Annotated in this window: 89 protein-coding genes, 9 tRNA genes and 1 rRNA gene (2 of these 99 cut by a window edge); 89 read left to right on the forward strand and 10 right to left on the reverse strand. The window is 36.6% G+C overall.

Going from position 1 to position 115,343, the window contains the following annotated elements; translation table 11 throughout:
• The 23 genes from BHF70_RS10725 to BHF70_RS10835 all read left to right on the forward strand — a co-directional run.
• A 23S ribosomal RNA gene (locus tag BHF70_RS10725) occupies positions 1 to 1,996 on the forward strand (it extends 889 nt beyond the left edge of the window).
• Between the two features lie 67 nt (positions 1,997 to 2,063).
• Positions 2,064 to 2,136: transfer RNA gene (locus tag BHF70_RS10730), tRNA-Asn, on the forward strand.
• Positions 2,137 to 2,190: 54 nt separating this feature from the next.
• A tRNA-Glu gene (locus BHF70_RS10735) sits at positions 2,191 to 2,262 on the forward strand.
• 37 nt (positions 2,263 to 2,299) lie between these two features.
• A tRNA-Thr gene (locus tag BHF70_RS10740) sits at positions 2,300 to 2,372 on the forward strand.
• 5 nt (positions 2,373 to 2,377) lie between these two features.
• Positions 2,378 to 2,451 (forward strand) — tRNA-Ile (locus BHF70_RS10745).
• Between the two features lie 28 nt (positions 2,452 to 2,479).
• Positions 2,480 to 2,553 (forward strand) — tRNA-Asp (locus tag BHF70_RS10750).
• Positions 2,554 to 2,584: 31 nt separating this feature from the next.
• Positions 2,585 to 2,657 (forward strand) — tRNA-Val (locus tag BHF70_RS10755).
• 27 nt (positions 2,658 to 2,684) lie between these two features.
• A tRNA-Leu gene (locus tag BHF70_RS10760) sits at positions 2,685 to 2,770 on the forward strand.
• Positions 2,771 to 2,853: 83 nt separating this feature from the next.
• Positions 2,854 to 2,927: transfer RNA gene (locus BHF70_RS10765), tRNA-Arg, on the forward strand.
• A 299-nt stretch (positions 2,928 to 3,226) separates the two neighbouring features.
• A complete protein-coding gene (locus BHF70_RS10770; protein ID WP_230973752.1) occupies positions 3,227 to 3,886 on the forward strand; it encodes a C40 family peptidase in 660 nt (219 codons plus the stop codon).
• Between the two features lie 484 nt (positions 3,887 to 4,370).
• A complete protein-coding gene (locus BHF70_RS10775; RefSeq protein ID WP_075760214.1) occupies positions 4,371 to 6,326 on the forward strand; it encodes a BglG family transcription antiterminator in 1,956 nt (651 codons plus the stop codon).
• 56 nt (positions 6,327 to 6,382) lie between these two features.
• The gene (locus tag BHF70_RS10780) at positions 6,383 to 7,261 is read left to right on the forward strand and encodes a class II fructose-bisphosphate aldolase (RefSeq protein ID WP_075760215.1); all 879 of its coding nucleotides are present in this window, start codon (positions 6,383 to 6,385) and stop codon (positions 7,259 to 7,261) included.
• A 23-nt stretch (positions 7,262 to 7,284) separates the two neighbouring features.
• On the forward strand, positions 7,285 to 7,752 hold the full coding sequence (locus tag BHF70_RS10785) for a PTS sugar transporter subunit IIA (protein ID WP_075760216.1): 468 nt from the start codon (positions 7,285 to 7,287) through the stop codon (positions 7,750 to 7,752).
• A 48-nt stretch (positions 7,753 to 7,800) separates the two neighbouring features.
• Positions 7,801 to 8,103 carry a PTS fructose transporter subunit IIB gene (locus BHF70_RS10790; RefSeq protein ID WP_075760217.1) on the forward strand — a complete coding sequence of 101 codons (303 nt, stop codon included), beginning with the start codon at positions 7,801 to 7,803 and terminating at the stop codon, positions 8,101 to 8,103.
• Between the two features lie 56 nt (positions 8,104 to 8,159).
• The gene (locus BHF70_RS10795; protein ID WP_075760218.1) at positions 8,160 to 9,194 is read left to right on the forward strand and encodes a PTS fructose transporter subunit IIC; all 1,035 of its coding nucleotides are present in this window, start codon (positions 8,160 to 8,162) and stop codon (positions 9,192 to 9,194) included.
• 30 nt (positions 9,195 to 9,224) lie between these two features.
• Positions 9,225 to 10,139 (forward strand): cupin domain-containing protein, encoded by a 915-nt coding sequence (locus tag BHF70_RS10800; protein ID WP_075760219.1) that lies wholly within the window; start codon positions 9,225 to 9,227, stop codon positions 10,137 to 10,139.
• A gap of 85 nt (positions 10,140 to 10,224) precedes the next feature.
• On the forward strand, positions 10,225 to 10,677 hold the full coding sequence (gene rpiB, locus BHF70_RS10805) for a ribose 5-phosphate isomerase B (protein ID WP_075760220.1): 453 nt from the start codon (positions 10,225 to 10,227) through the stop codon (positions 10,675 to 10,677).
• Between the two features lie 12 nt (positions 10,678 to 10,689).
• Entirely contained in the window at positions 10,690 to 11,547 is an 858-nt protein-coding gene (locus BHF70_RS10810; RefSeq protein ID WP_075760221.1) for a sugar phosphate isomerase/epimerase family protein, read from the forward strand.
• Positions 11,548 to 11,560: 13 nt separating this feature from the next.
• Entirely contained in the window at positions 11,561 to 12,559 is a 999-nt protein-coding gene (locus BHF70_RS10815; RefSeq protein WP_075760222.1) for a dihydroxyacetone kinase subunit DhaK, read from the forward strand.
• 156 nt (positions 12,560 to 12,715) lie between these two features.
• A complete protein-coding gene (gene dhaL, locus BHF70_RS10820) occupies positions 12,716 to 13,354 on the forward strand; it encodes a dihydroxyacetone kinase subunit DhaL (RefSeq protein ID WP_075760223.1) in 639 nt (212 codons plus the stop codon).
• 416 nt (positions 13,355 to 13,770) lie between these two features.
• Positions 13,771 to 15,375 carry a CTP synthase gene (locus BHF70_RS10825; protein ID WP_075760224.1) on the forward strand — a complete coding sequence of 535 codons (1,605 nt, stop codon included), beginning with the start codon at positions 13,771 to 13,773 and terminating at the stop codon, positions 15,373 to 15,375.
• Positions 15,376 to 15,405: 30 nt separating this feature from the next.
• A complete protein-coding gene (locus BHF70_RS10830) occupies positions 15,406 to 16,089 on the forward strand; it encodes a TIGR00266 family protein (protein ID WP_075760225.1) in 684 nt (227 codons plus the stop codon).
• Between the two features lie 165 nt (positions 16,090 to 16,254).
• Complete coding sequence (locus tag BHF70_RS10835; protein WP_075760226.1) at positions 16,255 to 17,502, forward strand: alcohol dehydrogenase catalytic domain-containing protein; 1,248 nt, start codon at positions 16,255 to 16,257, stop codon at positions 17,500 to 17,502.
• A gap of 251 nt (positions 17,503 to 17,753) precedes the next feature.
• On the opposite strand, the gene BHF70_RS10840 is transcribed toward BHF70_RS10835, so the two are convergent.
• Both BHF70_RS10840 and BHF70_RS10845 read right to left on the reverse strand, forming a co-directional pair.
• Positions 17,754 to 20,048 carry a heavy metal translocating P-type ATPase gene (locus BHF70_RS10840; protein ID WP_075760227.1) on the reverse strand — a complete coding sequence of 765 codons (2,295 nt, stop codon included), beginning with the start codon at positions 20,046 to 20,048 and terminating at the stop codon, positions 17,754 to 17,756.
• Complete coding sequence (locus BHF70_RS10845; RefSeq protein ID WP_075760228.1) at positions 20,035 to 20,415, reverse strand: ArsR/SmtB family transcription factor; 381 nt, start codon at positions 20,413 to 20,415, stop codon at positions 20,035 to 20,037. The genes BHF70_RS10840 and BHF70_RS10845 overlap by 14 nt, the downstream gene beginning before the upstream one ends.
• Before the next feature lie 230 nt (positions 20,416 to 20,645).
• Here BHF70_RS10845 and BHF70_RS10850 point away from each other — a divergent pair, with 230 nt between their 5' ends.
• From BHF70_RS10850 to BHF70_RS10880, 7 genes are all read left to right on the forward strand, one after another.
• Positions 20,646 to 21,902 carry an alcohol dehydrogenase catalytic domain-containing protein gene (locus BHF70_RS10850; RefSeq protein WP_075760229.1) on the forward strand — a complete coding sequence of 419 codons (1,257 nt, stop codon included), beginning with the start codon at positions 20,646 to 20,648 and terminating at the stop codon, positions 21,900 to 21,902.
• A gap of 22 nt (positions 21,903 to 21,924) precedes the next feature.
• Positions 21,925 to 22,686, forward strand: a complete 762-nt coding sequence (locus BHF70_RS10855; protein ID WP_075760230.1) for a DeoR/GlpR family DNA-binding transcription regulator — start codon at positions 21,925 to 21,927, stop codon at positions 22,684 to 22,686.
• Between the two features lie 156 nt (positions 22,687 to 22,842).
• On the forward strand, positions 22,843 to 24,096 hold the full coding sequence (locus BHF70_RS10860; protein WP_075760231.1) for a zinc-binding dehydrogenase: 1,254 nt from the start codon (positions 22,843 to 22,845) through the stop codon (positions 24,094 to 24,096).
• Between the two features lie 19 nt (positions 24,097 to 24,115).
• Complete coding sequence (locus tag BHF70_RS10865) at positions 24,116 to 24,889, forward strand: DeoR/GlpR family DNA-binding transcription regulator (RefSeq protein WP_075760232.1); 774 nt, start codon at positions 24,116 to 24,118, stop codon at positions 24,887 to 24,889.
• Between the two features lie 284 nt (positions 24,890 to 25,173).
• Positions 25,174 to 26,583 (forward strand): PTS mannitol transporter subunit IICB, encoded by a 1,410-nt coding sequence (locus BHF70_RS10870; protein WP_075760233.1) that lies wholly within the window; start codon positions 25,174 to 25,176, stop codon positions 26,581 to 26,583.
• 41 nt (positions 26,584 to 26,624) lie between these two features.
• Entirely contained in the window at positions 26,625 to 28,709 is a 2,085-nt protein-coding gene (locus BHF70_RS10875; RefSeq protein ID WP_075760234.1) for a BglG family transcription antiterminator, read from the forward strand.
• Between the two features lie 151 nt (positions 28,710 to 28,860).
• Positions 28,861 to 30,147, forward strand: coding sequence for a homoserine dehydrogenase (locus BHF70_RS10880; RefSeq protein WP_075760235.1), 1,287 nt, complete (start codon positions 28,861 to 28,863; stop codon positions 30,145 to 30,147).
• 176 nt (positions 30,148 to 30,323) lie between these two features.
• Here BHF70_RS10880 and BHF70_RS10885 read toward each other — a convergent pair whose 3' ends face one another.
• On the reverse strand, positions 30,324 to 31,211 hold the full coding sequence (locus BHF70_RS10885; protein ID WP_075760236.1) for a DMT family transporter: 888 nt from the start codon (positions 31,209 to 31,211) through the stop codon (positions 30,324 to 30,326).
• A gap of 577 nt (positions 31,212 to 31,788) precedes the next feature.
• On the opposite strand from BHF70_RS10885, the gene BHF70_RS12260 reads away from it, so the two are divergent.
• Genes BHF70_RS12260 through BHF70_RS10905 form a run of 5 tightly spaced genes read left to right on the forward strand, consistent with a single transcriptional unit; the run spans position 31,789 to position 35,186 of the window.
• The gene (locus tag BHF70_RS12260) at positions 31,789 to 32,757 is read left to right on the forward strand and encodes an FAD-dependent oxidoreductase (RefSeq protein WP_158024888.1); all 969 of its coding nucleotides are present in this window, start codon (positions 31,789 to 31,791) and stop codon (positions 32,755 to 32,757) included.
• Positions 32,750 to 33,400, forward strand: coding sequence for an FAD-dependent oxidoreductase (locus tag BHF70_RS12265; RefSeq protein WP_083638430.1), 651 nt, complete (start codon positions 32,750 to 32,752; stop codon positions 33,398 to 33,400). Before BHF70_RS12260 ends, BHF70_RS12265 begins: the two co-directional genes overlap by 8 nt.
• Positions 33,401 to 33,405: 5 nt before the next feature.
• Positions 33,406 to 34,020, forward strand: coding sequence for an ABC transporter permease (locus BHF70_RS10895; protein WP_075760237.1), 615 nt, complete (start codon positions 33,406 to 33,408; stop codon positions 34,018 to 34,020).
• Positions 34,021 to 34,045: 25 nt separating this feature from the next.
• Complete coding sequence (locus BHF70_RS10900; protein WP_075760238.1) at positions 34,046 to 34,258, forward strand: hypothetical protein; 213 nt, start codon at positions 34,046 to 34,048, stop codon at positions 34,256 to 34,258.
• Between the two features lie 37 nt (positions 34,259 to 34,295).
• Entirely contained in the window at positions 34,296 to 35,186 is an 891-nt protein-coding gene (locus tag BHF70_RS10905) for an ABC transporter substrate-binding protein (protein WP_075760239.1), read from the forward strand.
• A 177-nt stretch (positions 35,187 to 35,363) separates the two neighbouring features.
• On the opposite strand, the gene htpG is transcribed toward BHF70_RS10905, so the two are convergent.
• Positions 35,364 to 37,358: a molecular chaperone HtpG gene (gene htpG, locus BHF70_RS10910; RefSeq protein ID WP_075760240.1), complete on the reverse strand. Its 1,995-nt coding sequence runs from the start codon at positions 37,356 to 37,358 to the stop codon at positions 35,364 to 35,366.
• A gap of 251 nt (positions 37,359 to 37,609) precedes the next feature.
• Between htpG and BHF70_RS10915 the strand changes: the two genes are divergently transcribed.
• From BHF70_RS10915 to BHF70_RS10940, 6 genes are read left to right on the forward strand one after another with little or no spacing between them, the layout of a single operon-like run.
• On the forward strand, positions 37,610 to 38,929 hold the full coding sequence (locus tag BHF70_RS10915; RefSeq protein ID WP_075760241.1) for a hypothetical protein: 1,320 nt from the start codon (positions 37,610 to 37,612) through the stop codon (positions 38,927 to 38,929).
• A complete protein-coding gene (locus tag BHF70_RS10920) occupies positions 38,930 to 40,627 on the forward strand; it encodes a glycosyltransferase family 52 (RefSeq protein WP_075760242.1) in 1,698 nt (565 codons plus the stop codon).
• Positions 40,590 to 41,261 (forward strand): acylneuraminate cytidylyltransferase family protein, encoded by a 672-nt coding sequence (locus tag BHF70_RS10925; RefSeq protein ID WP_075760243.1) that lies wholly within the window; start codon positions 40,590 to 40,592, stop codon positions 41,259 to 41,261. The genes BHF70_RS10920 and BHF70_RS10925 overlap by 38 nt, the downstream gene beginning before the upstream one ends.
• Entirely contained in the window at positions 41,254 to 42,861 is a 1,608-nt protein-coding gene (locus tag BHF70_RS10930; protein WP_075760244.1) for an aldolase catalytic domain-containing protein, read from the forward strand. The genes BHF70_RS10925 and BHF70_RS10930 overlap by 8 nt, the downstream gene beginning before the upstream one ends.
• A complete protein-coding gene (locus BHF70_RS10935) occupies positions 42,851 to 44,803 on the forward strand; it encodes an HAD family hydrolase (RefSeq protein ID WP_075760245.1) in 1,953 nt (650 codons plus the stop codon). Before BHF70_RS10930 ends, BHF70_RS10935 begins: the two co-directional genes overlap by 11 nt.
• On the forward strand, positions 44,804 to 46,324 hold the full coding sequence (locus BHF70_RS10940; protein ID WP_075760246.1) for a glycosyltransferase family 52: 1,521 nt from the start codon (positions 44,804 to 44,806) through the stop codon (positions 46,322 to 46,324).
• A 23-nt stretch (positions 46,325 to 46,347) separates the two neighbouring features.
• Here BHF70_RS10940 and BHF70_RS10945 read toward each other — a convergent pair whose 3' ends face one another.
• Together BHF70_RS10945 and BHF70_RS10950 are read right to left on the reverse strand one after the other, a co-directional pair.
• A complete protein-coding gene (locus tag BHF70_RS10945; protein ID WP_075760247.1) occupies positions 46,348 to 47,850 on the reverse strand; it encodes a hypothetical protein in 1,503 nt (500 codons plus the stop codon).
• 13 nt (positions 47,851 to 47,863) lie between these two features.
• Entirely contained in the window at positions 47,864 to 50,332 is a 2,469-nt protein-coding gene (locus BHF70_RS10950) for a glycosyltransferase (RefSeq protein WP_075760248.1), read from the reverse strand.
• Between the two features lie 207 nt (positions 50,333 to 50,539).
• Between BHF70_RS10950 and BHF70_RS10955 the strand changes: the two genes are divergently transcribed.
• From BHF70_RS10955 to BHF70_RS11010, 12 genes are all read left to right on the forward strand, one after another.
• Positions 50,540 to 50,613, forward strand: a tRNA-Pro gene (locus BHF70_RS10955).
• 98 nt (positions 50,614 to 50,711) lie between these two features.
• Positions 50,712 to 51,332 (forward strand): epoxyqueuosine reductase QueH, encoded by a 621-nt coding sequence (locus BHF70_RS10960; protein WP_075760249.1) that lies wholly within the window; start codon positions 50,712 to 50,714, stop codon positions 51,330 to 51,332.
• 330 nt (positions 51,333 to 51,662) lie between these two features.
• Positions 51,663 to 52,742, forward strand: a complete 1,080-nt coding sequence (locus BHF70_RS10965) for a carbamoyl phosphate synthase small subunit (protein ID WP_075760250.1) — start codon at positions 51,663 to 51,665, stop codon at positions 52,740 to 52,742.
• A complete protein-coding gene (carB, locus tag BHF70_RS10970) occupies positions 52,735 to 55,935 on the forward strand; it encodes a carbamoyl-phosphate synthase large subunit (protein ID WP_075760251.1) in 3,201 nt (1,066 codons plus the stop codon). The genes BHF70_RS10965 and carB overlap by 8 nt, the downstream gene beginning before the upstream one ends.
• A gap of 23 nt (positions 55,936 to 55,958) precedes the next feature.
• Positions 55,959 to 57,290 carry a type I glutamate--ammonia ligase gene (gene glnA, locus BHF70_RS10975; RefSeq protein WP_075760252.1) on the forward strand — a complete coding sequence of 444 codons (1,332 nt, stop codon included), beginning with the start codon at positions 55,959 to 55,961 and terminating at the stop codon, positions 57,288 to 57,290.
• Between the two features lie 26 nt (positions 57,291 to 57,316).
• Positions 57,317 to 57,880 carry an ANTAR domain-containing response regulator gene (locus tag BHF70_RS10980; protein ID WP_334292853.1) on the forward strand — a complete coding sequence of 188 codons (564 nt, stop codon included), beginning with the start codon at positions 57,317 to 57,319 and terminating at the stop codon, positions 57,878 to 57,880.
• A 9-nt stretch (positions 57,881 to 57,889) separates the two neighbouring features.
• Positions 57,890 to 59,104 (forward strand): LL-diaminopimelate aminotransferase, encoded by a 1,215-nt coding sequence (locus BHF70_RS10985; RefSeq protein WP_075760254.1) that lies wholly within the window; start codon positions 57,890 to 57,892, stop codon positions 59,102 to 59,104.
• A 121-nt stretch (positions 59,105 to 59,225) separates the two neighbouring features.
• Positions 59,226 to 59,939, forward strand: coding sequence for an IMP cyclohydrolase (locus BHF70_RS10990; RefSeq protein WP_075760255.1), 714 nt, complete (start codon positions 59,226 to 59,228; stop codon positions 59,937 to 59,939).
• Between the two features lie 32 nt (positions 59,940 to 59,971).
• Positions 59,972 to 61,150 (forward strand): phosphoribosylaminoimidazolecarboxamide formyltransferase, encoded by a 1,179-nt coding sequence (locus BHF70_RS10995; protein ID WP_075760256.1) that lies wholly within the window; start codon positions 59,972 to 59,974, stop codon positions 61,148 to 61,150.
• Between the two features lie 335 nt (positions 61,151 to 61,485).
• Positions 61,486 to 62,217 carry a GntR family transcriptional regulator gene (locus BHF70_RS11000; protein WP_075760257.1) on the forward strand — a complete coding sequence of 244 codons (732 nt, stop codon included), beginning with the start codon at positions 61,486 to 61,488 and terminating at the stop codon, positions 62,215 to 62,217.
• A gap of 165 nt (positions 62,218 to 62,382) precedes the next feature.
• Positions 62,383 to 63,159 carry a glucose-6-phosphate isomerase family protein gene (locus BHF70_RS11005; protein WP_075760593.1) on the forward strand — a complete coding sequence of 259 codons (777 nt, stop codon included), beginning with the start codon at positions 62,383 to 62,385 and terminating at the stop codon, positions 63,157 to 63,159.
• A gap of 11 nt (positions 63,160 to 63,170) precedes the next feature.
• Positions 63,171 to 64,898, forward strand: a complete 1,728-nt coding sequence (locus tag BHF70_RS11010) for a class I mannose-6-phosphate isomerase (RefSeq protein WP_075760258.1) — start codon at positions 63,171 to 63,173, stop codon at positions 64,896 to 64,898.
• A gap of 199 nt (positions 64,899 to 65,097) precedes the next feature.
• Here BHF70_RS11010 and ychF read toward each other — a convergent pair whose 3' ends face one another.
• Positions 65,098 to 66,189 (reverse strand): redox-regulated ATPase YchF, encoded by a 1,092-nt coding sequence (ychF, locus tag BHF70_RS11015; RefSeq protein WP_075760259.1) that lies wholly within the window; start codon positions 66,187 to 66,189, stop codon positions 65,098 to 65,100.
• Between the two features lie 132 nt (positions 66,190 to 66,321).
• On the opposite strand from ychF, the gene lgt reads away from it, so the two are divergent.
• From lgt to ftsZ, 11 genes are all read left to right on the forward strand, one after another.
• Positions 66,322 to 67,218: a prolipoprotein diacylglyceryl transferase gene (gene lgt / locus BHF70_RS11020; RefSeq protein WP_075760260.1), complete on the forward strand. Its 897-nt coding sequence runs from the start codon at positions 66,322 to 66,324 to the stop codon at positions 67,216 to 67,218.
• A 302-nt stretch (positions 67,219 to 67,520) separates the two neighbouring features.
• Positions 67,521 to 67,952 carry a division/cell wall cluster transcriptional repressor MraZ gene (mraZ, locus tag BHF70_RS11025; RefSeq protein WP_075760261.1) on the forward strand — a complete coding sequence of 144 codons (432 nt, stop codon included), beginning with the start codon at positions 67,521 to 67,523 and terminating at the stop codon, positions 67,950 to 67,952.
• 8 nt (positions 67,953 to 67,960) lie between these two features.
• The gene (gene rsmH / locus BHF70_RS11030) at positions 67,961 to 68,899 is read left to right on the forward strand and encodes a 16S rRNA (cytosine(1402)-N(4))-methyltransferase RsmH (protein WP_075760262.1); all 939 of its coding nucleotides are present in this window, start codon (positions 67,961 to 67,963) and stop codon (positions 68,897 to 68,899) included.
• 12 nt (positions 68,900 to 68,911) lie between these two features.
• Complete coding sequence (locus BHF70_RS11035) at positions 68,912 to 69,391, forward strand: septum formation initiator family protein (protein ID WP_075760263.1); 480 nt, start codon at positions 68,912 to 68,914, stop codon at positions 69,389 to 69,391.
• A gap of 12 nt (positions 69,392 to 69,403) precedes the next feature.
• Positions 69,404 to 71,221 carry a peptidoglycan D,D-transpeptidase FtsI family protein gene (locus BHF70_RS11040; RefSeq protein WP_075760264.1) on the forward strand — a complete coding sequence of 606 codons (1,818 nt, stop codon included), beginning with the start codon at positions 69,404 to 69,406 and terminating at the stop codon, positions 71,219 to 71,221.
• A gap of 54 nt (positions 71,222 to 71,275) precedes the next feature.
• On the forward strand, positions 71,276 to 73,012 hold the full coding sequence (locus tag BHF70_RS11045; RefSeq protein WP_075760265.1) for a peptidoglycan D,D-transpeptidase FtsI family protein: 1,737 nt from the start codon (positions 71,276 to 71,278) through the stop codon (positions 73,010 to 73,012).
• 31 nt (positions 73,013 to 73,043) lie between these two features.
• Positions 73,044 to 74,015, forward strand: coding sequence for a phospho-N-acetylmuramoyl-pentapeptide-transferase (gene mraY / locus BHF70_RS11050; RefSeq protein WP_075760266.1), 972 nt, complete (start codon positions 73,044 to 73,046; stop codon positions 74,013 to 74,015).
• Between the two features lie 13 nt (positions 74,016 to 74,028).
• Positions 74,029 to 75,393, forward strand: a complete 1,365-nt coding sequence (murD, locus tag BHF70_RS11055; protein WP_075760267.1) for a UDP-N-acetylmuramoyl-L-alanine--D-glutamate ligase — start codon at positions 74,029 to 74,031, stop codon at positions 75,391 to 75,393.
• Between the two features lie 3 nt (positions 75,394 to 75,396).
• On the forward strand, positions 75,397 to 76,512 hold the full coding sequence (locus tag BHF70_RS11060) for an FtsW/RodA/SpoVE family cell cycle protein (protein ID WP_083638440.1): 1,116 nt from the start codon (positions 75,397 to 75,399) through the stop codon (positions 76,510 to 76,512).
• Between the two features lie 14 nt (positions 76,513 to 76,526).
• Entirely contained in the window at positions 76,527 to 77,327 is an 801-nt protein-coding gene (locus tag BHF70_RS11065; protein ID WP_075760268.1) for a cell division protein FtsQ/DivIB, read from the forward strand.
• A gap of 68 nt (positions 77,328 to 77,395) precedes the next feature.
• Positions 77,396 to 78,532: a cell division protein FtsZ gene (ftsZ, locus tag BHF70_RS11070; protein WP_330390941.1), complete on the forward strand. Its 1,137-nt coding sequence runs from the start codon at positions 77,396 to 77,398 to the stop codon at positions 78,530 to 78,532.
• A gap of 231 nt (positions 78,533 to 78,763) precedes the next feature.
• Here the strand turns inward: ftsZ and hydE are convergent, their stop codons facing one another.
• Entirely contained in the window at positions 78,764 to 79,804 is a 1,041-nt protein-coding gene (gene hydE, locus BHF70_RS11075) for a [FeFe] hydrogenase H-cluster radical SAM maturase HydE (RefSeq protein ID WP_075760269.1), read from the reverse strand.
• A 214-nt stretch (positions 79,805 to 80,018) separates the two neighbouring features.
• On the opposite strand from hydE, the gene typA reads away from it, so the two are divergent.
• From typA to BHF70_RS11105, 6 genes are all read left to right on the forward strand, one after another.
• On the forward strand, positions 80,019 to 81,839 hold the full coding sequence (gene typA / locus BHF70_RS11080; protein ID WP_075760270.1) for a translational GTPase TypA: 1,821 nt from the start codon (positions 80,019 to 80,021) through the stop codon (positions 81,837 to 81,839).
• Positions 81,840 to 81,958: 119 nt separating this feature from the next.
• The gene (locus BHF70_RS11085) at positions 81,959 to 82,594 is read left to right on the forward strand and encodes a single-stranded DNA-binding protein (protein WP_075760271.1); all 636 of its coding nucleotides are present in this window, start codon (positions 81,959 to 81,961) and stop codon (positions 82,592 to 82,594) included.
• A 71-nt stretch (positions 82,595 to 82,665) separates the two neighbouring features.
• A complete protein-coding gene (locus BHF70_RS11090; protein ID WP_075760272.1) occupies positions 82,666 to 83,154 on the forward strand; it encodes a cob(I)yrinic acid a,c-diamide adenosyltransferase in 489 nt (162 codons plus the stop codon).
• 60 nt (positions 83,155 to 83,214) lie between these two features.
• Positions 83,215 to 84,099 carry a 4-hydroxy-tetrahydrodipicolinate synthase gene (gene dapA / locus BHF70_RS11095; protein WP_075760273.1) on the forward strand — a complete coding sequence of 295 codons (885 nt, stop codon included), beginning with the start codon at positions 83,215 to 83,217 and terminating at the stop codon, positions 84,097 to 84,099.
• A 13-nt stretch (positions 84,100 to 84,112) separates the two neighbouring features.
• On the forward strand, positions 84,113 to 84,868 hold the full coding sequence (dapB, locus tag BHF70_RS11100) for a 4-hydroxy-tetrahydrodipicolinate reductase (RefSeq protein ID WP_075760274.1): 756 nt from the start codon (positions 84,113 to 84,115) through the stop codon (positions 84,866 to 84,868).
• Positions 84,869 to 84,987: 119 nt separating this feature from the next.
• Positions 84,988 to 86,076 (forward strand): glycerol dehydrogenase, encoded by a 1,089-nt coding sequence (locus BHF70_RS11105; protein WP_075760275.1) that lies wholly within the window; start codon positions 84,988 to 84,990, stop codon positions 86,074 to 86,076.
• A 348-nt stretch (positions 86,077 to 86,424) separates the two neighbouring features.
• On the opposite strand, the gene glmS is transcribed toward BHF70_RS11105, so the two are convergent.
• On the reverse strand, positions 86,425 to 88,245 hold the full coding sequence (glmS, locus tag BHF70_RS11110; RefSeq protein ID WP_075760276.1) for a glutamine--fructose-6-phosphate transaminase (isomerizing): 1,821 nt from the start codon (positions 88,243 to 88,245) through the stop codon (positions 86,425 to 86,427).
• A 527-nt stretch (positions 88,246 to 88,772) separates the two neighbouring features.
• On the opposite strand from glmS, the gene BHF70_RS11115 reads away from it, so the two are divergent.
• From BHF70_RS11115 to BHF70_RS11180, 14 genes are all read left to right on the forward strand, one after another.
• A complete protein-coding gene (locus BHF70_RS11115) occupies positions 88,773 to 90,815 on the forward strand; it encodes an LTA synthase family protein (RefSeq protein WP_075760277.1) in 2,043 nt (680 codons plus the stop codon).
• A gap of 98 nt (positions 90,816 to 90,913) precedes the next feature.
• Entirely contained in the window at positions 90,914 to 92,194 is a 1,281-nt protein-coding gene (tig, locus tag BHF70_RS11120) for a trigger factor (protein ID WP_075760278.1), read from the forward strand.
• 22 nt (positions 92,195 to 92,216) lie between these two features.
• Positions 92,217 to 92,801: an ATP-dependent Clp endopeptidase proteolytic subunit ClpP gene (clpP, locus tag BHF70_RS11125; protein WP_075760279.1), complete on the forward strand. Its 585-nt coding sequence runs from the start codon at positions 92,217 to 92,219 to the stop codon at positions 92,799 to 92,801.
• Positions 92,802 to 92,826: 25 nt separating this feature from the next.
• The gene (gene clpX, locus BHF70_RS11130; RefSeq protein WP_075760280.1) at positions 92,827 to 94,128 is read left to right on the forward strand and encodes an ATP-dependent Clp protease ATP-binding subunit ClpX; all 1,302 of its coding nucleotides are present in this window, start codon (positions 92,827 to 92,829) and stop codon (positions 94,126 to 94,128) included.
• A gap of 84 nt (positions 94,129 to 94,212) precedes the next feature.
• Positions 94,213 to 96,534, forward strand: coding sequence for an endopeptidase La (lon, locus tag BHF70_RS11135; RefSeq protein ID WP_075760281.1), 2,322 nt, complete (start codon positions 94,213 to 94,215; stop codon positions 96,532 to 96,534).
• Between the two features lie 14 nt (positions 96,535 to 96,548).
• Positions 96,549 to 97,820 (forward strand): bifunctional folylpolyglutamate synthase/dihydrofolate synthase, encoded by a 1,272-nt coding sequence (locus BHF70_RS11140; RefSeq protein WP_075760282.1) that lies wholly within the window; start codon positions 96,549 to 96,551, stop codon positions 97,818 to 97,820.
• 11 nt (positions 97,821 to 97,831) lie between these two features.
• Positions 97,832 to 98,311, forward strand: a complete 480-nt coding sequence (locus BHF70_RS11145) for an HD domain-containing protein (RefSeq protein WP_075760283.1) — start codon at positions 97,832 to 97,834, stop codon at positions 98,309 to 98,311.
• 8 nt (positions 98,312 to 98,319) lie between these two features.
• Entirely contained in the window at positions 98,320 to 99,126 is an 807-nt protein-coding gene (gene folP, locus BHF70_RS11150; RefSeq protein WP_075760284.1) for a dihydropteroate synthase, read from the forward strand.
• 14 nt (positions 99,127 to 99,140) lie between these two features.
• Positions 99,141 to 99,962, forward strand: a complete 822-nt coding sequence (folK, locus tag BHF70_RS11155) for a 2-amino-4-hydroxy-6-hydroxymethyldihydropteridine diphosphokinase (protein WP_075760285.1) — start codon at positions 99,141 to 99,143, stop codon at positions 99,960 to 99,962.
• Positions 99,963 to 99,969: 7 nt separating this feature from the next.
• The gene (locus tag BHF70_RS11160) at positions 99,970 to 101,100 is read left to right on the forward strand and encodes a bifunctional chorismate mutase/prephenate dehydratase (RefSeq protein ID WP_075760286.1); all 1,131 of its coding nucleotides are present in this window, start codon (positions 99,970 to 99,972) and stop codon (positions 101,098 to 101,100) included.
• Between the two features lie 65 nt (positions 101,101 to 101,165).
• Positions 101,166 to 103,667, forward strand: a complete 2,502-nt coding sequence (locus BHF70_RS11165; RefSeq protein ID WP_075760287.1) for an LTA synthase family protein — start codon at positions 101,166 to 101,168, stop codon at positions 103,665 to 103,667.
• Positions 103,668 to 103,796: 129 nt separating this feature from the next.
• Positions 103,797 to 105,083 carry an adenylosuccinate synthase gene (locus BHF70_RS11170; protein WP_075760288.1) on the forward strand — a complete coding sequence of 429 codons (1,287 nt, stop codon included), beginning with the start codon at positions 103,797 to 103,799 and terminating at the stop codon, positions 105,081 to 105,083.
• Positions 105,084 to 105,088: 5 nt separating this feature from the next.
• A complete protein-coding gene (lepB, locus tag BHF70_RS11175; RefSeq protein ID WP_075760289.1) occupies positions 105,089 to 105,637 on the forward strand; it encodes a signal peptidase I in 549 nt (182 codons plus the stop codon).
• Between the two features lie 12 nt (positions 105,638 to 105,649).
• Positions 105,650 to 106,801 carry a hypothetical protein gene (locus tag BHF70_RS11180; RefSeq protein WP_075760290.1) on the forward strand — a complete coding sequence of 384 codons (1,152 nt, stop codon included), beginning with the start codon at positions 105,650 to 105,652 and terminating at the stop codon, positions 106,799 to 106,801.
• A gap of 131 nt (positions 106,802 to 106,932) precedes the next feature.
• On the opposite strand, the gene BHF70_RS11185 is transcribed toward BHF70_RS11180, so the two are convergent.
• Positions 106,933 to 108,027, reverse strand: coding sequence for a pyridoxal phosphate-dependent aminotransferase (locus BHF70_RS11185; RefSeq protein ID WP_075760291.1), 1,095 nt, complete (start codon positions 108,025 to 108,027; stop codon positions 106,933 to 106,935).
• Positions 108,028 to 108,144: 117 nt separating this feature from the next.
• Here BHF70_RS11185 and BHF70_RS11190 point away from each other — a divergent pair, with 117 nt between their 5' ends.
• The 5 genes in view from BHF70_RS11190 to BHF70_RS11210 are tightly spaced (at most 26 nt apart) and all read left to right on the forward strand, a layout consistent with a single transcriptional unit that may run on beyond the window.
• Complete coding sequence (locus BHF70_RS11190; protein ID WP_075760292.1) at positions 108,145 to 111,267, forward strand: DUF5717 family protein; 3,123 nt, start codon at positions 108,145 to 108,147, stop codon at positions 111,265 to 111,267.
• Between the two features lie 3 nt (positions 111,268 to 111,270).
• A complete protein-coding gene (locus tag BHF70_RS11195) occupies positions 111,271 to 112,317 on the forward strand; it encodes a DUF5716 family protein (RefSeq protein ID WP_075760293.1) in 1,047 nt (348 codons plus the stop codon).
• Positions 112,310 to 113,110: a hypothetical protein gene (locus tag BHF70_RS11200; protein WP_075760294.1), complete on the forward strand. Its 801-nt coding sequence runs from the start codon at positions 112,310 to 112,312 to the stop codon at positions 113,108 to 113,110. The genes BHF70_RS11195 and BHF70_RS11200 overlap by 8 nt, the downstream gene beginning before the upstream one ends.
• Positions 113,085 to 114,083 (forward strand): hypothetical protein, encoded by a 999-nt coding sequence (locus tag BHF70_RS11205; RefSeq protein ID WP_075760295.1) that lies wholly within the window; start codon positions 113,085 to 113,087, stop codon positions 114,081 to 114,083. The genes BHF70_RS11200 and BHF70_RS11205 overlap by 26 nt, the downstream gene beginning before the upstream one ends.
• Positions 114,084 to 114,109: 26 nt before the next feature.
• Positions 114,110 to 115,343 carry the 5' end (the start) of a valine--tRNA ligase gene (locus BHF70_RS11210; protein ID WP_075760296.1) on the forward strand. The gene runs 1,409 nt beyond the window's last position, so only the first 1,234 of its 2,643 coding nucleotides appear in the window; the start codon lies at positions 114,110 to 114,112; its stop codon lies off the right edge, out of view.

A 115,343-nucleotide genomic window follows, 5' to 3' on the forward strand; every position in this document is an offset into this window, starting at 1 on the left:
GGTAGAGCACTGAATTGCCTAGGGGGCGTCAAAGCTTACCAAAGCATATCAAACTCCGAATGCCAGACAGATGGTTCATGGGAGTCAGACCATACGAGATAAGTTGGATGGTCAAAAGGGAAAGAGCCCAGACCCACAGCTAAGGTCCCAAAGTGCGTGTTAAGTGGAAAAGGATGTGGGGATTCGAAGACAACTAGGACGTTGGCTCAGAAGCAGCCATTCATTGAAAGAGTGCGTAATAGCTCACTAGTCGAGAGTCCCTGCGCCGAAAATGTCCGGGGCTGAAACACGACACCGAAGCTTGGGAATGCGAATGCATTGGTAGAGGAGCATTGCATGAGGGATGAAGCCATACCGAAAGGAGTGGTGGACTTCATGGAAGAGAGAATGCCGGAATGAGTAGCGAGATGAAGGTGAGAATCCTTCAGGCCGAATATCTAAGGTTTCCAGAGTAAAGCTGATCTGCTCTGGGTAAGTCGGGACCTAAGGCGAGGTCGAAAGACGTAGTCGATGGATAACAGGTTGAGATTCCTGTACCACATATGGACAGAACTGTGGGGACACAGACAGGGAATGGAATCCGGGAATGGAGAGCCCGGAGCAAGCGAGGTAGGAGTCAGGCTGGCAAATCCGCCTGATGATCTGAAGACGTGATGCGTACCGAACATAAGTAGGGAAGTCCAGGCCCCTGGCTGTCGAGAAAAGCCGCTATTGTTTCATATGTGCCCGTACCGTAAACCGACACAGGTGGATGAGGAGAGAATCCTAAGGCCGACGGGAGAAGTGTTGTTAAGGAACTCGGCAAAATGACTCCGTAACTTCGGGAGAAGGAGTGCCATGAGAGTGGCCGCAGAGAAATGGCCCAAGCAACTGTTTAGCAAAAACACAGGTCTATGCAAAACCGAAAGGTGAAGTATATGGGCTGACGCCTGCCCGGTGCTGGAAGGTTAAGGGGAGAGGTTAGCGCAAGCGAAGCTTTGAACTTAAGCCCCAGTAAACGGCGGCCGTAACTATAACGGTCCTAAGGTAGCGAAATTCCTTGTCGGGTAAGTTCCGACCCGCACGAAAGGCGTAATGATTTGGGCACTGTCTCAACAACACACCCGGTGAAATTGAAATACCAGTGAAGATGCTGGTTACCTGCGCCAGGACGGAAAGACCCCATGGAGCTTTACTCCAGCTTGATACTGGGATTCGGCATGATATGTACAGGATAGGTGGGAGACTGAGAAGTAAGGACGTCAGTCCTTATGGAGTCGCTGTTGGGATACCACTCTTATCATGTTGGATTTCTAACCATCGGCCGTGATCCGGCCGGGGGACAATGTCAGGTGGGGAGTTTGACTGGGGCGGTCGCCTCCGAAAGGGTATCGGAGGCGCTCAAAGGTTCCCTCAGAATGGTCGGAAACCATTCGAAGAGTGCAAAGGCAGAAGGGAGCTTGACTGTGACACCGACGGGTGGAGCAGGTACGAAAGTAGGACTTAGTGATCCGGTGGTATAACGTGGGATTGCCATCGCTCAACGGATAAAAGCTACCCTGGGGATAACAGGCTTATCACTCCCAAGAGTTCACATCGACGGAGTGGTTTGGCACCTCGATGTCGGCTCATCGCATCCTGGAGCTGTAGCAGGTTCCAAGGGTTGGGCTGTTCGCCCATTAAAGCGGTACGCGAGCTGGGTTCAGAACGTCGTGAGACAGTTCGGTCCCTATCCGGCGCAGGCGGAGGAAATTTGATAGGAGCTGTCCTTAGTACGAGAGGACCGGGATGGACGGACCGCTGGTGTATCTGTTGTACTGCCAAGTGCATGGCAGAGTAGCCAAGTCTGGAAGGGATAAACGCTGAAGGCATCTAAGCGTGAAGCCCCCCTAAAGATAAGATTTCCCATACCATAAGGTAGTAAGACCCCTTGAAGACTACGAGGTTGATAGGGCAGAGGTGGAAGTGTAGCAATACATGGAGCTGACTGTTACTAATCGGTCGAGGCTTTAACCAGAGAAGGCAGAGTGAGGGATGACTTGCAAGAGATCTTGTATGATGTTTTGAAGGCACAAGCCTGATGATCCTCGATAGCTCAGTTGGTAGAGCACACGGCTGTTAACCGTGCTGTCGCTGGTTCGAGCCCGGCTCGGGGAGGTCAAGATACCGGGAGGTATCAGGAAAAGAAGGCCGTGAAGCGGTCAGAAAAAAGGCTCCATGGTCAAGTGGTTAAGACACCGCCCTTTCACGGCGGTAACACGGGTTCAAATCCCGTTGGAGTCATTGCTTTTCAGCATGTAATGAGTATAGTCTCATGTGTGCCGTTGTGGCTCAATTGGCAGAGCAGCTGATTTGTAATCAGCAGGTTACCGGTTCAAGTCCGGTCAACGGCTTCAAAGGACCTTTAGCTCAGTTGGTTAGAGCAATCGGCTCATAACCGATCGGTCCGGGGTTCGAGTCCCCGAGGGTCCATTGAAATTTTTAATAATATAACTATTTTGGCCCGGTGGCTCAGCCGGTTAGAGCGCCGCCCTGTCACGGCGGAGGTCGTGGGTTCGATTCCCATCCGGGTCGTTTACTATTTAAAAAATAGTATGTTATTTGTGGGATCATAGCTCAGCTGGGAGAGCACTTGCCTTACAAGCAAGGGGTCACAGGTTCGAGCCCTGTTGGTCCCATTTATATGCAGAAAATGCTGCATATATGCCGCAGTGGCGGAACTGGCAGACGCGCAGGACTTAAAATCCTGTTCGAGTTAAATCGAGTACCGGTTCGATTCCGGTCTGCGGCATGAATGTTAAAAGTATTTAATAAATACATTGACATTTATAATTAGATATAGTATAATATCTAATGTTGTCTAAGACAACAAATGTGGGCGTAGCTCAGCTGGATAGAGCGTCTGGCTACGGACCAGAAGGCCGGGAGTTCGAATCTTCTCGCCCACGGTAAGGACTTACATAAGTAAGTCCTTTTTTTATTACATAGGAAATTCCTTTGAATTTCCTATGTAATAAAAAACGCTCCGCGCAGATGTGCAAAGGGAGTTGAAGCGGGATTTTCCGCTTTCTTCTATGATTGTATTATATAGCTATTTTATCTTGCATCATAAGATAAATCTTCCTACATTATAAAAATCAGAACAATACGACAAAAACTTTACATTTATTTCACTTTGTGGTAAAATTCTATAGAAATGTAATACAAGCGTAACATTTAATTGAAAGGGAAGATAATGAAATCGACAATGAAAAAGATTACAGTATTAGTAGTCGTATTTTTATTTATATTAACAGCAGGTGTAGGAACAGCACCACAGAAGGAAGTGAAAGCAGCTTCTGGATATAGCGGAAAGATTTTTCGTCATTGGTGTAAATTAAGAACCGGAAAGTCTAAGAAATCCAGAGTTATTAGAAGACTGGAGATTGGAACACCTGTTACAGTATACGGTACAAGCGGAAGCTGGCGTAAGGTAAAAGTTGGAAATAGAACAGGTTATGTTTTAAAGAAATATGTTTACATTAATACAAATGCTCCTGCATTAACAGGTACTTCATATCAGAAAGGACAGAAAGTTGCAAGCTTCGCTCAGCGATTTGTTGGAAATCCATATGTATATGGAGGAACAAATCTTAATTATGGAGCTGACTGTTCAGGATTTGTTGGATCTATTTATCGTTGTTTTGGATATAATCTTCCAAGAACATCTTATGAGCTTAGAAAAGCAGGAAGAAAAGTTTCTTATAGTAGTAAACAGCCAGGGGATATTATCTGTTATGATGGACATGTAGCAATTTATATTGGAAACGGTCGTATTGTCCATGCAAGTTCAAGAAAAACAGGAATTAAAATTTCTCCAAGAGCAAATTATCGTAGAATTGTTTGTGTTAGAAGAATTGTAAATTAATTTAAATATTATATAGAAATCAAAGGGATCACAAAATAATTATTTTGTAATCCCTTTTTTATTACATAGGAAATTCAGGGGAATTTCCTATGTAATAAAAAACGCTCCGCGTGGATGTGCACGATGTGCAAAGGAAAGCAGTTAAAACTGCTGCACATCGGCACGCAAAGAGGAGCAAGTCCCTCATGATTGAGGGATACAGGGAGTTGATAGCGGACTTGTCCGCTTTGTTCTTAGATAATTTCACTGGAAAAGACTTTTTATGTAATGTTTGTTATTTAAATTTATTGATATATACAAAAGGTAAAATTAAAAAATGTAAGGGCAAATTAATCATTTTTTTGCACTAATTGTATTAATTTCAGTACAAAAACGGATTTTATGAGCTGTGTACAAATTCGACAAAAATCATTTATAATATAGACATAAAGTAGTTAGAACATACAACTGCTACAGAAAGTTTTATTCATTGAGGAGGCCTGTCATGAATAACTTACAGGAAAAAGTCATCCGGTCTATGGTTGATATGTATGGATTCTATTCCACAGATGAATTGTCAGAAATGACAGGAGTATCTGTAAGTTCCATCAAACATTCATTAAGCGAAATAGGAGATGGGGTAGAAGCATTTGGTGCAAAATTGTTATGTGTACCAAGGAAGGGAATCTGCCTTGTAGCTACAGATGAGCAGCGTGAAAAAATATTGGAAGAACTTGATTCATACGCAAATAGTAATCCGGAATCTTTTTTCTACCGGAAAAATTATATTTTAGATATTTTGTTTAATTTTCCAGCCAACTATACTATACAGCTTTTTGCAGAAGAGTTATGTGTCAGCAGGAAAATAATTCAGAAAGATCTGGATTCTGTAAAAGAATATTTGAAACAATTTCATTTAGAGTTGTCAAAAAGAAAAAATCAGGGAATTAAAATTGTTGGCCGTGAATTCGATATAAGACAAGCAATTGTAGATACACAAAATACAAAATACTGGAAACATGCTTATATTGACGATTTACCAGAAAACTTGGATTACCGGATCAGCAAAAGAGCTTTTACATTCTTTTCTGATTACTACTCAAAAGAAGATATTATGCAGACGCAAAGTTGTCTTGCTGAGGTAGAAAAAGAATTGAAAGTGGTTTTTGTGGATATTGCATTTTGTAGAATTACTGAATATTTGCTGCTTGCAAAAAGACGTATTCTGGAAGGCAAAAAGGTAACCAACTCAGAAAATCGGACAATGACACAATTGGATTCAGCTTATATGAAAGCGGCAAAAGATATTTTAGACCGATTTTTTCCGGATGAACAAAAAATGGAACTGGAATATCAGTTTCTGGCTGCCAAGCTATATGTTGCACGGACATGTCAGGTTCAGGCAGATATACAGGACGATGAACTGATGGATCTGGTAAACGATTATGTTTCTATTGTTCTTAATGTAATGCAGAAAGAAAATACAATAAAGCGCCGGGAACTGGAGAAGCAGATTGCTACTTTTCTGATGAAAGTCAAAGTAAAACATGATTATATGCTAGTTGAATGGGACGACTTACATAAAGATATTCAGCAAAATCTTCAAAGTATTTATGCAGTATGTCTTACGTATGCTTTTTATCTGGAAAATAACATTGGTTTTGTTTTGACGCAGGATGAAATTGCATGGATTACTCTTTTGATCCATCAGGCATCGATTGACAGTCGAAGTGAAAAACAAGGTATTTTAGTAACAGCAACAGATATTTATACGGCAAAATATGATGTGATGAAGATTGAAAATGAGATAGATAATCTCGAAATTGTAAAAACGGTTCATATTAATGATTATAAACCGGAAAATACCCAGGGGAAGCTGGTAATTTCAACAGTACCTTTGAAAGAAAAGCAAAGTAATGCAATAGAAATAACAAAACATGTGACGCAGATGGATTTGAATAAAATCATAAACTATATGGATGTTTATACGAGGACAGAGCAAAAACAGCAGTTATTTAACACGGTTCGTAAAACATTTCGCAAAGAACTGATATTAACGGACGTAATGACAGCAACAAAAAAAGAAACTATTGCCGAGGCAAGTAAATTATTGTGTCAGGAAGGATGTCTGGAGGAAGATGTGACGGAAAAAGTTTTTGAACTTGAGGAAAGACGGCCTACCACCATAGGAAATCAGATTGCCATGGCCCATGTGTATAAGGAACATGTAGCGGAAAGTGGAATAGTATTACTGAAAATGAAATATCCGGTACAATGGTCAAATACATCGAAAGTTAAGCTTGTATTTTTTATTGCGATTAATTTTGAAAACTCAGAGGAAATTGTAGAATTATTTAAGTTTCTATATAGTCTTATAGACAATAAGAAAGCAATAGAAAAAATCATAGGGGCAAAAGAACCAAAAGAAATCTATGAAATACTGATAAAAGAACTCAGATAGTTATTTCAAAAAGAGATTATAAAAATATTAACTATATTTAACAGGAGGATGTCAAAATGTTAGTAAACATGAAAGAAATCTTGGAAATCGCTGAAAAAGAAGGATATGGAATTCCTTGTATCAACACACCAAATGAGGAAACAGTTCGTGCGGTTATCGGAGCAGCAGAAGAATTGAACACACCGATTATCATTGACCACGCACAGGTACATGATACATTGATTCCAATCGAGAGAATTGGGCCGGTTATGTTGAAATATGCAAAAGAAGCAAGAGTTCCTGTCTGTGTACATCTGGATCATGGTAGTGATTATGAATTTGTTATGAGAGCGGTTAAAATAGGTTTCCCATCCATCATGTATGATTGCAGTGCACTTCCTTTTGAAGAAAATCTGGAGAAAGTTAAGAAATTTGTTCAGTTTGCGCATGCAGCGGGAATAACAGTAGAAGCCGAATTAGGTGTAATGGCATCTACAGAAGAAGATACACATGAAGATGCTGAAAGCAGAGTACTGACAAATGAAGATATCAAAGAATTTTTTACAGAACCTGAAGAGGCAAAAGTATTTGCTGAAGAAACAGGATGTGATGCATTAGCTGTATGTTTTGGAACAATGCATGGAATCTATGCAGAACCTCCAGTATTGGATATTGACAGGGTAAAAGCATTACGTGCAGCTATTCCTGATACATGCCGCGTTGTTATGCATGGGGCTTCAGGGGTAGAATTTGACCAGGTTCAGAATGCTATCAGTGCAGGATGTTCAAAGATTAATTATTATTCTTATATGGCAAAGGCAACAACAAAATTTGTTGCAGATAAAGTAGCAGAAACAGAAGGAAAGATCGCATATCATGAATTACAGGAAGCAGCATATGAATTCATGAAAGGTTATGCAAAAGACGTAATCAGTGCATTTAAAAATGGAAAATAAAAAGTAAATCAGGGAGGTATTTCATGGGCAGCGTGAATTTAGCAGAAGTGTTGCTTGATGAAATGGTAATTCTTGATTGTGAGCCTTTTAAAGACAAAGATGATATGTTTGATGCAATGACTCGCAAATTTGAAGAAGCAGGCTTTGTATCAGATGCAAAAGCATACAAAGAAGCACTTGAATACAGAGAAACACTTGGTCCGACATATATGGGAAACTTTGTTGCAATTCCCCATGGAAAATGTAAAGAAGTTATAAAACCAGGAATTGGATTCTGTAGATGTAAAGAACCTTTCATCTATGAGTCTGCAGGGGAGTCGGGCGAGGTCAAATACATCTTTGTATTGGCTATTTCTGACAATCAAGCCAATGATTACCATTTAAGAGTTCTTGCAACATTAGCAGGGATGTTAGCACACGAAGAGTTTTTAGAACTTCTTGGAACGGCAGAAAGCTATGAAGATCTGATTCATGGCATAAGCAATATGTAATCGGTATGTTATTACATGCCAGAAAAAGAAAACGGGAGGTGAAAACTTATGAAAGTAGTAGCAATCACATCTTGTGCAACCGGTATCGCACATACCTACATGGCAGCGGAAGCCATTATGAAAGTATGTAAAGAGAGGGGACACGAGTGCAAAGTTGAAAAACAGGGAGCTTTAGGAATTGAGGACAAGCTAAAGACCCGTGAGATCAAAGAAGCAGATTTGATCGTTTTTGCCAATGACGTTGGTATTACAAAGGCAGAACGCTTCGAACCTTACAAAGACAAAATCTTTCAGACAAAACCACATGACGTAATTAAGGACCCAAACATTATTTTTAGCGGAATGGAATAGTAAAAATTCAAAAATTGAGGAAAATGAAAAATATTTGTGAAAGGACGGAAAGATAAATGAGAGATGTTATTGATGATATCAAAGAAGCGTTTTTAACAGGTGTATCGTACATGCTACCATTCGTAGTAGCCGGAGGTATCCTGGTAGCATTAGGATTTTTGTTAGGAGGATATAATATCCCGAATACAGTAGAACCGGGAAGAAATTTTGCATCTACTATTTTCTGGATTGGTAAAATCGGATTAGGTACATTTATGGTACCAATTCTGGGAGCGTATGTAGCATATTCAATTGCTGATAAACCAGGTATCTGTGTTGGTATGTTCGGAGGCTGGATGGCAACGGATCCGTGGGGAATGGGATATGGTTCCGGATTTATCGGTGCTTTGATCGCAGGAATCCTGGCAGGATATCTTGTAAACTGGTTAAAGAAGATTCCATTACCAAACGCTTTAAGATCACTTCTTCCTACATTAATTATTCCGGTTATTGGATGTGCAGTAATCTGTTTATTGATGCATTATGTAATTGGTGGGCCTTTAGGAGCATTGACACAATGGTTAACAAAAATGCTGGATGGTCTTGGAACAGGAAACCTGGTACTTCTTGGTATTGTGCAAGGATGTATGCTTGCATTTGACATGGGTGGTCCATGTAATAAGGTTGCGTATGCATTTGCATTGGCATGTATGGAAACAGGAAACTTTGCACCAATGGCTGCAAACTTTGTTGCTTGCTGTGCACCTCCATTAGCAATGGCATTTGCTATGTTAGTTGCACCTAAGAAATTTACACAGGAAGACAGAGATGGTATTCCAGGATGCTTCGCAGGAGCATTATGTATGATCACAGAGTTTGCAATTCCATATGCAGCTAAAAATCTGAAATATATTCCATGTTACATGGTTGGTTCTGCAGTTGGAGCAGTAATCTCTTATTTATGGGGAATTACCATCAGAGCACCTCATGGTGGTGTATTCGTAGTATTTGCTATGAATAAAGTAGTACCATTCTTCATTACATTGATTATTGCAGGTGCAATTTCTGCAGCACTGATCGTATTGGTTACAAAACCGGAAGAAGAAAAATAGAGTTTATAAAAAAGGACAGGAGAAATAAAAATGGCAAAATTATTTGATATTATGGGAAGATTCCCTTTTGAACCGGACAAGAAAAAACCGATGTTAATCCGTAAACAAGATTATTCTACAGCATTGTATCCACCGGATAATGCATTTACATCAGATAATACATTTACGATGATTACAACCGATACTTTCATGTTAGGAATTTACGAATTAGGACCAGGAGGAGTATTTGCACCGCTTGATATCCATCCTGGAGATGAATCCTATTATATCTTAAATGGACCTGTACTTCAGAGAAGTGGTAATGGACAGTTCGCTTATCTGCAGACAGGAGAAGGTTTATTCATGCCAGAAGGTGCATGGCATTGCTGCCATAACTTCTCTGACGAAAAAGCCAGAATTCTTTATTTCATTACACCAAAAGCATGGAGTGAATCCATTCCTCCAGCAGTAATTCCAACTGAAGAAGAAACTAAATTCTACAAAGGACCAAATAATGAAAACCTGCCTGATATGCGAGGAGCTATAAAAGATATCTCCAGACAGGGATGTACGGATGATATTGGACATTGGCCAGTAGATCCTGAAGAAGCAAGAAAAACAGGTGCTGTATATGCAGTACGTGATTTTGAAAAACTGAATAATGTACATGGAACAACTCATCCAATGATGTTAAGATTCATTACAAGTAATGATTATGGACATTTTGGAGAAATGATTCTTCCAGCAGGTGGTTATGGACCAAGATGTTCAGATCCAGATGTTCATGCAGGAGATGGTGCATTATATTGTGTTGATGGCCCTGTAACAGTAAATCTGGTAGATGCTCAGGAAAGCTTTGTTCTGGAACCAGAAGATACATTCTTCCTTCCAGCAGGAACAAAATATCAGTTAGTGAATTTTGAAAATAAACCAGTTAAAGTAGTATTTGCCATTACAGAACTGTAAGAAAAATCAGGATGATAGGGAAACCCTATCATCCTGTATTAATAATCAGAAACAGAACTGTTATACAGTTTAGAAGGAGATCATTATGAAAATATCATTAGGATGTGATGAAGCAGCTTATGAGTTAAAAGAAACTATTAAAAAGAGACTTCAGGAAACAGGACATGAAGTTATTGATAATGGTGTAGGAGAAGGAGAAGTTGAATTATATCCGGATGTTGCAGTGAGAACCTGTGAAAAAGTAACAGACGGGACTTGTGATCGTGGGATTCTTGTATGCGGAACGGGAATTGGAATGGCCATGACAGCAAATAAAGTTCCGGGAATACGTGCAGCAGTCTGCCATGATCCATTTTCAACAGAAAGATCTATCTTAAGCAACAATGGAAATGTTATGTGTATGGGCGCAAGAGTTATTGCACCACAGCTGGCTTTATATTTACTGGATATCTGGATGGGGCTTACTTTTAAAGATGGACCGTCTACAGAAAAAGTTGAACGTATCATGCACTATGAAAACCAGTTTTGTGGAAAATAGGAGGATATAGGTATGTATTTTAAATTTGGAGTAGATACATTTATCTGGGCTGAAAATTTCAAAGAAGAGCATCTTTGGATTATCCCAAAAGCAAAAGAACTTGGATTTGAAGTTATTGATTTTGCAATCGCTAATCCATATACTTTTCCAACAAAAGCAGTAAAAGCTGAATTGGAAAGAGTAGGAATAGATTGTGTATGTACCACAACATTAACATTGGAAACAAATCCGATTTCTCCAGATGCTGAAATCCGTCAGGCAGCAGTTTCAGCTATGAAAAAATGTGTAGATATCTGTAATGAATTAGGAGCTCCTATTCTTGGTGGAGTAAATTATGCCGGATGGGGATATATAACAAAGAAACCTAGAACATACCAGGAATGGGAATGGGGCGTTGAATGTATGCGTCAGGTTGCCCGATATGCAAAGGAAACAGGAACAGTGAACATTTGTGTAGAATGTGTTAACCGGTTTGAAACACATTTTCTGAATATTGCAGCAGATGCTGTTCAATTTTGTAAAGACGTGGGAGTTGACAATATGAAAGTACATCTTGACTGCTTCCATATGATTCGTGAGGAAAAGAGCTTTGCAGGAGCAGTAAAAGAATGTGGAAAAGAATATCTCGGATATGTTCATGTAAATGAAAATGACCGTGGAATTCCAGGAACCGGTCTGGTTCCATTTAAAGAATTCTTCCTTGCATTAAAAGAAATTGGATACGAAGGACCTCTGGTTATTGAGTCATTTGATCCAAGCTTTGAAGAATTAGCAGGAAACTGTGCAATCTGGAGAAATTTTGCAGATACAGGAGAAGAGCTGGCAATTGAAGGATTGAAAAATCTGAAAGCAATTGCAGATGCTTTATAGGAGGAAACAGGTCATGAATCGAATTGTAAATAATCCTGATTATGTTGTTGAAGATATGTTAAAAGGGTTTGTAAAAACTCATAAAGATATTGTATCAACAACAGAAAATGAAAGAGTTATTAAATATAAAAATGCACCGGTAGAAGGAAAAGTTGGAATCGTAACCGGAGGAGGATCTGGACACAAACCGGCTTTTATAGGATATATTGGAGAAAATCTCTGTGATGCAGTAGCAGTAGGAGAAATTTTTTCTTCACCAACTGCAAAGGCATTTTTAGATGCAATGAAAGAAGCAGATTCTGGAAAAGGTGTTGCCTGCCTGTATGGAAATTATGCAGGAGATAATATGAATGTAAAAATGGCAATGCGTAAGGCAAAGAAACTGGGAATTGAAGTAAAAACAGTTGTTGCCAATGATGATTGTGCTTCTGCACCAAAAGATGAAATCGAAAAAAGAAGAGGTGTTGCCGGAGAAGTCCTTATGTGGAAAGTCGGCGGCGCCAAAGCAGCCATGGGAGGAAGTCTTGATGAGGTTATTGCGGTAGCACAAAAAGCAATTGACAATACACGTTCTGTTGGAATTGGTACAGCACCATGCACAATTCCGGCAGTAGGTCATCCAAATTTCCAGATCGAAGACGGAACCATGGAAGTTGGAATCGGACATCATGGTGAACCAGGAATTAATGTACAGCCATTAAAGACTGCCAGTGAAATTGCAGATGAAATGCTGGATATTATTATTCCGGATCTCCCATTTGAAAGTGGAGATGAAGTAGTTGTACTGTTATCTGGACTGGGTGCAACACCAGTGATGGAACAGTATATTGTATATGACAGAGTTGAAGAAGTTTTGTCAGAAAAGGGAATTAAAGTACATCGTTCATATGTAGGAAATTATTTTACATCGCTTGAGATGATGGGGGTTACCTTGACAGTCATGAAGTTAGATGATGAGCTAAAAGAATGCATAGATATGCCGGCTAATTCTGCAGGATTAAAGCAGTTTTAAAATGATAATTCTTTCATAAATATAGAGAAGACATTCTCAAGGTAAAATATGGCACAATTATTTGTGCCATATTTGAACCTAAAACTGTTTGGGGAAAAAAATATACTGTGATAAAATAAAGTCAGTAACGAAAGAGACTTTGGAAGGAGAAGGAATATGTCAAGTTTTAAAAATGCAGATGCAGGTGTAGTTGTGGATAAATTAATCAAAACAATCCAGGAACAGAGAGATTACTTAAGTGAAATCGATGGAAAAATTGGTGATGGAGATCATGGTATCAATATGAACAAAGGATTCACCATGTGTGAAAAGAAACTGGAAGGACAGACTTATAATTTATCAGAAGGTCTATCTATCCTTGGTGCTACTCTTCTGGAGGATATTGGTGGATCAATGGGACCTCTTTACGGAATGTTATTTGATGAAATGTCAATGGCATGTGAAGATGCAGAAGATATTGATGCAGATGTATTTGCAGAGATGATTACAGGTGCAGTAGAAGGAATTCAGGATATCAGCCCTGCACAGGTTGGAGATAAATCTTTGTTAGATACTTTAGTTCCAGCCAAAGAAGCTTTTGTAGCAGCCAAAGAAGCAGGAAAAGAATTTGCTGAATGTCTGGACGAAATGAATGCTGCAGCAGAAAAAGGATGGCAGTCAACAAAAGATCTTGTAGCAAAGATCGGACGTGCAAGCCGTCTTGGAGAACGTTCCAGAGGAGTTTTGGATGCAGGAGCAACAAGTTGCTATTTCATTATCACAACCATAGGAACCGCAGCAAAAGAATTACTATAATATCAATTTAACCTCTATATATTATATTCATACAATTCAGTAAAACAGGAGTCACGAAAATCTGGCTCCTGTTTTATATTATACAAAATTACAAATATTTACATTAATGGGTTGACAAGGAAAATATAATATGATAACTTATCAGTAGAAAGTGCTTATATAGTAGCACATAAGTTTTTTGACAGATCCCCTTATTTTAAGATCTTGGTTCCTTTTGGCATTTCAGCCATACATACCCCCGAATTTCTTAAAATCATCATCAATCATTCATACTATCCTCTATCTATTTAGCAGCTGTATGAGCACTTTCATTTTTTTCTCAATCAGTAAATGACAAATAAGAAAGAATATGTTATCATAATACTTTAGTTAGAAGATTTATAAAGAATAATTCACATATAGGAGGAAAAAATATCATGCCAGTAAAATATGTATTTGTTACCGGTGGAGTGGTATCCGGATTAGGAAAAGGAATCACAGCTGCTTCTCTGGGACGATTACTGAAAGCAAGAGGCTATCATGTGACAAGCCAGAAGTTTGACCCATATATCAATATTGATCCAGGAACAATGAATCCAATTCAGCACGGAGAAGTATTTGTAACAGATGATGGGGCAGAAACTGACCTGGATCTTGGACATTACGAAAGATTCATCGACGAGGGCCTGAACAAGAAGTCAAATGTTACCACAGGTAAGGTTTACTGGAGTATTTTATCAAAAGAACGTCGTGGAGATTATGGCGGAAATACAGTACAGGTCATTCCACATGTAACCAATGAAATTAAAAGCCGTTTTTACAGAAGCGATGATACCAGCCGTCAGGAAGTTGCCATTATCGAGATTGGCGGTACAGTAGGAGATATTGAAAGTCAGCCATTTCTGGAAGCTTTAAGACAGTTCCAGCATGAAGTTGGACATGAAAACTGTATTTTAATTCACGTGACTCTGATTCCATATCTGAAGAGTTCAGGAGAATTAAAAACAAAACCAACACAGGCAAGTGTAAAAGATCTTCAGGGAATGGGAATCCAGCCGGATATTCTTGTATGTCGTTCTGATTATCCTCTGGATGACGGAATTAAAAGAAAGATTGCACAGTTCTGTAATGTAGATAGAGACCGTGTTATTCAGAATCTGGATGCAGAAGTTCTCTATGAAGTACCATTGATGATGGAGAAAGAACATCTGGCACAGGAAGTATGTACATGTCTGAATATGCCATGTCCGGAACCGGATCTGGATGACTGGAAACAGATGATTGATAACTGGAAGAATCCAAAACATAAAGTAGAGATTGCGCTGGTAGGAAAATATGTATCTCTTCATGATGCTTATATCAGTGTTGTTGAATCTTTGGAACATGCAGGAGTTGCCAATTCTGCAGATGTGAATATACGCTGGGTGGACTCTGAAAGAGTAAGTTCATACAATGTGGATGAGATGCTTGGAGGAGTTCATGGAATACTTGTTCCAGGAGGATTTGGAGACCGTGGAATTGAAGGTATGATCTGTGCTATTAAATATGCAAGAGAACATAAGATTCCTTATCTTGGAATTTGTCTTGGAATGCAGCTGACTCTTGTAGAATTTGCAAGAGATGTTCTTGGATACGAAGATGCACACAGTCAGGAGTTTGATCCGGATACAACACATCCAATGATTCATATTATGCCAGATAAAGATGGATTAAAGAATCTTGGAGGAACTTTACGTTTAGGTTCTTATCCTTGTGTGCTGGCAGAAGGCTCTAAGGCAGCACAGCTGTATGGAGAAAAGGAAATCCATGAAAGACATCGTCATAGATATGAAGTAAATAATGCATACCGTGATGAGTTACAGGCAAATGGAATGATGCTGTCAGGATGTTCACCAGATGGAAGAATAGTGGAAATGGTTGAAATTCCATCTCATCCTTGGTTTGTGGCAACACAGGCTCATCCAGAATTTAAATCCAGACCAAATAAGGCCCATCCGTTATTTAAAGGATTTATTAAGGCTGCTTTAGATCATCAGAAATAAAGCATCAACTGGTCCCGAAAGGAGAACGTTATGAAATATGAAATTATTGGAAGTACAGTACCAGCTGTGGAAGTGGAACTTGGGAAGGGTGAATCAATGTTTACCCAGTCAGGAGCTATGACCTGGATGGATTCATCTGTTAAGGCGGATACCAAGATGGAAGGCGGACTGCTAAAGGGACTTGGAAGAAAATTTGCAGGAGAGTCATTATTTGTAGTTACTTACAGTGCACAAAAGGAAGGAGCAAAAATCGCTTTTGCGTCTTCTGTACCGGGAAAAATTATGAATGTTGATTTTCAGGGAAATGGAAGTCTGATTTGTCAGAAAGATGCATTTTTATGTGCAGAGAAAACGGTCCAGCTCAGTACGGTATTTACAAAAAAGATTAGTGCAGGTGTTTTTGGCGGGGAAGGTTTTATTCTTCAAAAACTTTCCGGAACAGGAACAGCATTTCTTGAAATTGATGGAGATGCTATCACAAAGGAACTGGCTCCAGGTGAGACAATCCTTGTAGATACAGGAAACGTTGTTGCATTTGAAGAAAGTGTATCTTATGAAATAGAAAGAGTAAAAGGTGTGAAAAATATATTTTTTGGAGGAGAAGGATTGTTTTTGACGAAACTTACAGGTCCAGGAAAAATTATTTTACAGACAATGAATTTCAATGATTTTGCAGGAAGGATTGCAGGTTATTTTCCTGATTCAAAAGAGTAAGAGGAAAAGCGTTAATTGTAAAAAATTAACGCTTTCTTTTTTATTTGGAAGGACCATGCGGACCTGATGGTTTTGTTCTAAATAATAAAAAAGAAATGCAAAAGTAAATATGATATAATAAAGAAAATAGACAATGATAAAAAAATGGTTGTTAGGGGGATATAAATGAATGTAAGAGGTGTACGTCTTTATGGAGTAAAAGATATACGATTGGAAGAATTTGATCTTCCCGAGATAAAAGAAGATGAAATTTTATTAAAGGTTATTTGTAATGGGATTGCTATGTCTACACTGAAAGAAATAACTCTTGCTCAGAGACATTTAAGAGTTCCCAAAAATATTCATACCAATCCCATTCTGATAGGTCATGAGTTTTCAGGAATTATTGAAAAAGTAGGGAAAAAATGGAAGGATGATTATCATGAGGGAGAGCGGTTTGTAATTGTTCCAGAGATTCCGGGTCAGATTGAGTCGCCAGGGTATTCATATAAGTATTTTGGAGGCGCAGCAACATATTGTATTATTCCCGGAGACATAATTGAAAAGGGTTGTTTGATATCGTATGAGGGGGATAGTTTCTACGAGCCAGCAATGGCACAGGCTTTATATAGTATTGTTGGAAGTTTTCATTCCAATTATCACACGATTCCAGGATCACATGAACATATTTTAGGAATCCGTGAAGGTGGGAATACGATTATTTTGGGAGGTTGTGGTCCTATGGGAATCATGGCAATCCGATATGTATTACAAATGAAAAAGAAGCCTAGAAGACTTGTGATAACAGATACCAATGAAGAACGTATTGAAAAAGTCAGAAAATTGATTACGGTTCAGGAGGCAAGAAGGAATGGGGTTGAATTATATTATATTAATCCGTCTATGTTAACAGATCCTGTTCCTGCATTACTTGCTATTACTCTAGAAAAAGGATATGATGATGTATTTGTGTATGCACCTCCTAAAAATGTGGCAGAAATCGGTAATCGGATTATGGCAATGGATGGGTGTATGAATATTTATGCGGCAACCGCAGACAAGAAATATCGTGCTGGAATGAATATTTATGGAAGTCATTATCTCAAAACAAAGTTAATTGGTTCTTCGGGGGGACTTCGCTCAGATATGGAAGAAGCTTTAGAAATTATAGATAATAAGAAGATCAATCCGGCAATTGGTATTACACATATTGGAGGAATAGATGCTGTTGTTGACACAACTCTCTATTTAAAGAAAATGCAGGGAGAGAAAAAAATCATATATAATCACATTAATATGCCGTTGACGGCAATTGAGGATTTTAGAAAACTGGAAAAAAATAATCCAGTATTTGGTCAGCTGGCTGATGCCTGTGATAAACATGGAGGCTTTTGGAATAAAGAAGCAGAAGATATTTTACTTGCCAATTTTTAATATAACCCACAGCATATTAATTATGAATGCTGTGGGTTTACTGTTATATGAATTGAGATTTATATCAGATGAGGGATGACTCCCGCCTCTGTAGGCGGTGAGCAACAATTATGTATCAGTGGCGGGTTTCAATCCCCCATCTGATATACGCTCCGCGAGGATGCGCAGGAATTCGGATTGGAAGTATGTCTGCTATGCAGACCCGAATTCCGCGCCAAGACTCGCGAGCGAGTCTTGAAGGATAATTTAATTTATTGGACTTTCATTGCACGGATGGAATTGATAACACAGAGCATTGCAACACCCGTGTCAGCGAATACGGCCATCCACATATTGGCATATCCCAAAAGTCCAAGAATCATAACCAAAGCTTTGACTCCCAATGCAAAAATAACGTTTTGCCATGCAATACGACTAGCTTTCTTACTGATGGAAATAGCCTGAGGGATTGCACTGACACTGGAAGTCATAAAGACTACATCAGCAGCTTCAATGGCTGCATCAGCCCCACTGCCCATGGCAGCACCGCAGTCAGCTCCTGCCAGAACCGGAGCATCATTGATTCCATCTCCGACAAACATGACAGATCCATGTTTCTGACGTTCTTCTTTTAGTCGACTTAGTTTTTCATCAGGAAGAAGACGTGCATATACTTGATCAATACCAGTCTGGGAGGCAATTGCTTCGGCACTTTTGATAGAATCGCCAGTAAGCATTACCGTGTGAAGTCCTTGATTTTTTAGGATCCCAATGGCTGATTTAGCATCTTTTTTTAATGTGTCAGAAATCAGGATATATCCGGCCAACACACCATTTTCAGCTATATATACTTCAGTTCCATATAAATTAATTGATTCAGGAACAGAAATATGATACATATCCATTAATTTTTGATTGCCAGCTAGAATTTCTTTTCCATCCAGAGAAATAACAGTTCCATGACCGGCAATTTCCTTTACAGAATCAGCTGAGGAATATGACAATTTTTTCTTCCGGGCAGCTTCTAAAATACTCTTTCCAATTGGATGTGAAGAACCTGCTTCGCAGGATGCCGCCAATGCAAGAAGTTCATTTTCAGAATAACTGCTTAATGAATGAATTTCCTGCACCTGGAAATTGCCCTCAGTTAAGGTCCCTGTTTTATCCATAACGATGGATTGGATATGATTTAATGTTTCAAGAGCTGCGCCTCCTTTAAATAGAATACCCAGACGGGATCCTGCACCGATTCCGGAGAAAAATGCAAGAGGAACACTCAGTACTAAAGCACAAGGACAGCTGATAACAAGAAAAGTCAGTGCGGTATATACCCAATGATGCCAATTTCCTGTGATTAAAGATGGAAGAATGGCAGTTATCAATGCCAGAATAACAACAAAAGGTGTATAGATTCTGGAAAATCGGGTGATAAAACGATCAATTGTTGGTTTGCTGGCAGCAGCATTTTCTACAGAATCCATAATGCGTGTGACCATTGAATCTTCAAGAAGCTTCTCAACTTTTATCTGGATTAATCCCGAGGTATTCATACAGCCAGAGATAACAGAGGTACCTACAGAAGCAGATACAGGAACCGGTTCGCCTGTTACAGGAGAAGTATCAATCATTGTTTCTCCATTAACAATAGTACCATCCAGTGGAATACGGTCTCCTGGACGTACCTGTATAATATCACCTATCTGGGCATCTTCTGCATCTATAACAGATATATTACCATGAATATCAACGTAATTTACCACTTCAGGACGCATGTCAATGGCATCCATAATCTGTGAACGACTTCGGGCAACAGCCTTATTTTCAAATAATTCACCAATGCGATAAAAAAGCATGACTCCAACAGCTTCAGCAAATTCTCCGATAAAAAAAGCTCCAATTGTGGCAATACTCATTAAGAAATTTTCATCAAAAACCTGACCGCGGGTAATGTTGCGAAAAGCAGTCCAGACAATCCGGGCGCCTAAAATAACATACGCAGTGATAAAACAAAGATTTCCATAAATGGTACTGGAGGATTTTAAAAATTGTCCTGCAGTAAAGAATCCAATACCGAGAATGATGCAGATTAAAGCTTTTGTATCTTCGTTCATTGTATTATTGGTGGTTTCTTTTTGATGTTTTATGCGGGCAGGACGTATGGAAACAGTTACCTGAGGTTCGATGGATGTACATATTTTCTGAATCTGCGGAAGAAGGGATTTTGCATCAGGAGCCCAGACACGCAGTTGTTTTGTTGCATAAGTCAAAGAAGCTGCTTCAACCTCCGGAAGACCATTGATTTTTTCTTCCATTTTACCGGCACAATGAGCACAGCCCAGATTGTCGATAATAAAAATTACAGGAGCGCCGGTACCTTCTTTGGCAGCAGCGGATTCCTGATGATGGTGATCATGACCGCAGTCGCATTCTTCCTGATGATGGTGATCATGACCGCAGTCGCATTCTTCCTGGTGATGGTGATCATGACCGCAACCGCATTCTTCCTGATGATGGTGATCATGCTCGCAACCACATTCTTTATGGTATTGTTTGTTAATTTCTTTCATTGATTTTCCCCTTTTCAAAAATTGTTTTCAGCATTTCAGTAATGAGGCAGCCTTCATTAGAATCAGAAATTGTATAATGAACCTCTTTACCGATTCTTCGACTGGTAATGACACCTAGTTGTTTTAATGAACGAAGGTGATGTGAAACAGCAGGAGGGCTCATTTCAATAGCTGCAGCTATATTTCGAACACACACTTCTCGATTATAGAGCAGATATAAAATTCGAAGACGGGTGCTGTCACTTAGTAATCCAAACAAACTCGCAGCTTCTATGGAGAACTCTTCAGAAGGAAGAGCATTTTTTAATTCTGTGACATCACAACCATGTCCATGGATATCAACAGAAGAGATATTTAAATGACTCATAAAATAATCCTTTCTTTACGATTAAATGATTGCTTAATTGTTTATGCTTTGAATATAATACAAAGTTTAGGAAAAGTCAACATATATATCAAAAATGAAAAAAATTATCAATTTATTAAAAAATCTCTTGCAATATGTAAGGTGAAATGCTAATATACAGTTGTAATGAAAATAAATGAAAATAAATAAAAATACATAAAAATAACTTACTTGTATTAAAGGAGGAGAATATGAAGGTTAAAGGTGTAAGATTGTATGGTGCTGATGACATTCGTTTAGAAGAATTTGAATTACCGGAAATTAAGGATGATGAAATTCTTGTAAAAGTAATGAGTGACAGTATTTGTATGTCAACATGGAAAATGGTAAAACAGGGAGCAAACCATAAGCGAGTTCCTGCTGACGTTGCAGAAAATCCAATTATCATAGGACATGAATTTGCTGGTGATATTGTAAAAGTTGGAAAGAAATGGCAGGACAAATTCAAACCAGGTCAGAAGTTTGCTCAGCAGCCAGCAATTCCTGGGCAGGCAGAATCTCCAGGATACTCTTATACAGAATGTGGTGGTGCCGCTACATATTGTATTTTCCCAAATGATATTATTGAAGCAGGATGTCTGTGGACACACGAAGGAGAATCTTATTTTGAATCTTCTGTAGCAGAACCTATGTGCTGTGTTATTTGTGGTTATAAAACAAACTATCATACAAAAGACCGTTATGAACATGTAATGGGAACAAAAGCAGGCGGAAGTATTGCAATCCTTGGAGGATGTGGACCGATGGGACTAGGAGCAGTCAGCTATGCTCTGGCAATCGATAATAAACCGGCAAAACTTATTGTTACAGATGTGGATGATGCAAAACTGGCAAGAGCTAATGAAGTGATTTCTGTAGAAGAAGCAAAAGAAAAAGGTGTTGAACTGATATATGTAAACACAGCCAAAATGGAAAATCCAGCTGAAGAATTAAAAGCATTGTCAGTAGACGGAAAAGGATTTGACGACGTATTTATTTATGTGCCGATTAAGAGTGTGGCAGAGCTTGGAAATCAGATCCTTGGATTTGATGGATGTATGAATCTTTTTGCCGGACCAACTGATACAAAATTCTCTGCAGATGTTAATCTTTATGATTGTCATTATAATTCAACCCGTATACTGGGAAGTACAGGCGGAAGCATTGATGATATGAAAGAAGCCATTGATCGTGCGGCGAGAAAAGAAATCAAAACATCTGTAATGATTACACATGTGGGAGGAATTAATTCCATCGTTGATACAACTATGAATCTGCCAAATATTCCAGGTGGAAAGAAACTGACTTATCTTCAGTTCGATATGCCTATGACTGCCATCAGTGACTTAAGAAGTCTTGCCGATGAGGATCCATTCTTTAATGAACTTGCAGATATTTGTGACAAACATAATGGATTGTGGAGTGTCGAAGCAGAAAAAGCATTATTTGCACATTATGGAGTAAAATAGTTTATAGAAAAGCAGGTGAAGTATGTTTGCACAAGAGCGAAGAGATCATATCATTTCATATCTGAAAGAAAAAAAGAGAATTGAAGTGAAAGAACTGGAAGAAATATTTCAGGTTAGTGGCGCAACGCTTCGGACGGATTTACGTACATTGGAACAAGAAGGTAAATTAGTTCGAACCCATGGAGGTGCTTTACTGAAAGATGATGAGATCCAAAAGGAAGATAATCTGATCAGCCGAAAATGTAATCCGCAGAAAAGAGCAATTGCCAGAGAAGCAAAGCGGTATATTAATGAACGGGAAACCATCATTCTTGACAGTGGGTCTACAACGCTGGAGCTTGCCAGAGAACTGAAAGATGCAAAAGATTTGAAAATTATTACAAATGATCTTCAAATTGCACTGGAATTGCAGGAAAATCCATGGATTGATCTGTATTTGGTTGGAGGAAGAGTTCGAAACAGGTTTCGTCTGACCCATGGAGCCATAGGCTTGGATTTTTTAAAAGGTATCGCAGCCAACAAAGTATTCTTATCTCCAAATGCACTATCAGTATTTGATGGTGCAACCACCAGTAATGAAGAAATGCAGGCAATTAAGCAAGCAATGATAAGGGCATCTGCAGAAGCCTATATGCTTTGTGAAAGCAGTAAAATCGGTAGGAGATCATTCTGTAAGTTCGCATCGTTATCGGAATTTGAAATGATGTTTACAGATGAAGGTATTTCAAAACGAGAAAAGGAAACTCTCGAATCCAAAGGACTTATAGTGAAAATATGTAAATAATATTGAAGGAGGAATCATTGTGATTTCTCCTTTTTTTGTTGCAAATAAGTGGTTTTATGTTGCAAAAATACCACAATAATGCTATTATGTTTTTAAAATAAAAAAAAATAAAAGAAAAATAAAAAATAAATTTCAAAAAGAAAAGGAGATGTGATGATGAAAGTAGAAGGCGTAAGAATGCATGGATCAAAAGATATTCGTCTGGAAGAATTTGAACTTCCGGAAATTAAGGAAGATGAAGTGCTTCTGAAAGTAATGAGTGATAGTATTTGCATGTCAACATGGAAAGAAGTGAAACTAGGTTCCGGTCATATTCGGGTACCAGATACTATTGGAGAAAAACCAGTGATTGTTGGTCATGAATTTTCAGGAACAATTGAAAAAGTTGGTTCAAAATGGAAAAATGAGTATAAAGCTGGAGAGCGTTTTGTAGTATTACCAGGCATTCCAGGTCAGATGGGAGCTCCAGGATATTCTTATGAGTATTTTGGTGGTGCCGTAACCTATTGTATTGTTCCAAATGAAGTTATTGAGAAGGGATGTCTGCTCCACTATGATGGAGATTCTTTCTTTGAGGTGTCTGTTTCAGAACCTATGTACTGTATTATCGGCGGATATAATGCAAACTATCATACAAAGCCAGAGACACATGAACATTTTATAGGGGCCAGAGAAGGTGGAAATATTGCAATTCTTGGTGGATGCGGGCCTATGGGACTGGGAGCGATCAGTTATGCACTGGCAATGAAAAATAAACCTAAAATGATTGTGGTAACGGAAATAAACGATGATCGATTAAATCGTGCAAGAGAAGTGATTTCAGAAGAAGAAGCTAGATTAAAAGGGATAGAACTCCATTATGTAAATACAGCCAAAATGGATGACGAAGTAAAAGAACTGATGGAACTGACAGGCGGAGAAGGATATCATGATGTATTTGTATATGCTCCAGTTCGTCAGATTGCTGAAACAGGAAACAAAATTATGGCGTTTGATGGATGTATGAATTTATTTGCGGGACCTTCTGACAGCGGATTTTCAGCGGAAATAAATCTGTATGATTCACATTATCGAAATACTAAGATATTAGGGTCATCTGGAGGAATTAAAGGAGATCTTTTGGAAGCCCTTGATCTGATATCAAAAAAAGAAGTAAAGCCAGCTGTAATGATTACACATATTGGAGGATTAGATGCATATGCAGACACAACTCTGCATCTTCCAGAAATACCGGGAGGTAAAAAATTAATATATACACAGATTCATATGCCATTGACAGCTATTGAAGATTTTCGTAAAATAGGAGAAGAGAATCCATTATTTACCAAACTTGCAGATGCATGCGACAAACATCAAGGATTATGGAATAAGGAAGCAGAAGATATATTATTAGAACATTTTGAAGTATAAAAAGTAAAGAAAGGGAAGAATGTTTGCAAGGGAACGTAAAGAATCAATATTGATATATATGCGCCAGCATAAGAAGGCAAGTATTAAAGAACTTATTGAAGAGTTTCATGTTACTGGAGCTACAATACGAACGGATCTGAGAGAGCTGGAATCAGAGGGATTACTGATTCGGACCCATGGAGGTGCAATCTTAAACCAGGAAACAGTTGAAAGAGAAAATCTTTTAGCACTCAGAAAAGAAATTTATTATGATGAAAAGCGGCGGATTGCCCGGAAAGCTATGGATTTTGTTGAAGAGGGCGATATTATCCTGGTTGATAGCGGAACGACCATGGTAGAATTTGCATCAGGTCTTACCAGTTTTAACAACCTTAAAGTTGTGACCAATGATCTTACGATTGCATTGGGATTGCAGAAGACAGCAACTCTTGATGTAATATTAATCGGAGGAAATGTGCGAAATAGGTTTGAGTGTACCATTGGATCTTTTGGGATAGATTTTTTAAAGAGAATTTCTGTGGATAAAGTTTTTATGTCACCCAATTCTTTGTCTATTAGCAAAGGAATGACAAGCCCATATGAAGAGACGGCGGCTATGAAACGTGCCATGATGCAAACTTCAGGAAAACGATATGTTTTATGCGACAGTTCCAAAATCGGAAAAAAGAATTTTTGTAAATTTGCCGATTTGAATGAGTTTACCTGTCTGATTACGGATGACGGAATAAGATCCAAGGATGCTGAAGCAATTAAAAAGCAGGGTCTGGATATTGTTATAGCAGAGGCAGGCTGAATTATATTTTAAGCATTCAGAGTGCCAGGTGATGTTTCTGAAATAGAAAGATAATACTGATTTTATCAGTGTTATCTTTTTTTGTTGTGAAAAAAAAGATAAATAAAATGAAAAACTTGTCAAAATTTTTTTTGCAAAACTTAACACTATGATTGGTGGACTTATAGCAGGAATTGCCGTTATAATAAGCTTACAAGATAAACGTTTATCCTTATGTCACTTTTTTCTTTTTGAAAATTGTAAGAAGAAAATTTAAAAAGTAGAGGAACAAAAGGAGGACTATTATGGCAAATGATTTAAAAGCCAAGGTTCAAAAAATGGGTGGATTCCTTTCAGGAATGGTAATGCCTAACATTGGAGCCCTGATCGCATGGGGTATTATTACAGCTTTATTTATTCCTACAGGATATTTCCCAAATGAAAAAATGAATGAATTGGTAAGCCCAACACTTACATATTTGATTCCAATCTTATTTGGTTACACGGGTGGTTATACTGTATATGGAAGACGTGGTGCTGTAGCTGGATCGATTGCAACAATCGGTGTGGTTATCGGTGCTGATGTAACAATGATGATCGGTGGTATGATCATGGGACCTTTAGGTGCATGGATCATCAAACAGGTTGATAAAGCTTTAGACGGACATGTAAAACCTGGTCTTGAGATGTTAGTAGACAACTTCTCCATGGGAATCATCGGAGCAATTATGATGATTGCCGGATTCGTAGTTGTAACACCAGTTTTCGCAGCAATTACTAATGTATTAGTTGCATGTGTTAATTTTGCAATGGCACATAATATTCTGCCATTTACCCCAATCTTCGTTGTACCTGGACAGGTATTGTTCCTGAACAATGCAATCAATCATGGTATCTTTACACCATTAGCTATTGAACAGGCTGCTCAGACAGGAAAATCTATTTTGTTCTTAGTTGAAGCAAATGGTGGTAACTGGGCAGGACTGGTTCTTGCATTTATGTTTTTTGGCAAAGGAATGGCTAAGAAATCTGCACCTGGTGCAGCTATCATCCATATCATCGGTGGTATCGGGGAAGTATCTTACCCATATGCATTAATTAAACCAGTTACAATTCTTGGACCAATTTGTGGTTCTATCGCAGCATTATTCTGGTTAACATTTATGGATGGTGGTGCAGTAGCAGCTGTATCTCCTGGATCAATCATCGCATTGATTATTATGTCACCAAAAGGAAAACTGTTTGTTAATATAATGGTATATCTGATTGCCGCGGCGGTATCCTTTGTAATTGTTGCTTTCTTCCTGAAGAGAGATAAATCTACAGATGATGATCAGGAAGTCGGCGGAATTGATATGAGCCAGTTTGTAGAAAGCCATAGTGCACCTGGTGAAGAAAAGAAAGTATCATCTGATGTTGCAAAGCGTAAAGTTGAAAAAGTTGCTTTTGCATGTGATGCAGGTATGGGATCTTCTGCAATGGGAGCTTCTATGCTGAAAACACAGTTAAATAAAATAGGTGTATTTGTTGATGTCAGCCATGTATCAGTACATCAGATTCCAGAAGATATAGATGTGGTCGTAACAAACACTAATCTTCTGGAAGCAGCAAAGAAATCTGCACCAGCAGGAGTTCCGGTAATTGAAATTAAAGAGTTCCTCAATGCAGATGAACATAAAGCAATTGCTCAGGCGATTAAAGAAATGGCAGAGTAATTGAAGATTTTATAAGCCTTAGTAAAGGAGCGGATAGGATTATGATAATGTCAACGCGGACGAAAGAGATAATTCAAATCGTAGTAGCAGAGCATGGATATATTACTATCAAGGATATTGCGGGCAAAATGAACATTTCAGAGCGAACAGTGTATCGGGAAATCCCTGAAATCACAGATGTATTATCTGAATATGATATTACACTGGAAACTGTCAGCAAAAAGGGAATTAAGATTGTTGGTGATGAAGAAAAAGTTCAAAAGCTCTTAAGCAAACTGAATACAGGAGTACATGTACAGATTGTAGATCCAAAGGAAAGAATGTTTTATATTATCATGCAGCTGCTTCATGAAGAAGAATTTATCAAAACGGAAGCATTGGCAATCGATTTGGAAACTTCTTTACCTACAATCCGGAATGATTTGAAAAAAATCGGAAAGTTGGTTCCGGAATATAATTTAGAATTAGTACAGAAAAAAGGTGAAGGGATTTGTCTTAGTGGAAATCAGGTGTCGAAAGATCACTTGCTGGTCAATCTTTTAATGCAAAACATTGAGATTGCAGTCTTCCTGCGATGGCTGGAAGGGGACTTGGACAAGTCCCATCCTTTTCTGTCAAAATTGTCAGAATATGGATATAAAGATATTTTTCAGAAATGTCATAGATTAATTCAAGATCTGCAAGAACAGTTTAGTCAAAATGAATTATATTTTGAAGATCAGAGTTATCTGGAGTTTATTACACTAACGGCATTGATGATTCGGCGACATGATCATGTAAAGGAACAAGGTGAACTGCGTTTTTTGAGCAAAAAAGCGGAGAAAACAAATCAAAGAATTGCAGATAAAAGTGTTCGGATTATTGAATCAGGGTTTGCCATTCAACTTGAGGAACAAGAAGTAGAATATATTTTATGGCTGATAAGTATTTGTATATCTTCACATTCAAATAAAGGAATACTGGAAGTTAACTTTATGCTTAGACCTAAAATACAGGAATTTGTTGAAAAGGTTGAAGATCGTATGGGAATATATCTAAGTCAGGATGAGAAACTGATGGATGGTTTATTGACTCATATGGATAAAGCATTAAAGAGAATCAGAAGTGGTATGTGCATATCAAATCCAATTATCCGTGAAATTGAAAAGGATTATAAACAACTGTTTTCAATTATCAAACAAAGTGTTTATGAAGTGTTCCCGAATGATTTTTTCCCGGATGATGAGATTGGATATCTGGTATTATATTTTGCCGTATCACTGGATAATATTACAAAGAAGACATTTAGGATTCTGGTTGTATGTTCCAGTGGTATGGGTTCATCTAAAATGCTTGCAAGCCGTTTGGAACGAGAAATACCAGAAATATATGTTAGAAAAATTGTATCATTGATAGGTCTTGGAAGCGAAGATTTAAATGATTATGATTTAATATTGTCAACAATACCTTTATATCTGGATTCTGACACATACCTTAAGGTTTCTCCTTTGCTTAATAAGCAAGAACTGGAGCTGGTAAAGGAAAAAATTCGGAGACACAAGCATAAAACATTAAAGAAGATCGAAGAAAGAGAAAAAAATTCCAGAAGATGGGATAGTATGGATGAAATCAATGTATTGACCCAGTTAAATTTATTTACACAATATTCCACTCAGCTTTTAAAAGATTTCAGAATTTTGAGAATTAAAGAAGAAAATATTACCAGAGAAATGGTATCAGATGAGATTATAGATTGGGCAGGAGAAATTGGCATAAGTATTACTAAAAATGAGCTGAAATCTTATCATAAAAACAAACCGGAGATGGAACACTATTTTGTGATTCCCGCAACAGAGGTTGGATATTTTGAATGTTTTATGAATTCCATAACAAAGCCGGCGCTAGCTATTTGTTATTTCGAGGAGCAAGAAGTAATTAACTGTGGTATATCAGAATCAGTTCGTGCTGTAACGATTTTATTATATCCAAAAAAAATGGATATTATTCAAAGAGAGTTTATTGGCTGCATTACAGATTTGATTATTGAAGATGCCAATATTATTGAAATGATCGAAAAAGGGGATCAAGAAGGCATAAAGAGATGTCTGAGTTTTCGCTTTTTGGAATATTTAAAGGATATGGCCTGATTGATTTCTATTTTTAGAATGATTAAAAGAAAAAAATGATAGGTTATTTTATAAAAATATGATATACTTAAAACTATCTATACGATATGAAAGCATGATAATTATACGGATGCTTTTCACATAAGAAGAAAAATAGCAAAGGAAGTGTATCATGGAAGAGATTAGAGATGTAAAAGTTGCCCTGCTAGGTTCAGGAACCGTAGGAACAGGGGTTTATAAACTGATTCAGCGTCAGAAAGAAGAAATGCCTTATAAAATAGGAGCAAATCTTTCTGTTGCTAAAGTTCTGGTACGTGATAAATCTAAGAAAAGAGATGGAATAGATTCTGCCTTACTGACAGATCAGTGGGAAGATATTTTATTAGATGATGAAATTCAGATTGTTGTGGAAGTTATGGGTGGAATTGAACCTGCCCGCACATATATTATGGATGCATTAAAAGCAGGAAAACATGTGGTTACTGCCAACAAGGATCTGATTGCAGCATATGGTAAGGAATTACTGGATCAGGCAGAGGAAAATGGATGTGATTTATTATTTGAAGCATCTGTTGCCGGAGGTATTCCGATTCTCCGACCATTAAAACAGTGTCTGGCTGGAAACTATCTGACAGAAGTCATGGGGATTGTTAATGGGACAACCAACTTTATTTTAACAAAGATGTCTCAGGAAGGAATGGAATTTGACGAAGCACTGGCTCTTGCAACGGAGCTGGGATATGCAGAAGCAGATCCAACAGCAGATATTGAGGGTTATGATGCAGGTCGCAAGGTGGCAATTATGGCATCCATTGCATTTAATTCAAGAGTTACATTTGAAGATGTTCATACAGAGGGAATTACAAATATTACAGCAAAAGATATTCAGTATGCAAAAGAAATGGGATGTGATATTAAACTCCTTGGTGTTGCTAAAAATACTGAAACGGGGATTGAAGTCCGTGTACATCCAATGCTGATTCCTAGCAGCCATCCGCTTGCTACAGTTAATGATGCTTTTAACGCAGTATTTGTCCATGGAGATGCTGTAGATGACGCAATGTTTTATGGCAGAGGTGCTGGAGAACTGCCGACAGCAAGTGCTGTTATGGGAGATATTATTGATGTGGCAAGAAATATCCAGTTCCATTGTAATGGAAGAATTCATTGTACATGCTATAAGAATATTCCAATTAAAAAGATAACAGAAATTGAAAGCAAATACTTTATGAGAATGCTGGTTGAAGATAAACCAGGGGTACTTGCTAAGATCGCAGATACACTTGGAAAAAGTAATGTTAGTATTGCACAGGTTGTTCAGAAAAATAAGATTGGCGGATATGCTGAACTGGTAGTTATTACACATCTGGTTCTAGAGCAGAATTTTGCAGATGCTTTGGTTAATATTCGCAATATGGATACAACAAGAGAAATTTCTACAGTCATTCGAGTATATTAAAAGTAAAAACAAAATGATATCAATACGTTATAGTTGAAGGCAGACAAACTAAAAATGCACAAAACAATCTGAATTGAGTAAAGTAAATAAAAAGACTTACGACACAGAACATCTGGACCGGACATAAGTCCGGGAAGCAGTTCAAGTCGTAAGTCTTTTTTTATAAATTCATAAAATTACATATCTGCTGTTTCCACATGGGAATAAAGCAGTACACCGCCAATGGTAATAGCACCTCCGAGAATCTGTAATATGGCAGGCATTTCACCGAATAAGATTAACGCAAGAATAGATGCCACCACAGGTTCGCATAGTTTAGACGCAGAAACAAAGGCAGGTGAGAAATATTTCAGACACCAGGTAAAGATACTATGTCCCAGCAATGTGGAAAAAATTCCAAGGAGAAGTCCGCAAATTGCGGGATTCATACCATATTCCCAAAATGAAATTTTTTGAAATGCGATGGCAATCAGTAAAGATGTCATACAAAAGAAGTATACAATATAAGTGTATACTGTAGTACTCATTTCTTCTCTCATTTTTCGTCCAATTAGCATATAAACTGCAACAAAAATAGCAGCAGCTAAAGAAATAAAATCTCCATACAATGCATTTCCGGAAGCATGGGAAGAATCAGAAAAAGCAATAAAAATATTTCCTAAAAATGTAATCATAATACTTAAGATCGCGAATCTGGATAGGTGTCCTTTCATAAAAATGGCATAGCCAATGGCTACCCAGATTACCTCAGTACATACAATTGCAGTAGAACTGGCAACAGAAGTATGATATAGCGATTCAAACCAGAAAGTAAAATGCAGTGCCAGAAAAATACCACTCAATGCACTCAGCAGAAAGTTTCTTAATTTACAAGTTTTTAATTCTGTTCGATGTTCCCCATTGGAAAATAGCATTGGTGACAAAAGAATCACGGTGAAAAATAAACGATAGAATGCTGTAACTGTAGATGGTGCTTTCGAATATCGAACAAAGATAGCAGATAAAGAAATACCAAAGATGCCAATTATGATCATAATCATAGGATGTTTTTCTATAAATTTCATTTGTTAAATCCTCATAGCTTATATTTATAACGTGTGTAACGTCATAGTCAATTATAACAGTCAAAATAGCATCAAACAATAAAAACAGGTTTCTTTTGTGAAATTTTAATTATAATAAGTGTGATATGACAAAACAAAGTAAGTAAGAGTAGAAGATAAACTTAAATTTATTGATTGACATATAGATAAAATTCTTCTAATATTATAAAACATATTAAACATATATAATTAGTATGAAATAGAAGCTGATTAGAAAACTAGAGGCTATAATTCTTGAAATAATGGATTGTAGCTTCTTTTTTTATTTATAAGAGAAGATTAAGGGGGAAAAAATATGCCACCAATTATTGACAAAGAAAAATGTAAAAAATGAGGATTATGTGCGGAAATATATCCTTTAGATGTGTTAAAAGTGGACAAAATTTCCAAGGAGATTTTAGTAAGGTATCCAGAGGAATGCTGGCATTGCAGAGCCTGTGTACTCGACTGTTCATCAAATGCTATTCGTATGAGATATCCACTAACTCATTTTATGTTATATCGAGAACTGAAAAATCAAAAAAAGGGGAATAAAAAGATGAAGTTAAAAAGAAGGGAAAAAATAGAGAAAACAGATATATTAATTGTAGGTGGTGGAATAGGAGGTCTTCAAGCTGCGATTTCTGCAGGTGAAGCTGGTGCGAAAGTTATTGTAGCCGAAAAAACTCATGTGAATCGGTCTGGAAATGGCAGTACAGGAAATGATCATTTTTTATGTTATATTCCCAAAATTCATGGAGATGATATCCGACATGCAATGGAGGATATTAAAGATACAATGGATGGTCCGGCACAAGATGAGGAAATGCTCTACACTTTATTAAAACATTCCGAAGAATTGGTAGAAAAATGGCAATCCTATGGAATTAATATGAAACCGATGGGGAAATATCATTTTGAAGGGCATACGATACCTGGAAGACCGCATTATCATCTGAAATTTGATGGTAGGAAACAAAAAGAGTGTTTAGTTCGAGAAGCTGTTAAGCAGGGAGCAATCATGCATAATCATATAACGATTAGTAATCTGCTGGTAAATAAAGAGGGAAAAGTTATTGGAGCAGTTGGAGCAGATGTCTCAGATGATATTCCAGAGTTGGTGGTGTATCAGGCAAAAGCAGTCATTATTGCAACGGGACCAAACTCCCGAATGTTTCCTGGAACAGTTCCAGCCGCACTTTTTAATATGAATGGATGTTCGGTGTGTACAGGGGGTGCCATTTTGGCATATCGTGCAGGGGCAAGACTGGTTAATTATGATATCATTGGATGTCACGCAGGGCCGAGATACTTTATACGAAGTGGAAAAGCTACCTGGATTGGAATGCTTTCTGATTCTGAGGGAAATTCTGTAGGTCCTTTTGTGAATAAGCCATCCAGAGAATACGGAGATCCTATGTCTGATATTTGGCCGGGAGTTTTTGCAGATAAATTAAAAGATGGTACCGGCCCTGTATACATGAATTGTACAGGATTATCGGAGGAGGCTGAGAAAATGTATGATTGAATTTGGTTCTTATGGAAAAGCATTTGCAGCAGGTGGAATTGATGTGGATACAGAAGCTGCAGCTACGGTGGAAGGTTTGTATGCTGCTGGAACTGTGTGTGGCAATTTAAATGGATATATTACGAGTGCCGCTGTATTTGGAGAAATATCTGGGAAAAAAGCGGCAGATTATATAAAAACAGTAGAAGAAGAAACGGTAGAAAATCATCCATTGATTACGGAAACAGAGGAACTTTATCAATCATTTCTGAAAAGAGAGAATGGAAGTAATTGGAAAGAAGCAAATATTATGTTGCAACAGATTATGATTGACTATATTGGTGGAGAGAAAAGAAGTGGTTCTTTATTGAAAGCTGGAATTAAATATCTTCGTGATCTGAAAGATATGGCCTATCGAGAAGTTAGCTGTGAAAATGCGCATGATTTGATGAGGACACTGGAAGTATTAGATATGTTAGATATTTGTGAGATTGGAGCTTTAATGGCAGAAAACCGCAAGGAAACCAGAGGAAAAAATCATTTTCGTCCAGATTATCCATTTACAAATCCATTATTGAACCAATATTTCCAGACAGCGGAACAGGTTAAAGGGAAAGTGAAGCTCGATTTCCGTAAAAATCGAAGATTAAGAAAAGAGGCATAACGAACATGAAAGAATATAATTTAAAAAGTTGGATAATAGAAGTGATAAATTATGCAGCATTTCCTGTTATCATTCTATTTTGCTGGTATCAAGTAACAAAATCCGGGGAAGTTTCATCGTTAATGCTTCCATCGATTGGAAAAGTAAAAGATAGTTTTTGTCTGCAGTTGCAAAATGGTCAGCTTTTGTCGGATATCGGTGCTAGTGTTGGCACAGTAATTAAAGGATATCTTACAGGAACTGGACTAGGACTTTTTTTTGGAATTATGATGGGCATTTTTCCAAGAGTAAATAAATTTTTTTCATTAATATTTGATGCAATCCGTCAGATACCTGGAATTGCATGGTTTCCACTAATTATTCTTTGGTTTGGAATTGGAGATTTATCAAAAATAATTTTAGTGGCGAGAGGAACTTTTTTTCCTGTTTTAGTAAATACAATTGATGTAATTTGTTCTACAAACCCTAAATATGTCGATTTGATAAAATTGTATCAGGTAAAATTGAAAGATATTATTTTTAAAATTTATGTACCATCTGCATTGCCATTTTTATGTGTTGGGCTTCGTCTGGGTGCAGGAATGGCATGGATGTCTGTTGTTGCAGCAGGAGATTCTTAGGATTTGGAAACAAGAAAGAACAACCATGATTATGGTGACACACGATATAGAAGAAGCCATTTACTTAAGTGATCACATTGTAATTCTGGAAGGAAAACCGGCGACAGTAAAAACTATAATTCCGGTAGAGATGGGAAGGCCTCGAAACAGGACCAGTTATGATTTTGATCAAATTCGAAAAAAGGTCTATCAGGAATTTTTTGGAACAGAAGAAATTGAAATTGAGTATCAGATTTAGATGATATTTTTTAAATGAATTTAGGAGAGGATTAATTATGAAAAAGAAAATAGGAAAGATTGTTTTTAGGTATGGATATACTGCAACAAATTCTGATGTACTTCCAGGATTAAATGGGATTGCATTAGAACAAGGATATTTTAAGGAAGAACTTTCCAAAGAAAATGCAGAATTTAAAGCTATTCCTTTTGTAAAAGCAGGCCCAGCCATTAATGCTGCTTTAGCAAGCGGCGGACTGGAGGCAGCAGGTTTTGGAGATGTCCCGGCAATTGTTGCAAAGTCTCAAGGATCAGATACAATGGCTATTGATATTCAGCCTTCTGACTATTCTACACATTTGATCATATCAAAAAAATCCGGCTTGAAAAAAGTCGAGGATTTGAAAGGAAAGAAAGTAGCAGTACAAAGTGGATCCTATATGCAGCGAATATTATATCAGATTTTAGAAAAACATGGTCTTTCTGCTGAAGATGTAAAGTTAGTAAATATGTCAGAGGTAGATGCTGCTAATGCAGTTGAAGCAGGAAGTGTCGATGCTACTGCGGTTACGGAAATGAAGGGAATCAAACTGGAGCAAGGGAAGAATGTTGAGCTGTTGTATGATACGGAAGGTGTTACCGAATTGGAAAGAACAAGTGTTACTCTTGTGAGAAGTAAGTTTGCAAAAGAACATCCTAAGGTTGTTGTTGCTTATTTACGTGCATTAATCCGTGCTCAGGAATATGCAAAGAAACATCCGGAAGATTTACGGAAACTGTATATCAAGAGCGGTATTGAAGAAAAAATTGTAGATCTGACCTATCCTAAATTGACAGATTATAACAGCATTGTAGGAACAACCGGAGAAACGAAAAAGGTATTTGAAGGAGTTATCACTTTCTTAAAAGAAAACGGATTAATTAAAAAAGATGTAGATTTAAATCAGTAGTATGATGGAAACTTTTATGAGAAAGCTAAAAAAGAATTGAAATAATTAAGAATATTACAAAAAATTATTTGTCTAGGAAATCATCACGAGGATAAGAAATGAAAAACACCATCCAAGTCAGGTACATAAGATTAGTGTTCTGAGTAGGATGGTGTTTTAAATTGAATAAAGTCAATATTATTTGGTCAGCATTTCCATAATCTGATTGCTTCGTATGATGAATTTCGTCATTGCTTCTGGTTCTAATGGTTTGTGGCTTAACATTGCCAGATCATAGAGCTGTTCGCAGATGATTTTTGCATTGTCAGCATCTCCATGTTCAAATAGGTATTTAACAAGCTTATTATTTGCATTTAATGTGAGAGATTCCTGAGAACCGCCAAACATATTTGGATCCATTCCCGGCATACCATACATTTTCATCATATCCTGCATACGTCTGCTTTCTTCTGAAAGTGTGATAATGGAAGAAATTTTCTCATCTTTTAATTTTTCCACATGGACATCCAGATTATCTTTTTCAAGGGTTTTACGGAATAAATCAGTTAATGCATTTGTAATATCTTCCAGTTCTTTTTCATCTACATTTTCTTTCAATGCATCTTCTACATCTGCATCAATGCGCTTAAATTTAATATGCTGATTCTGCTGTTCGATTTGTGTAATAAAGGCAGAGTCAATATTATGAGTTAAGATGACAGCATCCATACTCTGTTCTTTGAACATATTGATGTACTGGCTTTGCTGCACTTCATCTGTAATATAATACAGGGTAGTAATATCGTCATCATTTGCCGGTGCCGGTACCAGATCACTTAATGTTACATACTTATGTTCAATGTTTTTAAACAGGATGTAATCTTTGATCTTATCTGAAAATTTCTGATCGCGAATAAAACCGAACTTGATAAATGGACTGATATCGTCCCAGTATTTTTCATAAGATTCACGATCTGTCTTGCACATACCGGTTAATTTATCTGCAACCTTCTTTGTGATGTAATCAGAAATTTTCTTTACAAAGCCATCGTTCTGCAGAGCACTTCTGGATACATTTAATGGAAGATCCGGACAATCAATGACACCTTTTAACAGCATCAGGAATTCAGGAATCACTTCTTTAATATTATCGGCAATAAATACCTGACTGTTGTAAAGTTTAATGGTACCTTCGATAGAATCATATTCTGTATTGATCTGAGGGAAATAAAGGATTCCTTTCAGATTAAATGGATAATCCATGTTTAGATGAATCCAGAATAATGGTTCCTTAAAATCATGGAAGACTTTATGATAAAATTCTTTATATTCCTCGTCTGTACAATCATTTGGGTGTTTCATCCATAATGGATTAGTGTCGCTTAAAGAAACAGGACGTTTGTTGATTTTAACCATTTCTCTTGCTGGAGAAATTTCTACGGTTTCCTTTGTACCGTCTTCATTTTCTTTTTCCTGGGTTTTTGCATCCTCATGGATATGTTCAACAACCACATCATCGTCTTTTAATTCTTCTTCTGGTATGGTTTCATATTCCTGTTTTCCTTCTACAGAAAGGAAAATCTCATTTGGCATAAAGGAACAGTATTTTTCGATAATTTCTCTTGCACGGTATTCGTTAGCGAATTCTGTACTTTCTTCACTTAGGAAAAGAGTAATTTCTGTTCCAACAGTTTCTTTTGTACCGGTTTTCATATCATATTCTGTTCCGCCATCACATTCCCAGTGTACAGGTTCTGCGCCTTCTTTATAGGAAAGAGTGTCAATATGAACTTCGTCTGCAACCATAAAAGCAGAGTAGAAACCAAGTCCAAAATGCCCGATAATCTGGTCCCCCTCTGTTTTATCTTTATATTTTTCTAAAAACTCAGTTGCACCGGAAAAAGCAATCTGTGTAATGTATTCTTCAACTTCATCGGCAGTCATTCCAAGACCGGTATCAATGAATTTTAAAGTTTTCTTTTCTGGATCGAGAATCACATCTACTTTATTTTTGTGACCTTCTGGGAATTTATATTCTCCCATCATGTCAAGTTTTTTTAATTTTGTTATGGCATCACAACCATTAGAAATTATTTCACGAAAGAAAATGTCATGATCAGAATAAAGCCATTTTTTTATAATAGGAAAAATATTTTCACTGTTAATTGAAAGATTACCATGTTTTGCAGCCATGATAGATACCTCCTTGATGATTAATTGTCAATTTGTGTTTCGTGTTCTACATAATATAGGACACTTGTTATAAAAGGTATTGTAGAGCTATTTTAATGGAAAGTCAAGAGAAAATTAGCACTCGATGAAAAAGAGTGCTAACAAAGAGTGACAAAATTAAGTTTCACCATAATTTAACATAAACTTGATGTTGTGTAAATCTGGCATGCCTATAATATAAAGAAATGTTAGGAAAAAAGGAGAAAGATAAGATGTCATTTACAGCGGAATGGGCAGATGCCCAGAATCTGTGGGAGATAAGAGGTTATGGGAAACACGATGCAGTAAATTATGTTAGGACATTTTTAGGACATGACCAGGTTTATGTTCCGATGAAAGAAGTATTGATTTTTGAAACAATTCCGGATGTGTACAGAGCGAATCCTTTTATGAAACAGGCGATGGATGCAATTCATTACAATCATATAGAGATTATTGCCTACGATGATGGAAAAAAGGGTTCTTTACATAAATATCAGGAAATTCTGAAAAATTGTGGATATTCTTATATAGAAAAAATTGCTTTGGCTTCGGAATTTGGACAGAGAAAATGTAATTTTCAATTTTTTAAGAAAATGATTGCTACATACAATCCGAAAGGAAACAAGTATGGAATGATTTCAAATCGTATGAATTTTTTCGCAAAAATTAATCATTTGGACTTTCTTCTATATAAATCACCAGATGTTTATCCATATCGTTACTATTTTGGAAAAAAGCTAAAGAAAACAGAACAAATTTTTACAAACTTTATTAATGAACAGTTATTTAACGGTAGCATAAAAGAGTCAAAAGGATATCACTTTGGATATGCCTTTGAAGGAATTTTATGCTATGGATTTTTGCGCTTTATAAAGAACTGGAAGGAAACAAATCAAATTGGGAATCTGTACTTTACAGAAACTTCCAGTACTCTTTGTCAGGCATATGCAAATCTTTATCCTGATGACGATGTGGAAATTATTTATATTGAACAGCGGACCCAGCGAAATATGGCTTTAACTGAATATTTGCAAAGAAATGTTCAGAAATATGGAATGGTCGTAGATTTTTCCATTCAGGACGATCTAAAAGAATATTTGCAGAATAAAGTTGGAAAAGATGTTAAAGTATGTAATCTTAAAGATTTTTTCGGAAAAAAAGTATCCGAAAAATATTATCAAGATATTCATCGAGCAGTAGAAATGGCAAGAGAATCCAGCTTTTATGTGGAATATTATCGACAGAATCTTCCTGTGTGGAAGGAGGAAAAAGAAGATCTGAAATCCATTCGAAATCGCCAGGAAATACAGCGTGGTATTTTTGATTTTGTCTGGCAGTTTAATACCTACATAAAAGGATATGTAGAGGATACTGCCTATGGAGCATCTTTTGCTTCGTTTATCGGGAAAGTTCTTCATTATGCTTTTGACGAAGTGGAACGTTCGAAACCACACTTAGAACCAGTGCAGGCCATTGTTCAATCCAAAGCAGCCAAAGATACTTATCATATAATCAAAAGATTTTATCAGAAAATGAAAAGGAGTGCATAGATGGTTTTATATATTGGAGCATCTCTATATCACATTTTATGTTTTTCGATACATAAATTATTAAATCATCCCACAGAGAAAGCCGTGTTGATTATCGGGGATAATATCTTTTCCAAAAGTGGAATGAAAGAATTAAAAAGGAATCTGGAGGCATCAGGGATATTTCATCAGGTAATCGTTTTAAATTTTATCGAAGGTGCTTATGACAATCCTTATAAATTAAATGAAGATTCTCCGGGAGAAAAAGTAGATAGTTATATTCAGTGGAATGAACAGTGGATTGAGAACTGGATGAGAAAAAAGAAGATTGATTTAAGTCACTTTACAGAGTTTAATTCAGCAATTGATCACAGACATATGGGAATGTATTTGTTATCTAAAAAAATTCCATATCAATATTTTGAGGATGGAAATGGATTATTATCTAGAGAATCTGTTCAGCTTGATTTTCATAAAAAAGCTCAATATGCATCTTATGCAGTGACAGTGAGATTACATGCACTGGGAAATAGTCAGTATGTGACCAAAAAATATGCCAATGCCAGTGCACAGCAGCCGGGATTTTATGACGAAAAAATGGAAGATTTTAATGTTATTCAATTATTTCCTAAACTTGCACCAGATTGGAGAGATAAGGTGTTAAAAATGTTTAATGCCAGGAAATTACAGGTGAAAGGAAATAAGCAGCCGGTACTGTATTTAACCAGATATGTAAGATATCTGCAGAATCCTACAATGGATAATCATCATTTTATATCTGCAATGATCCTGGATCTGTTTGCAAAAGAATCCCCTGTTATTATAAAACCTCATCCGAGAGATTTTTCTGGGAGATACCGGGATTTATTTCCTGATGCAGTGGTACTGGATAAACATTTTCCATCAGAATTGCTTCCATTTATATATGATGGAAAGTTTGAAAAGATTATTACTACGGGATCTACTGCCATTGACGCATTGATGGATTATACAGATGAATTAATTAAGTTAGATGTAGGATTTGAAAATAAAATAGATGCAATTTATCAGTATATTGGAGCAGTGCAACTGGTACAGAAAATTTTCCCGGGAATTTCTCCGGAAGAAATAGGGATTATAGGCTGCCTGAGAGAATTCATTGATCCGTTGTGTCAGCAGTTCTTAGGTTTCAGGATTCCAGAGCCGGTTTTAGGAAGGAATTATAAGGTGGTTCTGGCAGATGATGTAACAGAACCACTGCCATCGGCTGATTGTGTTTGTTATCTTAACACAAAACAGGATTACTATTTTGCAGATGTGATGCAAGAATCATTTGATGATATTTTTTATTTAAATATTCAGGTTATGCCGGAAGAAGATCCATGTTATGGAAAGAAAAAAGAAACAGCTGTTTATATAAAGACAGATTGTCTGGAAATAAAAGAAAAGATAGAACATTTTTATCATAAAACAGTTTTTCCGCGAACGGGTATTTCTATGACTATGGGAACAGGAGAGAAAGAAAAACAGGAATATTTGACAATGCTTTCAGAAATATTCTGGATAAAATGCAGGAGAGAAAGAGAAAATCCTGAGATTGTATTTCCGGTTATGTCCGAAATAAAAAGAAAAATTACAAAAGAAGATGTGAAATCTTTACGACAGTTGTTAGCTGTCATGAGAAGAAAGGAAAAGGAAGAAAATGAAGATAACTGCATTTGTACCAATGAAATTAAATAATGAGAGGCTTCCAGGAAAGAATACAAAACCATTTACAAATGGAAAGCCATTGTGCCACTACATATTAAACACACTTTTAAAAGTAAAAGGAATTGACGAAATTTATGTATATTGTTCAGATCCAACAATTCTTTTGTATCTGCCAAAAGGTGTAAAATTTTTAATGAGAGATCCTAAACTGGATGGAAGCCAGGTTAAGATTAATGAAGTTTTACAGGCATTTGCTAAAGATGTTCCATCAGATATTTATATACTAACTCATGCTACAGCTCCTTTTATCAAACCAGAGACAATAAAAGAAGGAATTGATGCTGTAAAGTCAGAAGAATATGATTCTGCGTTAACTGTAATTAAACAGCAGGATTTCTTTTGGATGGATGGTAAACCATGGAATTACGATACAAAAGAGATTCCAAGAACTCAGGACCTGAAACCGCTTTATCGGGAAACAACAGGGCTTTATATTTATGAAGAACATTTAATAAAAGAAGAAAACCGTCGGATTGGTGAAAAACCAAAACTTTTAGAGGCAGACTGGATGGAGGCAGTGGATATTAACAATCCGGAAGATTTTGTGATTGCGGATGCTATATTTAATCATTGTATCCGGACAGGAGGAAAAAAATATGAATAAAATATCGATTCTTGATTGTACATTAAGAGATGGTGGATATGTAAATGATTTTGATTTTTCAAAAGGAACCATTCAGACAATCATCTCCAAACTTGGAAAAGCACATATGGATATTATTGAATGTGGATTTTTAAGAGATATTATATATGATGAAAATAAATCATTATATAGTGATGTTGAACAGATTACACCGTTGATAAAAACAAAGAAAAAGCATTCCATGTATGTTGCAATGATTGTAACAGGTACTATTTCAGCTTCACAAATTGCACCTAGAACAAAAGATTCTATTGATGGAATTCGAATTACATTCCATAAAAAAGAAATAGACGAAGCATTTACACTGGGATATGCATTGATGGATAAAGGTTATGAAATTTTTATGCAGCCGGTGGGAACAACAACATATACAGATATTGAAATTCTGTCTTTGGTGGAACGAATTAATGAAATGAAGCCGTATGCATTTTATCTGGTAGATACTCTTGGAAAACTATATGCAAAACAGCTGCTGAAATTATTTTATCTGGTGGATGACAATTTAGATGAGGATATTACCATTGGATATCATTCACACAATAATCTTCAGCTTTCATTTTCAAATGCTCAGGCATTGATTCAAAGCTGTGGAAAAAGAAATCTGATTATTGACGCGTCTATACTGGGAATGGGACGTGGAGCAGGTAATCTTTGCAGTGAAATTATAGCTCAGTATATCAATGAAAATATTGAATACCGTTATCATACAGAATTACTCATTGAACTGGTAGATGAATATATTAATCCCATTTCTTATCTTCATCCGTGGGGATATAGTGCAGGATACTTTTTAGCAGCAACTAATAACTGTCATCCTAATTATATTGGTTTTCTTCTAAATAAGCAGACTTTAAATATGAAAAGAATCTATCAGGTGTTAAAGGAAATACCGGAAGAAGAAAGAGCTTTATATAATGAGAAACTGATTGATTCCCTTTATTTGAAATTTCAGGAAAATGAAGTGGATGATAAAGAAGTATTAGAAAAGATTTCAAAGATAATCAAAGGGAAACGAATTGTCGTAGCCGCTCCGGGGAAAAGTCTCATTGATGAGAAAAATAAAATTCAGGAATTTTTAAAAGAAGAAAATTCTGTGATATTTTGCGTAAACAGTATTCCTGAATATATGAATCCGGATATTCTATTTGTCAGCAATCAAAAGAGATATCATCAATTAAAAAAAGAATATAATGTTAAAAATCTGCCATTTCCGGTACTTCTTACATCTAATATAGATGGAGGAAAAGCTATGGATTTTGTAGTAAATTATTCTGACCTGGTTATGGAAGATCCTATGATTTCAGATAATGCATGCCTTATGCTGTTTAATTTATTTATCAAAATAGGTGTTGATGAAATTTTTACTGTGGGATTTGATGGATATCATACCAATGTTGAAAGAAACTATTATGATCAAAGACTGATTAATAGTTCTGATCGTGAAAAGTTAAGTACGATTAATAAACATATTCAAAAATATATGAAGAAGATTGAATCACACATGGAAGTTCATTATGTGACAGACTCTATATATGACAGGAGCAGAAGTGATGTACGATGAAATTAAAAAAATTGCAAAAAAAGTGAAAAGAAAGATTCTTGGAAAAAAATTTCAGGAAAAAAATGAAATATTATCTATAGAAAAATCAGGAAGAAGCCGTTCGACAGTTTTTGCAAGAAAACTGTTGGAATATGATGTGGTTTCTTTTGATATTTTTGATACTTTGATTCTACGTACGTTAAATCGTCCAACAGATATTTTTATGATGGTGGGACAGAAGCTGGGAGTATTAAATTATACAACCATGCGTAAAGATATGGAGCTGATGCTAAGGGATAAGCAGGAAGCTGAGAATGGAAGTCGTGAAGTGACATTTGCCCAGATTTACCAGGCTATGGAGAAATATTGTGGTGTAGATGCCGAACTTGGAATGAAAACGGAATTTGAAACAGAACTGGATTTTTGCATTGCCAATCCATATATGAAAGAAGTTTTTGACTTATTGATCAGTTATGGAAAAAAAGTGATTATAGTGTCAGATATGTATTTTCCAGAGGAAATGATGAAAAGACTGCTGGCTTCCTGTGGATATGAAGGATATGACAGATTATTTGTTTCCTGTGATTATGGCTATAGCAAACGCTCCGGGAAATTATATCAGATCGTGGAGAGGGAATACCTGAAGGGGCAAACAGTTGTTCATGTGGGAGATAATGAAACCGTGGATTTGAATATGGCAAAGGAACAGGGATGGGCAGTACAGTTTTATCCGAGCATTGCTTCCAGAGGTGCAAAGTACAGACCAGGGTTGATGTCTCCATGTATCGGAAGTGCTTATCAGGCTGTGGTAAATATTAAAATGCATTCAGGTGCTTTTGATTCCAAAGAAGAAAAAGAGCTGCCATATCAGTATGGATATACATGTGGTGGAATTTTAATTTTGGGTTATGTCACATGGATTCATGAGCAGGCAGTAAAGGAACATATGGATAAGATTTTATTTATCGCACGTGATGGATGGATTATGAAAAAGGTGTATGATCAGCTATATGATGATATTCCATCAGAGTATGTTTATCTTTCCAGAAATGCTGCATTAAAATTATCTTATGATAAAAATCGCTTTGAGTTACTGAAACAGTTTATTGATCGAAGAATTGAGGCTGAAAATCCGTTTACGGTAAAAGAAATATTACTATCCATGGAATTAGAATGTCTGATTCCATTTCTTTCAGAAATTTCTATGGATGAAAACCATATCATTGATACGAAAGAGGCAGCAGGGATAATAAAGGAATTTGTACTGGATCACTGGAATGAAGTATCAAATGTTTATGAGTCATCATTAGAAGCTTTTAGTGAATATATAAGGCCGATACTTAGTCATTGTCACCATGTGGCAGCAGTGGATACAGGATGGAGAGGAACCTGTCCTATGGCATTGAAATTCCTGATTGAAGAAAAACTCAAGGAAAACTGTAAGGTGACAGGGATGATGATGGGCTCTTGTAAATATAAGCTGAATAATACGATACCATTAATTGCGGATAAATCCATCAGAGTCTATCTCTTTTCACCAGAACACAACGATCACCTGGCAAGATTTCATTATAAGAATAATCTGATTCATAATACTTGTGTAGAATTTATTACATCAGCGCCCCATCCATCGGTTTATAGTTTTGAAAAAGGGGAAAACGGAGGATATAAGATTAAATTTGAACATCCGGAAGTAGAAAATTATAAAATTACAGAAATGATTCATCAGGGAACTATGGATTTTGTAAAAGACTATAAAAAATACTATAAATCTATGAAGATTTTCTGGAAAATTCCAGCACTGGATGCTTACTGGCCTCTTCGATTTGCCATGGAAAAAAGATTTCATACCTTCATCTGCAAGGCTTTTCAAAAGTATGTATATAACAAATATGTAGGTGGCCTGGAGGGAAAAAGAGATATGGGGACCTTTGAGGAAATGTGCCAGGAGGAGGGAGTCTAAATGATTTTATATTATGCTGTCACCAGTTATCATGTGCTTTGCTGTATGCTTCATAAGCTGACCAGACATTGGGAGGAAGATGCAGAATTATTTATTTCAGACACTCATCCGGAATGTGAACGGTTGTTAAAAGCAGTAAAGGAAGGTGGTATTTTTCAAAATGTAAATACCTTTCCGGATAAGGGAAGAATGCTTCCATACAAAAAAGAATATGGAGAAAAAAAGAATTCAGAAAAATTAGATATTCTCGTAAATCGTCTTTGTGAAGAAATTGAAAAAGATTTTCCTTTTCAGAAGGAAGATATTACGGAATACAATATTTGTGGAGATCAGTACTCCTTAGGAATATGGCTGATTAAACATAAAATACCATATCATTTTTTTGAAGAAGGATGCGGGGTTTATACCAGAAAACATCTTTTACTGGAAAATCTTCAGCGTTTGAATCCATTTCAGTATGATATGGCAAAGAAATACCAATGTATGGGAGATAATCCGAATATCAGTGAAAAGTATCTGGAATTTTCATCCCAGACAGGAGATTATGATAAAACCAATTGTGTAGATTTTTCCGTTAAGAATATATTAAAGGGATTGGAACATAAAAAGCTTCAAATGGTTCTTAAAACCTTTAAGGTTCCACAAAATGAAATGACAAAGGAAACATCAGTTCTTTTATTGACACAGCAATTTGTAAATATGGGATTTCTGACAGTGACTCAGGAAAAGGAATTGTATGATTCTATGCTGGACTACTTTGCTTTAGAGGGGAAATTATATATAAAACCGCACCCAAGTGACTGGCAGGGGCTGTATGAAAAATGGTATCCGGAAGCAACGGTCTTTCCAAGATTTATGCCTTCAGAATTATTGCCATATAGTGTGAAAGAAAAGTTTTCATCAGGAATTACTGTATCTTCCACATCAATTTTCGGATTAGAACCATTTTTAGAACAAATTATTTGTCTGGATTCTTCCTTGGAAGATCATTATGATAATATTCATTGGTATTACGCTGCAGGGCAGATGTTAAAACAGGAAGTCTGTAATCATGCGCAAATTGTCTATGAAGGGGAATGTTCTGAACTGTTTCATGCAATGACAGGGGAGAATTCTGTAGAAAAAGAGAGAAAAATCGTAGTAACAAATAAGAAGAAATCTTATCCAGAGGCAGATGTGGTGATTTATCTGAATGAAGATGAGAAAAATCAGATTCCAGACTGGATGTTTGAAGGTAAGGGAGAACTCTGGCCTGTAGCAGTTCAAATCAGGGATTTGGAAACCGGATGGATTGCCCGGCACTATTTATATATTTATGGCAGAGATCAGTTACTAATGAAAATGTTGAAAAGGGCAGAGGTGAGAAAACAATTGAAATATTCAGAAAAAGAAATTTTTGTAGACATAGAAGAATATAAATCAAAATGCATTGCCTTACAGGGAATGCTGGAAGCAACCAATCAACGAGTGGAAGCCTTATTAAAGGAAAATAAAAAATTAAAAGAGAATCTGAAAAAGTAATGAAAGGGAGCATGAAGCTCCCTTTAAATTACTGAATCAAACTGTTTGAGATATTCCTTTATAAGGACAGGTCGTTTTAAGATAATAACTTGCTGTTCTACTCCTAACCGGGATATAATTTCAAATTCTCTTGATTGAATGGTATTTTCATCATCGATAAGATATAAAATCATATTTTTATTTTCTTGTAATTGCTGCAGGCAATCATGAAGTTTTTCTTTTGAGGAATCCTGCAGACGATATAAAATATTTTGTTTATGTTTATCAGGTTTTGGAAGTAATTTTACATGTGGATATTTGCCGGAAGACAATTCTAATACAAGATATGGTTTTCCCTGATATATGGTTTCCTGCATTGTTTTTTTTAAGTATTCATATCGGGCGGAAATTCTAGGAAAATATCTGGCATGTTCATAAATTTTAGGATCTGCTTCCTTGTTTATCTGTAGAAGCTGTTTACCAGTACAATAGATTTTATCAAAATTCTGATAGATTTCACATCGCTGACTAAAATAATATCTTCTTGTTTCAGATAACATATAAAAAGCCTGTTCATCTCTGTGAGATTCATATCTGATATATGACTTTTTCTCTGCCGGAATCTGGCTGAAATAAAGATAATCGGAATTTGTTAATTGTCCATAGTAAAATGCCTGGTCAAAAATTTTATTTCCCCAAAGACGTTTTAAATTTCTTTGATACATTTTCATGTAAGGATGTTTTGTATTTACCGTATCAACAACATGATCTGCATTTAACAGATAGCGGGTCAGGTATTCGTGCTGAAGGTATTCTTCCGGAGTACATGGAACACGTTCCTTGAAATTAAAAAAATCAATAGATGGAGAAATGGAGTTTTTTACGATGGAATCTACCTGGGACATGGACGGAGTGATTAAGGTTAGATCATAATCTTTAGAATTTAAACTATCCAGATAGTTTAATAAATCCATGGCATTTTCCACTGTTGTATTACTGAAATTGCAATAAAATACCCATGATTTCTTATTGGAAGTTATTACTTTGCACTCATTGTTATAAATTTTGTCTGCCTGCAGGTAATGGCGATATAAATAAGAATCATCATTCTTCGTTCCCAAATAGTAGAAAAATTGTTCCGGACGTTTATAAAAATTCTGTGTAAAATAACTGTCACTAACCAGATATTTAGCAATTGCCAGCCAGTAATAATATTCTTCGGTTCCACGAATGACCAGATGAACCCGGTCTCTCCATTTAGAATTCTCCAACTGTTGCTGTATGTTCGGGAGCAGTTGTTTTTTTATTCCGATGATTTGTATTTTATTTGTGTTTTTCAGGTTTTCTATAAAAACATTTTGAATTTGACCTTTCAGCAATTCCCCCTGCATGGAATCATAAAAAATATAAGAATCTTTTACTGGTTCCTGCAAACAGGAACCATACCAGAAGGTTTTTTTCATTTTTCTTTTTATTTGATTTATCTGGGGCTGTTTTTCTTTCCTGAAATTTTCATAGGAAATTGCTCGTTTTTTTATTGTTTCCATTTTGATTCCTTTACTATTTTAATAATGCTTCAAATTCCAGATATGCAGATTGATTATATTCTTCGGGTGAAAAATTGTAATTGCAGACAGTACCCTGACACATTTTTTTCATACCTTGAAAAATACTATCTGGGTCCTTTTGTACAATTAGCTGCCCGTTGGGAATGCAGATATCTTTTCTTGTTGTAAAATCTGATATAATAACCGGAATTTTAAGTACCCGGACTTCAAGCACAGACATAGGCTGTCCTTCATAATTGGATGTCAGTATAAAGCAATCTGCTTTTTGGATGAGAGCAAAAGGATTTCTGATATTTCCAGTTAAAAAAACCTGATTTTCTAAATGTAATTTTCGAATTTCATTTTGAAGATTTTCTTTTAGCGGTCCATCTCCCAGAATAAATAGGATTGTCTTCGGATACTCTTTCTGCAGCCGATGGAAAGCTAAAATCAAATTATGATGATTTTTTTCCGGAGATAATCTACCCATTGTAATAAAAACTTTATGATCTTTTTCCGGCAAAGGAAGTAGCTGCATTTCTATTTGATTGTCGTTTTCATTCTGCTGTTCTTGTAAAATGTAATAGTCTTTTTGTCCAATTTCTAAAAAAGGATTTTTTTCTATGGCATTGTAAATTCTATTTATTGAAAATGTGTTACGGGCATAAGTGAATTTCTTTCTGGTCCAGATATTTGATAAAGTTTTTTTGTTTAATTCCATAACTGATTGACTGCAGGATACAATCTTATCGTAGAAGGGATAGGTGGAAAATACAACGTTTAAAATCTGTTCCAGGGATTGGTTTCCATGAACTGCACGTTTTCTTTCACTTCCCAGATCATTATGCTGCCAGATCATTTTCCGCTTTGCACCAGATGCCAGAAACAGCATTCCATAATGAGGACTGTATCCGGTAAATTCAATAACACAATCAAATTTTGTCCATCCGAACATTCTTTGAAATTCCCGCCTGAAAAGAGATTTCGGGTAATTTTTTACTGCGTCAAAGGAGGATAGACCTTTTTCAATGATAGTATCATAGATACTCATTTCTTCTTTTGTTCCATTGATTTTTCCAATCTGAGTGAGGACACGAGCTCTGGAATCTACAGACTCAATCATATCACCATTGGTGTTTTTTGCATTCAGCACTGCAAGAACAGACACATCATATTTTTCATAATTCATTTGTTCAAGCAAACTTAATAAGGATTGGGTTACTCCGTTGCCACGCAGATCACTTCCATAAATCAGAATTTTCTTTTTTTTGTTTTTCAAAGAAATGAGAGAATTTCTATGTCTGCCATCTAAAACAATTTCCCAGACTTTTTCTCCAGAATGTTTGTTCTGCCATGGGTTTGTCCATTGTTTTTGTTTTTGATAAACAGTTTGATATACGGGATGTTTCCACTGTTCTTCTAAAATGCATTGAGTAAGTTTGTCTGCAGATTTGAATGTGGGACCTGGCATTTCCACGGCTGAGTGATATGATTCCATATCTTTTTTATACTGGTCTCCATCTGGAATATAGAAAAGAACTGGTTTTTCTGTTTCCAAAAAGTCATAATAAATGCTTGAATAATCTGAAATTAAGATATCAGTTATAGCGAGCATCTCATTGGTGTCGATTTCGGCAGGAATTATTTTCTTTGAGCCTAATTTGTTTTTCTTTAAATATTCATACAAAATCTGATGGGGCTTCATTAAAACCTGATATTGTTCTGTATTCAGTTGTTGTTCTAAGATTTCCAAAAGTTTTAAATATTCTTCTATATGATGAATATCAGGACATTGGTTTTCTCTTTCCCGACAGGTTGGGACATATAAAATTAAATTTTTATGTTCCTCCAGTTTTATTCCATAATTATGGAGTTTTTGAATCATTGTCTCTTTCTTTGTACTGAATAATAAATCAGTTCGTGGCTGATTTACCGGAATTAATTTGCCGGGATATATACCTTCTAATTTAAATGTCTTTCTGAAAATGGATGTCATAAAATCGTTAGGAGTAATAATATAATCTGCTGCAAGAAAGTTTCGAATGGTGTTTCTGGTATCAACGTTTCCGTTTTCCATGTCAAAACCAATCTTTCTCCATGGGATTCCATGCCAGCAATTTATATAGATTTGTTTTTTTCTTGGTGTGAAATAGGGTGGGAATGATACATTGTTGATTAGATAGCCGGCAGTTGCAAGGTGTTTTACATAGTCTTCACTTTGATATCTTACAAAATGCACGTTGTTCATAGATTGATATTCTCTTGTGAAGGAGTCATTAGCTTCGAAATCCTCTATTACCCAGAAATGCTGATATTTCCTGAAATCCTGTCGTTTTATAAATGCTTTAAATAATCCATATGGATTACAAACAAGACCACGACCTCCATAAGCTTCATATAGTACATGATTTTTTTGAAGCTTGTGATCTTTATAATATTCTATATATTTTAATTTAATTTCTTCTGTGATTATATTAGACATATGTTTCTGTCTCCATATATTGATTGGTCCATTCATATGTATATGTTACGTGAAAAAAGTAAAAAAAACAAAGAAAATATTTGTTAATGTTATGTAAGAAAAATGAAAAATGAGATTTTTATGTATTGCTAATTATGTAAATAGTATAAAACAATATTATTTTTCCCTTTACATATGGAATTGAATAGGGATATAATAGTAAAAGTACGGGGCGTGGCTCAGCTTGGTAGAGCGCGTGGTTCGGGACTACGAGGTCGCAGGTTCAAATCCTGTCGCCCCGATTATGAAACATCGGCAGGAGCTGTCGGTGTTTTTATTTTACTAGGGAAGCAGTTAAAACTGTTGTATATGGATACTGTTGATAGCAAAGGAAAACAATATGAATAAGATTAATTATCAGAAAGAACTGGATAAGGTTTTAAATAATTTGGCAGATGAACGACCAGGCCTCCTGTTACACAGCTGTTGTGCTCCATGCAGCAGTTATGTACTGGAGTATCTGGAAAAATATTTTCAGATTACAGTGTTTTATTATAATCCTAATATTAACTCCAGAGAAGAATACGAAAAGAGAGTGGCAGAACAGCAGCGGCTGATTAAGGAAATGAGATTTAAAGATATTTCAGTAATAGATGGAGGATATGATCCGGAAGTATTTTATCAGACTGTAAAAGGATATGAAAAAGAACCAGAAGGAGGTGCCAGATGCTATCTGTGTTATCGCCTGAGACTTGAAGAAACAGCAAGGCTGGCGGCACAGAAGAAATTTGATTACTTTACTACAACACTTACTATCAGCCCGTTAAAAAATGCTCAGTGGTTGAATGAACTGGGACAGAAAGCAGAAGAAAAATATGGTATTAGATTTCTGCCATCGGATTTTAAAAAGAAAGGCGGATATCAAAGATCGATTACATTATCTAAAGAATATTCTCTTTATCGACAGAATTTCTGTGGATGTGTTTTTTCTAAAAATGTAAATGAAATGCATGATCTATAATATTGAATATAACAGCAATATTATGGGAAAAGTAGTAAATAGTATCTGGAAATAATTTGATAAAAAAAAGGTCTTGCATAATTTGTTGAATTATGATAAAATTTTTACAATTTATGAGGAAATATTTCTAAAATAATAGAAGAGAAGGTATTGGAATGCACATGTCCAGTACCTGGGTTCGTGATTTTTATTTTAGGAATATTTCTTTTTTTTATTTTATATGACAAAATCTTTTGGATTTCATATATAATAAAAGTACTCCATGCAGGATGCGTAAAATATTCAAGCAGGGGCTTAAAGGTCAAATAGAAAAAACAGGAGGAAATTTTCATGAACGCATTTTTAATTTTAGAAGACGGACATGTATTCAAAGGGAAAAGCTTTGGGGCACAATGTGAAGTCATATGTGAGGTCGTTTTTAATACTTCTATGACAGGGTATTTGGAAGTATTGACAGATCCGTCTTATCAGGGACAGGGGGTTGTAATGACTTACCCTTTGATTGGTAATTATGGTGTTTGTCTGGAAGATGTAGAATCAGAGCATCCTTGGCATTCTGCCTTTATCGTTAGAGAAATTTCAAGAACTTCCAGTAATTTCCGAAGAGAAGAAGATCTGGAAGATTACCTTATTAAAAATGGTATTCCGGGAATATGTGGTGTAGATACCAGAGCCATTACAAAGATTTTAAGAGAACATGGCTGTATGGGTGGTATGATTACTACCAATCCTGATTATAATCTGGATGAAATACTTCCAAAACTGAAAGCATATAGAGTAACAGATGCTGTAAAAACCGTAACAAGACAGGAAAAAGAACATTTTCCAGGAGAAGGACATAAGGTTGCATTACTGGATCTTGGAACAAAAACCAACATCATCAATTCCTTAACAAAAAGAGGATGTGATGTAACTGTTTATCCTGCTTTTACTACAGCAGAAGAAATCCTGGCAGATCATCCTGACGGAATCATGCTTTCAAACGGACCAGGGGATCCAAAGGAATGTGTAACAGTAATCGAAGAATTGAAAAAATTATATGAAAGTGATGTTCCTATTTTTGCAATTTGTCTGGGACATCAGCTGATGGCACTTGCAACAGGTGCAGATACAACAAAAATGCGTTGGGGACATCGTGGAGGAAATCATCCGGTAAAAGACCTGTCAACCGGAAGAGTTTATATTTCTTCACAGAATCATGGATATGTAATTGAAGAAGATACTATTGCAGAGGATGTAGCAGAAATTTCCTTTGTTAATGTAAATGATAAATCCGTAGAGGGATTAAGATATAAAAATAAAAATATCCGTACGGTACAGTTTCATCCTGAAGCTTGTCCAGGCCCTCAGGATACAGCATATTTATTTGATGAATTTATGGATATGATGAAAGGAGCTCAAAATGCCTAAAAGAGAAGATATAAAAAAAGTACTTGTCATTGGATCAGGTCCAATTGTCATCGGGCAGGCGGCAGAATTTGATTATGCAGGAACACAGGCATGCCGTGCCCTTCAGGAAGAGGGAATTGAAGTTGTTCTTGTAAACTCCAATCCTGCCACAATTATGACAGATAAAGATATCGCAGATAAAGTTTATATTGAACCATTAACAGCTCCTGTTATTGAAAAAATTATTGAGAAAGAAAAACCAGACAGTATTCTTCCAACTCTTGGTGGTCAGGCAGCATTGAATCTTGCCATGGAACTGGTGGAAAGTGGATATCTGGAAAAAAGTGGTGTAAAACTGATCGGTACATCTCCAATGACCATTAAAAAAGCGGAAGACCGTCAGGAATTCCAGAATACAATGGAAAAAATAGGGGAACCAATTGCAGCAGGTAAAGTTGTTACAACCATTGAGGATGGTGTGGAATTTGCAAAAGAAATCGGGTATCCGGCAGTACTTCGTCCGGCATATACTCTTGGAGGAAGTGGTGGAGGAATCGCCCACAATCAGGAAGAACTGGAAACAATTCTGGAAAACGGACTTCGATTAAGCCGTGTTGGAGAAGTTCTGGTAGAGCGTTACATTGGTGGATGGAAAGAAATCGAATATGAAGTAATGCGTGATGAAAATGGAACATGTATTACAATCTGTAATATGGAAAATATCGACCCTGTAGGAGTTCATACAGGAGATAGTATCGTTGTTGCACCTTCACAGACTTTAGGAGATAAAGAATATCAGATGCTGCGTACATCAGCATTAAATATTATAACTGAGCTGGATGTACATGGTGGATGTAACGTTCAGTATGCATTAAATCCTGACAGTTTTGAATATTGTGTTATTGAGGTAAATCCTCGTGTCAGCCGTTCTTCAGCACTGGCATCAAAAGCAACAGGATATCCAATCGCAAAAGTTACAGCAAAGATTGCCATTGGATATACACTGGATGAAATAGAAAATGCAGTTACAAAGAAAACATTTGCAAGTTTTGAACCAATGCTTGACTACTGTGTTGTTAAAATGCCAAGATTGCCATTTGACAAATTTATTCATGCAAAACGTACGTTAACAACCCAGATGAAAGCTACCGGAGAAGTAATGAGTATCGGTACCAGCTTTGAAGGGGCTTTAATGAAAGCAATCCGTTCTCTGGAACAGCATGTGGACAGTCTGATTTTTGGAAATTATGACCAGCTGACAGATGATGAATTGATGAAAGAGCTGGAAAAAATTGATGATCTGAGAATTTATGTTATTGCAGAAGCTATCCGCCGTGGTGTGGATTATGATACTATTTTCAATATTACCAAAATCGATCGCTGGTTCCTTGATAAGATTGCAATTCTGGTTGAAATGGAAAAGAAACTGTCTGAAGCAGAAAATCTTGATTATGATCTTCTGATGGAGGCTAAGCGTCTGGAATTCCCGGATAAAGTTATTGGACAGTTAACTGGAAAAACAGAAAAAGATATCAAAAATCTGAGAAACGAACTTGGAATCCATGCTGCTTACAAGATGGTAGATACCTGTGCAGCAGAGTTTGATGCAGCGACTCCATATTATTATTCATGCTTTGGAAGTGAAAATGAAGTGGAGGAAACATCTGGTAAGAAAAAAGTTATGGTACTGGGTTCAGGTCCGATTAGAATCGGACAGGGAATCGAGTTTGATTACTGTTCTGTACACAGTGTCTGGGCATTAAGCAAAGAAGGATACGAAACAATTATTGTAAACAATAATCCGGAAACTGTTTCAACAGACTTTGATGTGGCAGATAAATTGTATTTTGAACCATTAACAGCAGAGGATGTGGAAAGTATTGTTGATTTGGAAAAACCAGATGGTGCAGTTGTACAGTTTGGAGGACAGACAGCAATTAAACTGACAGAAGCATTGATGAAGATGGGAGTTCCAATTCTTGGAACCAGTGCAGAAAATGTAGATGCAGCAGAAGACAGAGAGCTGTTTGATGAGATTCTGGAAGAATGCTGTATTCCAAGACCGAAAGGAACAACAGTATTTACATGTGAAGAAGCAATTGAAGTAGCGCATAAACTGGGATATCCGGTATTAGTCCGTCCATCTTATGTACTTGGAGGACAGGGAATGCAGATTGCAGTTTCTGACGAAGATATTGAGGCATTTATGGAGATTATCAATCGATATGAACAGGAACATCCGATTCTGATCGATAAATATCTGGTTGGTAAAGAAGTGGAAGTTGATGCTGTATGTGATGGGACAGATATTCTGATTCCTGGAATCATGGAACATGTGGAGCGTGCAGGAATTCATTCCGGAGATAGTATTTCTGTATATCCATCTTTAAGTTTAAGTGATAAGATTAAACGTGTCATTGCAGAATATACAAGGAAGCTGGCAAAATCTCTACATGTTATCGGACTGATTAATATTCAGTTTATTGTAGCTGATGGAGAAGTTTATGTCATTGAGGTAAATCCTCGTTCCAGCCGTACAGTGCCATATATCAGTAAAGTAACAGGTATTCCAATCGTCGCTTTGGCTGCCAAGGTAATTACAGGTGCTAAAATCAAAGATCTGGGATATGAACCTGGACTTCAGCCGGAATCTGAATATTATGCAGTTAAAAAACCGGTATTCTCATTTGAAAAATTAAGAGGGGCAGAAGTCAGTCTTGGACCGGAAATGAAATCTACAGGTGAGTGCCTTGGAATTTCAAAGAATTATCATGAAGCATTATATAAAGCATTCCTGGGAGCAGGAGTAAATCTTCCAAAATATAAGAAAATGATTCTTACAGTAAAAGATTCTGACAAGATTGACGCAGTAGACATTGGAAGAAGATTTATATCATTAGGTTATGAAATTTACTCTACAAAAAGCACATGCAGAGTGTTAAATGAAGCAGGGGTAGCTGCAAAACCAATAAATAAGTTGGAAGAACCATCTCCGAACTTGCTAGACTTGATTTTAGATGATAAAATTGACTTAGTCATCGATACACCTTCTCAGGGTGTCGGTCGAAGCAAGGATGGATTCCTGATTCGCCGTTATGCGATTGAGACAGGAGTTACCTGTCTGACCAGTCTGGATACGGCAGATGCTCTACTGACTAGTTTGGAGACAGGCAATCGAGATCAATTGACTGTTGTTGACATAGCGAATATTTAATGAGATGAAAGAGGAGTGATGTTATGGGTCGATATACTAAACAGGATATCATTGACTTGGTTAGAGAGAATGATGTTCAGTTTATCAGATTGCAATTTTCTGATTTGTTTGGAACAATGAAAAATGTTGCAATTACTGCACGCCAGCTGGAAAAGGCTTTGGATAATAAATGTACATTTGATGGTTCTTCGGTTGATGGTTTTGTAAGAATCGAGGAATCTGATATGTATCTTTATCCGGATCTGGATAGCTTTGTAATTTTTCCTTGGAATGCAGGAGGAAATCGCGTTGCCCGATTAATCTGTGATGTTTATGGACCAAATGGTCTGCCTTTTGCAGGAGATCCCAGACATATTTTAAAGAAGGTCATCAGAGAATGTAAAAGTATGGGATATAAGTTTAATGTAGGACCGGAATGTGAGTTTTTCTTATTCCATACGGATGAAGAAGGTCGTCCAACAACGCTGACCCATGAAAAAGCCGGATATTTTGACGTGGCCCCATTGGATTTAGGTGAAAGTGCACGAAGAGATATGATTTTAAATCTCGAAGATATGGGATTTGAAATCGAGGCATCTCATCATGAGGTTGCACCAGCACAGCATGAAATTGATTTTAAATATGATAATGCGTTAAGAACGGCAGATAACATTCTTACATTTAAATTTGTTGTAAAATATATTGCAAAGAGACATGGACTGTATGCAAGCTTTATGCCAAAACCGATTACCGGAGTAGATGGTTCAGGAATGCATCTTAATATGTCTTTGTGGAAAGATGGCAAGAATATTTTCTCAGATTCAAAGAATACCATTGGAATCAGTGATGAGGCATTTCATTTTATTGCGGGGGTAATGGCTCATGCAAGAGAAATGTCACTGATTACCAATCCATTGGTTAATTCTTATAAACGAATCGTACCGGGATATGAAGCACCAGTTGATGTTTCATGGTCACCATCCAACAGAAGTCCGTTGATTCGTGTTCCTGCTGCCAGAGGAATCGGTACCAGAATTGAATTCAGAAGCCCTGATTCTGCAGCAAATCCATATCTTGCACTGGCAGTCAGCCTGGCGGCCGGTCTTGATGGAATTCGAAGAAAACTGACTCCTGGAAAAGGATCTTCAGGAAATCAGTATGAAATGAATGAAGGTGATAAGGAAAAAGCAGGAATTATGGTGTTGCCAAGAGATATGAAAGAATCGCTGGAAATCTTTAAACAAAGCGATTATATGAAGGAGGTCCTTGGAGAACATATTTTTAATAAATATATAGAGGCAAAAACAGCAGAATGGGAATCTTACCAGAAAGTTGTATCACAATGGGAAATAGATGAGTATTTATATAAGATTTAGTTCCTTAAAGTGTTGGATGCAAGGAGGTGAGAGGCTTGGTTAACGTCATCGTTCTGTTTCCAAAACAGGAATTTGCCAGAAATATAAGAAATTTGCTGGTACGTAGCGGCTTTGAAGTTATTGGTGTTTGCGTTACAGGTTCGCAGGTCATTCAGCGTATGGAAGGATTGGATGACGGTTTGGTTGTATGTGGATATAAGTATACAGATATGATGTACAGTGAACTAAGAGAATATCTGCCAAAAGATATACATATGCTGCTACTTGCCTCTCAGGCATATCTAGAAGATTGTGTGTCGGATAATGTTTCATGTCTTCCAATGCCGTTAAAGGCACATGATCTTGTAAATGAAGTGAGAAATATCGTAAGTGATATTTCAAATATACAGAAGAAAAAAAAGCGCAGACCAAAGCAACGGACAAGAGAAGAACTGGAATTATTAGATGAAGTAAAAGAACTGCTGATGGAAAATAACCGAATTACAGAAGAGGAAGCCCACTGTTATATTCAACAGAGAAGTATGAACAGTGGTGTGGGATTAATTGAAATGGCAAAAATGATTAAAGAATCATTTACGTATCAAAATTAGGAGGAGACTATGTTTAAGATTAATGACAACTATTTGAAACTGCCTGGAAGCTATTTATTTTCAACAATTGCAAAAAAGGTAAATGCATATTCAGAAGCTAATCCGGATAAAGATATTATCCGCCTTGGAATTGGAGATGTTACACAGCCTTTAGCACCATCTATCATTGATGCACTTCACGGTGCGGTGGATGAGATGGCACATGCTGAAACATTTCATGGATATGCTCCAGACCTGGGATATGAATTCCTTCGCAATGCTATTGCTAAAAATGATTATGCTGATCGAGGAGCAGATATTGCTGCAGACGAAATTTTTGTAAGTGATGGAGCAAAATGTGATTCAGGAAATATCCAGGAAATTTTTGCACAGGATAATAAAATTGCTGTATGTGATCCGGTTTACCCAGTGTATGTAGATACAAATGTTATGGCTGGAAGAACCGGTACATATGATCCTAAGGCTGAAACCTGGAGTGATGTGATCTACATGCCATGTACAGCAGACAATAACTTTGCTCCAGATTTTCCAGATGAAGTACCGGACATTATTTATCTGTGCTTCCCAAATAATCCGACTGGAGCAACTATTACAAAAGATCAGCTTCAGGGATGGGTTGATTATGCAAATAAAAACGGAGCTGTTATTATTTATGATGCAGCATATGAAGCATATATTTCTGAAGATAATGTTGCTCATACAATTTATGAATGTGAAGGTGCTAGAACCTGCGCTATCGAATTAAAGAGTTTTTCTAAAAATGCAGGATTTACAGGGGTTCGTCTTGGATATACTGTAATTCCAAAAGATCTGAAATGTGGTGATGTCCAGTTGCATGCATTATGGGCAAGAAGACATGGAACCAAATATAACGGAGCTCCATATATTGTACAGAAAGCAGGAGAAGCTGTATATTCTGAGGCTGGAAAAGCTCAGTTGAAAGAACAGGTTGGATATTATATGAACAATGCAAAAGTAATCTATGAAGGATTAAAAAATGCAGGGTACACAGTATCAGGAGGGGTGAATGCTCCATATATCTGGCTGAAGACACCAGATCAGATGAGTTCATGGGAGTTCTTTGATTATCTTCTTGCAAATGCAAATGTAGTAGGAACACCTGGATCAGGATTTGGACCAAGTGGAGAAGGATATTTTAGACTAACAGCTTTCGGAAGCTACGAAAATACAGTAGCTGCTATGGAACGTATCAAGAATCTGTAGATAGTTTTAACATGAAATAATAAAGCGGACTTTGTCCGCTTTATCTTTTCTTTAAATAAAAGGTATGGTAAAATATCTAAACAGGATATAGAAAAAAGATAGAAAAAAGGAGAAAATGTCGATGAAAATGTTATCACTGGAGCAGGAATTAAAGGGAAATGCTTACCCTGGACGTGGAATTGTTATTGGTAAGACTGAAGATGGAACCAAGGCAGCAACTGCATACTTTATTATGGGACGTAGTGAAAACAGTAGAAACCGAGTATTTGTAGAAGAAGGAGAAGGTATACGTACACAGGCATTTGATGAATCAAAATTAACAGATCCAAGCCTGATTATTTATGCACCTGTAAGAGTTATTGGAAATAAGACCATTGTAACTAATGGAGACCAGACAGATACAGTTTATGATGGAATGGAGCAGGGGCTCACATTTGAACAGTCTTTAAGAAGTCGTGAATTTGAACCAGATGGACCTAATTATACACCAAGAATTTCAGGAATCATGCAGGTGGAAGATGGAACTTATCATTATGCAATGTCCATTTTAAAGAGTAATAATGGTAATCCGGACAGCTGCAACCGCTATACATTTACTTATGAAAATCCAGTGGCAGGAGAGGGACATTTTATCCACACATATATGCATGATGGTAATCCTCTTCCAAGTTTTGAAGGAGAACCAAAGCTGGTAGGAATCCCAAATGATATTGATGCTTTTACTGAAAATGTATGGGAAAGCCTTAATGAAGAAAATAAAGTATCTTTGTTTGTAAGATTTATTGATATTGCAACAGGTGAATATGAAACAAGAATCATTAATAAGAACAAATAAGAATGTAAAAGCAGAGATAAAAGGAGAAGAAAATGAAAGAATTAGAATTAAAGTATGGATGTAATCCAAACCAGAAACCTTCCAGAATTTATATGGCAGACGGAAGTGATCTTCCAATAGAAGTGGTAAATGGAAGACCGGGCTATATTAATTTCCTGGATGCGTTTAATGGATGGCAGCTTGTCAGTGAACTGAAACAGGCCACAGGACTTCCAGCGGCAACTTCTTTTAAACATGTTTCTCCGGCAGGAGCTTCTGTGGGACTTCCTATGTCAGAAACATTAAGAAAGATTTACTGGGTTGATGACCTGGGAGAATTATCTCCTCTGGCATGTGCATACGCAAGAGCAAGAGGTGCTGACAGAATGTCATCTTTTGGAGACTTCATTGCTTTATCTGATGTTTGTGATGCAGATACAGCCCGACTGATCAAAAGAGAAGTTTCAGATGGTGTCATTGCTCCCGGATATACAGATGAAGCGATTGAACTGTTAATGCAGAAAAAGAACGGTAATTACAATATTATCAAAATCGATCCTGAATACAGACCAGCTCCATTGGAACATAAACAGGTATTTGGAGTTACTTTTGAACAGGGAAGACAGGAACTTCCAATTGATGATGAATTATTATCTAATATCGTAACAGAAAATAAAGATCTTCCGGAACAGGCATTGATTGATCTGAAGATTTCTCTGATCACATTAAAATATACCCAGTCTAATTCTGTATGCTTCGTAAAAGATGGACAGGCTATCGGAATTGGTGCAGGACAGCAGTCTCGCGTTCACTGTACTCGTCTGGCAGGACAAAAAGCAGATAATTGGTGGTTAAGACAGTGTCCAAAAGTAATGGAACTTCCATTCCTTGACAATATCCGTCGTGCAGACAGAGATAATGCCATTGATCTGTATATCGGAGATGAATACATGGATGTTCTGGCAGATGGTGCATGGCAGAGAACATTTAAGGAAAAACCGGAAGTGTTCACAAAAGAAGAAAAAAGAGCATGGCTTGATAAACTGACAGATGTAACTCTTGGTTCCGATGCATTTTTCCCATTCTTTGACAATATTGAAAGAGCTCAGAAGAGCGGGGTCAAATATATTGCACAGCCGGGAGGATCTGTAAGAGATGATGCAGTTATTGATTGCTGCAACAAATATAATATGGTAATGGCATTTACAGGTATTCGTTTATTCCATCACTAAAATAAAAACGCTCAGAAAAACTATACTATATGAAAAGGATATTTAAGTAAAACTTAGATATCCTTTTTTAGTTGACATAGTTTTAAAAAGAAGTTAACATATTGTTATAACAATATGGAAATATATCAGATGAGGGATGACTCCCGCCTCTGTAGGCGGTGAGCAACAATTATGTATCAGTGGCGGGTTTCAATCCCCCATCTGATATACGCTCCGCGAGGATGCGCAGGAATTCGGATTGGAAGTATGTCTGCTATGCAGACCCGAATTCCGTGCCAAGACTCGCGAGCGAGTCTTGAAAAAAGAAGAAAGTATCAAGGAGAATCAAAACTATTGTGAAAAAACTAGATATGTCGAGAGGTGCTGTTCCGCTGTATTTGCAGATCAGTGCTATTTTAAAAGAAAAAATAATAAAAAAAGAATATGAATATGGTGATTATATTCCAAGTGAGACTGAACTTCAGAAAATATTTGATGTCAGCCGAATCACTGCAAGACAGGCGATTCAGGAATTAGAAAAAGATGGTATGGTACAGCGGGCCAGAGGGAAGGGAACAATGGTCACATACCAGAAACAGATTGAAGAATATTTAACATCAATTCGGAGTTTTACCAATGAAATGCTGGAGAAAAATATGCAGCCTGGTACAAAATCTGCACATATATCCATTGAGAAGGCGGATCAGCATTTGGCAGAGATTTTTCAAGTGGAAGAAGGAGTTCCGGTTTATCGTCTAGAACGTATTCGTACAGGAGATGGAATTCCGATTGTTGATTTTCATACATATTTATCATTAAAGCTAAATCTTCCGTTGAATGATAATTTTTATATGGGAAGTCTTTATGAAATTTTAGAAGGTAAAGGATGTGAGCCGGTCCGTGTCACAGAAAAATTTGACTGTATGATACCAAATGAAGATATTCGCAGGAAGCTGAATATTGAAATAGGACAGCCGGTGCTTCGTAGGATTCGAATTGCACATGATATAAATAGTGAAGTTGTAGAATATACAATAGGGTATTATCGAGGAGATCGATATGCATATTATATAGAACTTAAAAAATAGTGTTGACAAAAGGTTTTTCATAGTTTATATAAATGTTATAACAACTTAAAAGAGCACTAAAAAATGTGCTCTTTTAAAATAAGATATATTGTTACAACATTCGAACAATATAAAATTTCAGGAAGAAAAAACATTTATCATACAGCAGAGAAAATAGGAGGAGTTATGAAGTATTATCCAGGAATAGAAATTTCAGCAAAGGCTAATCCTCTGGATTTTGTATATGGAGAGAATGTATTCGGTCCGGTTCCGGAAATTCGGACATTAGAAGATATTCGTAAATCATTGGAAAATCCAGATTGTGATGGTCCGGAAGAATTATATTGTATTTCCATGGATGTGGGCATGGAAAAAGACCGAGAGGAAATTGAAAAAAGAAATCTGCTGTTTGGAGTTGTAACATATGCCAAAGGAAAAATTGGAGACGGACCAGTTCGTTCTCAGGGACATATTCATGCGATAAGTCCATCATGTCAGAGTTCTACACCGGAGGTTTATGAAATCTGGGAAGGAGAAGCAGTTATTTACATGCAGGAATCTGGAAAAGACGATGCAGGAAATTGCTATGCAGTCCATGCCAAAGCAGGGGAAGTAGTTATTGTACCGCCGTACTGGGTACATGCAACTGTCAATGCAAAGCCGGATGAACAGATGACATTTGGTGCATGGTGTGTCAGAGACTACGGATTTGATTATGATGATGTCAGAGAGCATAATGGCATTGCATTTTTCCCGAAATTCAAAAATGAAAAATTAGTTTGGACAATGAATCCGGCATATCAGAAAGCAAATTTAATTGAGCAAGATGCAAGAATTTATGAGGAATTTTCTATTAAGACAAATGAGCCAATTTACACTCAATTTCAAAAGAATAAAGATATGTTTGAATTTGTAACACAACCGCAGAAATATGATAACATTTGGAAAAATTATCAGCCTTAAGGAGGATGACTATGGCAAAATATGATTTATATCCTGAAATTAAAGTTCCGAAATTTCAAGGTGCATGGAGAGGGTATGAGCAGATTGCAGAGGAAATAAAAAAGAGTATTCAGAAAGAAAAAACAATTATTGCAATTGAAAGTTATATAGGAGTTAATAATCAGGAAATTAAAGAAAACTTAGTAGATACATTACAGCCGGAATTAGAAATTTTTGCTGATGACCTGGCATTTGACGGGGATATCATTACCAAAATGGTAAAAAGAAATTTGACCGATGATCGTGTGTTTGGAGTGATGTCTCATCAGACGTTAGATGAATTTTATGATGAGAATGCATTGAAACAGGCGGAATCAAAAGTAAAAGAGGCAAAAGGACTGGTTGTTATTTATGGAACAGGTGCTTCTTTAGTAACAGAACCGGATATTCTGATTTATGCAGATCTTGCAAGATGGGAATGCCAGTGCAGATATCGTTCAGGTGGGACCAATTGGAAAGTTTCTAATTCAGAAGAAGATGCGCTAAAGAAAAATAAAAGAGGATATTTCTTTGAATGGAGAATGTGTGATCGCCTGAAAGATAAACTTCATTCACAAATTGACTTTTTATTAGATACAAATGTGGTAAATGATCCTAAAATGGTATCAGGAGATGATTATCGTTATGGTTTATCCCTAACGGTAGAGCAGCCGTTCCGAGTGGTTCCATATTTCGATGCCAGTGTATGGGGCGGTCAGTGGATGAAAGAAAAATTTAATTTGGATCCTGAAGCAGATAATTTTGGATGGGCATTTGATGGAGTGCCAGAAGAAAACAGTCTTTACCTGCGATATGGGGATGTGAGAGTGGAAGTTCCTTCTTTGAATGTAATTCATCAGTATCCAAATGAGCTTCTTGGGCCAAAGGTACACAGTCGATTTGGAAAAGAATTTCCGATTCGATTTGACTACCTGGACACCATGGAAGGAGGAAACTTGAGCCTTCAGGTGCATCCATTGACGGAATATATTCAGGATAAATTTGGAATGCATTATACACAGGATGAAAGCTATTATATTTTAGATGCAAAAGAAGATGCAACGGTGTATCTTGGTGTAAAAGAAGGAATCCGGTTAGATGATATGGTTGGAGATTTAGAAAAAGCTCAGGAAGAAGATTATAGATTTCCAGATGAAAAATATGTGAATTGCTTTCCAGCGAAAAAACATGACCATTTCCTGATTCCGGCAGGAACCGTTCACTGTGGAGGTTCCAATGTGGTGGTGCTGGAAATTAGTGCAACACCATATATTTTCACATTTAAGCTGTGGGATTGGGGACGTATTGGTTTAGATGGAAGACCGAGACCGGTACATATCAATCATGGAAAAGAAAATATTTTATTGGAGAGAAAAACAGATTGGGTAAAGGAAAATCTGATAAATAATGTACAGACATTACAGGAAACAGATAGTTACAAGGAAGAACGTACAGGACTTCATGAGCTGGAATTTATTGAGACAAGACGTCACTGGTTTGAAGAGACTGTTGAACTTGATACAAAAGAAAGTGTCAACATGCTGAATCTGATAGAAGGTGATACAGCTATTGTAGAAAGTGTGGATGGAAGTTTTGAACCATATGAAGTACATTATGGAGAGACATTTATTATTCCGGCACAGCTGAAAAAATATAAAATTACACCTGTAGGAAATACAGATAAGAAGAAATTAGGATTGATTCAGGCATTTGTAAGATAAAAGAGAAAAAATCCTGGTATTTGGTCTTTTCTTAAATATCGGGAGAATGAAATAAAAATGCTCCGCCAAAATGCATACCATGTGCAAAGGAAAGCAGCCAAAACTGCAGCACATCGGTACACAAAGCGGAGCAAATTTCCTCCGTGCATCAATCTGCACAAGCGAAGCGCGGAAGCCGTGCACGGGGAACTTTGCGTAGTTATACATTGAAACGGAATACGATAATATCACCGTCTTTAACTACATATTCTTTTCCTTCCTGTCTTACCAGTCCTTTTTCTTTGCATGCAGTCATACTGCCATATTCAATCAGATCATCATAAGAAACCACTTCAGCACAGATAAATCCACGCTCGAAGTCAGTATGAATCTTACCAGCTGCCTGAGGAGCTTTGGTTCCTTTTTTGATTGTCCAGGCACGGGTTTCATCTTCGCCTGAAGTAAGGAAACTGATTAATCCCAAAAGAGAATAGCTGGCAGAAATCAGTTTTTCAAGACCGGATTCTTCGAGACCAAGATCATCCAGGAATTCTTTCTTTTCGTCATCGTCAAGTTCGGCAATTTCCTGTTCAATCTGGGCACATACAACAAATACCTTTGCATCTACATCATCTGCATATTTACGTACTGCTTTTACATAATCATTGTCTTCCTGACCTAATTCATCTTCATTTACATTTGCAGCAAAGATAACAGGTTTGATCGTAAGAAGATTACAGGAGTTTAAAATTTCTTGTTCATCTTCATCTTCTGTTTCAAATGTCTTAGCCAGTTTACCGTCTTCCAGATGAGCTTTCACTTTTTCCAGAAATTCTACTTCATGGGCAAGGGTTTTATCGTTTCTTGCACCTCTGGTAGATTTTGCGATTCTTCGGTCAAGAACCTCAATATCAGAGAAAATCAATTCAAAGTTAATGGTTTCAATATCACGTAAAGGATTTACAGAGCCATCCACGTGGACAATATTCCCGTCATCGAAACAACGGACAACATGTACTATGGCATCTACTTCACGGATGTTGGCAAGAAACTGGTTTCCCAGACCTTCTCCCTTGGAAGCACCTTTTACCAGACCTGCAATATCAACAAATTCAATTGCTGCAGGAATGACTTTTTTTGAATGATACATATCAGCTAAATGATCAACACGTGTGTCTGGAACCGTAACGATTCCAACGTTTGGATCGATTGTACAAAATGGATAATTGGCTGATTCAGCCCCTGCCTTAGTCAGGGAATTAAATAGAGTACTTTTTCCGACATTTGGCAGTCCAACAATTCCTAATTTCATAATTTCTTCCTTCCTTATTTACACATTTATTCAGTTAATAGTCTATCACAAGGAACTTGAAAAGAAAAGAAAAATAGATTAAGATATTAATCTTAGGAAAATGAAAACAGATTAAAGAGAAAGGGTATCAGAATGGAACATGAGATTCGATTTCCTCATTTGGGGATTCTGTTAAAAAGTGTTGGAGATGGATTTACAATAGGTGGATTTGAAATAAAATATTACGGGATTATGATTGCCATGGGATTTTTGTTTGGACTTTTAGTGGCATATTATGCTGCAAAGCATACAGAAGATTTTGATCCGGAAATGGTATTTGACTATCTTATTTGTATGGTAATTCCTGCAATTGCAGGAGCAAGATTGTATTATGTGGTTTTTTCCTGGGATTATTATAAAGATCATTTAAATGAAATTATTCAGATTCGAAATGGAGGACTGGCAATCTACGGAGGGATTTTTGCGGCAGTGCTTACATTATATATTTTTTGCAAAGTCCGGAAAGTTTCCATGTTAAAGTTCGGGGATATTTTAATAAAAGGATTATTAGTGGGACAGATTTTAGGAAGATGGGGAAATTTCTTTAATCGTGAAGCATTTGGCCGTTATACAGATGGACTCTTTGCCATGCAGATACCAACAGATTTCTTTATGGAACATGGACGTTTATCAGAAATCATTGAATCAGGATTGTATGATCAGGCCGTTTTTCAGGAGACAGGAGGGAAAATATATACCTTTATTCAGGTACATCCGACTTTTCTGTATGAGGCTTTATGGAACCTGGCAGTACTGCTGATTATTATATGGTTCACAAAACGGAAAAAGAATGATGGTGAACTGATTGCATTATATGCAATAGGATATGGAGCTGGACGATTCTGGATTGAAGGACTTCGTACGGATTCACTGATGCTAGGAAATACAGGAATTCGTATTTCACAGATGGTTGCTGCAGTCATGGTTGTTGCAGGAGTAGCCTTTTTCATATATAGGAGAAGAAATTTAAAAAAGTGCAAAGAAAAATAGATATTTAAGGAAAGTAAAAAGACGGAAATATCCTGCAAAATGTGGATACTTCTGTCTTTTTTTGATGCGGAAAAACAACCTGTCAGTCATCTTCAGATAGGATAAGTGAATTGATTTCTAAAAATGTTGATAAACTAAGAAAAAACTAAGAATTGAGTGTGGATTATTTCTTGATTTTTTACCTGGTATCATATAAAATATTACCTATAAGTGGTATAAAGTGGTGAAAGGTGGGACAAGAGTGTAATCGGGTGTCATCTGATATTACCAAGTGGAGTAATTTGAGACTAAGAGGTGATTCCATGTTTATGGGAGAGTACAATCACACCATTGACTCAAAAGGCAGGCTGATAATCCCTTCCAAGTTTCGAGAAACTTTAGGTCAGGAATTTGTAATTACAAAGGGGTTAGATGGGTGCCTGTTTGTGTTTCCTATAAAAGAATGGAAAGCTTTTGAGGAGAAATTGCGAAGCCTTCCACTTATTAACAAGGATGCCAGAAAATTTTCAAGATTCTTTTTGGCAGGTGCCAGTACCTGTGAACTGGATAAGCAGGGAAGAATTCTTGTACCCGGAACATTACGGGAGTTTGCAGGAATGAATAAAGAGGTAGTATTGACAGGAATGCTGGATCGTATCGAGATATGGAGTAAGGATAAATGGAATGAAAACAATTCTTATGAAGATATGGATGATATAGCAGCAAGCATGCAGGATTTAGGTCTGAGTATTTAGGGGTTTTTATGGAATTTGAACATATTTCCGTATTATTGGAAGAGACAATTGAAAAACTTAATATCAAACCGGATGGAATTTATGTAGATGGAACTCTTGGAGGAGCTGGACATGCTTATGAAGTATGCCGGCATCTTTCTGATAAGGGACGTTACATTGGGATCGATCAGGATGCAGATGCTATTGCTGCCAGTACAAAACGCCTTGAAGAATTTGGAGATAAGGTTACCATCGTGAGAGATAACTATGTGAATATGCCTAAGGTTTTAAAAAATCTTGGAATCACAGGTGTAGATGGAATATTGCTTGATCTGGGGGTTTCCTCTTTTCAGTTGGATGAAAAGGAAAGAGGATTTACCTACAGGGAAGATGTTCCGCTGGATATGCGAATGGACCAAAGGCAGAAACTTACAGCCCGTGATATTGTTAATGAATATTCTGAAATGGAATTGTTTCATATTATCAAAGATTACGGGGAAGAGAAATTTGCAAAGAATATTGCAAAACATATTGTAAACAAAAGAAAAGAAAAACCTGTGGAAACTACAGGTGAATTAATAGACATTATTAAGGGCGCCATTCCTATGAAAGTCAGAGCTGTAGGGGGACATCCGGCAAAGAAAACTTTTCAGGCGATTCGGATTGAATGTAATAGAGAACTGGATGTGTTGAAAGACAGTCTGGATGCAATGATTGATTTATTGAATCCGGGGGGGAGACTTTGTATCATCACATTTCACTCTTTAGAGGATCGAATTGTAAAACGTGCCTTTAAGAAAAATGAAAATCCATGCACATGCCCGCCGAATTTTCCGGTATGTGTCTGTGGAAAGGTTTCAAAGGGAAAGCAGATTACAAGAAAGCCAATTGTTCCGGGAGAGAAAGAACTAGAAGAGAATAAGAGAGCTAAAAGTTCCAAGCTTAGAGTATTTGAAAAAGCACATTAAGGGGAGTAGTCTATGGAAAAATCAAGACAAGAGCGTTACAACTTAATATATGGAAACACCGTAAGAAAAATAGAACCTGAACCGGCATATAGGGAACCGCAGAGAAAAAGAAAGCCGGTATCAAGACCAAAGGCGACTCCGAGAACACGACAGAATCAGCAAAAGGCCCTGGAATTTGATATGGCCTTTATCCGCACTCTGCTGGCGGCATTGGCTGTTATTGTTGGAGTCAGTTTCTTCTATCTATCTGAAAGAACGAAACTGTTAAATCAGAGGACAGTCTTGGCACAAAAAAAGGCACAGCTTTCTACTCTTCAGACAGAAAATGAAGATTTAAATCTTGAAATTGAGCAAAGTATCAACTTAGATGCTATTGAAACAGCAGCAAAAAGCTACGGAATGAAGAAACCAGATTCAAAACAAATTATTCATTATGATAGTCAGGATGTGGAATATGTACGTCAGTACGGGAAAATTCCGGATGCCAACTAAGAGGTGGTTTACTTGAAGAAAAGAAGACGAAAGAAAATAAAAAGATTAAATCATGCTATGAAGGTACGAACTGTTGAAATCGTTGCCGTCATAGCAATTCTTTTTGTAGTTTTAATAGGAAGATTGGTATATTTTGGCATTTTTAAAAATGGAATTTACAAGCGTCAGGTATTATCACAGCAAAATTATGATAATGAAGTAATACCATATAAACGAGGGGATATTTTAGATCGAAATGGTAATACTTTAGCTACCAGTCAGAAAATGTATAATCTGGTTCTGGAGCCCAAAAACATTTTAAGAACGAAAAAAACAAAAACGGATGCACTGAATGCATTAACCAAGTATATGGATCTGGATGAAGATAAGCTGATTTCATTCTTGAATAATAATAAAGAATCTTATTATTCTGTGTACAGGCAGAATCTCAGTTACAGCCAGGTTTCAGATTTAAAGGAATATCTTGAGGGCAAAAAGGGCAAGAATGTTGTGGGAATTGTCTTTTCTGAAAAATATCAGCGACGTTATCCTAATAAATCCATGGCAAGTCATGTTCTTGGATTTGTATCTGATGGAAACGTTGGAACAGGAGGAATCGAACAATATTATAACAGTACATTATCAGGGGTTGATGGAAGAAAATATAAGTATCTTAATGAAGAACTTGAACAGGATAGCTCAATAGTTGAGCCGGAGAATGGTAAGACTATTGTATCTACTATTGATTCAAATATACAGAAGATAGCAGAGAAGACACTGAATAAATTTGAGGAGAAATATGGAAGTAAAGGCAGCAGTATTCTTGTAATGAATCCAAATAATGGGGAAGTGTATGCAATGGCAAATTCCACTTCTTTTAATCTGGAAGATCCGAGAAGTGATGGTGTACTTCTTCAGAAGTATTCGCAAAAAAAGATTGCTGCAATGACAGAAAAACAGAAAGTCAAGGCATTTAATGAAATCTGGAAAAATCCGATAGTTTCCAATGCATTTGAGCCGGGTTCCACATATAAACCGTTTACAGTGGCTGCAGGATTAGAGGAAGGAATTCTTAAAGGAAATGAAACCTACTATTGCGATGGATTCCAGAAAGTCGGGCCTCATACCATCCATTGTTCTCATAGAAGCGGACATGGAAATATTACACTGTCTCAGACAATTTCTCTTTCCTGTAATGATGCTTTGATGCAAATTGCAGAAAAAGAAGGAAAAGATATTTTTGCAAGCTATCAAAGAGATTTTAATTTTGGGAAATTAACAGGAATTGATCTTCCAGGAGAAGCAAAGACCTCTGCATTGCTTCATGATGCAGATGATATGACAGAAGCTGATCTGGCAACCAGTTCTTTCGGACAGTCTTTTAACTGCTCCATGATTCAGATGGCAAGTGCATTTTCCTCCCTGATCAATGGGGGAAATTATTACAAGCCGCATGTTGTGAAACAGCTTCGTAATGATAAGGGAGAAGTTGTAAGAACTGTAGATGCAACTCTGGTAAAACAGACTGTTTCCAAAGGTACTTCGGATAAAATCAAGTCGTATATGAAAGAAACAGTTGAATCTGGAACAGGAACGAAAGCACAGTTAGATGATTATACTGTCGGTGGTAAAACGGGAACAGCACAGAAGATTCCTAGAAGTGCAGGAACCTATATAGTATCATTCTGTGGATTTGCACCAGTGGAAAAATCTCAGGTCGTTGTTTATGTGGTTATTGATGAAATCCAGAAAAGTTCTCAGACTAATACCGGTCTTGCCGTTGAGATGGCTCAAAAGGTTTTAAAAGAATCCTTGAAAGAATTAAAAGTGCCAAAAAGCAGTAAAAAGTAATACACATGGAAATTTCTCATAATCTTATACTATATGAGATTATGAGGAATAACTATGAAAACGGTTTATAAAAAGAGAATCCTGGGAATTATCATTGTATTTTTTGTAGGATTTCTAGTTGTTACATGTCGTCTTGGTTATGTAATGATCGCGCAGGCTGATAAATATTTGAAACTTGCAAAAAATCTTCATCAGCGGGAAAGAGAAATAAAAGCACCAAGAGGAAATATTTATGACAGAAATGGAGTGAAGATTGCTTCTAATAAAGCAGTTTATTCGATTTCTGTCATTTATTCACAAATGAAAGAAAAAGCCAGGATTGTAAAGGTTTTATCTCAGGTACTCCAGATTGATGAGGAAGAGGTAAAAAAGAAAGTTTATAAAAATTCTGTCAGAGAGAAAATAAAAAGTAATGTTGATAAGGTGAAAGCAGATAGAATAAGGGAATATAAACTTGATGGGGTTAAAGTAGATGAGGATTACAAAAGAGTATATCCTTTTGATTCTCTGGCATCGAAAGTTCTTGGATTTACAGGAGGAGATAATCAGGGAATCATAGGACTTGAAGTTGCATATGATAAGTATTTGAGAGGAAAATCAGGAAAAATCCTGACATTAACGGATGGGAAAGGCATTGAAATACAAGGGGCCTTTGAGGAGCGGGATGAACCTGTTCCAGGAAAAGATCTGTATACATCTTTGGATGTAAATCTACAGAATTATATCACTCAGGCATGTGAAAAAGTAAAAAAAGAAAAAAAAGCAAAACAGGTATCCATGATACTTATGAATCCGCAGAATGGCGAAATTTTTGCTATGGCAAATGTTCCGGAATATGATCTTAATGAACCTTTTGTATTAAGCAGAAAAGTATCTGAAAAAAGCAGTAAGAAGCAGCAGGAATATTTGAATAGGAAGTGGAGAAATACCTGTATCAATGATACCTACGAGCCTGGATCTGTATTTAAGATCGTAACAGCAGCGGCAGGATTAGAGTCTGGAAAAGTCAGGCCTGATGACCATTTTAATTGTCCAGGGTTTCGAATCGTAGAAGACCGTAAGATTCGCTGTCATAAAACAAGTGGTCATGGGCCAGAAACATTTAAAGAAGGTGTTATGAATTCCTGTAATCCTGTATTTATGGAAGTAGGTGCCAGAGTTGGCGTCGATGGCATGTATGACACTTTCAGGAAACTGGGATTGTTTGAAAAAACAGGAATTGATTTGCCTGGTGAAGCCGGATCTATTATGCATCAGAAAAAAAATGTTAAAGCGGTTGAACTTGCTACCATGTCTTTTGGTCAGTCTATCCAGATCACGCCACTACAGCTTTTAAGAGCTGCCAGTGCAGCTGTAAATGGAGGCAGACTGATAACACCGCATTTTGGAGTGAGTCTGGTTTCTGCTGATGGCAAAAAAGAAAAAGTATTTCATTATCCGGTAAAAAAGAATGTCATTAAAAAAGAAACATCCGAGACTATGAGAGAACTTCTTGAAGCGGTTGTTTCAGAGGGGTCAGGAAGAAATTGTCGCATAGATGGTTTCTCCATTGGGGGAAAAACGGCTACAAGTGAGAAACTCCCAAGAGGAAATGGAAAATATATTTCGTCTTTTCTGGGGTTTTCAAAAGCCAGTCACCCAACAATAATGGGTATCGTGCTGATTGATGAACCGGTTGGAACCTACTATGGAGGGACCATAGCGGCACCGGTTATGAGAAATGTATTTGAGATTGCATTGCCTTATCTTGGCATATCAAAAGATTATACGGTTGATAAAAAAAGTGAATAATTATATACTAGAAAACAAATGAGGTGGAAGCATGAATTATAATATTGTGAAGCCGATTTTAATTGCCTTTTTCGTCAGCGTTATATTGAGCCCGATGATGATCAGGTATCTTCATAAGTTAAAATTCGGTCAGTTTATCCGTGGCGAAGGTCCGGAGTCACACCTGAAAAAGTCTGGTACTCCCACTATGGGAGGCTTGATTATTTTACTGGGAATAGTGGTGGCATCTTTATTTTATGTCAGAGATTATCCACTTATCATACCGATTTTGTTTGTAACTCTTGGTTTTGGATTTATCGGATTTATAGATGACTATATAAAAGTTGTAATGAAGAGAAATCTGGGATTGAGAGCCTGGCAGAAAATGATGGGACAGATTATAGTAACAGGAGTTTTCGCATATTATCTTATTAATTATACAGATTTAGGGACTTCTATGATTATACCATTTACCCATGGAAAGTATCTGGATATGGGGATATTGTTTGTACCAGGAATTTTTATTATTTTATTAGGAACAGTAAATGGAGCAAATTTTACAGATGGACTGGATGGACTGGCGTCCAGTGTTACAGTTTTAATTGCAACATTTTTTACTGTGGCAGCAGTGGGAATGAGAATTTCAGGAAAGGATCCTGGAATATGGCCGATTTCGTGTGCAACAGTAGGATCATTGCTGGGATTTCTTGTGTTTAATGTATATCCGGCAAGGGTATTTATGGGAGATACAGGATCCCTGGCACTGGGAGGATTTGTAGCAGCTACAGCAGTGATGCTGCATCTTCCTTTATTTATACCAATTGTTGCCTTCATTTACATGATTGAAGTCATATCTGTAATGCTGCAGGTATGTTATTTTAAAGCTACAAAAGGGAAAAGATTATTAAAAATGGCGCCAATCCATCATCATTTTGAGTTGTCTGGATGGCCGGAAACAAAAGTTGTTGCAATTTTTGCGATTATTACAGCTGTCTGTTGTCTGATTGGTCTGGTAGCTATTTAGTAAGGAGAAAAAAATGGCATTAAGTGATAAGAAATTTTTAGTTGCAGGAGCAGGAAAAAGTGGAGTCGGTTCTGTCAATCTGCTGCTTCAGGCAGGGGCAGAAGTTAGCCTATATGATGGAAATAAGGAACTGGATTTAAATGCATTGTATGAAAAAATATATGATAATAAGGAAATTCCTGTTCTGCTTGGGGAAGTAACAGAAAACGCAGTGAAAGATTATGATTTACTTGTTTTAAGTCCTGGAATCTCTGTAAATGCACCGATTGCAAAGGTATTTTCAAATCAGGGGAAGCCTGTATGGAGTGAGATTGAATTAGCTTATCAGGTATCCAAAGGGAAAATTGCAGCCATTACAGGAACCAATGGAAAAACAACCACCACAGCCCTGACTGGAGAAATTGTAAAGGGATATTTTGACAGTACATTTGTCGTTGGAAATATTGGAACACCATATACCAGTGTAGCTCTTGATACGAAAGATGACAGTGTAATTGTTGCGGAAATCAGCAGTTTCCAGCTGGAAACTATTGTTGATTTCTGTCCGCAGGTATGTGCAGTTCTTAATATTACCCCGGATCATCTGGATCGCCATGGAACAGTGGAAATATATGCCCAGACAAAAGAGTCTATAGGAAAGAATCAGAATGAAAATCAGGTAATGGTATTAAACTATGAGGATGATACGACTCGTGCCATGGCAGAACGTGCAAAGGGTAAAGTAGTATTTTTCAGTCTCCATCATAAAATTACAGAAGGCGTTTCCCTTGACAATGGAACATTTATCATTGAGGAAAATGGAGAGAGAATTCCAGTATGTACAATGGAGGATATACATCTTTTGGGAGACCATAATTATGAGAATATTCTTGCGGCAATTGCTGTGTCTTATTATATGGGAGTTCCGGTAAAACAGATAAAAGAGGGAATAAAGAGATTTCATGGAGTTGCCCACAGAATTGAATATGTGGATACTGTTAATGGAGTCGCATATTATAATGATTCTAAAGGAACGAATACAGATGCAGCTATCAAAGGGATTCAGGCAATGAATCGTCCAACATATCTTATAGGGGGAGGATATGATAAAAAATCTCCTTATGATGACTGGATTGAAGCCTTTGATGGAAAAGTTAAGGAATTGATTCTTATGGGAGTGACCGCACCTAAGATTGCAGAGACTGCAAAAAAACATGGTTTTGAGAACATTGTTTTTGTTGATTCCATGGAAGAAGCAGTTTCTTATGCAGCAGGTAAGGCACAGAATGGGGATGCGGTTCTGTTGTCACCGGCTTGTGCCAGCTGGGGAATGTTTCCAAATTATGAAGTACGAGGCGATATTTTCAAAGAGTGTGTAAAAAAATTAAAGGAGCTGTAAGCAGTGGCAAATCGTATCAGAGAAAAATACATGTCAAAAAAGGAATATTTTGATTATCCTATGCTGTTTCTCGTTATATTTCTGATATTTTTTGGTATGGTTATGATATTTAGTACAAGTTCATACAAAAGCACAGTGAATTTTGGAAATCCATATCACTGGGTAATCCGTCAGGGAATAGCTGTTGCTGTAGGAGCTGCTGCAATGATAATGTCTTGTAAATTGGATTATCGTGTTTTTAACAATAAGTATATTGCGTTGGGTCTTTATTTTGTAAGTATTGCATTGCTGGTCGTTGTTTTGCTTGTTGGTGCAGCCAAAAAAGGAGCTGTGCGATGGATTTCCATTGGAGGATTACAGTTTCAGCCATCAGAAGTTGCCAAGATTGGTCTGGTTATTTTTCTGGCATATATGCTGTCCCTTAATGCTCATAAAATGGATACATTTTTAGATGCCATGAAGATGCTTGTCTGGTGTGTACCGATTATTGGTCTGGTTGCGTATCAGAATCTTAGTACAGCACTGGTTATGTGTGCTATTGCAGGTGTCATGATTTTTGTTGTCAGTTCAAAAACAAAAGAGCTGTTTGGTCTTGCGGCTGCTTCAGTAGGTGGGTTGGTTATGTACCTGACATTTTCAGATAGTTATAGAAATGAAAGGGTTGCCATCTGGAAACATCCGGAGACACACGAAAAGGGCCTTCAGACAATGCAGGCGTTGTATGCTATTGGATCAGGAGGAATCTTTGGAAAAGGGCTGGGACAAAGTATGCAGAAAATGGGCTTTATTCCTGAGTCTCATAATGATATGATTTTTTCCATTATATGCGAAGAACTGGGATTATTTGGAGCTGTCTGTCTTATTCTGGTGTTTATAGCATTGATCTGGAGAATGCTGTTGATTGCCATGAATGCAGAGGATTTGTTTGGTTCGCTGATTGCCATTGGATTTTTAACACATATCGGCATCCAGGTATTCATAAATATTGCAGTTGTAACCAATACGATTCCACCAACAGGAATACCTCTTCCATTTATCAGTTATGGTGGTACTTCTATAATGGTTATTATGATCGAGATGGGAATCGTTTTGTCAGTTTCCAAAAGAATAAGGCTTTAGAAGGGATTACATAAATGGAAGAAAAAGAAGAACGAGAAGAAAATAAAGTCATTAAGATAAATGATCATAAAAAACAAAAGATAATTCCTCACATTTCAGTAAAAAAATTTCTGTTAGGAATAGGTATTCTTTTGATATGTTCTATCATGATCATTTGGGCTACATGTACCACCAAAACCATAAAAATAAGCGGGAACAGTCATTATACGGATAAAGAAGTTGAACAGGCTGTTAAGAAAAATGGATATATTGATAATTCTGTAGCATATCTCATAAAAAGCAGGATATTTCAACCCAAATTGCTTCCGTTTATTGAATCTTTTCAGGTGGAATTAGAAAAGCCTGATATTATAAGAATTCATGTAAAGGAAAGAAAAAGGGCAGGTTGCCTTGCATATAATGGTAAATATGTGTATTTTGATAAAAATGGATATGCTTTGGAAAGCTATGAAAAAAAATATGGAGATGTCCCTCTGGTTACAGGATTACAATTTAAAAAACTTGTTATGCAGGAAAAAATCCCGGTAAAAAAGCAGGAAATATTCGCTTATATTCTTGAATTGACAATGTCAATAGATAAATATAACCTCCCGGTTCAGGAGATATATATCAAAGATGATGGAAATGCCCTGCTAATGAGTGGTAATCTTACCATAGATTTATATGATAAAGAAAATATTGATATAAAGATACCGGAGTTGTCTGGTATTTTGAAAAAACTGAAAGGAAAAAGTGGAACCATTAATATGAGATATTTTGATGAATATCAGAAGATTACGATTTTTAAACCAAAAAAGGTTGAAAAAAACAAGTAAAAACGGTATCATAAAAATAGTCTATAAAATTATAAAGGGTTGTCATAAAGACATGAAGGAGGAGCAACGTGGTTGAAATTATGCCTAGTGTAGAGAGTACACAAGCGAGAATTTTAGTGATAGGTGTCGGGGGAGCAGGAAATAATGCAGTAAACCGTATGGTAGATGAAAATGTCCAGGGTGTAGAACTCGTAGGCGTTAATACAGATAGACAGGCTTTATCTTTATGTAAAGCTTCAACAAAGATACAGATTGGTGAAAAACTTACTAAAGGACTTGGAGCAGGAGCTAAGCCGGAGATCGGTGAAGCGGCAGTAGAAGAAAATAGAGAAGAAATTACAGAACTGGTAACAGGAGCAGATATGGTGTTTGTAACCTGTGGAATGGGTGGAGGAACCGGTACAGGAGCAGCACCTATAATTGCTGAGATTGCCAAAGGTCTTGGAATATTAACAGTTGGTGTTGTAACAAAACCGTTTACTTTTGAGGGAAAACCTCGTATGAATAATGCCATGTCAGGAATTGCACGCCTTCGCGATCAGGTTGATACTATGATTGTAATTCCAAATGATAAGCTGTTGCAGATTTGTGATAAGAAAACAACAATTCCGGATGCCTTGAAGAAAGCAGATGAAGTACTGCAGCAGGGAGTTCAGGGAATTACAGATATGATTTATAATCCAGGACTTATCAATGTGGACTTTGCGGATATTCAGACTGTTATGCGTGATAAAGGTATTGCTCATATCGGTATGGGTGTTGCTGATGAGGAACTGGAAGCTATTAAGACAGCTATGGAAAGTCCATTACTGGAAACTACAGTTTCAGGAGCAACAGACGTTATTGTAAACTTTGCCGGAGCTGTTGGTATGCTGGAAGCACAGCAGGCAGTAGAATACTTAAAGGATGCTGCAGGACAAGAAGTCAATGTTATCTTCGGTACAGTCAATGCGGATTTCGGAGATCAGATCAGTGCAACTATTATTGCAACTGGAATCAAATCAGCAGAAGAGCAGGCAAGAATCAGAACTGGTTTTACCACCAGACCGGCACCGGCATTTTCAGGACAGCAGATTCACAATGGAAAGGTTGAGACGGAAGAGACTTCAGCAGCATATACCACTGAAGCTTCAGCAACAGCAATGGAAGATAATGATTCCAAAATTGTGATACCAGAGTTTTTATTAAAGAGCAGAAGAAAATAAAATTAATTATGAGTAATGAAAAAAGTATCAGGAAGTCTGTAGAGCAGATTTCCTGGTACTTTTTTCTTTCATGCTGATAGCGGACTTGTCCGCTTTGTTCAGGAGATTTTCATGAACAATAAATAATACCTAAAACAATCTGAATTGAGAAAAGTAAATAAAAAAACTTACGACACAGAACATCTGAACCGGACATAAGTCCGGGAAGCAGTTCAAGTCGTAAGTTCTTTTTTACTTATAGTCTCCGCGGCTAAATTCTAAATGATATCCAACACTTTCCATTCTTCTGCCTAGACAGCCAACACATTCAGCGGCTTCTTCTCCAGTACAGATTTTATTATCATACAGAGAATAATCTTTTCTTACAGCTACAGGAGATAGATTTGGCATAACTACATTGGCACCTGCTAAAATACCCTTTTCCCTTCCTTTTGGATCAATGGTTCCAAGAGCCGTGGTAGAAGGAAGAAGCAGATGATGATTCATCAGCCGTAGAATACTGATTAAAAATGTAGTAAGTTCTACAGTCCCAGATGGAAAATCTTTGAATTTTGTATCATGATGTGGTACAAATGGACCGATTCCAACCATTTGGGGATCTAATTTTTTGATAAATAATAAATCATCTGCCAGGTTCTCCAGTGTCTGATACGGTGCTCCCACCATAAAACCAGTTCCCACATGGAATCCGATTTCCTTTAAATTCCAGAGACATTGTTTTCTGTATTCCAAAGACATGCTGTCTGGATGAAGCATGTGATAATGTTTGGAATCGGCGGTTTCATGACGCAGAAGATAGCGGTTAGCTCCAGCTTTGAATAATTTTTCATAGCTTTCTTTTGAACGTTCTCCCAGAGAAAGAGTAATGGCACAGTCGGGATACTTTTTTCGGATTTCCGCAACAATTGGGACCATTTTATCATCGTTAAAATAAGGATCTTCTCCACCTTGCAGTACAAAGCTGCGATAACCAAGCTGATATCCATTATTACAGGCAGATAAAATCTGATCTTCTGTCAGACGATATCGATGAGCATTATGGTTCCCACCTCGGATGCCACAATAGTAACAGTTGTTCTTACAATAATTTGTAAATTCAATAAGCCCTCTGGGGAAAACACCGGTTCCATATATTTTTTGCGCTTCTTTTCTAGCAAGTTCTGCAATATAAGAAGCATTTTCTTCATTGCGGTTTTCAAGAAGAAAAATAAGTTCTTCTCGAGAAAGAGTTTGTTGTTTATATAGTGTATCAATGATTGTCAGGGTGTTCATAATCATACTCCTCCGATAGATTTTATAAGAAAGATAATCTCTTTTGCAAATATAACATATTAAACAATAAAAGGAAACAATAATAAAAAGAATTGTCTATTTTTTAGTACAAAACATAAGAAAAATTGAATCCTTTCATGGGTTGTGATAAAATAACACAGTTATTGAGAATTCAGGCAGCATTGTCTGCTTTTTATTAGGAAAGAAGGATATCATGAAGCGAGAAGATGTAAGAAATATTGCGATTATTGCCCATGTAGACCATGGAAAAACAACATTAGTCGATGAATTACTGAAACAAAGCGGTACTTTTCGTGAAAATCAGGAAGTTGCCGAAAGAGTTATGGATTCAAATGACATAGAAAAAGAGAGAGGAATTACAATACTTTCTAAGAATACAGGTGTTATGTATAATGGAATTAAAATTAACATTGTAGATACACCAGGACATGCAGATTTCGGAGGAGAAGTTGAACGTGTTTTAAAAATGGTTGATGGTGTTGTCCTTGTGGTAGATGCATTTGAAGGCCCAATGCCACAGACAAAATTTGTTTTGAAGAAAGCACTGGAACTGGATTTATCTTTGATTGTATGTATCAATAAAGTTGACCGTCCGGAAGCCAGACCGGAAGAAGTAGTGGATGAAACACTGGAACTTCTGATGGAACTTGATGCAGGAGATAAACAGCTGGATTGTCCATTTGTCTATGCATCAGCAAAAGCAGGATTTGCAGTAAAAGATATGGATGATGAGAAAAAGGATATGAAACCTTTATTTGAAACCATAGTAAATCATATTGAAGCACCAGAAGGTGATCCGGAAAAACCACTTCAGGTACTGATTAGTACGATTGATTATAATGAATATGTGGGGCGTATTGGAATTGGAAAAGTAGATAATGGATCAATTGCTGTTAATAAAGAATGTGTTGTAGTAAATGCTCATGATCCGGAAAAAAAGGAAAAAGTCAGAATTACGAAGTTATATGAATTTGAAGGACTTGATAAAGTAGATATAAAAGAAGCAAATATCGGTTCTATTGTTGCGATTTCAGGTATATCAGATCTTTCTATTGGAGATACCATCTGTGATACGGAAGGTGCTCAGGCAATTCCATTCCAGAAAATTTCTGAACCGACCATTTCCATGCAGTTTATGGTAAATGATAGTCCATTGGCAGGTCAGGAAGGTAAATACGTAACCTCCAGACACCTTCGGGATCGTCTTTTTAGAGAGTTAAATACGGATGTCAGTCTTCGTGTAGAAGAAACAGAAGATAGAGACAGCTTTAAAGTATCCGGACGAGGAGAATTGCATTTATCTGTTCTGATTGAAAATATGCGTCGTGAAGGATATGAATTTGCTGTAAGCAAAGCAGAAGTTCTTTATCATACAGATGAAAAGGGTAAAAAACTGGAACCAATGGAAATTGCTATCGTAGATGTTCCGGAGGAATTTGCAGGAGCTGTTATTGAAAAGTTAAGTCAGAGAAAAGGCGAACTTCAAAATATGTCCATGGCAAATGGAGGCTATTCCAGATTGGAATTCTCTATTCCTTCCAGAGGTTTGATTGGATATAGAGGGGAATTTATGACAGATACCAAAGGAAATGGTATCCTGAATACCTTATTTGATGGATATGGACCATATAAGGGGGATATTCAGTATAGAAAACAGGGTTCACTTATCGCCTATGAAGCAGGTGAAACAATTACTTACGGTCTGTTTAATGCTCAGGAAAGAGGAACATTATTTGTAGGTCCTGGAGAAAAGGTATATGGTGGAATGATTGTTGGACAGACAGGTAAAACGGAAGATATCGAAATTAATGTCTGCCGAACAAAAAAACTGACCAATACTCGTGCATCTGGTTCAGATGATGCATTAAAATTGTCACCACCTAAAATTTTGAGTCTGGAGCAGGCTTTAGAATTTATTGATACTGATGAACTGCTGGAAATTACACCCGAAAATATTCGTATCCGAAAAAAAATTCTTGATCCGACTTTGAGAAAAAGAGCAAAATTTTCATAGAGCGGCAATGGAATGTCGAAAAACGTTGGAAAACTTTGTCGATGGATTTTTCTTCTATTTGTGATTCATTTGGAATACTCTTTAAAGTATACAAATTGACACAAGAAGGGAGAAAAAGGATGACAGAACAGGGAACCAATCATAATCAAGTGGAGGTGGCAGGAAGAATTCATTCATCTTTTGAATACAGCCACGAGATTTTTGGAGAAGGATTTTATACCGTCAGACTTTTAGTAAACAGATTAAGTGAAGCAACTGACGAGATACCATTATTAATTTCTGAACGTTTAATCGATGTTACAAAAGATTATCGAGGGATGCTGGTGAAAGCATGTGGACAATTTAGATCCTATAACAAACATGAGGAAAATAGAAATCATCTGATTTTATCTGTGTTTGTTCGCGATATTGAATTTCTGGATTCGATGGAAAATGTAAAACCAAATCAGATTACGCTGGATGGATTTATCTGTAAACAGCCAGTATATCGGATGACACCTTTAGGAAGGGAAATCTGTGATATACTTCTTGCCGTAAACCGGTCTTATGGTAAATCAGATTACATACCATGTATCTGCTGGGGCAGAAATGCAAGATTTGCAGGGAACCTGGAAATTGGTTCTAGAATTCAACTAATTGGCAGAATTCAAAGTCGAGAATATCAGAAACGAATAAGCGAAAATGAAACAATAAAACGTATTGCATATGAAGTTTCTGTAAATAAATTGGAAATTCATGAAAAGGATGTAGAATAAATTGGATTTATTGTAGTAAAAATGATATAATAAATCAATATTACAAAAGGAAGATTCTTTGAGGTGAAAAGATGAAAGGACGAGTGGAAGCATACTATGGTTCAGGAAAGGGAAAAACATCCTGTGCTATAGGTCATTGTGTAAAAGCGGCAGGTCAGGATAAGCAGGTTATTATCGTGCAGTTCCTTAAAGGAAAAGATACAGAGGAAATCAGCTTTATCAGAAGATTAGAACCGGAAGTTCAGCTTTTCAGATTTGAAAAGTATGAAAAACAGTACATGAATCTTAGTGAAGAGGAGAAGAAAGATCAGGACCATTATATTTTTAATGGGCTGAAGTATGCTCAGAAGGTTATTGATACAAGGCAGTGTGATGTTCTTGTACTTGATGAGGTACTTGGGCTTTTGGATCTGGAGCTTATTAAGCCGGAAAATCTCATTGAGCTTCTGGAAAACAGGGATGAGGAGCTTGAGGTTATTATGACAGGAAGAAGTTTGCCAGAAGAACTCATAGATTATGTTGATGCAGCCTATTGTATTAATACAGTAAAAGAATCTTAAAAAATAAATAATGTATGTCGTTAGATATATTTCTACATAAGATGATAGGAGGAAAAGAATATGTCAATATTTACAGGTGCTGGTGTTGCATTAATTACACCTTTTAAAGAAGATTTATCAGTTGATTACGATCAGCTTGAAAAGTTTATCGATTTTCAGATTGATAATGGAACAGATAGTATCATTATCTGTGGTACTACAGGAGAAGCTTCTACCATGAGCCACGATGAACAGATTGAAGTAATCGGAGCTTGCGTTTCTCATGTAAATAAACGTGTTCCTGTTATTGCAGGTGCCGGTGCAAATTGTACCGAAGAAGCATTATCTCTTGGAAAGAGAGCACAGGGGGTTGGTGCTGATGCACTGTTGGTTGTAACTCCATATTATAACAAAGCAACACAGGGTGGTCTGGAAGAGTACTATACAACAATTGCCGGTGCAGTTGATGTTCCGATCATTATGTACAATGTTCCGGGAAGAACAGGAACTAATATTCAGCCTAAGACAGCTGTAAAGATTGCAAGGACAGCTGAAAATATTGTTGCTATCAAAGAAGCCAGCGGAGACCTGTCACAGGTTGCTACTGTTGCATATGAAAGCCAGGGAGATTTGGATATTTATTCCGGAAATGATGACCAGGTTCTTCCGGTATTATCTCTAGGAGGAAAAGGTGTTATTTCTGTACTTTCCAATGTGGCACCAAGAGAAACTCATGATATGGTCATGAAGTTCCTGGAAGGGGATGTTGAAGGAAGTAAAGATATTCAGTTAAAATATCTTGAAGTTATTCATAAATTATTCTGTGAAGTAAATCCGATTCCTGTAAAACGTGCAGTGGCTGAGATGGGATATTGTCGTGATATTTTAAGACGTCCATTGACAGAAATGGAAGAAGCAAATGCAGAACTTTTAATAAAGGCAATGAAAGAAACAGGTATTCTTTAAGGAGAAACAGAAGATGACAAAAATTATGATGCATGGCTGCAATGGAGTCATGGGACAGGTAATTAGTAAGATTATTGAAGAAACAGATGATGCTGTAATGGCAGCAGGAGTGGATTGTCAGGATGATGGACATAATGACTATCCGGTATTTACCAATCTTGCAGATTGTAATGTTGATATTGATGCTATCATTGATTTTTCAGCAGCACCAGCAGTGGATGCTCTTGTTGATTATGCAGTGGAAAAGCAGATTCCATTGGTTCTTTGTACAACAGGATTAAGTGATGAACAGCTGGAAAAAGTAAAAGAAGCAAGTACTAAAGTTGCTATTTTACGTTCTGCCAATATGTCACTGGGAATTAACACATTGGTTAAGTTATTAAAATCCATGACAAAACTCCTTGCAGATGCAGGATTTGATATTGATATTGTTGAAAAACATCATCGTAGAAAGCTGGATGCTCCATCAGGTACAGCGTTAGCTCTTGCAGAAGCAGTAAATGAACCGTTGGACAATGAATATGAATTCGTCTATGATCGCAGCCAGAGAAGAGAGCAGCGACCAAAGAAAGAAATCGGTATTTCTGCAGTACGTGGAGGAACCATTGTAGGTGAACATGAAATCATCTTTGCAGGACAGGATGAAGTGATTGAATTAAAGCATACAGCTTATTCCAGAGCTATTTTTGGAAAAGGTGCAGTAAGCGCGGCACTTTATCTGGCAGGGAAACCGGCTGGTATGTATGACATGAGCGATGTTATCGGATAAAATGAAGATGACATAAGTTATTAAGAGAAACCGGATGTTTTGTTTCATCCGGTTTCTTTTTGTTATAATGAATGTTATAATTATAACAAAGGTTAGAACATTTATGATGGAGGTGTATTATGGCACAGATTATCGGTAGTCCAACTCGTTATATTCAGGGAAAAGGAGAATTAAAGAATCTTTGTGAATATGCAAAGAATTTTGGAGAAAGTCTGTTTGTATTGACTAGTGCTTCAGGAAGAAAAAGAGTAGAACCTTCTATCAATGAAGGAAAAGGCGATACAGAGATCACATATGATGTGTTCAATGGAGAATGCTGTATGACAGAAATCAATCGTCTGATTGAAGTAGTAAAAGGTGTGGGAAGTGATATCATTGTTGGTATTGGTGGAGGAAAAATCCATGATACTGCTAAAGCAGTAGCTTATTATATGCACAAACCGGTGATTATCGTTCCAACTATTGCTTCTACGGATGCTCCATGTAGTGCTTTATCTGTTATTTATTCAGATGAAGGGGTATTTGAGAAATATTTATTCCTGCCATCCAGTCCAAATATGGTTTTGGTTGATACAGGTATTGTCAGCAAAGCCCCTGCAAGGCTATTGATTTCCGGTATGGGAGATGCACTAGCAACTTATTTTGAAGCAAGAGCATGTAAACGATCCGATGCTTCCAACTGTGTTGGCGGAAAATGTACTCTGGCTGCAATGAATCTGGCAGAATTGTGCTACAATACATTGATAGATAGCGGTATTCAGGCAATGACAGCAGTAAAAGAAGGAATTTGTACAAAAGCGGTAGAGAATATTATTGAAGCAAATACATATTTATCTGGAATTGGATTCGAAAGTGGAGGTTTGGCTGGTGCACATGCAATTCATAATGGATTGACGGCAATACCGGAAACTCATAAACTCTATCATGGAGAAAAAGTTGCATTTGGCACTCTGGTACAGCTGGTGCTGGAAGATGCAGGGGAAGATGAAATTATGGAAGTCATTGATTTCTGTACAGAAACCGGCCTTCCGATTACCTTAAAAGAACTTGGAATTACAGAAGTAAAACCAGAGCAAATTATGGAAGTGGCAGAACTTTCCTGCGCAGAAGATGATACTATGGGAAATATGCCATTTGAAGTAACACCGGATGATGTATATGCGGCAATCATGGGAGCAGATGCATTGGGAAGATATTATACTGAATAAAAAGAGATTTTCTAAAAACAATAATACAAATGATAATGAAGATTCAAACAAAAAATAACGTTATTGTCAGACTGTAGACAAAGGGGGGTGTTGCAAGATGCAACGCCCCTTAGAATTTACAAGGAAGTTCCACTCGACTAGCGCTTATCTCTCGCAGATGGCTCGGATCCGCTGAGTCTCGGGAACGGCTTTCTCACTAAATTCATTCATCGCCGAAGGCTCGAATTCATTAAGTGTTCAATGCAGAGTATTCTAGGGTAATACTATGATTATGCGGAAAAAGAACCCACGCAGGAACAATCTGCACAAGCGAAGCGCGGAAGCCGTTCCTAGTGGGTTCTTTTGGAGTTACTCTACTGTTACAGATTTTGCCAGGTTTCTTGGCTGGTCTACGTCGTATCCTCTGAATACAGTTACATGGTATGCCAGTAACTGTAATGCTACGGTTACGCCGAAGGTTCCGAATTTATCGTCTACTTCTGGTACCTGAATCAGGTCATCATATAATCCTTCATACTTGGTCATGTCTTTATCTGTTACCATAATTACATGTGCTCCGCGGGCTTTTGTTTCTTCAACGTTTGCCATCAGTTTAGATAAAACATGATCCTGTGTTGCGATGGCGATGATTGGTACGCCTTCTGTTACAAGAGAAATGGTTCCATGTTTTAATTCTCCGGCGTTGTATGCTTCGGAGTTTACATATGAGATTTCTTTTAATTTTAATGAACCTTCACTTGCAATACCATAGTCTAAGCCTCTTCCAAGATAGAATGCAGAGAAAGTATCTTTGATTTTTTCTGCAATGGACTTAATATAATCATCCATTTTCAGGACTTCCTCAACGGTATTAATGGCTTCTTCAAAATGTTTACAGTATTCCTGCATTTCTTCTTCTGTCATCATATTGTTGATTTCAGCCAGTTTCAGAGCAATCAGATACATACCTGCACATTGTACAGAGAATGCCTTTGTACTTGCAACGGCAATTTCAGGGCCTGCATGTGTATAAAGTACATAATCACTTTCACGGGCAATGCTTGATCCTTTTACATTTACGATAGAAATTGTTTTTGCTCCACGTTCATTTGCCAGACGAAGTGCTGCAAGAGAGTCAGCAGTTTCTCCGGATTGGGTTACAACGATAACTAAAGTATGTTCATCTAAGATTGGATTCATGTAACGGAATTCGGAAGATAATTCTACAGTTACAGGAATACGAAGCATAGATTCAATCAATGTTCTTCCAATCAGACCAGAGTGCATTGCAGTTCCGCAGGCTGTTACAATAATACGGTTAATTCCTTTGAAAATATCATCGGAAATGCCATCTGCAGTAAAATCTGCATGACCATTGTGCAGACGAGGCATAACAGTATTGTGAAGTGCTTCCGGCTGATCATAAATTTCTTTCTGCATAAAGAAGTCATAACCGCCCTTCTGAGCAGCAGTTGTATCCCAGTCTACATGGAGCATTTTTGGTTCGATTTCTTCCTGTTCCATAGTGTATAATTTGATTCCGTCTTTTGTTAATACCACGATATGTTCCTCTGGAACAACAAAATAATCTTTGGAATATTTTAACAGAGCTACCATATCAGATGCGATAAATGCACCATCTTCTGTAGAAGTTGCTACCAGAGGGCTTGCATTACGCATACAGTAGATTTCTCCTGGATGATCTTTAAACATAACGCAGAAGCCGTAAGCTCCATCCAGAATTTTATCAGCTTCTTTTAAAGTAGCAAAAGGATCTCCGTTATACAGAGAATCGATTAACATTGCTGCAACTTCTGTATCTGTTTCTGAAACTGCTGTATATCCTTTTGTTTTTAAAGATGCAGCCAGTTCTTTATAGTTTTCAATAATTCCGTTATGAATTAAAGTAATATTCCCTGACACATGAGGATGAGCATTTTTTGTGGTAACTCCACCATGAGTTGCCCAGCGTGTATGACCAATTCCACATGTTCCACTGATATCTTCTGCATTTTCAACTTTTTCACGAAGCTGTGAAACTTTACCAGTTGTTTTAATGATTTTTGTAGTTTCCTGTTCGTTTACTGCAATTCCGGCACTGTCATAGCCTCGATATTCTAACTGTTCAAGACCTCCTACCAGAATTTCTGCTGCCTGCAGTTTACCAGTAAATCCAATAATTCCACACATAATAAAAATCTCCTTATTAAAATTGACATAGCGAAATAATGAAGAGCAAACTATTTTTTTCTTCATAATATTTCCAGTGTTAACTTGTTTTTTATTCATATGCGGTTTTGCCCGGATTATACTGCTTTTGTTTCATGATTACTCATGGCTTTGTGCAGTATATCACATAGACCGGGGCTACGGGAAAGCATCCGCCGAATTTTTCGATCACTTTCCACCTCGTTAACCTTCCGATTGCAGAGAATTAATCTGCTGTTTCCGTATCAGGAAGGTGCATGGCGCTTCGTACACTAATAAACTCCTTTCTATAGATTTTGCCGGATGTTCAAAACCCAAAACCTCCAACGGTAGAATGGTATCATGTATGTTTTAGGAAGTCAAATAATAAGGAAAATGTTTAGAAAAAAATAATATTTAATATTTTTTTAAGAAGTTAAAACTAGATACTTTTCTGCAGGAATGGTATAATATTACGATGATTGTAATGAAATAGAAGAAAGAAAATTTTGTATCATAAGGAGAAAAGTATGAAGGCTTTTTTTAATATACAGCAAAAAGGGAAAAAGATAGGTATGATCATTGTCGAAAAGCTTCGAAATCATCCTTTCTTTTGTAATATTATTTTATCAGTGGTAATGGCTTTCCTTTTGGAAGTTCTCGGACGCCAGACTTTTGATTTAAGTGCAGTAGGATTTGTCGATCAACGAAGTAAAATGTTCATATATAGTGTTCTGATTATCTTTTTAACATATTCGATTGTGTTTATTGTAAAGAGAAGACTTTTTACTTATATAATAGTAACTTTGCTTTGGAGTATTGTTGGAATTGTTAATTTCATGATGCTGAGCTCAAGAAATACACCATTTACTTATGTTGATATTACGCTGATGAAATCAGTACTGCCGGTTATGACTAATTATTTTAGTCCTATGGAGATTGCATCCATGGGAACACTGATTTTGATTCTTCTTGTTCTTCTGGTTGTTTCCTATATGTATCTTCCTATGGAGAAGAATCTGAACCGAAAAACCGGAATTGTGAAGATGCTTTTTATAGTTGTGGTATTTGCAGGAACAACAATCTATGGATTCAAATCAGGAATGCTGGTGGATCAGATTCATAATATCAGAATAGCTTTTAGTGATTACGGTACTCCTTATTGCTTTTCCATTACAGCATTGAAGAATGGAATTGAGAAACCGTCTGATTATTCAGAGAAAAAGATCGAAAGTATCGAGAAGCGGACTAACGATGAAATTGCTAAAAAAGAAGCAGCTGAAAAGAAGAACAATGAGAAGGTAAAAACACCTAATATCATTTTTGTTCAGCTGGAATCACATTTTGATATTACACAGGTAAAAGGGATTTCTTTTAATAAAGATCCATTGGAGAACTTCCATAAATACATGAAAGGTTATTCTTCCGGACAGTTGTCTATGCCATCTTATGGAGCAGGAACTGCTAACTCTGAGTTTGAAACCATCACAGGAATGAACCTGGATCATTTTGGAGCAGCAGAATATCCGTACAAGACTGTTCTTCAGGATACTACTACAGAAAGTATGGCAACTGTATTGAAATCTTATGGATACACAGCACATGCTATTCATAATAACAGTGCAGCTTTCTATGACAGAGATTTGGTCTTTTCACAACTGGGATTTGATACTTTTACTACAAAGGAAAGTATGAATATTAAGAAATGGACAGAAAACGGATGGGCAAAAGATCTGATTCTTACCAGCTGTATTAATGACAGTCTGGATTCTACAGAAAATCAGGATTATATTTACTGTATTTCTGTACAGGGTCATGGAGATTATCCAACAACAGAAATTATTGAAAATCCGGAAATCACAGTTAACGGTATAGAAGATGAAGCCTTAAGGAACAAATATACTTATTATGCAAATCAGGTTTATCAGATGGATCAGTTTGTAGGACGTTTGGTAAAATCTCTGGAAAAAAGAAATGAAGAAACAATTCTTGTGATGTATGGTGATCATCTTCCTAGTCTGGAAATTGAGGATAATGATCTTACTTATGGAAATAAATATGAGACAAGTTACTTTATCTGGGATAATATGAATCTGAAAAAAGAAGATGGTGTTATTGAGGCATATGATCTGGGCTCAGAGATTCTTGATAAATGTAATATTCATAATGGAATCATGAATAGTTTTCATCAGACAAGAAAAGGTACGAAAAACTATCAGAAAGATATGAAAGAACTTCAATATGATATGTTATATGGAAAACGCTATATCTGGAATCAGGAAAATCCATTTAAAGCTACGGATATTACATTTGGAATTAAGGATCTGGTAGTTACCAAAGCTTATGAGACAGAGGACAGTGTATTTATTGTAGGTGATAATTTTACAAACTACTGTGAAGTATCAGTTGGTGATATGCAGATTAATACGACATATCATAATGAACACCTTTTAGAAGTATCAAAGAAGGATTTAAAGGATGGAGATACTTTTACAGTCAGTATTATCAGTAAGGCACCAAGAGTGTTAAGAACATCCAATGCCTATATTTACAAAGAAAAAAACGAAAATTAAGCAAAGAAGTAGTTGTACAGTCTGTAAGGCTTATGCTATAATAATTGAATGTTTGTGAAAATACAATATGATAATAATTTTTAGGAGGATTTATAGAGATGAGTTTGCAAGTGGAGAACTTAGAGCATAATATGGTAAAGGTTACAATCGAAGTAGATGCAGCAAAATTAGATGCAGCAATTACAAAAGCCTTTAACAAAAAGAAAAATCAGTTTAATATCCCTGGTTTCCGTAAAGGAAAAGTACCACAAAAATTAATTGAAAAAGAATATGGAGTTGAAATCTTCTATGAAGATGCAGCAAATATTCTGATTCCAGATGCATATGCAGAAGAAATGAAAGATTGTGATCTGGATATTGTTTCAAGACCTGAAATTGATGTAGTTCAGTTAGAAAAAGGAAAACCATTTATTTTTACAGCTGAACTGGCAGTAAAACCAGAAGTAACTTTAGGTGAATACAAAGGTATCGAAGTAGCAAAAACAAGAGTTACTGTTAAAAAAGATGAAATCGATGAAGAATTAAAGAAAGTTCAGGAACAGAACGCAAGAGAAATCACAATCGAAGACAGAGCTGTAAAAGATGGAGATATTCTGACAATTGATTATTCAGGATCTGTTGATGGTGTGAAATTTGAAGGTGGAACAGCTGAGGATCAGACTTTGGTTATCGGTTCAGGAGCATTTATTCCAGGATTTGAAAATCAGCTGATTGGAAAAGAATTAAACGAAGAAACAGCTATTAATGTAACTTTCCCTGAAGAATATCATGCACCTGATTTAGCAGGTAAAGAAGCTGTATTTGAAGTAAAAATCAAAGCAATCAAAGAAAAAGAACTTCCGGAATTAGATGATGAATTTGCATCTGAAGTATCTGAATTTGAAACATTAGAAGACTATAAAGCAGATATTAAAGAAAAGATCCGTGAAGAAAAGAAAGCACAGGCTAAAACAGAAAGAGAAAACAAAATCGTAGATACTGCTGTTGAAAATGCATCTATGGATATCCCGGAAGCAATGATTGAAGAACAGGTTCAGCAGATGACTGAAGAATTTGCTCAGAGATTAAGCTATCAGGGACTGAATCTGGAACAGTACTTCCAGTTTACAGGAATGGATGCACAGAAATTTGCAGATGATATGAAACCACAGGCAGTGAAGAGAATTGAAACACGCCTGGTATTAGAAGCAATTGTAAAAGCAGAAAATATTGAAGCAAGTGAAGATGACTTCAAAGAAGAACTGGATAAGATGGCAGCTATGTATCAGATGGAAGCTGAACAGTTGGAAAAAATGATTCAGGGACCACAGAAAGATCAGATGATGGCTGATATTGCAGTTCAGAAAGCTGTTGACTTCCTTGTAGCAGAATCAAAATAGGCAAAAATTAGGAGGATGCAGTATGAGTTTAGTACCTTATGTCATTGAACAGACAAGCAGAGGAGAAAGATCTTATGATATTTATTCCCGTCTGCTGAAAGAAAGAATTATCTTTTTAGGAGAAGAAGTAAACGATACAACTGCAAGTTTAGTAGTTTCACAATTATTATTCCTGGAATCTGAAGATCCGGATAAAGATATTAATTTGTATATTAACAGTCCAGGGGGATCTGTAACTGCAGGAATGGCAATTTACGATACAATGCAGTATGTAAAATGTGATGTGTCTACCATGTGTATGGGTATGGCTGCCAGCATGGGTGCTTTTCTTCTGGCAGGAGGGGCTAAAGGAAAAAGACTGGCTCTGCCGAATGCTGAGATTATGATTCATCAGCCTTCTGGAGGAGCACAGGGACAGGCAACTGAAATTGAAATTGCTGCAGAACATATTTTAAGAACCAAGAAACGATTGAATACTATTTTAAGTCAGAATACAGGACAGTCATATGAAACCATCGCCAAAGATACAGAACGTGATAACTGGCTTTATGCACAGGAAGCGTTAGAGTATGGTTTGATTGATAAGGTTGTTGAGAACAGACAATAATAAATAGAAAGATTGAGGTAACCTGGTGGCAAATTATAATGACGATAAAAAAATATTAAGATGTTCTTTCTGTAATAAGACTCAGGATCAGGTTCGAAAGCTGATTGCAGGGCCAAAGGCAAAAGGAGTCTATATTTGTGATGAATGTATTGATATTTGCTCTGAAATTATAGAAGAAGAGCTGTATGAGCAATATTCAGAAGATACAGAAATACATTTAAATAAGCCAAAGGAAATCAAAGCTTTTCTTGATGAGTATGTTATTGGGCAGGAAGAGGCAAAGAAAGTTCTCTCTGTTGCCGTATACAATCATTATAAGAGAATTCTTATGGGCGGTGATTCAGATGTTGATCTGCAAAAAAGTAATATTTTAATGCTTGGGCCAACCGGTTCAGGAAAAACACTTCTTGCACAGACTCTTGCCAAGATGCTGAATGTACCGTTTGCCATTGCAGATGCAACTGCGCTGACAGAAGCAGGATATGTTGGAGAAGATGTTGAGAACATTCTTTTAAAGATTATCCAGGCAGCTGATTATGATATCGAGCGCGCACAGTATGGTATCATTTACATTGATGAAATTGATAAGATTACAAGAAAGTCTGAAAATACATCTATTACAAGAGATGTATCTGGAGAAGGTGTTCAGCAGGCTCTTTTAAAAATTATTGAAGGTACTGTTGCATCTGTTCCGCCTCAGGGAGGACGGAAACATCCACATCAGGAATTTATACAGATTGATACTACAAATATTCTGTTTATTTGTGGTGGAGCCTTTGATGGACTGGAAAAGATCATTGAGTCTCGTATTGGAGAGAAATCCATTGGATTTGGCGCCGATGTAGTCAGTAAAAGACAGGACGATCTGGGAGAATTGCTTAGACAGGTCCTTCCGGAAGATTTTGTAAAATTTGGATTGATTCCTGAGTTTATCGGAAGAGTTCCAGTGAATGTTTCATTAAATCCATTGGATAAAGAAGCACTGGTTCGTATTTTAAAAGAACCAAGGAGTGCATTGGTGAAACAATATCAGAAGCTGTTTGAGATGGATGGTGTTGAACTGGAATTTGAGAATGATGCGTTGGAAGCAATTGCGGAAAAGGCATTACAGAGAAAGACAGGAGCACGAGGACTTCGTGCAATTGTAGAAAAGGAAATTATGGATTTAATGTATCAGATTCCATCTGAAACAGATGTGTCAAAATGCATTATTACCAAAGAAGTAGTAGAAAATGGGGCAGATCCCGTGGTTGAGCGTTCTGAAAAGAAAGTAAAATCTGCTGCACCAAAAAAACGAACGAAGAAAAGCAATCATGAGATTGCATAAACAGGCAAGAGCCTGAAGAAAAAACTGCTTTTGAACAAGATAGTCTTGTATCGGAGCAGTTTTTCTTTTAAAAAGGAGAATCAAATGAAGAAAATTTTACCGATGCTTACCTTACGCGGGAAATACATTTTCCCTAATACAGTGATTCATTTTGATGTATCCAGAAGTAAGTCGATTAGAGCAATCGAAGAGGCAATGCAAAATGATCAAATGATTTTTTTAGATAATCAGGTAGATCCTACAATCGAAGATCCCGGGATCGTTGATTTATATAGTGTAGGCACTTTAGCTAAAATCCGACAGGTGGTTAAGATGCCGCAAAATGTAGTTAGAGTATTTGCGGAAGGACTGTTTCGTGCCGAGATGACAGAGGTTTGTGAAGAGGAACCTTTATTCAGGGTAGAAGTTGCATATAATCATGTGGAACAGCAGAAATTTGAACCGTATGAGAAAGAAGCCCTAACTCGTGCCGTGAAAGAAGCTTTTCAAAAATACAGTAATTCCTGGAGTAAGCTTGACCAGAATATAGCCGGGTATATAGAGATGCAACCAGATTTGGAACTCCTTCTGGATCAGATAGCCACTCATCTTCCATTTGCTATAGAAGATAAACAGAAGATTTTGGAAGAAATGGATCTTAAGCAACGAAGTGAGACAATGCTGATTCTTTTGGAAGAAGAACAGGAACTGATTAAGCTTCGAAATAGTATTCAGCAGAAGGTTAAAAGTAATGTTGATAAAAACCAGAAAGAATATATGCTTCGTGAGCAGATGAAAGTTATCCGGGAAGAATTAGGAGAGACAAATATTGAAGATGAAGCTCATGAATTTCTAAATCAGTTAAAACAGTTAAACGCTTCAAAAGAAGTTAAAGAAAAAATAAAAAAGGAAATTGGAAGATTTCAGGCCATAGGAGGAAACAGTCCAGAAAATGCGGTACTTCGCACCTATATTGAAACTATGCTGGAAATTCCATGGGAGACTCTTTCTAAAGATTCAGAGGATCTGGAAAAAGCAGCTTCGATTTTAGATGAAGATCATTATGGATTGGAGAAAGTCAAAGAGAGAGTGCTGGAATATCTTGCAGCGCGTGCTATGAGCGGGAAGAAGGATGCGGCTATTTTATGTCTTGCAGGTCCTCCGGGAACAGGAAAAACTTCCATTGCAAAATCTATTGCAAGAGCAACTGAGAAAAAATATGTACGACTTTCTCTTGGGGGAGTTAGAGATGAATCTGAGATTCGTGGTCATCGAAAAACCTATGTGGGGGCTATGCCAGGAAGAATTGTAGAGGCATTGAAAAAAGTGAAGGTTCGAAATCCGCTGATATTACTGGATGAAGTTGATAAAACAGGAAAAGATCAGCGGGGAGATACAGCATCTGCTCTTTTGGAAGTATTGGATCCAGAACAGAATGAACATTTTCAGGATCATTATCTGGAAGTGCCATTAAATTTGAGTGATGTTCTTTTTATTGCTACAGCCAACGATTTATCGACAATTCCAAGACCGCTACTGGATCGAATGGAAGTAATTGATGTATCAAGTTATTCCGAAAATGAAAAATTTCATATTGCACAGCAATATCTGGTGAAAAAACAGATGGAAGCCAATGGATTGACTGAAAAAGAAATTCAATGGAAAGAAGATGCGATTCGGCTGCTGATAACATCATATACAAGGGAAGCAGGTGTCCGAAATCTGGAACGAAGAATCGGACAGATTTCTAGAAAAGTTGCAAAGGATATTTATCTGAAAAAGCATAGAAAAGTAACAATTACTAAAAAAGCAGTAAAAGACTATTTAGGTAACCCACCTTATCAGTGGGAAAAGGATTCTTTAAAAAATCAAATCGGAGTTGTTCATGGCTTGGCATGGACATCAGTTGGTGGTGAAACATTAAAAATTGAAGTTAATGTAATGCCGGGAAAAGGAAGAATTCAGGTGACAGGTTCTCTGGGAGATGTAATGAAAGAATCTTCTCAGGCTGCAATCAGTTATATTCGCAGCCAGAGCAGAAAATATAAAATCAAAGCAGATTATTTTGAAAAACATGATATACATATCCATATACCTGAGGGAGCAGTACCGAAAGATGGACCGTCAGCAGGTATTACCATGACTACAGCTGTCTTATCAGCGATAACAGGTATGAAGGTTTATGGAAATCTGGCTATGACAGGAGAAGTTACGATTCGTGGAGATGTACTTCCTATTGGAGGACTAAAAGAGAAGCTGTTGGCAGCTAAAAGACTTGGTATAGAAAAGGTTCTGGTACCAAGATCAAATGAAAAAGATGTTAGAGAGTTTCATGAAGAAATTACAGAAGGTCTGGAAATTATCTATGTTCGCAATATGAATCAGGTAATAAAGCAGGCATTTGTGGAGAAAGAGATAAACGAATAATCTTGGAGGCAGTTATGAACTATAAAGAAGCAATGGATTTTATAAGTAATATAAATAAATTTGGGAGTGTCTTAGGGCTGGATAATATCAGAGAATTGCTTTCACGACTTGGAAATCCGCAAAATAAGCTGAAAGTAGTACATATTGCCGGAACCAATGGAAAAGGTTCTATCCTTGCATATCTTGCAGGTGTATTTAGGGAAAGTGGATATCGGGCAGGTCGATATGTTTCTCCTGCCTCCTTTTCCTATGAAGAAAGATTCCGGATCAACGAGGAAAATATTTCGCAGGATGATTTGTGTTACTATATGGAGAAAATAAAGAAAACTTCAGAGGAAATGGTTGCAGATGGGGGAAATCATCCAACAATGTTTGAAATAGAGACAGCATTAAGTTTTCTTTATTTTCTTGATAAAAAGGTCGACGTGGTATTACTGGAAACTGGAATGGGCGGGCGTCTGGATGCTACTAATGTGGTGGATCGTCCAATTTGCACTGTTATTGCATCTATCAGTTATGATCATATGCAATATCTGGGAGATACAATTGAAAAAATTGCATATGAAAAAGCAGGAATTATTAAAGAAGGATGTCCTGTCATTTCATATGATAATTCAAAAGAAGCAAATCAGGTAATCAAAAATGTTGCCAAAGAAAAGAATTGTCCATTGAAGTTCGTTAATAAAAAGGGAATACGGATTTTATCGGAGTCATTAAATGGACAGAGTTTTACATACCGAAGCAACAGTGGAAGATGGTATGAAAAAATAGAGATTCCTTTGCTTGGAGAGCATCAAATCTGGAATGCTGCAGTTGCATTGGAAGTTTTAGATATTATTAAAAACTATTATTGTATCAGTGAATTTCAGACAGAAGAAGGGTTTCGAAAGACAAAATGGAGAGGCCGTTTGGAAATACTTCAGAAAGATCCGATCATTTTGTGTGATGGTGCTCATAATCCAGATGGTGCCCGTTGCCTGGCAGATTTTCTTCAAAAAAATTTTACAAACCGAAGAATAATTTATATAATGGGAGTATTAGCTGACAAGGAATATGAACAGATGATTCAGGAAACTGTATGGCTTGCAGACTCTGTTTATACAGTTGCTCCGGATAATCCAAGAGCGCTATCCAGCAAGGATCTTGCAGATATGGTTAGAAAGTGTCATTCTAAAGTGTTTGTAAGAGATCGGTTGGCTCAATGTTTGGAAGAAGTAAAAACAATATCAGAAAAAGATGATGTCATCGTAGTATTTGGGACATTATCTTTTCAAAATGAACTATAGAGGGTAAGACAGTGGAACGATTCCAGAAAATTATTTGGAACAAAAGATATAAGGAAGAATATGAAAAACTGCAGAATCTGGAACAGGGAAGACAGTTTTGCGGGCATGATATGAATCATTTTTTAGCAGTTGCAAGACTTTGTTATATTTTTTCTTTGGAAAGAAATGAAAATTTATCGAAAGATATCATATATGGTACAGCTTTTCTTCATGATCTTGGAAGGACAGTTCAGTATGAAAAAGGCATTTCTCATGAAGAAGCAGGTGCCGAACTTGCGGAAATTATTTTAAAGGAATGTGATTATGAACCGGAAGAAATTAAAGTGATAACAGAAGTTATACGAAATCATCGTACCGGTGCATCAGAAGATCATAGTTTTGCAGAAATGTTCTATCTGGCAGACAAACTTTCCAGAGATTGTATTCACTGTAAAGCAAGAAAAGACTGTTATTGGCCAGATGACAAAAAAAATGATACTTATATTTGTTAGGAGACATTATGATAATTGGAGAAAAGAAATTTTTGACTGATAAACACGGATATATTATGGGAATTCTTAATGTGACACCAGATTCATTTTCCGATGGAGGTAAATTCAATCAGTTAGATGCGGCATTGGAGCATGCAGAGCAGATGGTAAATGAAGGGGCAGATCTAATCGATGTAGGGGGAGAATCTACAAGACCAGGGTATACTCTGATTTCTGATGAAGAAGAGATTGAAAGGGTTGTTCCGGTTATTGAAGCCCTGAAGAGAGAATTTGATGTGCCTGTTTCGCTGGACACATACAAATCAAAAGTTGCCAAGGCAGGAATAGACGCAGGGGTCGATATGATCAACGATATCTGGGGACTTAAATGGGATGGAACCATGGCAGAAGTATTGGCAGAAAGTGGGGTTCCTGCCTGTCTGATGCATAACAGAAAGAATACACAGTATGGAAATTTTTTGAAGGATGTTCAGGAAGATATTCAGGAAATCATGGATATGGCAATGAAAGCAGGGATGAAAAGAGAACAGATCATGTTGGATCCAGGTATCGGATTTGCCAAAAATCTTGAGCAGAATCTGGAAATGATGAATCATCTGGAAATTTTAGGTCAATGGGATGTTCCGGTTTTACTTGGGACTTCCAGAAAGTCCATGATTGGTCTTACACTGGATCTGCCATCTGATCAGAGAGTTGAAGGAACTGTAGCAACAACTGTGTGTGGTTTTATGAAAGGATGTCGATTTTTCAGAGTTCATGATGTAAAGGAAAATAAACGGGCACTTACAATGATAGAGGCAATCAGCCGCCATTAAAAGGAGTGAGGAACATGGCAGATCAGATTATCATTCAGGATTTGGAAATTTACAGTAACCATGGAGTTTATAAGGAAGAAAAAGTCTTAGGACAGAAATTTTTGGTGTCTGCAACTTTATATACAGATACAAAGCGGGCTGGTGTAAGTGACAAGATTGAATATTCTATTGATTATGGTGAGGTTTGTCATCGAATTGCAGAGATAATGGAGAGAAATACATTTGACCTGATAGAGAGAGTTGCAGAGACAGTTGCAAAAACATTATTACTTGAATTTCCTCTGATTAAGAAACTGGATATTCAGGTGAAGAAGCCATGGGCACCAATAGGACTGCCTCTAGACAGTGTTTCCGTAAAAATTTCCCGTGGATGGCATCGAGCTTATATAGGTATGGGTTCCAATATGGGCGACCGTATGGAGTATATCAGTAATGCTATTGATCGAATTGAAGAGCAGGAGGATACAAAAGTAATGCATGTATCCGGATTGATTGAAACAAAACCATATGGTGGTGTAGAGCAGGATGACTTTCTTAATGGATGTGTGGCAATTGATACATTAAAGGAACCTATGGAACTGCTGGACTTTTTAATGGATATTGAAAAACAGGCAGGAAGAAAAAGAACCGTTCACTGGGGGCCTCGAACACTTGATCTGGATATTTTAATGTATGATGATCTGGTAATGAATGAAAGAGAATTAACCATTCCGCATAAAGAAATGCATAAAAGATTGTTTGTTCTAGAACCTCTTGCAGAGATTGCACCATATCTGATGCATCCGTTATTGCGAAAAACGGTTATGGAATTAAAAGAAATAATAGAAAAGGAATAAAATACCCATGAGAGATTTAACAGAAATACGACAGGAAATTGATGATATTGATACGCAACTGGTAAGGTTGTTAAAAAAAAGAATGCTTTGTTCTGAAGAGGTAGCAGAATATAAAAGGGGAACTGGAAAGGCTATTTACGATCCGGTGAGAGAAAAGGCTAAAATTAATGTATTGACAGAAAATGAAGAAGACCCTTTTATGGTAAGAGCTTTTGAAGAGATATTTTTACAGATTATGTCTGTCAGTCGAAGGTATCAATATAGTATTTTAGCTCAGGCAGATACTTATATTGAAGAACATTTTGAAGAAGTGGATGCTCTTGATATTCATGAGGATACCAAGGTTGTTTACCAGGGAATTCCAGGTGCATATCAGGAACAGGCTATGGTAAAATATTTTGGTGAGAATGTAAAGAACTTCTCCGTTCCTGAGTTTAAAGATGTTGTTATAACATTGGATCAGGGGCTGGCAGATTATGGTGTCCTGCCTATAGAAAATACTTCTGCCGGAACTGTCAGTGGTATTTATGACATGATCCTTGATTATGATATTTGTGTAGTAGGGGAAGAAACAGTTGAATGCCATCATGTACTGGCAGGACTTCCAGGATCTGATCTGAATCAGATCAAGAAAGTATATTCTCACCCTCAAGGACTTCTGCAGTGTAAAAAATTCCTGGATCAATGGGATTGGGATCAGGTAAAGGTTGCCAATACAGCAATCAGTGCTAAAAAAGTGGCGGATGATAAAGATATGACGAAAGTAGCCATCTGCAGCCGTCGGGCAGCAGAAATCTATGGTCTTCAGGTTTTACAGGAAGAAGTAAATTATGAAGAAAACAATACTACAAGATTTGTTATCATGTCTAAAAAGAAACAGTATCGGAAGGATGCAGGGAAAGTCAGCATTAGTTTTAGTGCACCTCATGAATCAGGATCTCTTTATAACATATTGACTCATTTTATGTTTAATAATGTGAATATGAGCAACATTGAATCCAGACCGCTTCCTGGAAGACAGTGGGAATATGGATTTTATATTGATGTAATTGGAAATTTAAATGATCCTGCAATTCGTAATGCGCTGGCAGGAATCAGAGAAGAGACTAAAGATTTTAAAATACTGGGAAACTTTTAATAAACAATAAGGATTTAAGGGGAAAGAAAAAAATAAGAAAAAACAAACGAATGGAAGGTAGTAAAATGAAGAATCAGGGAAAAAAAGGGGAAAAGTTTGGAAAGGTTCATGGATTTTTACATAAATCTCTGAAATTTGTAATGGTAGCTGCTCTGCTTGCTTTTATTGTTCTTGTTATTGTCAACAAGCAGCAGTTTTCTGAGAAAGTTGCAAAAGGTGTACCAGAAAGCAAGTATACCAGAATAGCAGTAACGGATGGAGATAAGGTAGTTCAAAAATTCAAGGCAGTATCGGATACTATGGAACGTCTGGATATTATGATAGACAGAAACGAACAGACAGGACGCGCCGGAAGTATTGATTTAAATGTAAAAGATCAGAATGGAAACTCAGTTTTCCATATTACACCAACTCTCCTGGAAGTTGATGGATTGACAGATATGAAAGCTACTATGCGTCGTACAGAGAGAAATGAAGCAAAGTGGTATAAGATTATTGTAAACCAAAAACTAAATAAAGGAGAACTATATACTCTGGAAATTCAGGGAAAGGGAATTAAAGAAGACCGCCCGTTATATTTGTATACATCAGAGAAAATGGGGAAAATATTCCAGAAAGTTAAGGTGAATGGTGACAGTCAAAATATTCATATCCGTACCAGGGTGTGGACAACCCAGATTGATAAATGGGCTATTGCATTAACTATTGCTATTGCAGTTGCTTTGATTGCACTGATTCTGATTCCTCTTGATATTCCGGAAAAACTGAATCGCAGACTTACATGGGCACTGTTTATTGTTAATCCGTGGGTGGCTTTTTATATGGTGGAGAAGGTTTTTTATAACCCGATTAGTGTAATGAATAAACTTGCTTATGGAATGAACATTGTCTGGTATTATATTATTTTTGGAATTCTATTGCTGATTTTTAATCGCATTAAGTACTCTATTTTAGTTGGGGATATTTTGTTATATGCAGCAGCCATTGGAAATTACTTTGTTATGGCATTTCGAGGAACTCCAATTACACCCGCAGATATTTATGCGTTAGGAACCGCAATGGATGTCGCTGACCATTATACATTGTCATACGACAAACCTGCTATTGTAGCAACAGTTGTACTTCTTGGCCTGTGTGTGATTGCCTGCAAGCTGGATACATATAAAGTTTTTTACTGGAAAAAACGAGTGATAGCATTGGCAGTGGTTGCAATTGCTACAGCAGGAAGCACCTTTTTCATGACCAGAACAGATTTTTTAGAAACCAAAGGAATTAAAGTCAACTTCTGGAATCAGAAAAAAGGATATAAACAAAATGGTTATATTTTAAGTTTTCTGATGAATATTCAATATACGATCGTATCTGAACCGGAAGGATACAGTCCTGAAAAGGTTGAGAAAATTGCTGATGAATATAAAGTGACAACAGGAAAAAATAAAAATTTAAAACAGAAGCCTAATATTGTGGTTATTATGAATGAGACATTTTCTGATTTAAATGTTGTAAATAAGATAAAAACAAATAAAGAGGTAATGCCTTATATTAACAGCTTAACGGATAATACAATTAAGGGAAATATGCTAGTATCTGTTTTTGGTGGAGGAACCAGTAATTCAGAATATGAATTCCTTACAGGAAATTCTGTTTCAACACTTCCTTTAAATGGAAATGCTTATACCCAGTTTGTGAAACATAATGTTCCAAGTCTTGCAACACAGCTTAAGGAACAGGGCTATGATACGATAGCCTTTCATCCATATAAAGCCCATGGATGGAATCGAGATACAGTGTATCCGCTTCTTGGATTTGATCAATTTCTGGATGAAACTTCCATGAATCCAAATGGAGAAAAATTCCGTGGATGGTATAGTGATTCCGAAGATTATAATAAGATTATTGAAATTTTTAATAAGAAAAAAGCAGGAGATCCATTATTTTTGTTTAATGTAACTATTCAGAATCATGGTGGATATTTAATTGCAGATAAGAATTTTAAAGAAGAAATCAAGATTCAGGATGAAAAAGCTACAGATACAGCCAATCGTTATCTATCCCTGATTCATGAATCAGACCGTGCTTTTGAAAAAATAGTAAATTACTTTAAGAATCAGGATGAACCGACGATTGTTGTTATGTTCGGAGATCATCAGCCAAAACTGGAAGATTCATTTTATGAATTACTGTATGGAAAATCATTAAACAGTTTAAGTTTAAAAGAATTGCAGAAGAAATATACAGTACCTTATATTATCTGGGCTAACTATGATATTGATGAAAAGAAGAATGAGCAGCTGATCAGTGCAAATTATCTTGCCAGTCTTATGATGGAGCAGACAAATCTTAAGCTGTCACCGTATAATGAGTTTCTGCTGAATCTTAATCAGACGATTCCGGCTATCAATGCTAATGGATATGTTACTTCAGATGGGCAAAACCATAGTTTGGAAGATGAAAATGAATATACTAAACTGATTAAACAGTATCAATATCTGCAATATAACAGTTTGATGGATAAGAAAAATGTAAGCAAGACATTATTTTCAACTGAAAACAGCAGTAAAAATTAGCGGGAAAGGCACTCTGCCTTGACAGAGTGCCTAAAACAATATAGAATAAAAATGCTGTGATTTTATTTTTTGCAGTATATTAAAAAAATAACAAAAGTCATAACAGGTTGATTTTAGGAGGATACACATATGGTAAAAGCAATCGTTGGAGCCAATTGGGGAGACGAAGGAAAAGGGAAAATTACAGACATGTTAGGTGAGACATCTGATATTATTGTTCGTTTCCAGGGAGGAGCAAATGCAGGGCATACAATCATTAATGATTATGGAAAGTTTGCACTTCATACACTGCCATCTGGAGTATTCTATAATCATACCACCAGTGTAATTGGAAATGGTGTGGCATTAAATATTCCGGTTTTGTTTAAGGAAATCGAAAGCATTGTATCACAGGGTGTGCCAAAACCTAAAATTCTGGTTTCAGATCGTGCACAGATGGTTATGCCATATCATGTTTTATTTGATCAATATGAAGAGGAAAGACTTGGAAAAGATTCTTTTGGATCTACAAAATCAGGAATTGCTCCTTTTTATTCTGACAAATATGCCAAAATTGGTTTTCAGGTAAGCGAATTATTTGATGAAGATTCACTGAAAGAAAAGATTAAGAAAGTTTGCGAAACAAAGAATGTTTTATTAGAACATTTATATCATAAACCATTACTGAACCCAGATGAATTATTTGATACATTAATGGAATATAAAGAAATGGTTGCACCATATGTATGTGATGTTTCTTTGTTCCTTCATGAAGCGATCAAAGAAGGAAAGAATATTCTTCTGGAGGGACAGTTAGGTTCATTAAAAGACCCGGATCATGGAATTTATCCAATGGTAACATCATCCTCAACATTAGCAGGATATGGAGCAATTGGTGCAGGAATTCCTCCATATGAAATCAAGAAAATTGTAACAGTTGTCAAGGCTTATTCAAGTGCTGTAGGAGCAGGTGCTTTTGTCAGCGAAATTTTTGGGGAAGAAGCCGATGAATTAAGACGACGCGGTGGAGATGGCGGAGAATTTGGAGCTACAACAGGTCGTCCAAGACGTATGGGATGGTTTGATGTAGTTGCAACAAAATATGGATGCCGTATGCAGGGAACAACGGATGTTGCTTTTACTGTACTGGATGTACTGGGGTATTTAGATGAAATTCCGGTATGTGTTGGATATGAAATTGATGGTGAAGTAACAACAGATTTCCCAACAACTAATAAACTGGAAAAAGCAAAACCAGTTCTTGAAGTACTTCCAGGATGGAAAACAGATATCCGAGGAATTACTGAATATGATGATCTTCCAGAAAATTGTAAAAAATATATTGAATTTGTTGAAGAAAAAATTGGATATCCAATTACTCTTATTTCAAACGGTCCTGGAAGACATGAAATCATCCGTCGTGGTTTTGAGGACTAGAGAAGATGGAAGAAAAAAAGGAACAGGAGAAGAAAAACTCCTGGAAAAAGGAAGCATTAAGCTGGGTATTATGCATTGTTGTAACAATTGTACTGACACAGCTGATTACAAGGTTTGTTATTATTAATGCAAATATCCCAAGTGGTTCCATGGAAAATACCATTATGACCAATGACAAGCTGATTGCATTGAGAACTTCTTATTGGTTTAATGATCCTCAGCGGGGAGATATCATTATCTTTGAATATCCGGATAATGAAGAGGAATGGTATATTAAGAGAGTCATTGCTCTCCCTGGAGAGACAGTGGAAGTAAAGGATGGAAAAGTTTATATTAATAGCAGTAAGACTCCATTAGAAGAGCCTTATATTAAAGAAGAACCTGTAGATGATTTTGGCCCATACAAAGTACCTGAAAACGGATATTTTGTAATGGGAGATAATCGGAATTGTTCTAATGATGCCAGAGACTGGGACACACATTATGTTTCCAGAGATGAGGTGCTTGGAAAGGCATGGTTCCGCTATTATCCGTCATTGAAATGGATTAAATAAAGGAGTCTGTGTATGAAGAAGAATCTTTTTTGTTTTTTGATTGTATTTTGCGGACTTGTTTTGCTGTCCGGATGCAAAAATGATAAGGAAAAGGAAACCTTCAAGGTTCTCTCTTCTCAAAAAGAAATAAAAGAATTGATCACAGAGACAGTGCAGAAACAGGAAGATCCAAATAATGGAGAGTTACCGAAAGTTGCATATGCTTCAGAAAGTCGAGTTATTTTTTATAATCAGACTGGATTATTTGTTTTTGATATGAAAAAACAAAAGATTATTGAGGCTCTGAATTTAGAAGATTTGAAACTGTATTCTACAAAAGGCAGCTATGAGACTCGGGTTCTGGCTTCATCAGATGGAAAAAAGGTTCAGTTACTCCAAAGGAAAAAGAATAAGGTTGTAAAAGATTACTGCCTTATGGTGGACGATGGTAAGATTGTCAAAACAGAAAAAAAACTGAACGGGACATATCAGGGAGCCTTTTATACAGATTATAAGAAAGATACCTTTGCAGGGAAGAAAGTAAAGGATATTGAAGAAATTCTGATTGAAAATGGACAAGGTAATTCTGATGTCTGTGTTCAAAGTGATAATATACTGATGTATTTAGGATATCCATCAGATGTTTTTATCCAGCCAGAAGAAGAATTTAAAAATCTGCAGATTATTTCATATGATGTTACGAAAAATGAATTTCAAAGCCTTCCGGTTTTTTATGATTATATCCGGCTAAACCAGCAGAAAGATTCAGATGAGCTGGAGGCTAGTGATGATAAGGTATGGCTGAAGCGAAGCAAAGATGGGACTCTGTATTTTGATGTTGATGCATTAAGAGGAACAAAAGCTGCCAGTGGCAGATTTGGAGATTTTGTTGTAGGAAATGTATTTCATTCTTCGACAGGAAAACTTACTGTTATAGTGGACAATCCAGATAGTTTTGATGTTACTTTAAAACCGGTTTTATCTTTTAATACAGTAAATGATGAGGATGATCCGCAAATTATTGCAATTAAGAAAAACAGGAAAAAATATACATTTACAGGATTAAAAAAAGGAACTTACTATTATGTAGATTATTATCCTACAGCAGATCCTGAAAGTGAGGAACAGCTCAAAAAGATTGATGATCATAATGCTGATATAAAGGTGACAATTGATAATCAGTAGGATGAATCAGATATAGAAGATAGTTTTATCGGATTGAGTAAAATAATCATGCAATAAAAAACTTGCAAAAGAATTTTTCTTTTGCAAGTTTTTTTATTTCGCTAGGAAAGATTTTGTTATATTTTGGCTTCTTAGTTCTTTTTCTCAGTAAGAATGCTTAGTAACCTACTGTTTTGTTCTTTTAAACGGATACAGAAACGAATAAATTCACCATCTAAACCGTCAAAACTGCTACAGTCACGAATCATCATACCCTCTCTGATGCATCGTTCAAACATTTCAAAGGAGGTGGTTCCATCTAAAAGCTGTACCAGTATGAAATTGGCATAAGCAGGATAGGCTTTAAGATTTTCACACTGATTCAATTTTTTCAGACAGCGGCTGCGTTCTGATGAAATAAATTCTTTCGTTGTTTTTATATAATCTGAGTCCATGAACATTGCTTCACCGGCAAGAGCAGCAAGAGTATTGATAGTCCATGGATTTTTGATGGAATTCAGCTTTTTAAGAAAATCAAGACTTCCGCAGATTCCATAACCAAGACGAAGTCCTGGAGCAGCAAAGAATTTGGAAGTTCCTCTAAGAACCATAAAATTATCGAATTTTTCAGTTAGTGATACGGCGGAAATGTTCTGGATATCTGGTGCAAATTCAACATAAGTTTCATCAATTAAAACAAAGATATTATGTTTCTTACAGTGAATCAGAAGGTTTTCAATCTCGGAGGCAGTAAGTGCACTGGAAGTAGGATTGTTTGGGTTACAAAATGCAAATAAATCTACATTGTCTGTTAAATGAGATTTCAGGTCTTCCAAATCAAGACAGAAATTCTTTTCTTCTGATAAAAAATATTCCTGATAAGAACCACCTACAAGGGAAATTTCCCGCATGTATTCTGAATAAGTTGGTGCCAGCAGCAAGGCATTTTTTGGACGTAGAAGATTTAACGTTAAACTGATCAGTTCTGTAGCACCATTTCCAACAATAATATGTTCCATAGGAGTGTTACAGTATAAGCTTAATGTTGAGCGTAATGTTTTATAGTCCCGATCAGGATATTCACATATTGCCTCAATGTGGTTTCCCATACTTTTCTTTAATAAGGGGGAGATACCCAAAGGATTGACATTCCCTCCAAAAGGAATAATTTGTTCTTTTTTTATTCCGTAAATCTCTTCGATTTTTTCTAAATCGCTTCCGTGAAAAGCTTGTTTTTTTTCTAACATGGTTATCCTTCTTTTCCTTTAATATTTTGTCGAAATTTGTTATAATGAAATTTAATTAGTGTACATTAGATTATTATACGTGTAAGTGATTTGATTGGCAAGGAGCGAAAGCAGATTATGTCAGAACTGTTAGGAAAATTTACAAATATGGTTAAGGAAGATAAAAAGAGAGCTAAAGCCCTCTTTTTTTCAGAATCTTTTAAAGAGGAGTTTCTGGAAACGTCTTTGGAATATGGAGAAGTATATCATCAGTTACTGCTGGGGCGTAACCGCGAGCAGATTCTGGAAGAATTTCTTGTGACCGCAGGGGAAAAAGAGCCTGTTCATTTATCAGCAATTAAAAATAAATACCAGATTACAATGGATCATTTTGATGAGCCATTAATTCTTTATGTAAAAAAAGAAGGATGGGGATATATAGAAGGTAAAATTGTAGCTGATGGGGATTTTCTGTCTGTAGAAGAGGAGAGTTTTACAGATAGTGATTTTGAAGACGGCATTATGAAGCTTCATGTGTATCTAACAGATTTTACGCAGAACGGAAGTAAAGCATATGTTCTCATTAAGACAGTGAATGAGGAATTATCTTTACAGATAGTATTTCATGAGAATGAAACTCCGGAATTTCAAAAAGAGCAGAGAAGAAATAAAAAAATGTTTCAAGGCTATGTTGATTTTTGTACAGGAAGAATACCAGTTACAACATTTATTGAACGGGAAAAAACTTTGCTGGATCAGATGCCAGAGAATATATCTGATAAGATGATCTATGATCTTATGAAGATTCATCTGCAGATTTTAAATGGAGATTCCGATCTAGAGGATCAATTAACTGAAATAGAGGGGGAAATACAGAAAAAAGGAATTTCATATTGCTATTTTATGTATTTAAAGGCTTTATATTTCAAGACAGAGGAATCAATTAAAGAAGCGGTAGAATTGAATTGTAAAGCATATGGAGAAGAAAATCAGCGAGGGTTTTTGCTGTGGATGAGAATGAATCTGGATGCATCCATTGCTTACGATGAGACGGCACAGCTTGAAGAAATGAAAGAAATATATCTAGAAGGGGACAGAAATCATCTTCTGCGTTTTGAAGCGTGTTGTATATTCGGAGAGAATCCAGATCTTTTACACCGACTTGGGTCATTTGAATTGGAAGTTCTTGAATTTGCAGCAGAGGAAAGGCTGTTAAATGATAAACTGATTCAAAGAGTATGTTTTCTTATTTCCAGAGAAAAAACATTTTCAGAAGAAATGCTGTGGATGCTGATCTGTATTTATAAAGAATACTCTTATGGAGATGTACTGCAGGCAATCTGTGCATTATTGATTCAGGGAAATTGTATGGATCCAGATTGTCATCCATATTTTAAAACAGCTATTTCTGAAGGAATACAGCTGATCGGACTACAGGAAGCATTTCTTAGAACAATTCCGGAAGAAGAATATCCGATTCTCCCAGAAGAAACATTAACATATTTTACATATAGTGACAGCTTAAGTAAAAAGGAGCAGAGTGCACTTTATGCGAATCTTGTAAAAAATCGGAGAAAATATGGAAATTATTTTTCAAATTATGAAGAGATGATAAGACCATTTTTGGAAGAAGAATTAGAGAAAGGGCATTTGAATCAGTATTTAGTTTTGCTGTATCATGCATATTTTGAAGAAATGCTGGAAAATGAAAAAACAAGAGAGAATCTTGGAAATATCATATTTTATCAGAAACTGACATGTAAACAGGAATATCTGAAAAAAGTGATGATTTTCCAGAAACAAAAGAAACAGGCAGATACAGTATTTCTCAATGGAGAAGAATATATAGAAATTTTTGATCCGGATGCGATGTTCGTCTTTTTTGACCAGGATGAAAATCGATATATTGGTTCGGCAGTATATACAACAAAACCTCTCTGGAAAAAAGAACAAATCCGTTTATACTGTGAAAAATGTAATGATAATGAGCATTATCTAATGTTTAAAAGTTTAGAACTCGGTGAAAAAAAAGAATTGACAGAAGAAGATTTTCCAACGGTAATGTCAGTGATTAATTGTGGACAGATTAAAGATGAATACCGGCAGAATATTTTTGAAAAAGTTCTGGAATATTATTGGAAAAATGGAAAAAAGGAAGAGTTAAAAGATGCTCTTATGTATGTAAACTGGAGAGAGCTTCCATCAGAAAACAGAATACGAATGATAGAATATTTTATTGCTGGAGGATTGTATGAAGAAGCATTAAAAGGAATTCAGCAATATGGATATCATTTTATTGAACCAGAACTTCTGAAGAAGGTTTGTATCTATGCATTAACAACATTAAGTACAAAACGATCAGATATGCTTGTTGGTATGTGCAGCAGAGCATTTGAATATGGTCATTATAACAGTGAGATGATAGGATATCTGCAAAAATATTTTAAAGGATCCAAAGATCAGATGCTGGAATTATGGAATTGCGGTAGAGAAATTGGAATGTATCAGCAGGATTTTATTGAGGAGACTCTCAGGATTTGTATCAGAGATGGAGTTGATGGAAGTGAGTTTCCTGTTTATTCCAGATATTTACAGCAGGAAGATAAGAAAACTGATTTGATCGATGGAATGCTGGTAGAGTATGTGGATTTTGTATGGAGAAAACACAAGGAACTTCCTGAAGAGTTTTATCAGCTGATTGGAAAGAAAATTGATGCAGGGAAAATGGATAAACTGTATCAGGGATTGTATCTGGATTATCATAAAAACAGAGAACTGGATGATTCACAGCTGCGTCGAATAGAAAAGATTAAGGATGTTCAGATGTATACAGGAGATATTTTTCCGGTTTTATTTGATTATTCAGCTGTAATAGAGCTTCCTAAATATTTATATGCAAAAACATTTGTGGAATATCAGGCGGAAGAAGGATTATCTCTTATATTTCACTATACAGGATCAAGAGGGCAGAAGTGGAAAGAACTTTCCATGAAAGAATTAATGCCGGGGTATTATGTGGCGTCAGCAGTGATTTTTGATGATGAGATTGTTGATTGTTTTATTACTGCTTCGGGAGAGGAAAAGCGCAGGCGGAAAGATATCCGTTGCAAAGATCATATTGAAAAGAGTAAAGGAAGCAGATTTTATGAACTTAATGAAATGCTGAAAGAAAGGCACAAGGATTCTGTCCGGATTTCTATGGAACAGTATGAGTTGAAGAAACAGATGATAAAGTTTATTAAACCAATGATAGAGGAATAATGTATGCGAACGGGAATACATTTTGAAGATGGACAGGTATATACCTGTTACATGGATGAGCAAAGTACAATTGAACAGGAACCGGTGAGAATGCAGAAACCGTGGACACATTATGTTGCAGAAGCAGTTGCGGAAAAGGGCGTTCAGGGAGAAAAGATTGGTATTGTCATGGATGGAATGACCCCGGAAGTGATGAAAGAAGCAGCAGATCTTGAAAAACACCTTGGATTTACAGCTCATGGACTGAAACTTTATACTAAGGAAGAAGCCCTGGTAGGACTGGTAAAAGTACAGAATAACCAGTTGGATCGTGGAAATACAGTGATTTTTGATTATAATCAGAGTGGCCTGTGTTTTTATCAGATACAGAAATATAACGGAAAGATACGGATTGAAAAAAAAGACTATACGTCAGAAATATCTGGTGCTGTAACAAAAAGTGAAAAAGATCAGGCATTTTTGAAAATAATAAAAAACGCACTGGCAAAGGGAGTTACAGTCACGGTATATTTATGTGGTACAGGCTTTGATGGACAATGGTTTCAGGATTCTGTTAAAACCCTATGTCTTGGCAGGAGAGTTTTTATGGGGAAGCATTTATTTGCATGCGGAGCTGCTTACCTGGCAGGAGAGGAGGTTTTCTCCGAAAGCAGAGAAGAGGCGCTCATTCTAACGGAAACTATGACAATCTGTCAAATAGGATTAACCTTACATCATCATGGCAGGGACGTGTTCTATCCTTTGATGAAAGAAGGACGGCCATGGTTTGAGAGTAAAGGGGAAATAGAAATATTTGTATCAGGAATAAACCGTCTGAATTTAGAACTGAGAAATAAATCCGGCATTAAGCAGGCAATGGTTTGTTTCCCTTTAACTGGAATGACAAAAGATAAAGATGTGGTCTATCAGCTGAAAATTGAAGGAGAATACATTTCTCCGGATAAATGTAAAATTAAGATAGCAGATCTGGGATTTGGGGAAATAAGACCTACAACATTTCAGGTATGGCAGCAGGTGATCTGTTTGGAAAGAGGTGATTTCCGTGAGTAAGATTGTATTATGTGAAACACAAAAAACCACATCAGTATATCATATTGAAAAATTGAATCAGTCATTTTCAGGTTATGGAGAATTATGTTATATTCTCGAACATTATTTTATTTATTTTCTAATGGAGGGGTTTGATACATCTATAAAGGCCTACATCAAGGATGAAATCGGAATAACGCTGAAGAGTGAGGATCCGGTTCGACAGATAAAAGAAATCATTAATTATCGAAATTATTTTACAATAGATGAGAAACTGCAGTTACAGCAGAAAATACGAACTACATATTTGTATTCTGTAGCAAAAAAACAGAAGCTTCTGGCAGATATGTATTTAAAGAATCATTTGTATCTTGGTGCATTGCAGACATATCAGAATCTTCAGAAAATCTCAGGACAGTTACGTACCGGAGAACAGGCAGAAGTATTATATCATATGGGATTGTGTCAAAGCAGGATGTTTTGTTTTGAAGAGGCAAAGGTTTCATTTAAAAAGGCACTGGAAATTCGACAGCTGAAAGAAATTCAGGAAGCATATTTCCTTGTTTCTTATATCCAGGGGGATTATCATACGTTTCTGCAGGATGGTGAAAAAATATCTTTTTCAGAAGAACGCTGTAAGATTATTTATGGTAATATAAAACAGAGAGAAGAAGAAATAAAAAATAAAGAAGAGTTTGTCAAATTGAAGAAAATAGATTACCATAGAAAGAAAACGGACGATATGACAACAAGAAGGCTCACAAAAGCCGTACTGGAGAGATGGAAGGATGAATACAAAAAAGAGATTATCTAAGGATATTCAAAATACAAAAGAAGATTTGATTGAAGACAGATTTGTAACACTTTACCAGAATGAGATTTCACATCTTCAGGCAAAAAAAGAAGATCTGGAGATTATTGGACAATTGGATGACGAGGAGTTAAAAGAGGTAGAGGAATCAGCAAGATTATATCATCGTATTTTGGCAAGGAATTTCTATGAGATGTCAGCCGGAATAGTGACAGAGGAAGAGTTTTATCCTTTGTGGGAAAGGGAAGAAGAATTAAAAAGAGATCTTCAAAGAATTTCCTCTATGGAAGGGGAGCAAAAGCAGCTTGAAAGAGAAATGGATATTGTAATCGGGGAAGAAGATGAACTTGTAGAGAAGAGAAAAAAGGCAGAAGATATTCGTCTCAATCGAAAGGCAGTGTTGCTTTCTTTTTTTCTTATGACACTGGTGGCAGTTGTAATTATGGCGGTAGCAGTGGTAAAGCTGGAATTTCCGATTATTGAATATATATTGCCTGTAGTAACAGTGATTTTCATTGTTTTATTACTTTTGATTACTTTGTATCGACTATATAAAAAAGCGGTAGAAAGCGAAAAATTGTACCATATGATGGCGACTCATAAATTCAATTCAAGATGTCGTTTAGAATCGGATTTCCAGAATATTGGTAATGATTTAAAATATTACTATGAGAAATACGAAATACTTCTTGGATATATTTCAGAAGAACAGTGGAAATTATTTGAGTTTTGTGCTAAAGTGTCAGCCGGGCTTAAATTTTCTGCGGAACTGAAAGAACAGAGTGAAGTTCTAAAGAAAGTTCTTCAAAAACATCATTTAAAAGAAATAGATGCATGGCTTTATTATCCTAAAGCCATGTATGAAATTCCAAAACGTGGTGCGTATGTGGAGCGATTAAATAATCGGCAAAATATATGTCAGGACGCACTGGAAAGACACCAGCAGAAAATAGATACAAGAAATAATAATGAATAAAAATATTAATTATAGGAGTTTGAGACATGAAGAAAGAATTAGAGACAACCTACAATCCAGGTGAAATTGAAGAGCGTCTGTACCAGAAATGGCTTGATAACAAGTATTTTCATGCAGAAGTGGATCGTACAAAGAAACCTTATACTATTGTAATTCCACCACCAAATATTACAGGTAAACTGCATATGGGACATGCGCTGGATGAAACTCTTCAGGATATCCTGATTCGTTTTAAGAAAATGCAGGGATATAATACCTTATGGCAGCCGGGAACAGACCATGCAAGTATTGCAACAGAAGTAAAAATCATCAATGCCCTGAAAGAAGAGGGTATTGAAAAAGAAGATCTGGGTCGTGAAAAATTCCTGGAACGTGCATGGGAATGGAAAGAAGAGTATGGTGGAACTATCGTTAGTCAGTTGAAAAAACTTGGTTCTGCATGTGATTGGGATAGAGAGCGTTTTACATTAGATGAAGGATGCTCCAAAGCAGTACAGGAAGTATTTATTAAGTTATATGAAAAAGGATATATTTACCGAGGATCAAGAATTATCAACTGGTGCCCTGTTTGTCAGACATCTATTTCTGATGCAGAAGTTGAATATGAAGATCAGGCAGGTCATTTCTGGCACATTAAATATCCGGTAGTCGGCAGTGAAAATGAATATGTTGAAATTGCGACAACACGTCCGGAAACTCTTCTCGGAGATACTGCTGTTGCAGTACATCCGGAAGATGAGAGATATAGCCATCTGGTAGGTAAAATGCTGGAACTACCATTATGTAATCGTCAGATTCCTGTAGTTGCAGATGAATATGTAGACCGTGAATTTGGAACCGGAGCAGTTAAGATTACACCTGCTCACGATCCAAATGACTTTGAAGTTGGAAAACGTCATAATCTGCCAGAAATCAATATTTTAAATGATGATGCAACTGTTAATAAAAATGGCGGAAAATATGCCGGTATGGATCGCTATGAAGCAAGAAAAGTTATTGTTAAGGATCTGGAAGAACAGGGATATCTGGTAAAAATCAAAGATCATGAGCATAATGTAGGAACACATGACCGTTGCGGAACAACCATTGAACCAATGATCAAGCCACAGTGGTTTGTAAAAATGGATGAGCTGGCAAAACCAGCTATTGAGGCAGTAAAAAATGGAGATTTAAAATTTGTTCCAGAAAGATATACAAAGACTTATTTACACTGGCTGGAGAATATTCGTGACTGGTGTATATCCAGACAGCTGTGGTGGG

It is taken from the genome of Anaerostipes sp. 494a (genome assembly GCF_001940315.1).
GTDB classification, from domain to species: Bacteria; Bacillota; Clostridia; order Lachnospirales; family Lachnospiraceae; genus Anaerostipes; species Anaerostipes faecalis.

Bases quoted from the DNA above. Each gene is read 5' to 3' on its own strand.
- clpP (WP_075760279.1), top strand. From the start codon at position 92,217: ATGAGTTTAGTACCTTATGTCATTGAACAGACAAGCAGAGGAGAAAGA.
- BHF70_RS10825 (WP_075760224.1), top strand. From the start codon at position 13,771: ATGCCAGTAAAATATGTATTTGTTACCGGTGGAGTGGTATCCGGATTA.
- BHF70_RS11005 (WP_075760593.1), top strand. From the start codon at position 62,383: ATGAAGTATTATCCAGGAATAGAAATTTCAGCAAAGGCTAATCCTCTG.
- carB (WP_075760251.1), top strand. From the start codon at position 52,735: ATGCCTAAAAGAGAAGATATAAAAAAAGTACTTGTCATTGGATCAGGT.
- BHF70_RS10855 (WP_075760230.1), top strand. From the start codon at position 21,925: ATGTTTGCACAAGAGCGAAGAGATCATATCATTTCATATCTGAAAGAA.
- BHF70_RS10990 (WP_075760255.1), top strand. From the start codon at position 59,226: ATGAAAATGTTATCACTGGAGCAGGAATTAAAGGGAAATGCTTACCCT.
- BHF70_RS10870 (WP_075760233.1), top strand. From the start codon at position 25,174: ATGGCAAATGATTTAAAAGCCAAGGTTCAAAAAATGGGTGGATTCCTT.
- dapA (WP_075760273.1), top strand. From the start codon at position 83,215: ATGTCAATATTTACAGGTGCTGGTGTTGCATTAATTACACCTTTTAAA.
- BHF70_RS10945 (WP_075760247.1), bottom strand. From the start codon at position 47,850: ATGGAAACAATAAAAAAACGAGCAATTTCCTATGAAAATTTCAGGAAA.
- tig (WP_075760278.1), top strand. From the start codon at position 90,914: ATGAGTTTGCAAGTGGAGAACTTAGAGCATAATATGGTAAAGGTTACA.
- BHF70_RS11045 (WP_075760265.1), top strand. From the start codon at position 71,276: ATGAAAACGGTTTATAAAAAGAGAATCCTGGGAATTATCATTGTATTT.
- BHF70_RS10960 (WP_075760249.1), top strand. From the start codon at position 50,712: ATGAATAAGATTAATTATCAGAAAGAACTGGATAAGGTTTTAAATAAT.
- BHF70_RS11205 (WP_075760295.1), top strand. From the start codon at position 113,085: ATGAATACAAAAAAGAGATTATCTAAGGATATTCAAAATACAAAAGAA.
- BHF70_RS11035 (WP_075760263.1), top strand. From the start codon at position 68,912: ATGGAAAAATCAAGACAAGAGCGTTACAACTTAATATATGGAAACACC.
- BHF70_RS10905 (WP_075760239.1), top strand. From the start codon at position 34,296: ATGAAAAAGAAAATAGGAAAGATTGTTTTTAGGTATGGATATACTGCA.
- BHF70_RS10915 (WP_075760241.1), top strand. From the start codon at position 37,610: ATGTCATTTACAGCGGAATGGGCAGATGCCCAGAATCTGTGGGAGATA.
- BHF70_RS10775 (WP_075760214.1), top strand. From the start codon at position 4,371: ATGAATAACTTACAGGAAAAAGTCATCCGGTCTATGGTTGATATGTAT.
- BHF70_RS10770 (WP_230973752.1), top strand. From the start codon at position 3,227: ATGAAAAAGATTACAGTATTAGTAGTCGTATTTTTATTTATATTAACA.
- BHF70_RS11190 (WP_075760292.1), top strand. From the start codon at position 108,145: ATGTCAGAACTGTTAGGAAAATTTACAAATATGGTTAAGGAAGATAAA.
- dapB (WP_075760274.1), top strand. From the start codon at position 84,113: ATGACAAAAATTATGATGCATGGCTGCAATGGAGTCATGGGACAGGTA.
- BHF70_RS10810 (WP_075760221.1), top strand. From the start codon at position 10,690: ATGTATTTTAAATTTGGAGTAGATACATTTATCTGGGCTGAAAATTTC.
- lgt (WP_075760260.1), top strand. From the start codon at position 66,322: ATGGAACATGAGATTCGATTTCCTCATTTGGGGATTCTGTTAAAAAGT.
- BHF70_RS10795 (WP_075760218.1), top strand. From the start codon at position 8,160: ATGAGAGATGTTATTGATGATATCAAAGAAGCGTTTTTAACAGGTGTA.
- rpiB (WP_075760220.1), top strand. From the start codon at position 10,225: ATGAAAATATCATTAGGATGTGATGAAGCAGCTTATGAGTTAAAAGAA.
- BHF70_RS10900 (WP_075760238.1), top strand. From the start codon at position 34,046: ATGATTATGGTGACACACGATATAGAAGAAGCCATTTACTTAAGTGAT.
- dhaL (WP_075760223.1), top strand. From the start codon at position 12,716: ATGTCAAGTTTTAAAAATGCAGATGCAGGTGTAGTTGTGGATAAATTA.
- BHF70_RS10895 (WP_075760237.1), top strand. From the start codon at position 33,406: ATGAAAGAATATAATTTAAAAAGTTGGATAATAGAAGTGATAAATTAT.
- BHF70_RS11010 (WP_075760258.1), top strand. From the start codon at position 63,171: ATGGCAAAATATGATTTATATCCTGAAATTAAAGTTCCGAAATTTCAA.
- BHF70_RS11105 (WP_075760275.1), top strand. From the start codon at position 84,988: ATGGCACAGATTATCGGTAGTCCAACTCGTTATATTCAGGGAAAAGGA.
- glnA (WP_075760252.1), top strand. From the start codon at position 55,959: ATGGGTCGATATACTAAACAGGATATCATTGACTTGGTTAGAGAGAAT.
- BHF70_RS11160 (WP_075760286.1), top strand. From the start codon at position 99,970: ATGAGAGATTTAACAGAAATACGACAGGAAATTGATGATATTGATACG.
- ychF (WP_075760259.1), bottom strand. From the start codon at position 66,189: ATGAAATTAGGAATTGTTGGACTGCCAAATGTCGGAAAAAGTACTCTA.
- BHF70_RS11085 (WP_075760271.1), top strand. From the start codon at position 81,959: ATGACAGAACAGGGAACCAATCATAATCAAGTGGAGGTGGCAGGAAGA.
- BHF70_RS10860 (WP_075760231.1), top strand. From the start codon at position 22,843: ATGAAAGTAGAAGGCGTAAGAATGCATGGATCAAAAGATATTCGTCTG.
- BHF70_RS10865 (WP_075760232.1), top strand. From the start codon at position 24,116: ATGTTTGCAAGGGAACGTAAAGAATCAATATTGATATATATGCGCCAG.
- folP (WP_075760284.1), top strand. From the start codon at position 98,320: ATGATAATTGGAGAAAAGAAATTTTTGACTGATAAACACGGATATATT.
- folK (WP_075760285.1), top strand. From the start codon at position 99,141: ATGGCAGATCAGATTATCATTCAGGATTTGGAAATTTACAGTAACCAT.
- BHF70_RS10780 (WP_075760215.1), top strand. From the start codon at position 6,383: ATGTTAGTAAACATGAAAGAAATCTTGGAAATCGCTGAAAAAGAAGGA.
- BHF70_RS10920 (WP_075760242.1), top strand. From the start codon at position 38,930: ATGGTTTTATATATTGGAGCATCTCTATATCACATTTTATGTTTTTCG.
- BHF70_RS10840 (WP_075760227.1), bottom strand. From the start codon at position 20,048: ATGAAAGAAATTAACAAACAATACCATAAAGAATGTGGTTGCGAGCAT.
- BHF70_RS11180 (WP_075760290.1), top strand. From the start codon at position 105,650: ATGAAGAAGAATCTTTTTTGTTTTTTGATTGTATTTTGCGGACTTGTT.
- BHF70_RS12260 (WP_158024888.1), top strand. From the start codon at position 31,789: ATGAAGTTAAAAAGAAGGGAAAAAATAGAGAAAACAGATATATTAATT.
- BHF70_RS11065 (WP_075760268.1), top strand. From the start codon at position 76,527: ATGGAAGAAAAAGAAGAACGAGAAGAAAATAAAGTCATTAAGATAAAT.
- BHF70_RS10950 (WP_075760248.1), bottom strand. From the start codon at position 50,332: ATGTCTAATATAATCACAGAAGAAATTAAATTAAAATATATAGAATAT.
- BHF70_RS10885 (WP_075760236.1), bottom strand. From the start codon at position 31,211: ATGAAATTTATAGAAAAACATCCTATGATTATGATCATAATTGGCATC.
- rsmH (WP_075760262.1), top strand. From the start codon at position 67,961: ATGGAATTTGAACATATTTCCGTATTATTGGAAGAGACAATTGAAAAA.
- lon (WP_075760281.1), top strand. From the start codon at position 94,213: ATGAAGAAAATTTTACCGATGCTTACCTTACGCGGGAAATACATTTTC.
- BHF70_RS11165 (WP_075760287.1), top strand. From the start codon at position 101,166: ATGAAGAATCAGGGAAAAAAAGGGGAAAAGTTTGGAAAGGTTCATGGA.
- BHF70_RS10925 (WP_075760243.1), top strand. From the start codon at position 40,590: ATGAAGATAACTGCATTTGTACCAATGAAATTAAATAATGAGAGGCTT.
- htpG (WP_075760240.1), bottom strand. From the start codon at position 37,358: ATGGCTGCAAAACATGGTAATCTTTCAATTAACAGTGAAAATATTTTT.
- lepB (WP_075760289.1), top strand. From the start codon at position 105,089: ATGGAAGAAAAAAAGGAACAGGAGAAGAAAAACTCCTGGAAAAAGGAA.
- murD (WP_075760267.1), top strand. From the start codon at position 74,029: ATGGCATTAAGTGATAAGAAATTTTTAGTTGCAGGAGCAGGAAAAAGT.
- BHF70_RS10790 (WP_075760217.1), top strand. From the start codon at position 7,801: ATGAAAGTAGTAGCAATCACATCTTGTGCAACCGGTATCGCACATACC.
- BHF70_RS11185 (WP_075760291.1), bottom strand. From the start codon at position 108,027: ATGTTAGAAAAAAAACAAGCTTTTCACGGAAGCGATTTAGAAAAAATC.
- mraZ (WP_075760261.1), top strand. From the start codon at position 67,521: ATGTTTATGGGAGAGTACAATCACACCATTGACTCAAAAGGCAGGCTG.
- glmS (WP_075760276.1), bottom strand. From the start codon at position 88,245: ATGTGTGGAATTATTGGATTTACTGGTAAACTGCAGGCAGCAGAAATT.
- BHF70_RS10880 (WP_075760235.1), top strand. From the start codon at position 28,861: ATGGAAGAGATTAGAGATGTAAAAGTTGCCCTGCTAGGTTCAGGAACC.
- BHF70_RS10845 (WP_075760228.1), bottom strand. From the start codon at position 20,415: ATGAGTCATTTAAATATCTCTTCTGTTGATATCCATGGACATGGTTGT.
- BHF70_RS10815 (WP_075760222.1), top strand. From the start codon at position 11,561: ATGAATCGAATTGTAAATAATCCTGATTATGTTGTTGAAGATATGTTA.
- BHF70_RS10985 (WP_075760254.1), top strand. From the start codon at position 57,890: ATGTTTAAGATTAATGACAACTATTTGAAACTGCCTGGAAGCTATTTA.
- hydE (WP_075760269.1), bottom strand. From the start codon at position 79,804: ATGAACACCCTGACAATCATTGATACACTATATAAACAACAAACTCTT.
- BHF70_RS11140 (WP_075760282.1), top strand. From the start codon at position 96,549: ATGAACTATAAAGAAGCAATGGATTTTATAAGTAATATAAATAAATTT.
- BHF70_RS10940 (WP_075760246.1), top strand. From the start codon at position 44,804: ATGATTTTATATTATGCTGTCACCAGTTATCATGTGCTTTGCTGTATG.
- typA (WP_075760270.1), top strand. From the start codon at position 80,019: ATGAAGCGAGAAGATGTAAGAAATATTGCGATTATTGCCCATGTAGAC.
- mraY (WP_075760266.1), top strand. From the start codon at position 73,044: ATGAATTATAATATTGTGAAGCCGATTTTAATTGCCTTTTTCGTCAGC.
- BHF70_RS10785 (WP_075760216.1), top strand. From the start codon at position 7,285: ATGGGCAGCGTGAATTTAGCAGAAGTGTTGCTTGATGAAATGGTAATT.
- BHF70_RS11195 (WP_075760293.1), top strand. From the start codon at position 111,271: ATGCGAACGGGAATACATTTTGAAGATGGACAGGTATATACCTGTTAC.
- BHF70_RS10835 (WP_075760226.1), top strand. From the start codon at position 16,255: ATGAATGTAAGAGGTGTACGTCTTTATGGAGTAAAAGATATACGATTG.
- BHF70_RS11090 (WP_075760272.1), top strand. From the start codon at position 82,666: ATGAAAGGACGAGTGGAAGCATACTATGGTTCAGGAAAGGGAAAAACA.
- BHF70_RS11115 (WP_075760277.1), top strand. From the start codon at position 88,773: ATGAAGGCTTTTTTTAATATACAGCAAAAAGGGAAAAAGATAGGTATG.
- BHF70_RS12265 (WP_083638430.1), top strand. From the start codon at position 32,750: ATGATTGAATTTGGTTCTTATGGAAAAGCATTTGCAGCAGGTGGAATT.
- BHF70_RS10930 (WP_075760244.1), top strand. From the start codon at position 41,254: ATGAATAAAATATCGATTCTTGATTGTACATTAAGAGATGGTGGATAT.
- BHF70_RS10965 (WP_075760250.1), top strand. From the start codon at position 51,663: ATGAACGCATTTTTAATTTTAGAAGACGGACATGTATTCAAAGGGAAA.
- BHF70_RS11170 (WP_075760288.1), top strand. From the start codon at position 103,797: ATGGTAAAAGCAATCGTTGGAGCCAATTGGGGAGACGAAGGAAAAGGG.
- BHF70_RS10995 (WP_075760256.1), top strand. From the start codon at position 59,972: ATGAAAGAATTAGAATTAAAGTATGGATGTAATCCAAACCAGAAACCT.
- BHF70_RS10830 (WP_075760225.1), top strand. From the start codon at position 15,406: ATGAAATATGAAATTATTGGAAGTACAGTACCAGCTGTGGAAGTGGAA.
- BHF70_RS10935 (WP_075760245.1), top strand. From the start codon at position 42,851: ATGTACGATGAAATTAAAAAAATTGCAAAAAAAGTGAAAAGAAAGATT.
- BHF70_RS10875 (WP_075760234.1), top strand. From the start codon at position 26,625: ATGATAATGTCAACGCGGACGAAAGAGATAATTCAAATCGTAGTAGCA.
- BHF70_RS10800 (WP_075760219.1), top strand. From the start codon at position 9,225: ATGGCAAAATTATTTGATATTATGGGAAGATTCCCTTTTGAACCGGAC.
- BHF70_RS10850 (WP_075760229.1), top strand. From the start codon at position 20,646: ATGAAGGTTAAAGGTGTAAGATTGTATGGTGCTGATGACATTCGTTTA.